The 115343-nt window shown below is 62.9% G+C and carries 113 protein-coding genes and 1 pseudogene (2 of these 114 running past the window's edge); 59 read left to right on the forward strand and 55 right to left on the reverse strand.

The annotated features are described in order from the left end of the window. Positions 1–2, reverse strand: a 2-nt sliver of a protein-coding gene (locus tag ACKAMS_RS07285; RefSeq protein WP_095969475.1) for a 1-acyl-sn-glycerol-3-phosphate acyltransferase. Its footprint begins 733 nt before the window's first position; a 2-nt sliver of its 735-nt coding sequence is all that appears in the window; the start codon is cut by the window's left edge — 2 of its three bases fall inside, at positions 1–2; the stop codon falls past the left edge of the window. 3 nt (positions 3–5) lie between these two features. Beyond that, the gene (locus ACKAMS_RS07290) at positions 6–761 is read right to left on the reverse strand and encodes a 1-acyl-sn-glycerol-3-phosphate acyltransferase (protein WP_020905757.1); all 756 of its coding nucleotides are present in this window, start codon (positions 759–761) and stop codon (positions 6–8) included. A 93-nt stretch (positions 762–854) separates the two neighbouring features. Between ACKAMS_RS07290 and ACKAMS_RS07295 the strand changes: the two genes are divergently transcribed. After that, a complete protein-coding gene (locus tag ACKAMS_RS07295) occupies positions 855–1694 on the forward strand; it encodes a hypothetical protein (RefSeq protein ID WP_080909292.1) in 840 nt (279 codons plus the stop codon). Between the two features lie 10 nt (positions 1695–1704). Here the strand turns inward: ACKAMS_RS07295 and ACKAMS_RS07300 are convergent, their stop codons facing one another. The 3 genes from ACKAMS_RS07300 to ACKAMS_RS07310 form a co-directional block, all read right to left on the reverse strand. Then, positions 1705–4632 (reverse strand): beta strand repeat-containing protein, encoded by a 2928-nt coding sequence (locus ACKAMS_RS07300; protein ID WP_408988816.1) that lies wholly within the window; start codon positions 4630–4632, stop codon positions 1705–1707. Between the two features lie 364 nt (positions 4633–4996). Then, complete coding sequence (gene serS, locus ACKAMS_RS07305; RefSeq protein ID WP_007736032.1) at positions 4997–6250, reverse strand: serine--tRNA ligase; 1254 nt, start codon at positions 6248–6250, stop codon at positions 4997–4999. A gap of 65 nt (positions 6251–6315) precedes the next feature. Beyond that, positions 6316–6711 (reverse strand): ankyrin repeat domain-containing protein, encoded by a 396-nt coding sequence (locus ACKAMS_RS07310; protein ID WP_003945404.1) that lies wholly within the window; start codon positions 6709–6711, stop codon positions 6316–6318. 70 nt (positions 6712–6781) lie between these two features. Here ACKAMS_RS07310 and ACKAMS_RS07315 point away from each other — a divergent pair, with 70 nt between their 5' ends. From ACKAMS_RS07315 to ACKAMS_RS07340, 6 genes are all read left to right on the forward strand, one after another. Next, entirely contained in the window at positions 6782–7888 is a 1107-nt protein-coding gene (locus tag ACKAMS_RS07315) for a septum formation family protein (protein WP_019746391.1), read from the forward strand. A gap of 3 nt (positions 7889–7891) precedes the next feature. Further along, a complete protein-coding gene (locus ACKAMS_RS07320; protein ID WP_007736028.1) occupies positions 7892–8242 on the forward strand; it encodes a metallopeptidase family protein in 351 nt (116 codons plus the stop codon). Between the two features lie 133 nt (positions 8243–8375). After that, positions 8376–8675, forward strand: a complete 300-nt coding sequence (locus ACKAMS_RS07325; protein ID WP_029537367.1) for a PE family protein — start codon at positions 8376–8378, stop codon at positions 8673–8675. A gap of 76 nt (positions 8676–8751) precedes the next feature. Further along, positions 8752–10020 (forward strand): PPE domain-containing protein, encoded by a 1269-nt coding sequence (locus tag ACKAMS_RS07330; protein ID WP_408988817.1) that lies wholly within the window; start codon positions 8752–8754, stop codon positions 10018–10020. Positions 10021–10085: 65 nt separating this feature from the next. Next, positions 10086–10838, forward strand: a complete 753-nt coding sequence (locus ACKAMS_RS07335) for an ESX secretion-associated protein EspG (RefSeq protein ID WP_241896023.1) — start codon at positions 10086–10088, stop codon at positions 10836–10838. Positions 10839–10878: 40 nt separating this feature from the next. After that, entirely contained in the window at positions 10879–12981 is a 2103-nt protein-coding gene (locus ACKAMS_RS07340; RefSeq protein WP_408988818.1) for an acyltransferase family protein, read from the forward strand. Between the two features lie 9 nt (positions 12982–12990). Here the strand turns inward: ACKAMS_RS07340 and ACKAMS_RS07345 are convergent, their stop codons facing one another. From ACKAMS_RS07345 to ACKAMS_RS07355, 3 genes are read right to left on the reverse strand one after another with little or no spacing between them, the layout of a single operon-like run. Continuing rightward, positions 12991–13659, reverse strand: coding sequence for a histidine phosphatase family protein (locus ACKAMS_RS07345; protein ID WP_019746386.1), 669 nt, complete (start codon positions 13657–13659; stop codon positions 12991–12993). Next, the gene (pheA, locus tag ACKAMS_RS07350; RefSeq protein ID WP_020905747.1) at positions 13656–14588 is read right to left on the reverse strand and encodes a prephenate dehydratase; all 933 of its coding nucleotides are present in this window, start codon (positions 14586–14588) and stop codon (positions 13656–13658) included. Before pheA ends, ACKAMS_RS07345 begins: the two co-directional genes overlap by 4 nt. A 13-nt stretch (positions 14589–14601) precedes the next feature. After that, positions 14602–15240: a hypothetical protein gene (locus tag ACKAMS_RS07355; RefSeq protein WP_021334642.1), complete on the reverse strand. Its 639-nt coding sequence runs from the start codon at positions 15238–15240 to the stop codon at positions 14602–14604. A gap of 139 nt (positions 15241–15379) precedes the next feature. Here ACKAMS_RS07355 and ACKAMS_RS07360 point away from each other — a divergent pair, with 139 nt between their 5' ends. The 5 genes from ACKAMS_RS07360 (at position 15380) to ACKAMS_RS07380 (ending at position 19528) form a co-directional block, all read left to right on the forward strand. After that, the gene (locus tag ACKAMS_RS07360) at positions 15380–16159 is read left to right on the forward strand and encodes a DUF2470 domain-containing protein (protein ID WP_019746383.1); all 780 of its coding nucleotides are present in this window, start codon (positions 15380–15382) and stop codon (positions 16157–16159) included. A gap of 10 nt (positions 16160–16169) precedes the next feature. Beyond that, positions 16170–16991, forward strand: a complete 822-nt coding sequence (locus ACKAMS_RS07365; protein WP_408988819.1) for a CPBP family intramembrane glutamic endopeptidase — start codon at positions 16170–16172, stop codon at positions 16989–16991. 148 nt (positions 16992–17139) lie between these two features. Then, positions 17140–18375, forward strand: coding sequence for an LCP family protein (locus ACKAMS_RS07370; RefSeq protein WP_020968096.1), 1236 nt, complete (start codon positions 17140–17142; stop codon positions 18373–18375). A gap of 99 nt (positions 18376–18474) precedes the next feature. Further along, on the forward strand, positions 18475–18945 hold the full coding sequence (locus ACKAMS_RS07375; protein ID WP_029254187.1) for a hypothetical protein: 471 nt from the start codon (positions 18475–18477) through the stop codon (positions 18943–18945). A gap of 37 nt (positions 18946–18982) precedes the next feature. Next, entirely contained in the window at positions 18983–19528 is a 546-nt protein-coding gene (locus ACKAMS_RS07380; protein ID WP_020905744.1) for a ferritin, read from the forward strand. A gap of 11 nt (positions 19529–19539) precedes the next feature. Here ACKAMS_RS07380 and ACKAMS_RS07385 read toward each other — a convergent pair whose 3' ends face one another. After that, complete coding sequence (locus tag ACKAMS_RS07385) at positions 19540–20481, reverse strand: cytochrome c oxidase assembly protein (protein ID WP_029254186.1); 942 nt, start codon at positions 20479–20481, stop codon at positions 19540–19542. Positions 20482–20607: 126 nt separating this feature from the next. On the opposite strand from ACKAMS_RS07385, the gene ACKAMS_RS07390 reads away from it, so the two are divergent. Continuing rightward, positions 20608–21252, forward strand: coding sequence for a thioredoxin domain-containing protein (locus ACKAMS_RS07390; RefSeq protein WP_029254185.1), 645 nt, complete (start codon positions 20608–20610; stop codon positions 21250–21252). Here ACKAMS_RS07390 and ACKAMS_RS07395 read toward each other — a convergent pair whose 3' ends face one another. From ACKAMS_RS07395 to ACKAMS_RS07405, 3 genes are read right to left on the reverse strand one after another with little or no spacing between them, the layout of a single operon-like run. Continuing rightward, positions 21253–22200, reverse strand: a complete 948-nt coding sequence (locus tag ACKAMS_RS07395) for a M56 family metallopeptidase (protein WP_069146678.1) — start codon at positions 22198–22200, stop codon at positions 21253–21255. Then, complete coding sequence (locus ACKAMS_RS07400) at positions 22197–22556, reverse strand: BlaI/MecI/CopY family transcriptional regulator (protein WP_019746375.1); 360 nt, start codon at positions 22554–22556, stop codon at positions 22197–22199. Before ACKAMS_RS07400 ends, ACKAMS_RS07395 begins: the two co-directional genes overlap by 4 nt. A 28-nt stretch (positions 22557–22584) precedes the next feature. After that, on the reverse strand, positions 22585–23214 hold the full coding sequence (locus ACKAMS_RS07405; protein ID WP_021342425.1) for a M23 family metallopeptidase: 630 nt from the start codon (positions 23212–23214) through the stop codon (positions 22585–22587). Positions 23215–23393: 179 nt separating this feature from the next. Between ACKAMS_RS07405 and ACKAMS_RS07410 the strand changes: the two genes are divergently transcribed. Then, positions 23394–24320, forward strand: a complete 927-nt coding sequence (locus ACKAMS_RS07410; protein ID WP_019746373.1) for a cation diffusion facilitator family transporter — start codon at positions 23394–23396, stop codon at positions 24318–24320. 154 nt (positions 24321–24474) lie between these two features. Then, positions 24475–25020, forward strand: coding sequence for a ferritin (locus ACKAMS_RS07415; protein ID WP_024487904.1), 546 nt, complete (start codon positions 24475–24477; stop codon positions 25018–25020). Here ACKAMS_RS07415 and ACKAMS_RS07420 read toward each other — a convergent pair. From ACKAMS_RS07420 to ACKAMS_RS07435, 4 genes are read right to left on the reverse strand one after another with little or no spacing between them, the layout of a single operon-like run. After that, positions 25017–25835 (reverse strand): alpha/beta fold hydrolase, encoded by an 819-nt coding sequence (locus ACKAMS_RS07420; protein ID WP_003944129.1) that lies wholly within the window; start codon positions 25833–25835, stop codon positions 25017–25019. The two genes, ACKAMS_RS07415 and ACKAMS_RS07420, sit on opposite strands and share 4 nt — an antisense overlap. Positions 25836–25888: 53 nt before the next feature. Continuing rightward, positions 25889–26803, reverse strand: coding sequence for a DUF5926 family protein (locus ACKAMS_RS07425; RefSeq protein WP_024487903.1), 915 nt, complete (start codon positions 26801–26803; stop codon positions 25889–25891). Between the two features lie 11 nt (positions 26804–26814). Further along, complete coding sequence (locus ACKAMS_RS07430) at positions 26815–27579, reverse strand: glycerophosphodiester phosphodiesterase (protein ID WP_020968088.1); 765 nt, start codon at positions 27577–27579, stop codon at positions 26815–26817. Continuing rightward, positions 27576–28553, reverse strand: a complete 978-nt coding sequence (locus ACKAMS_RS07435) for a DUF4328 domain-containing protein (RefSeq protein WP_080909299.1) — start codon at positions 28551–28553, stop codon at positions 27576–27578. Before ACKAMS_RS07435 ends, ACKAMS_RS07430 begins: the two co-directional genes overlap by 4 nt. 415 nt (positions 28554–28968) lie before the next feature. Here ACKAMS_RS07435 and ACKAMS_RS07440 point away from each other — a divergent pair, with 415 nt between their 5' ends. Beyond that, positions 28969–30750: a hypothetical protein gene (locus ACKAMS_RS07440; RefSeq protein WP_080909300.1), complete on the forward strand. Its 1782-nt coding sequence runs from the start codon at positions 28969–28971 to the stop codon at positions 30748–30750. A gap of 16 nt (positions 30751–30766) precedes the next feature. Beyond that, complete coding sequence (locus ACKAMS_RS07445; protein WP_020905735.1) at positions 30767–31696, forward strand: LLM class F420-dependent oxidoreductase; 930 nt, start codon at positions 30767–30769, stop codon at positions 31694–31696. Positions 31697–31711: 15 nt separating this feature from the next. On the opposite strand, the gene ACKAMS_RS07450 is transcribed toward ACKAMS_RS07445, so the two are convergent. From ACKAMS_RS07450 to ACKAMS_RS07460, 3 genes are all read right to left on the reverse strand, one after another. Next, positions 31712–32209, reverse strand: a complete 498-nt coding sequence (locus ACKAMS_RS07450) for a hypothetical protein (protein WP_225989429.1) — start codon at positions 32207–32209, stop codon at positions 31712–31714. Positions 32210–32419: 210 nt separating this feature from the next. Continuing rightward, positions 32420–33133, reverse strand: a complete 714-nt coding sequence (gene msrA / locus ACKAMS_RS07455) for a peptide-methionine (S)-S-oxide reductase MsrA (RefSeq protein ID WP_020905733.1) — start codon at positions 33131–33133, stop codon at positions 32420–32422. Further along, a complete protein-coding gene (locus ACKAMS_RS07460; RefSeq protein WP_020968085.1) occupies positions 33072–34250 on the reverse strand; it encodes an acyltransferase in 1179 nt (392 codons plus the stop codon). Before ACKAMS_RS07460 ends, msrA begins: the two co-directional genes overlap by 62 nt. A gap of 260 nt (positions 34251–34510) precedes the next feature. Here ACKAMS_RS07460 and ACKAMS_RS07465 point away from each other — a divergent pair, with 260 nt between their 5' ends. Continuing rightward, positions 34511–35134 (forward strand): superoxide dismutase, encoded by a 624-nt coding sequence (locus tag ACKAMS_RS07465; RefSeq protein ID WP_408988820.1) that lies wholly within the window; start codon positions 34511–34513, stop codon positions 35132–35134. Here the strand turns inward: ACKAMS_RS07465 and ACKAMS_RS07470 are convergent, their stop codons facing one another. The 4 genes from ACKAMS_RS07470 to ACKAMS_RS07485 form a co-directional block, all read right to left on the reverse strand. Continuing rightward, the gene (locus ACKAMS_RS07470; protein WP_021342413.1) at positions 35135–36481 is read right to left on the reverse strand and encodes a hypothetical protein; all 1347 of its coding nucleotides are present in this window, start codon (positions 36479–36481) and stop codon (positions 35135–35137) included. Between the two features lie 44 nt (positions 36482–36525). Continuing rightward, positions 36526–37674: an AI-2E family transporter gene (locus tag ACKAMS_RS07475; protein ID WP_020905730.1), complete on the reverse strand. Its 1149-nt coding sequence runs from the start codon at positions 37672–37674 to the stop codon at positions 36526–36528. Beyond that, entirely contained in the window at positions 37664–38236 is a 573-nt protein-coding gene (locus ACKAMS_RS07480; protein WP_019746361.1) for an HdeD family acid-resistance protein, read from the reverse strand. Before ACKAMS_RS07480 ends, ACKAMS_RS07475 begins: the two co-directional genes overlap by 11 nt. A 156-nt stretch (positions 38237–38392) precedes the next feature. Continuing rightward, complete coding sequence (locus ACKAMS_RS07485) at positions 38393–39742, reverse strand: DUF1254 domain-containing protein (RefSeq protein ID WP_021332695.1); 1350 nt, start codon at positions 39740–39742, stop codon at positions 38393–38395. 165 nt (positions 39743–39907) lie between these two features. On the opposite strand from ACKAMS_RS07485, the gene ACKAMS_RS07490 reads away from it, so the two are divergent. Together ACKAMS_RS07490 and ACKAMS_RS07495 are read left to right on the forward strand one after the other, a co-directional pair. Continuing rightward, positions 39908–40435 carry a hypothetical protein gene (locus ACKAMS_RS07490; protein ID WP_019746359.1) on the forward strand — a complete coding sequence of 176 codons (528 nt, stop codon included), beginning with the start codon at positions 39908–39910 and terminating at the stop codon, positions 40433–40435. A 292-nt stretch (positions 40436–40727) separates the two neighbouring features. Next, positions 40728–41441: a TMEM165/GDT1 family protein gene (locus tag ACKAMS_RS07495; protein ID WP_019746358.1), complete on the forward strand. Its 714-nt coding sequence runs from the start codon at positions 40728–40730 to the stop codon at positions 41439–41441. Positions 41442–41444: 3 nt separating this feature from the next. Here the strand turns inward: ACKAMS_RS07495 and ACKAMS_RS07500 are convergent, their stop codons facing one another. Further along, on the reverse strand, positions 41445–42464 hold the full coding sequence (locus ACKAMS_RS07500; protein WP_211919005.1) for an Lrp/AsnC family transcriptional regulator: 1020 nt from the start codon (positions 42462–42464) through the stop codon (positions 41445–41447). A gap of 99 nt (positions 42465–42563) precedes the next feature. Between ACKAMS_RS07500 and ACKAMS_RS07505 the strand changes: the two genes are divergently transcribed. From ACKAMS_RS07505 to ACKAMS_RS07515, 3 genes are read left to right on the forward strand one after another with little or no spacing between them, the layout of a single operon-like run. Further along, positions 42564–43772, forward strand: a complete 1209-nt coding sequence (locus tag ACKAMS_RS07505; RefSeq protein ID WP_211919004.1) for an MFS transporter — start codon at positions 42564–42566, stop codon at positions 43770–43772. A gap of 27 nt (positions 43773–43799) precedes the next feature. Continuing rightward, positions 43800–45062 carry an amidohydrolase gene (locus ACKAMS_RS07510; protein ID WP_047889364.1) on the forward strand — a complete coding sequence of 421 codons (1263 nt, stop codon included), beginning with the start codon at positions 43800–43802 and terminating at the stop codon, positions 45060–45062. Between the two features lie 33 nt (positions 45063–45095). Next, positions 45096–46547: an amidase gene (locus tag ACKAMS_RS07515; RefSeq protein ID WP_029254175.1), complete on the forward strand. Its 1452-nt coding sequence runs from the start codon at positions 45096–45098 to the stop codon at positions 46545–46547. A 12-nt stretch (positions 46548–46559) separates the two neighbouring features. On the opposite strand, the gene ACKAMS_RS07520 is transcribed toward ACKAMS_RS07515, so the two are convergent. Beyond that, a complete protein-coding gene (locus ACKAMS_RS07520; protein WP_408988821.1) occupies positions 46560–47573 on the reverse strand; it encodes an ABC transporter substrate-binding protein in 1014 nt (337 codons plus the stop codon). A gap of 152 nt (positions 47574–47725) precedes the next feature. Here ACKAMS_RS07520 and ACKAMS_RS07525 point away from each other — a divergent pair, with 152 nt between their 5' ends. The 6 genes from ACKAMS_RS07525 (at position 47726) to ACKAMS_RS07550 (ending at position 52871) form a co-directional block, all read left to right on the forward strand. Further along, entirely contained in the window at positions 47726–48616 is an 891-nt protein-coding gene (locus ACKAMS_RS07525; RefSeq protein WP_198538398.1) for an AraC family transcriptional regulator, read from the forward strand. Between the two features lie 53 nt (positions 48617–48669). Continuing rightward, complete coding sequence (locus tag ACKAMS_RS07530) at positions 48670–49641, forward strand: ABC transporter substrate-binding protein (protein WP_020905722.1); 972 nt, start codon at positions 48670–48672, stop codon at positions 49639–49641. A 54-nt stretch (positions 49642–49695) separates the two neighbouring features. Beyond that, the gene (locus ACKAMS_RS07535) at positions 49696–50418 is read left to right on the forward strand and encodes a FadR/GntR family transcriptional regulator (RefSeq protein ID WP_211919002.1); all 723 of its coding nucleotides are present in this window, start codon (positions 49696–49698) and stop codon (positions 50416–50418) included. After that, positions 50415–51065, forward strand: a complete 651-nt coding sequence (locus tag ACKAMS_RS07540) for a sterol desaturase family protein (RefSeq protein ID WP_211919000.1) — start codon at positions 50415–50417, stop codon at positions 51063–51065. Before ACKAMS_RS07535 ends, ACKAMS_RS07540 begins: the two co-directional genes overlap by 4 nt. A 144-nt stretch (positions 51066–51209) precedes the next feature. Further along, complete coding sequence (locus ACKAMS_RS07545; RefSeq protein WP_020905720.1) at positions 51210–51368, forward strand: hypothetical protein; 159 nt, start codon at positions 51210–51212, stop codon at positions 51366–51368. Positions 51369–51458: 90 nt separating this feature from the next. After that, positions 51459–52871 carry an amidase gene (locus tag ACKAMS_RS07550; protein WP_211918999.1) on the forward strand — a complete coding sequence of 471 codons (1413 nt, stop codon included), beginning with the start codon at positions 51459–51461 and terminating at the stop codon, positions 52869–52871. 19 nt (positions 52872–52890) lie between these two features. On the opposite strand, the gene ACKAMS_RS07555 is transcribed toward ACKAMS_RS07550, so the two are convergent. Genes ACKAMS_RS07555 through ACKAMS_RS07575 form a run of 5 tightly spaced genes read right to left on the reverse strand, consistent with a single transcriptional unit; the run spans position 52891 to position 58549 of the window. After that, on the reverse strand, positions 52891–55089 hold the full coding sequence (locus tag ACKAMS_RS07555) for an acyl-CoA dehydrogenase (RefSeq protein ID WP_211918998.1): 2199 nt from the start codon (positions 55087–55089) through the stop codon (positions 52891–52893). A 4-nt stretch (positions 55090–55093) separates the two neighbouring features. Further along, positions 55094–55960 (reverse strand): SDR family oxidoreductase, encoded by an 867-nt coding sequence (locus tag ACKAMS_RS07560; protein WP_007735961.1) that lies wholly within the window; start codon positions 55958–55960, stop codon positions 55094–55096. A gap of 20 nt (positions 55961–55980) precedes the next feature. Then, the gene (locus ACKAMS_RS07565; RefSeq protein WP_408988822.1) at positions 55981–56877 is read right to left on the reverse strand and encodes a MaoC/PaaZ C-terminal domain-containing protein; all 897 of its coding nucleotides are present in this window, start codon (positions 56875–56877) and stop codon (positions 55981–55983) included. 7 nt (positions 56878–56884) lie between these two features. After that, on the reverse strand, positions 56885–57316 hold the full coding sequence (locus tag ACKAMS_RS07570; protein ID WP_019746343.1) for an SRPBCC family protein: 432 nt from the start codon (positions 57314–57316) through the stop codon (positions 56885–56887). Between the two features lie 42 nt (positions 57317–57358). Beyond that, entirely contained in the window at positions 57359–58549 is a 1191-nt protein-coding gene (locus tag ACKAMS_RS07575; protein ID WP_007735955.1) for a lipid-transfer protein, read from the reverse strand. Positions 58550–58651: 102 nt separating this feature from the next. Here ACKAMS_RS07575 and ACKAMS_RS07580 point away from each other — a divergent pair, with 102 nt between their 5' ends. Continuing rightward, entirely contained in the window at positions 58652–59335 is a 684-nt protein-coding gene (locus ACKAMS_RS07580) for a TetR/AcrR family transcriptional regulator (protein WP_408988823.1), read from the forward strand. Then, on the forward strand, positions 59332–59883 hold the full coding sequence (locus tag ACKAMS_RS07585; protein WP_211918996.1) for a GNAT family N-acetyltransferase: 552 nt from the start codon (positions 59332–59334) through the stop codon (positions 59881–59883). Before ACKAMS_RS07580 ends, ACKAMS_RS07585 begins: the two co-directional genes overlap by 4 nt. A 705-nt stretch (positions 59884–60588) precedes the next feature. Here ACKAMS_RS07585 and ACKAMS_RS07590 read toward each other — a convergent pair. From ACKAMS_RS07590 to ACKAMS_RS07600, 3 genes are read right to left on the reverse strand one after another with little or no spacing between them, the layout of a single operon-like run. Continuing rightward, positions 60589–61317, reverse strand: a complete 729-nt coding sequence (locus tag ACKAMS_RS07590; RefSeq protein ID WP_408988824.1) for a DUF222 domain-containing protein — start codon at positions 61315–61317, stop codon at positions 60589–60591. Positions 61318–61352: 35 nt separating this feature from the next. After that, on the reverse strand, positions 61353–62003 hold the full coding sequence (locus ACKAMS_RS07595; RefSeq protein ID WP_020968069.1) for a DUF6308 family protein: 651 nt from the start codon (positions 62001–62003) through the stop codon (positions 61353–61355). Further along, on the reverse strand, positions 61996–62586 hold the full coding sequence (locus tag ACKAMS_RS07600) for a hypothetical protein (RefSeq protein ID WP_029254163.1): 591 nt from the start codon (positions 62584–62586) through the stop codon (positions 61996–61998). The genes ACKAMS_RS07595 and ACKAMS_RS07600 overlap by 8 nt, the downstream gene beginning before the upstream one ends. Before the next feature lie 158 nt (positions 62587–62744). Here ACKAMS_RS07600 and ACKAMS_RS07605 point away from each other — a divergent pair, with 158 nt between their 5' ends. After that, complete coding sequence (locus ACKAMS_RS07605) at positions 62745–63512, forward strand: SDR family NAD(P)-dependent oxidoreductase (protein ID WP_019746337.1); 768 nt, start codon at positions 62745–62747, stop codon at positions 63510–63512. Between the two features lie 55 nt (positions 63513–63567). Here the strand turns inward: ACKAMS_RS07605 and ACKAMS_RS07610 are convergent, their stop codons facing one another. The 3 genes and pseudogenes from ACKAMS_RS07610 to ACKAMS_RS07620 form a co-directional block, all read right to left on the reverse strand. Further along, positions 63568–64488 carry a putative bifunctional diguanylate cyclase/phosphodiesterase gene (locus tag ACKAMS_RS07610; protein WP_408988859.1) on the reverse strand — a complete coding sequence of 307 codons (921 nt, stop codon included), beginning with the start codon at positions 64486–64488 and terminating at the stop codon, positions 63568–63570. Continuing rightward, positions 64440–65894, reverse strand: a pseudogene (locus ACKAMS_RS07615) (diguanylate cyclase domain-containing protein); the annotation flags it as partial. The gene ACKAMS_RS07610 and the pseudogene ACKAMS_RS07615, both read right to left, overlap by 49 nt. Positions 65895–66032: 138 nt before the next feature. Beyond that, positions 66033–67589, reverse strand: a complete 1557-nt coding sequence (locus tag ACKAMS_RS07620; protein WP_408988860.1) for a TM0106 family RecB-like putative nuclease — start codon at positions 67587–67589, stop codon at positions 66033–66035. A gap of 124 nt (positions 67590–67713) precedes the next feature. Here ACKAMS_RS07620 and ACKAMS_RS07625 point away from each other — a divergent pair, with 124 nt between their 5' ends. The 8 genes from ACKAMS_RS07625 (at position 67714) to cysC (ending at position 74805) form a co-directional block, all read left to right on the forward strand. Beyond that, positions 67714–68367, forward strand: coding sequence for a DUF6474 family protein (locus ACKAMS_RS07625; RefSeq protein WP_003944178.1), 654 nt, complete (start codon positions 67714–67716; stop codon positions 68365–68367). Positions 68368–68381: 14 nt separating this feature from the next. Continuing rightward, positions 68382–68897: a hypothetical protein gene (locus ACKAMS_RS07630; RefSeq protein WP_019746333.1), complete on the forward strand. Its 516-nt coding sequence runs from the start codon at positions 68382–68384 to the stop codon at positions 68895–68897. Between the two features lie 52 nt (positions 68898–68949). Next, positions 68950–69618 (forward strand): YcnI family protein, encoded by a 669-nt coding sequence (locus ACKAMS_RS07635; protein ID WP_020905708.1) that lies wholly within the window; start codon positions 68950–68952, stop codon positions 69616–69618. Continuing rightward, positions 69618–70136 (forward strand): copper resistance CopC family protein, encoded by a 519-nt coding sequence (locus tag ACKAMS_RS07640; RefSeq protein ID WP_029254160.1) that lies wholly within the window; start codon positions 69618–69620, stop codon positions 70134–70136. Before ACKAMS_RS07635 ends, ACKAMS_RS07640 begins: the two co-directional genes overlap by 1 nt. 4 nt (positions 70137–70140) lie before the next feature. Beyond that, entirely contained in the window at positions 70141–71082 is a 942-nt protein-coding gene (locus ACKAMS_RS07645; RefSeq protein WP_408988825.1) for a copper resistance D family protein, read from the forward strand. A gap of 122 nt (positions 71083–71204) precedes the next feature. Then, positions 71205–72014 carry a trehalose 2-sulfotransferase gene (gene stf0, locus ACKAMS_RS07650; RefSeq protein ID WP_019746329.1) on the forward strand — a complete coding sequence of 270 codons (810 nt, stop codon included), beginning with the start codon at positions 71205–71207 and terminating at the stop codon, positions 72012–72014. Beyond that, complete coding sequence (gene cysD, locus ACKAMS_RS07655) at positions 72011–72925, forward strand: sulfate adenylyltransferase subunit CysD (RefSeq protein WP_408988826.1); 915 nt, start codon at positions 72011–72013, stop codon at positions 72923–72925. The genes stf0 and cysD overlap by 4 nt, the downstream gene beginning before the upstream one ends. Continuing rightward, complete coding sequence (cysC, locus tag ACKAMS_RS07660; RefSeq protein WP_084325545.1) at positions 72925–74805, forward strand: adenylyl-sulfate kinase; 1881 nt, start codon at positions 72925–72927, stop codon at positions 74803–74805. The genes cysD and cysC overlap by 1 nt, the downstream gene beginning before the upstream one ends. Here cysC and ACKAMS_RS07665 read toward each other — a convergent pair. Genes ACKAMS_RS07665 through ACKAMS_RS07680 form a run of 4 tightly spaced genes read right to left on the reverse strand, consistent with a single transcriptional unit; the run spans position 74802 to position 81781 of the window. Continuing rightward, complete coding sequence (locus ACKAMS_RS07665; protein WP_408988827.1) at positions 74802–76172, reverse strand: sulfatase; 1371 nt, start codon at positions 76170–76172, stop codon at positions 74802–74804. The genes cysC and ACKAMS_RS07665 overlap by 4 nt on opposite strands. A 56-nt stretch (positions 76173–76228) precedes the next feature. Then, a complete protein-coding gene (locus tag ACKAMS_RS07670) occupies positions 76229–79426 on the reverse strand; it encodes a carboxyl transferase domain-containing protein (RefSeq protein WP_408988828.1) in 3198 nt (1065 codons plus the stop codon). Next, the gene (locus ACKAMS_RS07675) at positions 79423–81120 is read right to left on the reverse strand and encodes an AMP-binding protein (RefSeq protein ID WP_408988829.1); all 1698 of its coding nucleotides are present in this window, start codon (positions 81118–81120) and stop codon (positions 79423–79425) included. The genes ACKAMS_RS07670 and ACKAMS_RS07675 overlap by 4 nt, the downstream gene beginning before the upstream one ends. A gap of 25 nt (positions 81121–81145) precedes the next feature. Next, positions 81146–81781, reverse strand: coding sequence for a TetR/AcrR family transcriptional regulator (locus ACKAMS_RS07680; RefSeq protein WP_019746323.1), 636 nt, complete (start codon positions 81779–81781; stop codon positions 81146–81148). A gap of 149 nt (positions 81782–81930) precedes the next feature. On the opposite strand from ACKAMS_RS07680, the gene ACKAMS_RS07685 reads away from it, so the two are divergent. Continuing rightward, positions 81931–83307 carry a M20/M25/M40 family metallo-hydrolase gene (locus ACKAMS_RS07685; RefSeq protein ID WP_020905700.1) on the forward strand — a complete coding sequence of 459 codons (1377 nt, stop codon included), beginning with the start codon at positions 81931–81933 and terminating at the stop codon, positions 83305–83307. Next, positions 83304–84866: a YfcC family protein gene (locus ACKAMS_RS07690; RefSeq protein ID WP_020905699.1), complete on the forward strand. Its 1563-nt coding sequence runs from the start codon at positions 83304–83306 to the stop codon at positions 84864–84866. Before ACKAMS_RS07685 ends, ACKAMS_RS07690 begins: the two co-directional genes overlap by 4 nt. A gap of 1 nt (position 84867) precedes the next feature. Here the strand turns inward: ACKAMS_RS07690 and ACKAMS_RS07695 are convergent, their stop codons facing one another. Next, positions 84868–85455 carry a DinB family protein gene (locus ACKAMS_RS07695; protein WP_047889355.1) on the reverse strand — a complete coding sequence of 196 codons (588 nt, stop codon included), beginning with the start codon at positions 85453–85455 and terminating at the stop codon, positions 84868–84870. Positions 85456–85473: 18 nt separating this feature from the next. Between ACKAMS_RS07695 and ACKAMS_RS07700 the strand changes: the two genes are divergently transcribed. The 4 genes from ACKAMS_RS07700 (at position 85474) to ACKAMS_RS07715 (ending at position 89182) form a co-directional block, all read left to right on the forward strand. Beyond that, a complete protein-coding gene (locus ACKAMS_RS07700) occupies positions 85474–86721 on the forward strand; it encodes a hypothetical protein (protein WP_408988830.1) in 1248 nt (415 codons plus the stop codon). Positions 86722–86786: 65 nt separating this feature from the next. After that, entirely contained in the window at positions 86787–88436 is a 1650-nt protein-coding gene (locus tag ACKAMS_RS07705) for an MFS transporter (protein ID WP_408988831.1), read from the forward strand. Positions 88437–88439: 3 nt separating this feature from the next. Continuing rightward, a complete protein-coding gene (locus ACKAMS_RS07710; RefSeq protein WP_279164350.1) occupies positions 88440–88892 on the forward strand; it encodes a DUF6325 family protein in 453 nt (150 codons plus the stop codon). After that, positions 88889–89182, forward strand: a complete 294-nt coding sequence (locus tag ACKAMS_RS07715; protein ID WP_408988832.1) for an SHOCT domain-containing protein — start codon at positions 88889–88891, stop codon at positions 89180–89182. The genes ACKAMS_RS07710 and ACKAMS_RS07715 overlap by 4 nt, the downstream gene beginning before the upstream one ends. Position 89183: 1 nt before the next feature. On the opposite strand, the gene ACKAMS_RS07720 is transcribed toward ACKAMS_RS07715, so the two are convergent. The 5 genes from ACKAMS_RS07720 to ACKAMS_RS07740 all read right to left on the reverse strand — a co-directional run bounded on the left by ACKAMS_RS07720 (position 89184) and on the right by ACKAMS_RS07740 (position 94051). Then, positions 89184–89867, reverse strand: a complete 684-nt coding sequence (locus ACKAMS_RS07720; RefSeq protein ID WP_408988833.1) for a SagB family peptide dehydrogenase — start codon at positions 89865–89867, stop codon at positions 89184–89186. Between the two features lie 4 nt (positions 89868–89871). Further along, positions 89872–90852, reverse strand: a complete 981-nt coding sequence (locus ACKAMS_RS07725; RefSeq protein ID WP_020968055.1) for an ABC transporter substrate-binding protein — start codon at positions 90850–90852, stop codon at positions 89872–89874. Continuing rightward, complete coding sequence (locus tag ACKAMS_RS07730; RefSeq protein WP_020968054.1) at positions 90849–91643, reverse strand: ABC transporter ATP-binding protein; 795 nt, start codon at positions 91641–91643, stop codon at positions 90849–90851. The genes ACKAMS_RS07725 and ACKAMS_RS07730 overlap by 4 nt, the downstream gene beginning before the upstream one ends. Then, a complete protein-coding gene (locus tag ACKAMS_RS07735) occupies positions 91640–92707 on the reverse strand; it encodes an iron ABC transporter permease (protein ID WP_019746312.1) in 1068 nt (355 codons plus the stop codon). The genes ACKAMS_RS07730 and ACKAMS_RS07735 overlap by 4 nt, the downstream gene beginning before the upstream one ends. A gap of 84 nt (positions 92708–92791) precedes the next feature. Continuing rightward, positions 92792–94051, reverse strand: a complete 1260-nt coding sequence (locus ACKAMS_RS07740) for an MFS transporter (protein WP_408988834.1) — start codon at positions 94049–94051, stop codon at positions 92792–92794. 92 nt (positions 94052–94143) lie between these two features. Between ACKAMS_RS07740 and ACKAMS_RS07745 the strand changes: the two genes are divergently transcribed. The 5 genes from ACKAMS_RS07745 (at position 94144) to ACKAMS_RS07765 (ending at position 99285) form a co-directional block, all read left to right on the forward strand. Beyond that, positions 94144–94332 carry a streptamidine-related RiPP repeat protein gene (locus ACKAMS_RS07745; protein WP_003943543.1) on the forward strand — a complete coding sequence of 63 codons (189 nt, stop codon included), beginning with the start codon at positions 94144–94146 and terminating at the stop codon, positions 94330–94332. Positions 94333–94426: 94 nt separating this feature from the next. After that, complete coding sequence (locus ACKAMS_RS07750; RefSeq protein WP_195791673.1) at positions 94427–95239, forward strand: hypothetical protein; 813 nt, start codon at positions 94427–94429, stop codon at positions 95237–95239. 11 nt (positions 95240–95250) lie between these two features. Further along, positions 95251–96663 (forward strand): CocE/NonD family hydrolase, encoded by a 1413-nt coding sequence (locus ACKAMS_RS07755; RefSeq protein ID WP_408988861.1) that lies wholly within the window; start codon positions 95251–95253, stop codon positions 96661–96663. After that, the gene (locus tag ACKAMS_RS07760) at positions 96656–97996 is read left to right on the forward strand and encodes a YcaO-like family protein (protein ID WP_408988835.1); all 1341 of its coding nucleotides are present in this window, start codon (positions 96656–96658) and stop codon (positions 97994–97996) included. Before ACKAMS_RS07755 ends, ACKAMS_RS07760 begins: the two co-directional genes overlap by 8 nt. After that, the gene (locus tag ACKAMS_RS07765; RefSeq protein ID WP_408988836.1) at positions 97993–99285 is read left to right on the forward strand and encodes a YcaO-like family protein; all 1293 of its coding nucleotides are present in this window, start codon (positions 97993–97995) and stop codon (positions 99283–99285) included. The genes ACKAMS_RS07760 and ACKAMS_RS07765 overlap by 4 nt, the downstream gene beginning before the upstream one ends. Here ACKAMS_RS07765 and ACKAMS_RS07770 read toward each other — a convergent pair. Further along, complete coding sequence (locus ACKAMS_RS07770) at positions 99232–100203, reverse strand: hypothetical protein (RefSeq protein ID WP_408988837.1); 972 nt, start codon at positions 100201–100203, stop codon at positions 99232–99234. The genes ACKAMS_RS07765 and ACKAMS_RS07770 overlap by 54 nt on opposite strands. 51 nt (positions 100204–100254) lie before the next feature. Between ACKAMS_RS07770 and ACKAMS_RS07775 the strand changes: the two genes are divergently transcribed. Beyond that, a complete protein-coding gene (locus ACKAMS_RS07775) occupies positions 100255–100881 on the forward strand; it encodes a TetR/AcrR family transcriptional regulator (RefSeq protein ID WP_019746303.1) in 627 nt (208 codons plus the stop codon). A gap of 6 nt (positions 100882–100887) precedes the next feature. Here the strand turns inward: ACKAMS_RS07775 and ACKAMS_RS07780 are convergent, their stop codons facing one another. The 3 genes from ACKAMS_RS07780 to ACKAMS_RS07790 form a co-directional block, all read right to left on the reverse strand. After that, a complete protein-coding gene (locus tag ACKAMS_RS07780) occupies positions 100888–101328 on the reverse strand; it encodes a PAS domain S-box protein (protein WP_003943598.1) in 441 nt (146 codons plus the stop codon). Between the two features lie 111 nt (positions 101329–101439). Next, a complete protein-coding gene (locus ACKAMS_RS07785; protein WP_020968047.1) occupies positions 101440–102180 on the reverse strand; it encodes an ABC transporter ATP-binding protein in 741 nt (246 codons plus the stop codon). Continuing rightward, on the reverse strand, positions 102177–103223 hold the full coding sequence (locus tag ACKAMS_RS07790; RefSeq protein ID WP_060938783.1) for an ABC transporter permease: 1047 nt from the start codon (positions 103221–103223) through the stop codon (positions 102177–102179). Before ACKAMS_RS07790 ends, ACKAMS_RS07785 begins: the two co-directional genes overlap by 4 nt. Before the next feature lie 114 nt (positions 103224–103337). Between ACKAMS_RS07790 and ACKAMS_RS07795 the strand changes: the two genes are divergently transcribed. The 4 genes from ACKAMS_RS07795 (at position 103338) to ACKAMS_RS07810 (ending at position 107445) form a co-directional block, all read left to right on the forward strand. After that, entirely contained in the window at positions 103338–104540 is a 1203-nt protein-coding gene (locus ACKAMS_RS07795; RefSeq protein WP_021332670.1) for a sensor histidine kinase, read from the forward strand. Continuing rightward, the gene (locus ACKAMS_RS07800; RefSeq protein WP_019746299.1) at positions 104537–105154 is read left to right on the forward strand and encodes a response regulator transcription factor; all 618 of its coding nucleotides are present in this window, start codon (positions 104537–104539) and stop codon (positions 105152–105154) included. The genes ACKAMS_RS07795 and ACKAMS_RS07800 overlap by 4 nt, the downstream gene beginning before the upstream one ends. 92 nt (positions 105155–105246) lie before the next feature. Then, positions 105247–106485, forward strand: a complete 1239-nt coding sequence (locus tag ACKAMS_RS07805; protein WP_408988838.1) for a DUF222 domain-containing protein — start codon at positions 105247–105249, stop codon at positions 106483–106485. A 144-nt stretch (positions 106486–106629) separates the two neighbouring features. Then, entirely contained in the window at positions 106630–107445 is an 816-nt protein-coding gene (locus tag ACKAMS_RS07810) for a siderophore-interacting protein (RefSeq protein WP_166501594.1), read from the forward strand. A gap of 9 nt (positions 107446–107454) precedes the next feature. On the opposite strand, the gene ACKAMS_RS07815 is transcribed toward ACKAMS_RS07810, so the two are convergent. Beyond that, positions 107455–107883, reverse strand: coding sequence for a hypothetical protein (locus tag ACKAMS_RS07815; RefSeq protein WP_408988839.1), 429 nt, complete (start codon positions 107881–107883; stop codon positions 107455–107457). Between the two features lie 115 nt (positions 107884–107998). Between ACKAMS_RS07815 and ACKAMS_RS07820 the strand changes: the two genes are divergently transcribed. Further along, a complete protein-coding gene (locus ACKAMS_RS07820; protein ID WP_020905678.1) occupies positions 107999–108955 on the forward strand; it encodes a proline dehydrogenase family protein in 957 nt (318 codons plus the stop codon). Positions 108956–109015: 60 nt separating this feature from the next. Here ACKAMS_RS07820 and ACKAMS_RS07825 read toward each other — a convergent pair whose 3' ends face one another. The 3 genes from ACKAMS_RS07825 to ACKAMS_RS07835 form a co-directional block, all read right to left on the reverse strand. Next, on the reverse strand, positions 109016–109459 hold the full coding sequence (locus tag ACKAMS_RS07825; protein ID WP_020905677.1) for an SRPBCC family protein: 444 nt from the start codon (positions 109457–109459) through the stop codon (positions 109016–109018). Between the two features lie 3 nt (positions 109460–109462). Beyond that, positions 109463–111016, reverse strand: coding sequence for a succinic semialdehyde dehydrogenase (locus tag ACKAMS_RS07830; protein ID WP_003943578.1), 1554 nt, complete (start codon positions 111014–111016; stop codon positions 109463–109465). Positions 111017–111094: 78 nt separating this feature from the next. After that, complete coding sequence (locus ACKAMS_RS07835) at positions 111095–112411, reverse strand: MFS transporter (protein ID WP_030536659.1); 1317 nt, start codon at positions 112409–112411, stop codon at positions 111095–111097. 71 nt (positions 112412–112482) lie between these two features. Between ACKAMS_RS07835 and ACKAMS_RS07840 the strand changes: the two genes are divergently transcribed. Both ACKAMS_RS07840 and ACKAMS_RS07845 read left to right on the forward strand, forming a co-directional pair. Continuing rightward, on the forward strand, positions 112483–113454 hold the full coding sequence (locus ACKAMS_RS07840) for a GlxA family transcriptional regulator (protein ID WP_092765217.1): 972 nt from the start codon (positions 112483–112485) through the stop codon (positions 113452–113454). A gap of 30 nt (positions 113455–113484) precedes the next feature. Beyond that, the gene (locus ACKAMS_RS07845; protein ID WP_003943558.1) at positions 113485–113862 is read left to right on the forward strand and encodes a DUF5313 family protein; all 378 of its coding nucleotides are present in this window, start codon (positions 113485–113487) and stop codon (positions 113860–113862) included. 7 nt (positions 113863–113869) lie between these two features. Here ACKAMS_RS07845 and ACKAMS_RS07850 read toward each other — a convergent pair whose 3' ends face one another. Beyond that, a protein-coding gene (locus ACKAMS_RS07850) for an oleate hydratase (RefSeq protein ID WP_306294060.1) crosses the window boundary here: on the reverse strand, positions 113870–115343 show its 3' portion. It continues 278 nt past the right edge of the window; 1474 of the gene's 1752 nt are visible here — the last part of the coding sequence; its start codon lies beyond the right edge, outside the window; its stop codon occupies positions 113870–113872.

The following is a 115343-nucleotide window of genomic DNA, read 5'->3' on the forward strand; positions in this document are numbered from 1 at the left end:
ATGGGTCAGCCTTCGGACTTCCGCGCCTCACGTGCTTTGGCTTTCGCCTCGGCCTCGTCGGCATCCATCTTGTCGGCCTGCTCGAGCGTCGGCGCGCTGCCACCGAGGCGGGCCGGTACCCAGTACTCGCCGGCGGGATGGTCGTAGTCCTTCTGCAGATCGAGTAGCAACTCCTGCATCGTCGACCGCAGCTTCGCCGTCAGCTCACTCGCCGGCTCGAAAGGTGCAATCGGCTCGCCGACGGCAATCGAGATGGGAGTGTTGGTGCGGCCCAACCGCTTCGGATAACCCTTCGTCCACACGCGCTGAGCGCCCCAGATGACGACGGGAACGATCGGTACGCCCGCCTCGATTGCCATCCGGGCGGCTCCGGACTTGAATTCCTTGATCTCGAAGCTCCGACTGATCGTCGCTTCGGGGTACACGCCCACCAATTCACCGCGCTTCAGGAAATCTACGGCCGCCTTGTAGGAGTCGGCGCCCGCGCCGCGGTCGACCGGGATGTGCTTGAGGGCCCGCATGATCGGTCCGGAGATCTTGTTGTCGAAGACCTCCTTCTTCGCCATGAACCGGATGTAGCGCTTGGGGGTCCGCGCCGGCAGTCCCGCATACGTGAAGTCCATGTATCCGGTGTGGTTGATCGCGATCACGGCGCCACCGGACGCCGGGATGTTCTGCTCTCCCTTGACGGAGAACTTCAGGCCCTCGAAAGCGAAGACGGTACGGGCGATGCCGATGACTGTTCTGTAAACGGGATCCACAGTTCGCTAGCGTAGACGGGAATCCGTGATCTGACCCGCAGCAGTTATGGGGTGGATGTTGGTCAGAATGTCGCAAAAGGGGCGTAAGAACGAATGAAGTCGGCAGGACGAGCGGCAGTGGGGGCAGTCGCACTCGCCATGACGTTGGCGATAACCGCATGTGAGGACGACGGACGGACAGGAATCCTGACGGACGAACCGTCTCCGCCTACGACGGAAACCACGACGACAACCACTCTCGCGCCCACGACCACCACTGCGCCCGCCGCGCCGGTCGCGCCACCTCCGGTTGGTGACGTGCCCGGTAATCCGGCTGCTGCGCCGGCCTTGGCGGCCTGGGCAACGGACCTGGTGTCTTTGGACGTCGACGCGCTCACGAACGCATGCTGGACGATGCCGCCCACAACAATTGCCGACCGATACTCGGATGTGCCCGCCATCTTGACGGCCATCGCCGCACCAGGCGTCGACGGCCAGTACGCGGTCACCTGGAGTGGAGACGGACTCTCCGTCGCCGCCAAGCGCTCGGAGATCGCTTCCGGCTATGCGTGCCCGTTCGTCTTCCCTGCGGGGCAATCAAACTTCTACACCGCGGCCGACGCTTCCCACGCCGTCGTCCGGTTTCTCTCACGCGCCACGGGACGGCCGGTCAATACCCGCGACGTCGAGACGTTCTATCCACTGATCTGCCCCGGCAACAGCCCGTGGGATCCCGACGGCACCGGCGCCACCGGCCAGCCGCCACTCAAGCTCGATCCGAATCAGCTGGCCGGTATCAAGTCTTTCGACGCCGACGCTGCAACAGTCACTCCGGTTCGCGGCGACTACGTCCGTGTCACCCTGCCCGTCAGCGACGGAACCGGTAACTCACGGTCGATGCAGTTCACCCTGTCGATCGGCCCCGAGGGATACTGCCTCGGGGCCGCGACCTGAACCGCTTCGGTCAGGAACCGAAGGGAAGGAAATCGCTTGAGCCAGCGCTGCCTGAACCGAGGCTGCCCGTGCCACCACCGGTTGCAGCCTTGATCTGAATTGCGTGGGCCGCCGAGGTGGAGCCTGTGAATCCGGCTGCGCCGCTGTAGATTGCCGAAATCGAATGCGCGCCGGTTGTGGTGAAGGTGTGGTTCAGCGCCGCGATCCCGTTGACCACCGCCGCAGCGTCACCGATCGGGGTGTCCCCATCCATGAACTGCACCGTTCCACCATTCTGCACCGAACTGACAGTCGCCGACAGGGTCACCGACTTGTTCACCACACCATCGGCAGGCACCGTCACCACAGTCTCCGTGGTGACATCCGAAGGCGCAGGGTCCGTCACATTCACCGTCCGCGCCTGGGCCGAGGACCCGACTACACCGGCTCCTCCCGAGTAAACCGCCGTGATGCTGTGCGCACCCGCAGAGGTAAACGTATGCGACAGACCAGCAGCGCCGGCCGTAACCGGTTCAGGACCGCCGATCGCGACGCCACCGTCGTAGAACTGCACGGTTCCGACGCCGACAGCGTCATCCGACGACGTTCGGACTGTTGCCCACAAGTCGGTCGCCACACCAGTTTTGGCATCGGTGGGGATATTCAGTTCGACGACGGATTCCTGGTCGGCAACACTCACCTGAACTGACTTCGCACTCGCAACCGAGTTCTTGAATCCGGAACCAGCGGTGAAGTCCGCGGTAATGCTCTGAGCACCAGCAGCATCGAAGATGTGCGAGAGCGTCGCGGTCCCACCGGAAACTGTCACCGGTGAACCAATGGCCGTGCCGTTCGACTTGAACTGCACCGTGCCCACAGCATTGTTCGGAGCAACCGTCGCAGTCAGATCAACCGCCGCACCCGTAGTTGCCGTAGCAGGAACCGAGAGCGACGTCGTCGTCTCCACATCGACCGGAGCCGGATCCGAAACGGTCACCGTCCGAGCCGACGCCGACGAACTCACAAAGCCAGCACCGGCAGTGAAGTCAGCCGTAACACTCTGAGCACCAGCAGCATCGAACGCGTGCGACAGAGTCGCAACACCGCCAGTCACCGTGACAGGGGAACCGATCGCCGTGCCGTTCGACTTGAACTGCACCGTACCGACCGCGCTGTTCGGAGCAACCGTCGCCGTCAGATCAACAGCCGCACCCGTGATCGCCGTCGCCGGAACCGAGAGCGACGTCGTCGTCTCGACATCGACCGGAGCCGGATCCGAAACGGTCACCGTCTGAGCGGACGCCGACGAGCTGACAAACCCTGCACCGGCAGTGAAGTCAGCGGTAACACTTTGTGCACCAGCAGCATCGAACGAATGCGACAGCGTCGCAACACCCGACGTGACCGTCACCGGAGTGCCGATCGCCGTGCCGTTCGACTTGAACTGCACCGTACCGACAGCGTTGTTCGGAGCCACGGTCGCAGTCAGATCAACCGCCGCACCCGTGATCGCCGTAGCCGGAACCGACAACGACGTCGTCGTCTCCACATCGACCGGAGCCGGATCAGAAACCGTCACCGTCTGAGCCGACGCCGACGAACCCACAAACCCCGCACCAGCGATGAAGTCAGCCGTAACGCTCTGCGCGCCAGCAGCATCGAACGAATGCGACAGCGTCGCAGTCCCACCGGAAACCGTCACCGGCGAACCGATCGCCGTGCCATTCGACTTGAACTGCACCGTACCGACAGCGTTGTTCGGAGCCACGGTCGCCGTCAGATCAACAGCCGCACCCGTGATCGCCGTAGCCGGAACCGACAACGACGTCGTCGTCTCCACATCGACCGGAGCCGGATCCGAAACCGTCACCGTCTGAGCCGACGCCGACGAACTGACAAACCCTGCACCAGCGCTGAAGTCAGCCGTAACGCTCTGAGCGCCAGCAGCATCGAACGCATGGCTCAACGTCGCAACACCCGACGTGACTGTCACCGGCGAACCGATCGCAGTGCCGTTCGACTTGAACTGCACCGTACCGACAGCGTTGTTCGGAGCCACCGTCGCGGTCAGATCAACAGCCGCACCCGTGATCGCCGTCGCCGGAACCGAGAGCGACGTCGTGGTCTCGACATCGACCGGAGCCGAAGCAATGCTGATTGTCGCGAGCGGACCCGCGCCGGCATTGAGCGGTGTGGTGTCCTTGTTCTCGCGGGGCGAGCAACGGGTCGGCGCCCACTGTGTACCAAGGAAACTCGCCTTTGCGAGCTGAGTGCTGAAGTTTTCGCTGGCACCGAGGTTGCCGGCCGTACCCGCGGTCCTCACCTTCGGTTGGATCACTCCCGTCGCACCAGCGACCATTGTTACGTCGACTGCGGGAAGCCGGAACCAGGTGTCTCCGTTGCCGTTTGTCGAGCCATCGAGGTTCTTCTTGGACTTCGGTACTCGAATACCTCCCTCCGAGTTGGTACTCGTCGTCGGACTGTTGCCGATCACCTGGTTGTTTCCGGACAGCCGAAGGATCCCGCCGCTACCGTCGACGTTGCCAGAGTCATTGACCCTGAGAACGTTCGGTGCGACGCTATCGAGTCCGACCGAGGTGCCCGCGACGACGGCCGCGGAAACGAACGTCGCGTTGGCCGGGATTGCGTAGTCGACCTTGAGACGTGACAGGTTCGTAGTCGTCGCGCCGGAATCCTTGTCCGGATACGACGTTCCGCTCGGCTGAATTCGGTAGGTGAAAGTCTCGCCGGGTTGGACAGAAGCGGGTGCGTCGACCGTGATGAGGTTGTCGGTGACCTTGTGGACGTCTCCGATGATGGAGCCTGCGACACACGCTGTTTTGAAACCGGTGGTCGAGATCGCGGCGGATGCGGGCGTGCCGATCAGCAGCATCCCCGCGACCATGGCGGTTCCGGTTATGGGCACGGCGAATCGCCGCAACTGAGAGATTTGGGGCATGGGCACTTCCTTCGGAAGGGCAAACATAAGCAGTGGATTCGGACAAAACGTGTGCGCGCCGTCACAACATAACGAAAAAACTAGTACGTGTACTACTTTTGGCAAGACACTTGTCCAATTCACCCCGGACTCACCCTCACATCACCTGACGGGGGATGGAAAAGCAGGGTATGGAAGCCCGATTGAACGCAAAACTAACGCCAAAGCGGTCTATCGACAACGCTTTTGGTGGTCAACTCGTCAATCGGCGGGAAAAATTTGATATTCCGCCAGTTCAGAAAAAGTTCCAAACCTACCAGTACGAAAGTACGAATCAGGGCCGCGACGGAGTCCGTCGCGGCCCTGATGGTGTTGGTTCAGCGTGTCAGCGAAGCACATCCGTGCCGACAAACGGCACCAATGCCTCGGGCACTCGCACCGAGCCGTCGGCCTGCTGATGATTCTCGAGAATCGACACGATCCAGCGCGTCGTTGCCAGGGTGCCGTTGAGAGTGGCAGCCGTCTGCGGCTTGCCGTTCTCGTCGCGGTACCGAACTCCGAGGCGGCGGGCCTGGAAAGTCGTGCAGTTGGACGTCGATGTCAGCTCGCGGTAGGTGCCCTGCGTCGGAACCCATGCCTCGCAGTCGAATTTACGCGCAGCCGAAGAACCGAGATCTCCGCCGGCGACGTCGATCACGCGGTAAGGAACGTCGATGGCGGCCAACATGTCTCGCTCCCAGCCGAGGAGACGCTGGTGTTCGGCGTCGGCATCCTCGGGACGGCAGTACGTGAACATCTCTACCTTGTCGAACTGATGGACACGGATGATGCCGCGGGTGTCCTTCCCGTAGCTGCCGGCCTCACGGCGGAAGCACGAGGACCAACCGGCGTAACGCTTCGGGCCTTCGTTCAGTTCGAGGATCTCGCCCGAGTGGTAGCCGGCCATGGGTACCTCGGAAGTTCCGACAAGGTACAGGTCGTCATCCTGCAAGTGGTAGATCTCGTCCGAGTGAGCACCGAGGAAGCCGGTACCCGCCATGATTTCCGGGCGTACGAGCACCGGCGGAATCATCATCGTGAATCCGTTGGCGATCGCCTTCTGCGCAGCCAACTGCAGCAGTCCGAGCTGGAGCATGGCTCCGTAGCCGGTCATGAAGTAGAAGCGCGAACCCGAAACCTTGGCGCCGCGTTCCATGTCGATCAGGCCGAGCGACTCACCCAGCTCGAGGTGATCCTTCGGCTCGAAGTCGAACTTCGGAATCTCACCGACGTGTTCGAGCACGATGTAATCGTCCTCGCCGCCGGCCGGCGCACCTTCTTGTACGACGTTGGAAATCGCGCGGTGTGCGGCGTCGAGCGCGGCCTGCGCCTCGTGTTGCGCGGCCTCGGCTTCCTTGACCTTGGCCGCCAGTTCCTTGGAACCCTCGAGCAGCGCGGGACGCTCCTCCGGAGATGCCTGTCCGACCTTCTTGCCGAAGGCCTTCTGCTCTGCGCGGAGGTTGTCTCCGGTCAGAACGGCAGCGCGTCGGGACGCGTCGGCTTCGAGCAGAGCGTCGACCAGTCCTGGATCTTCTCCACGGGTGCGCTGCGACTCGCGGACGATTTCGGGGTTCTCACGGAGAAACTTGAGGTCAATCACGACTTCGAACTTTACCCACTCACCGCAGCTCGCCGACGGTCACGTCCATGTCGGAGAGGGAGAGATCACGATTCGAGCAGACTCAGGTAGTCCTCGCGTCCGAACATCCGAGCCGCGTCGACGGCAGTCGGGTGTCCACCTTTCGGGTCGGCTCCCCCGCTCACCAGCGCTTTCACCACCGCATCCTCGCCCTTGAAGACGGCTCCGGCGAGGGGTGTCTGGTTCTTGTCGTTGGGCCGGTTGACGTCGGCGCCGCGCTCGATCAAGGCAACGACGGCGTCAGCGTGACCGTGATACGCCGCCAACATGACGAGCGTGTCGCCACTCTCGTTGGTCAGATTGACGGGAACTCCAGCATCGACATACGACGCCAGCCCGGCCGCGTCGCCGGTTCGTGCCATGTCGAAGAGCCGGCCCGCCAGCTCGACAGCCTCGGGATCGAGTGGGGTGTTTTCGCTCATGATTACAAAATACTCACAGACGCGTTTGTGAGTTTTGTAGTGAAGGTTCGATATCGCCACGGCAACAGGCATGATGGAATCGATGTCCGAAGACAAGATCGAGAAGTCGCCAGATCCGGCAGATCCCCAGGGGACGCCGGCGAAGAAAACTGTCTCAGCGAGTCGCACCCGTCGGGTCCTGGCTGCTGTGGCGGTAGGTGCGGTGGTCGCCGCGATCGCAACGATCGCGATTTCCGGTGGATTGAACAAGGACGACTCGTCCTCGGTCAGTGTCAGTGGTGGCGGTCCAGCAGCGACGGGATCTACTCGCGACGACGCCTTCACCGCGGCTGCGGCCGGCGACTGCCTCAACTGGACGCCTGCGACCGAGTCGGGCGGGGACCGCACGGACATGTCAAAGGTTCAGTGCGGAACTGAACACCGCTTCGAGGTTGCCGGACCACTCGACCTGTCGGTGTTCCCCGGCGCCGAGTTCGGCCCCGGTTCCCGGTACCCGGGCGCCCTTCGATTCGCCGAACTCCGCGACGAGCACTGCACACCCATCGTCATGTCCTACCTCGATTCGAAGTTCGATCCCAAGGGCAAGTTCAGCGTCGGCCTGATGTTCCCGAGCGAATCGGGTTGGGCTTCGGGCGAGCGCGCACTGCGTTGCGGCTTGCAGTTCTCGACCACGACCGGCGAACTACAACCGTTCGTGGGCCGCGTGGCGGACCAGGACCAGTCGAACGTGTGGGACGTCGGCACGTGCATCGGCATCAACCAGAACCTCCCGACCGATCCGGTCGATTGCGCGAAACCGCATGCATACGAGGTTATTTCGGTGATCGACCTCGGCACTCAATTCCCGGGCGCAATGCCGTCTGTCGAAGATCAGGACCGTTACCTCGAGGGCGTCTGCACTCAGGCGTCCAACGAGTACCTTGGTTCCGCAGACGCGCTTCGCGACAAGACACTGACGCTGTTCTGGGACAACATTTCACTGGAAAGCTGGTTGGCCGGTAGCCGCCGAGTCAATTGTTCGATCGGCAAAGAGGTCGAAACCGGCGGGTTTGCCGCGATCACCGGAAGCGCCAAGGGCGAAATCCTGATCAACGGCGCCGCTCCGGTCCCGCCACCCGCTGCACCGGAAGGTCGGTCGTTGCCGACGCCGTTGCCCGGCGCAGCTCCGCCGTCGTAAGCCATGACGGTGACTATGACGCCCGACCGGTTCGAGGAACTGGTCGGCGAGGCGCTCGATCTGATTCCGCCCGAACTTGCCAAGGCCATCGACAACGTCGTGGTGCTTGTCGAAGCGCGTGACGAGGAAGAACCGGGGCTGCTCGGTTTGTATCAGGGTGTCGCTCTGACCGAGCGGGATTCTCATTACGGTGGGTACCTGCCGGACACGGTCACTATTTTCCGCGATTCGATACTCGACATCTGTGCATCCGAGGACGAGGTTGTTCACGAGGTTGCCGTGACCGTCATCCACGAGATCGCGCACTACTTCGGTATCGAAGAAGACAGATTGCACGAACTCGGCTGGGGCTGAGGGCAAAGTCGTCCGATTCCGGGGGAACCAAAAGCGGCCGGCATGCATCAAACTATGTGCGGGGGGATTTCGACGGCTGTGTGCACGACCTCCCGACCACTTATCCGCCCTGGTCAGGAAGGAGGTCGGCACTATGTACGTCGACCCTCAAGCCCTAGTTGCCGCCGCAATGGAACTCGAGTCTGCGGCGACGCGATTGCGCGGAATCGTCTCTACTGCGCAGCCGACGCTACGCGTTCTCCCAGCCGGATCCGAAGAGGTGTCCGGTAGCGCGGCAGATTACTTCAACACCATCTCGGGCAGCCTTGCCTCGTCCACCGATCGGGCAATCGAGGAGCTCACCGCGGCTGCGGCGGCTCTGCGCAAGAATGCAGCTGCCTACGAGCTCGAAGACCAGCTCACCAAGTCCAGCCTGGCAGTCGCACCGATCTGATCGACAGAAATCGAACTCGGCAACTCGGCAACTCGGCAACTCGGCAACACAGTCACACTTCCTGGGGGGAAGAACAATGGTCGGCATCACCGGCGTCATCTGGTATCCACGGGGCGCAGCACCCAACTCCGCAGCACTGGTCGCCGGGGCCGGGCCGGTCCCTCTCGGTGTGGCGGCCGGGGCCTGGTCCACCGTGTCGTCCGGACTGACCGACACCGCTGCGTCCATCTCTCGCGTGATGGCGGACCTTCGCACCGGGTGGTCAGGAGAAGCCGCGGATGCCGCGTTGAGCAAGTTCGCACCGTTCCAGGAATGGGCTGCCGCGGCCGCGCTGCTCGCCGGAGAAACCGCTGGTAAAGCCCAAGTGCAGTCCGGTTCCTACACCGTCGCCACCCTGGCCATGCCGTCCCTGGCGGAGATCGCGGCGGTTCAAGCGGCCAAGGTCGCCGCGTACTCCATCGGCGGGGCCCTGGTCGGCGGGGCCGCTGCCGCCGAGGCTGCCGAAGAAGCACTCAAAATTCGAGCGGCGGTGACGATGGAAACGTACGACGCCGCAACGACGCATCTGGCCGTGCAGCAGAACTTCGATTCACCACCGTCCATCGCGGAACCCACAGCTGGGGCATCCGCTTCGGCCGAAAGCCCAGGCAACGCCGCACGACAGTCCGTCGCGCAAGCGGCATCAACGCTCGCTGACGTAATCGCGGATCCCGTGCGCGCCGCAACCGCTGCTGTCGCATCCGTAGTTTCCAACCCGGTATTTGCCGCCGCTGCCTCACAGGCCGGTGCCATCTCCGGTGGAGCGTCGGCCGCCGTCAGTGCCGCGACCACCGCCGTCACGGGCGCCACCACTGCCGCATCAACTCTCGCGACGGCCGGAGCAGGACTCACCGGACTGGGCGGCGCAGGGCTCGGTGGCGCAGGGCTCGGCGGCGCGAGACTCGGCGCTTCCACACCATCACTGTTCGGCACCCCGTCGGCAAGTCGGGCAACGGCACAGGTCAGCGCAGCTTCCGCGACCACCGGAGCCGGAGCATTCGCGGGCTCGTCGTCGAGCAGCAGCACCGGCCGGCACGCTCTTCCGGATCCCTCCACCGGCCAGAGCGCCGCGCGCCAGAACCCCGTGACCTCGCCGGTTCAGGGCACCGTGGATACCGTCAAAGTGGATCCGTCCCGAACCGCGGGCGGATCTGCGCCGATCGCCGGCGGCCGTCATGCGGCCCAATCTGAAGACGAGACCGAGCACGACACACCCGATTACCTGAAGCACTTCGAGCACTTCGCCGACGGCCGAACAGTCATCCCGTCCGTGATCGGTGGCGCACTCGAAACTGCAGAGCGTTGATGGTGGACCTCGGCACCTCACCTGATGGGTGGAATTTGCCTGTCGTCGCCCTGTCACAGGACGAAATGGACTATGTACGTGAGCGACTCGGGCTCGATGCGCTTCCCGTGGTTCTCGGTGGCGCGACGGTTCACGCCAGTGCGAGCGCTCACCGTATGGCGATGCAGTCCGCGGCAGATTCACTCTCCGAGCGCGATCTCCTCCCCGGCGGGGAGATCCATCACGAACTCAGCGCCCGCCTACGCGTCCTGACCCACCCCAAGTGGGAGTTGGCGCTGCGTCGGCATGTCGGTGGAAGGATTTCACGCCTCTGCGTCGCACAGGGCGAGTTCCTTTGTGTCGAAGCAACTTCAACCGATTCTTCGTTCGCATTGTGCAGCGTCACCGCCGAACCAGCTGCACCCGTCGTCACCGCGCTCGGCAGCGCCGAAGCAATGCCGATTGCCGTGATCAACGCACCGACCGAGATGCTCAGCCTGGCATTCGGCGCCGGCCCGGATGCAGACAGCGTGACCTCGGCCTTGATCAACGCCGGGATACCCGAAGACGACGCGCGCCAACTGGGTAGCGCAATCGTCACATGCACCGCCTTCGCCGAATTGGTTGGAATACCACACAGTTTGGGAGCGACGACGCTCATGACCGGCGCAGTGACTGTGTACGACACCTTGGCCGGCCGGCTCGTGGGTTCGACTACTCGGGCTGCCGACGGCACCGAGTGGACGTCCATCAGTTCCGGAACACCGCATCGCCTGCGACAAGCCGTGAACGCGCTGGTAACCGAACTCGAGGAATCGACGCCGGAGACTTCCGGGTAACCTCGGGGCGTCCCTTCAACGCCCGGAGCCTTACTTCAGCATGCAGTTCTCGCGTCAACCGTCGTCACCGGGCGAACAAGGCTCGGTCGCCACGATCGACCGGCCGAACGAAGAACGGGCAACAACACCGCACCGACAAGACCTGAACGGACTGCGTGGCCTCGCCATCGGTTTGGTGGTCGTATTCCACGTGTGGTTCGGACGGGTATCGGGCGGGGTGGACGTCTTCCTGGTTCTGTCCGGATACTTCTTCGTCGGCTCACTGGTTCGACGCGCCGAAGCCGGGGGTTCACTCAACCCGGTCCCGGCACTGCGGCGGGTGTTTCTGCGGCTGTTCCCCCTGATCGCGGTGGTCAGCATTTTGACCGCACTGGGGACCGCGTTGCTGCTGCCACGCACACGCTGGGCCGATCTGGGTGATCAACTGATCGCGGTGCTCGGGTTCTTCCAGAACTGGCAGCTCGCCAGCACCGCAAGCGACTACCTGGCCGCTGACGGCTCGGTCACTCCCCTGCAGCACCTGTGGTCGATGGCCGTGCAAGGTCAGTTCTATCTCCTGGCCATCGCACTCGTCTCCGTGATCGCTTATGTGGCTTCACGCGTGAATCCCAACTATTTCCGCCCGTCACTCGCGGTCACCCTTCTGGTTCTGACCGCAGGATCTTTTCTCTACGCACTCGCCAAATCTTCGCGTCACCAAGCCTGGGCGTACTACGACTCCGGCGCCAGGTTGTGGGAATTGGCCCTCGGTGGTCTGCTGGCCGTTCTGATGACCAGCACGCGCAGTCGGCAGATCGCATCCCTGCCGTTCTCGGTCAGAGCGACGATCGGCTGGGCGGGTCTTTCGTCGATCCTGTTGTGCGGCATAGTGCTCGACGGCGCCCAGCAGTTCCCCGGCCCGTGGGCGCTGGTACCGGTGCTGGCCACTCTTGCGTTGATCCTGTCCGGAGTCGGCGACGACACACCCTGGACGTCGAAGACGCTCGCCCATCCGGCACTGACGTGGCTCGGCTCGTTCGCATTCGCGCTGTACCTGATTCACTGGCCGATTCTGGTGTTTGCACTCGTGATCTCCGGACGCCCCGAAGCCGGCCTGCTCGGCGGGGCACTGATCATCGCCCTCTCCGTCGCGGGGGCGCTTGCACTCCGGCGCCTGGTCGAGGTTCCGGTGGAGCGCGGAGGCCGCTCGCGCCGGTACACCGTCCTGGCATGCGTCGTCACCGCTGCCGCGGTCCTCGCCGCTTCGGTCGCCTGGCAGTCGTACGCGAGCAGCCAGACGACGGGCCAGCGGGCGGTCGACACCCTCGACCTCCCGACCCATCCCGGCGCACTCGCGCTCACCGACGGTGCCGAAGTACCCAAGGCGTCGATGGTTCCCTCGATCTTCGATGCGCCACTGGACCTTCCGGCCAGCACGCTCGACGGCTGTATCGCCGATTTTCTCGAGCGGGACGTCGTCCACTGCACCTATGGCGACGCCGATGCAGACAGAACCATCGCGCTCGCGGGTGGTTCGCACTCCGAGCACTGGCTCACTGCGCTCGACGAACTCGGCAAGAGTCACGGGTTCCGCGTCGACACGTATCTGAAGATGGGCTGCCCGCTCACCGTCGACTCCATGCAGACGTTGTCGGACAACGAATATCCGGATTGTGTCGACTGGTCGCGTGGAGTGCTGACCGAGTTGGCCGACGCCTCACCCGATTTCGTATTCACGACGGCAACCAGGCCGAGTTCCGACGGCCCTGGTGACGTGACGCCCGAATCGTACGTTCACGTATGGGAGGAACTGGGGCGCGACGGTATCGACGTCCTCGCCATTCGCGATACCCCCTGGCTGCACCACGACGGCGTCGCCTACCGCGCGATCGACTGTCTGGCGACAACCACGTCACCCGATCACTGCGCGATGCCACGGTCCGAAATGCTCAGCGACGTCAATCCGGCGCCGTCGGCAATTGCCGATCTGACCAACGTCCGCCTACTCGATCTCAGCGACGGTGTGTGCGGACCGGAGTTGTGCCGCGTCGTAGAGGGAAATGTGTTGGTGTATCACGATTCCCACCACCTGACAGCCAGCTACGTGAGCACACTGTCGGCTGAACTCGGGCGCCAACTGAGCGTCCAGACCGGTTGGTGGTGAAGCCGGCTGTCAGCCCATCACGTCGTCGGCGCCGGGGATGAGTCGGTGCTCGAACGGCGGGTTGACGGCTCCCCAGCGTAGGCACTCCCAGCCGCCATCAGCTGAGGGCAACAGTTCGACGGTCTCGGTGTTGGCCAAGTGGTTGTTGGCTGCGAACAGTCCGGGGACACCGGCAAGCTGGGCGGCGACAAGACGAATCGCAGCACCATGACTCACCACGACGATGTCGCCGCCGTCTCGTGAGCCTTCGAGAAATTCTTCGCGCAACGCATTGACGACGGGGACGTACCGTTCCAGGACGTCGTATCCCGTTTCACCGCCGGGAATGCGAGCGCCGAGGTTGCCGGTGTGCCAGTGATGGAACGTCTCCATGAACAGTCGGTGCGCGGCCTCGTCGGTGCGATCCTCGAGGTCACCGGCCTGGACCTCGTGCAGTCCGTCCCGCACATCCAGGGATACACCGGCGGCCTGCTCCACAAAACCTGCTGTCTGCCGGGCACGCAAAGCCAAGGACGATACGAGCGCCAGAGGAGGAGCCGAAGCCAGGCCGATGCCCAACGTCTCGGCCTGCGCCAACCCTTCCGGCGTGAGCTTTGCTCCGGGCAGAGCGGTGTCGAGACGTTTGGCGACATTCGCCTCCGTCTGACCGTGCCGAACGAGGATGAGCCTTCCGGTCATCGTTCTCCCCCTCCATGCTTGAGTTCGTCGATCCACCGAATCGCTTCTTCGTCCGAAGGAGGTTGTGGCCCGGTCGAATTCGCTGTCGCCCACGACCCCAGGAAGCGGACTCCGGATTTCCGATGCAGTGCACGCATCGCCTCGGCCACCAGCGAGTCCTCGACGTGTCCGACGCAGTCCACGAAGAACCGGTACGTACCCAATTCCGTTCGCATCGGACGCGATTCGATCCGAGTCAGATCGATACCGCGAGCGGCGAATTCGGAGAGTGCGCGCACCAGGGAGCCTGGAGCGTTGTCGAGGTGAAGCACCAGCGCGGTGCGATCGGCACCGGTCCGTTCGGGAACCGGAGCCGGCTTGGTGACCAGCACGAAACGTGTACGGGCGCCGCCCACATCGGCGACGTTGTCCGCCAGGCTGTCGAGTCCGAGCATCTGACCGGCCAAAGCCGTGGACACACCGGCGTCGACCGTTCCAGCCTGCACGTCCAGCGCCGCACCGGCGTTGGACGAGGCCAACACCACCTCGGCCTGGGGCAGGTTCTCGGCGATCCATCCGCGGACCTGTGCGCCCGCATGCGGATAGGCCCCGATCGTGCGGACCTGGTCGGCGGTCGTCCCGGCCCGAACCAGGATGGAGAAACTCACGTCCAGATCGGTTTCGGCAACGATCTGCAGGGGCGAACCGAGAGCGAGTGAATCGAGCGTCGGCGCTACGCCGCCTTCCACCGAGTTCTCGAAGGGAACTACGGCCCCGTCCACGGAACCGTCGCGAACCATGTCGAGAGTCGCCGGCGGACTGCCGGCCGGTACTCGCTCGACGGTTTCGCCGAACGCGCCCTCAGCCTCCAACTGGGCGAGAGCTATCTCCGTGAAGGTTCCCGACGGACCGAAATACGCGATTCTTGGCACGCCTAAAAGATTACGCATCGACCCACGCCGGTCACTGCAAACCCGCGGCACGCAGAGCCGTTTCCACCGCAGGCAGATCCGCGACCTCGATCGTGAGCAGCACCTCGCGCATCGCGGACGCGGCTTCCGGGATCAGCGCGGCGAGTTTTTCGGGCTTCGGATCGACTATCGCGGCGCGCACGTCGTCGCCGCGCAGTGCAGCGACGGTGCCACACAGTAGGGCGATCACCTCGTCGCCGTCGGCTGCGCGGGCTACGAAACCGACGGACTCGTGCGCGAGTACCGCCAGGAAATCAGCCACTTCGGTGGGCGTACGACCGGCGGCGAGTCCGGGGATCCGTCCACCTTCACACAGGCGCAGCGCCGCTTCGGCGGGTGTCAGATCCTCTTCGCCGCCGTCGACGTACACCGCGAGCGGAGCGGGCAGACGTAGCGCGATCGCGTCGTCGATCTGGTCGGTGGTGACGTCGACGTCGAAACGGACGGCCTCGTACGACGCTTCCGTGTCCGCGCGCAGTTCTTCCGGATCGATATCGAGGCGGACGACAACCCGGCCTGCTGCTTCGCCACCGATCAGCGCCGACGCCGGAACGACCGGGAGAAAGAGTGCTTCGAGGAGTCCGCGCGAGTTTCTCGGGGCGGGCAGCCCGAGTGAAAGAGGAATGGCCACAGACAAACCGTAACCCCGGCGCAGGCGGCGGATTCCACGCGAGTTGCGCAAAAGTCTTGCGATTCACACCGAAGCGCCTTAGGTTAGGGTTACCTCATCATCCGATGGAGTTCGAGAGAACACCCGCCAAGGGGGCAGCATGGCAACGAAGACCAGCACCGGCCCGTCCACCGCCGAACGCGTCCGCAGCGCCTGTGTGCGCGCACAGGACGCAGTTCTCGCCATCGAAGGCAGCGATCCCACCGTCACGTCGGTGCATCACCTGCGTTCGAACGGTGACGTCGTCGTTGCAGTCCCACATGCCTCCGCAGCTGCGGCCCTGGCCTGGAACTCCGGCGGCGGCGGACTGCCTGCCGTCCTCGAGATCACCGATCACGCACCACTGCGTCTGCGTGAGCCCGTGCGCTCCCTCGTGTGGCTTCGCGGCTCGTTACACGCCGTGCCCGACTACGAGGCACGCGTTCTCGCCGACGACGTCGCATCCGAACATCCCCACCCGGGGCTCCTCGACATCGGCCACACCTCGGTCCTCCTTCGCCTGAGCCTGGCCTCGGCCGTTGTCGCCGACTCGACGGGGGCAGAACCCGTCGCCGTGGACGAACTGCTGAACGCCAGCCCCGATCCCTTCTGGGAAATGGAGACGGCGTGGCTGCAGCATCTCGACGAAGACCACCGCGATCTCGTGGACCTGCTCGTGCGCAAGCTTCCCCCGTACATGCGCACCGGACGCGTTCGCCCACTCGGCATCGACCGCTACGGACTGCGCCTGCGGGTCGAGGATCACACCGGTGACCGCGACGTGTGGATGCCGTTCGCCAACCCCGTCGACGACGCTCCCGCGCTGAGTCGCGCCATCCGAATGCTTGTCGGGTGCCCTTTCCTCAACGGCCTCCGATCGGGTGGCGCTGCAAACGGCTAGCGTTGCGCGGGTGAATGCCCGCGAAACCGTCCGCACCTGGTTACGGCCGCCGTCTCCCGTTCGAACGGACCCGGAACTCGATCCCGCCGCCAGACGCGGAATCCGGATCGAGATCACTATCGTTCTGCTGGTCACCTTCGGGCTCAGCGGATTGTCCGGGATCCTTTCGCTCGCCGAATCCTTGGCGACGCCGGTTGCGCTCTCGGATCAGACGGTTGCACTCAACCCGTCGCGAGCTGCCATCGACTGGATCGATCTGGCGCGCCAATTACTGGGCGTTGCAAAGCTTCTCGCGTGGGCAGCGCTGGGACTCTATCTACTGTGGCGTTCGGGGATCGGTCCACGTGCTGCGGGCCTGACTCCCAAACCTCGATTCGGTCGCGACATAGCTCCGGGATTCGGCCTCGCCGCTGTGATCGGCCTCCCCGGACTCTTGTTCTACCTCGTCGCTCAGGCACTGAGCATCAACCTCACCGTCCAAGCCAGCGCGCTCGACGACCACTGGTGGCGGGTGCCGATCCTCGTACTGTCCGCGATCGCGAACTCGGGCGCCGAAGAGGTACTGGTCGTCGCCTACCTGATCACTCGCCTCCGAACACTCGGCTGGAGCGAGAACAAAGCTCTGCTCGCGTCCTCGCTCCTGCGCGGTAGTTATCACCTCTACCAAGGGTTCGGCGGCGGTGTGGGAAACGTGATCATGGGGCTCGTGTTCGGTCGATACTGGCAGCGCACCGGCAAGCTGTGGCCGCTGATCATCGCCCACGCGCTCATCGACATGGTGGCGTTCATCGGTTACGCCCTCCTGCGCGATCACGTCTCCTGGCTGCCGTGACCGGTACCGTGAACTGGTGACCGGCGACTCCGAATATCCTCAGCGCCCTCCGCGGCGCCAGCCGCCAGGGCCACCTCCGCGGCGCCAGCCGCCCCCGCGTGGACCGATGCCACCCCGTCAGGGCCCACCCCCGCAGCGGCGCCCCCCGATGCCGCCCGAAGGGCCGACGGTCATTCGCCGCGACGGACGTCCACCGCAGCAGAATCCGGCCAATCAGGCCTGGTCACAGGTCCCACCAGAAGCGCCGCAGCAACCCAGGCGTGAGGACTGGGCGCCGACCCAACGCCCGCAGCCGTTCCAGGACGACCCCCGCAGGCAGGGGCCGCCGCGTCAGGATCCGCAACGCCAGGCGAAGTACGCACCCGCGCCGCCGCGCCGAACCCCGCCGAACGCCCCGCCGCGCCCTCCTGAACCCCCGAAGCAGCGACGCCCACGCAAGCGTCGTAGCTGGGGTAAACGTATCGGCATCACGTTGTTGGTCTTGCTGCTCGCGCTGGCCGGCGCGGTCTATTACGTCGACAGTTCGCTCAATCGAATCGACGCGCTGCCCGACTACGCGGGACGCGTCGCCGATACTCCGGGCACGAACTGGCTGATCGTCGGCTCCGACAGTCGTGAGGGACTCACACCCGAGCAGGAGCAAGCGCTTGCGACAGGTGGTGACACCGGCCCCAAGCGCACTGACACGGTCATCTTGGTCCACGTTCCCAAGAGCGGGAAGACGACGATGGTCAGCATCCCTCGCGATTCGTACGTTCCGATTCCCGGCTACGGCTCGGACAAGATCAACGCCGCCTTCGCTTTCGGTGGTGCCCCCTTGCTGGTGCAGACCGTCGAGGAGGCAACCGGACTTCGCATCGACCACTATGCCGAGATCGGATTCAGCGGGTTCGCCGGCATCGTCGACGCCGTCGGTGGCGTCAATGTATGCCTGACGCAGGCGATCGACGATCCGCTGGCCGGAATCAACCTCCCCGCTGGATGCCAGGACTTGAAGGGTTCGGATGCACTCGGGTTCGTGCGGACCCGAGCAACCGCGCTCGCAGACCTCGACCGCATGAACAACCAGCGCCAGTTCATGTCGGCGTTGCTGTCGAAGGCGACGAGTCCGAGTACGTTCCTCAATCCGTTCCGGTTGTGGCCGCTCGTCTCCGATACGGCCAAGTCTTTGCAGGTCGACGAGGGCGATCACATCTGGAATCTGGCCTCACTCGCCTGGGCGCTTCGCGGCGGGATGACCACCACGACGGTTCCGGTCGCCGGTTTCGAGGACGTGGACGGGTCGGGCAACGTGTTGTTGTGGGACAAAGCACGCGCTTCGCAGTTCTTCGACGCCCTGGCCAACGATCAGCAGATTCCGCAGGATCTGATCACCACGGGGTGATCGCCCTGAGTTTCGGTAGTACCCCGGGAGGACAGGCCGAGCGAACAAATCGCTTTCCGGCAGGACGCGGAACGGCCGGCGGAAAAATACCGTGAAGGTATGAACACAGCACACCGCCGATTCCGCACTGCCGCCGTCATCGCCGCCTCGGCCGGAGCGGCTTTACTGGCCACGTCCTGCTCGGGCACCTTCGACAAGTTCGACGAGTCGAAGGCATACAAGAAAACCGAAACCTTCTCTTTTGCACAAGCATCCAGCGGAATCGACACACTGCCGAGTTGGGTTCCCGCCGGCGCGACGGGTATCGACGAGGTCATCCGCACCACCGGCAACGAACGCATCCTGCGAATGACTGCGAACATCACAGAGATAGATCACAACAGCTGCATCGCACGACCCACCGTCGAAACTCGTCCGGCATCGCTGTCCGCACAGTGGTGGCCGACGGGGGTCGAGAAGGGCAGTTCTTTCCAGTGCGGCGACTGGTACGTCGGCGAAAAGGACTCGTTCGTCTACGGATACCGGCCGGAAACTCTCGACTTCATCATCGATCAGCTCGACAACAAGTAGCTCCCTGTCCGTGCCGCCGACCCAGTAATCTGTTGGGATGACACAGGCGAAGAACTCGAGCGAATTCACCACTCTGCTGCGTCAGCAGATCCGTAACGAGTTCACTGCATCGCAGCAGTACATCGCGGTAGCGGTGTACTTCGATGCACACGATCTTCCGCAGATGGCCGCGCGCTTCTACAGCCAGGCCACCGAGGAACGCGGTCACGCGATGATGATGATCCAGTACCTGCTCGACAACGACCTCGACGTGGACGTACCGGGTGTCGACGACGTCGTGACGAAGTTCGACAGTGTCCGGGCTCCGGTCGAATTGGCACTCGAGCAGGAGAAGACGGTCACCGAGCAGATCACGCAGTTGGCGCGCACCGCGCGCGATACCGGCGACTACCTGGGCGAGCAGTTCATGCAGTGGTTCCTCAAGGAGCAGGTCGAGGAAGTTGCAAGCATGACAACACTTCTCACCATCGTCGACCGTGCCGGCGACAACCTCTTCCACCTCGAAACGTTTGTCGCACGCGAGATGAACACACCGGCAGCTGCCGACGCAATGGCGCCGACACCCGCCGGCGGCGGCGTCTGAGGGCCACCGGCCTACCGAGTCTCCGGCCGCTCGGCGGCGCTCAGTGATCTGAGGAAGTTGTTGTATGCCTCCAGATCACTGTCGCCGTCGATCTCGGCGCGGCGGTCCTGGGCGGCATTCATCCGTTTGTCGTCCCGGTTCCAGCGCATCGCGAAGATCACGACCACCACCAGCGCGACGGGCTCACCGTACGACCACGCAAGGGCACCGGCCAACTGCTGGTCCTGCATCACGTCCACGCCCCACTCGGGAGGCGGATTCACGAACGTGGTCAGCAGCGGCTTTGTCGCCATCATGAGGACGACTCCGATGAACACATGCAGCGGCATCTCCACGAAAAGGTCGAAACACCGGCCGAGATAGCTTTGCCGCACCGGCAGTGGTCCGGTGGCGAGCACGGGCATGATGAAGAGCAGACCGCTGGCGAGAAAGAAGATTTCGAGAAAGACGTGTCCGGCCGGCAATCCCGAGACGGCGTCGAAGATCGGCGACAGGTAGATCCCGTAGTAGCTGAACAGAAAGACCGGGATCGTGAACCCGGGGTGCAACATCCACCGTGCCGGACGGCTGCGCAATGCCAATAGTGCAAGCGCCAGAACATTTCTCCCGGGACCTCGATGCGACGTCGAACGCAGTAGCAGCAGTCCTGGCGAGCCCAGCACCCACAGCGGCGGGATCGCCATCGAGAGCGTCAAATGCTGGAACATCCAGACACTGAAGAGTTCGTTCCCGTAACTTTCGACCTTCGAACCGGTCACGGCGATCAACAGCAAGCATCCGGCCAGAAAACACGCAGTTCGATACCAGGGCCATAGCCGTCCCCGCGCACGCACACGGTGCATTGACCACCAATACCAAAGCGCCAGAACAGCTCCCAGCAGAACAATAGGCGACAGGGACGAGAAGTCCCAGGTCAACATCTGTCCGATCGACGGCGGCGCCAGACCGTTCACCTCCGATTCACGGGCGAACCCTCCTTCGAATCCTTTCGGGTACCGTCGACTCTACACCTAAATACTATGTTGAATAGTATTTAAGTAATCGACGGAAGGTCAAGGTACACAGCAGTGTCCAGAAGCATGAAGATATCCGCCGCCCTGATCGCGTTGTTCGCGGTAGCACTGATCACGTTCATCACCGTCGATCCGATCAGGGCGGACAACGAGAGCACCGATCGGGCAGCACAATCCACCGCCGTCCTGACCGACGACGCGTACCGATTGACCTCGGCCGCTGACGACAAAGTGAATCTTGTCGAGTTCCTCGACTTCGAATGTGAGGCCTGCCTCGCGCTGTACCCGACGATGGAGCGAATCAGAGCCGAGTACGAGGATCGAATCACATTCGGTATCAGATACTTTCCGATTCCGAGTCACACCAACAGCACTCTCGCGGCGCAGGTCGTCGAATCCGCATCTCGCCAGGGCAAGTTCGTCGAGATGTATCGGCGGATGTACGAGACGCAATCGCAGTGGGGTGAATCCGCCGAATCGCAGGAGGCACTGTTCCGCTCCTACGCACAAGATCTCGGCCTGGACATGACCCGATTCGAATCCGACCTCAGCAGCCGCGGCGTCCGCGAGCGGGTCGAGCGCGACTTCAACGAGGGCAAACGCCTTGGCGTCCAGGGCACCCCGACGCTGTTCCTCAACGACGTGAAGCTGGCCCAGATGCCGAGCTACGAAGATCTGAAAGCCCAGATCGACTCAGCGTTGGAGCAATGATCAGGTCAGAACAGCGCAGATACCCGCGGAGACGGCCACCGTCACGGCTGCGGCAACGGCCGTCGTTACGGCCGCCGGCACGCACGCCGCAACCGCGCAGGTCAGTCGCCGAGGCGACGCCACGTCGCCGTCGACCAGGGAACGCAATCGCACTGCGGTCGCGCCGCCGCGATCGCCCAAGCTCCAGTCCGGCTGAGGAAGCGGCGATTTCGACACCGCGGCAAGGGCGGAACGCACTGCAGCCGGGCTGGTGACGCGAGCGGCGTGCCGGTCCGCCGACAGTTCCACGATCGCGCCGACGGCAGCAGGTGCCGCCGCGAACAACGGCACTCCCGGCAGAACAGCGGCCAAGACTTCACAGGCACCGACGATTCGGTGATGACCGCCGCTCAGGTGCGCACGCTCGTGCGCGAGGACCGCGTCACGCTCGCCCCCGGTAAGAGCGGATGACAAGCCTTGTGTCGCAACAACAAATCCAGGCTTTCCGGCGACACTGTAGGCCATCGGCAGCGGATGATCCAACCACAACACGTCGGACTCCGAGTTGTCGCGGCGCGCGACGATCGAGAGAACATCACGATGGAAATCTCGGACTCTCGCGTGCTCACGTGCCTGTTTGCGGCCGGCCAGCACGATCCGAACAGCGATCAAACCCACCACACCAACGGCTGTACCGGTGATCAGTTCACCCACCCATGAACTCGTGCCGTGCGCGAAGGCGCTGAAACACCGAGCGATACCGTCGACCAGCCCCTCGACCGGCGCGTGGCTCGGCCACACCAGAACCAAGACCGCAGAGAGAGCGAGATACAGAGCCGACGCCATACTGCCGAGCCACGCCGCGAGCAGCACCGTCGGTGACAACGTCGAGGAAACGGCCCGTAACGCTCTCGGAACCAAAAATCCGACGAATACCGCACCGAGAAGCATCGGCAAGGCCAGTGTCATTGCGCACCTTCCCCGGAAAGTCCTCGGCGCAGGGCCTCGTTCTCAGCGTCCGTCATTGTCTTCGCGAAGTGCAACAGCACGGCAGCGGAATCGGAACTGCTGTCCAACAATTCGCGCAGTGCCCTGGATGTGGCCTCTTCACGGCTGCGACTCGGCCGATAGAAGTAGGCGCGACTCTTCTTCTCACGACTCACCCAGCCCTTGTCGTAGAGATGAGTCACGACGGTCAGGATGGTGGTGTACGCGAGTTGTCGACGCTCACCCAAGATCTCGACCAGATCCTTGACCGAGAGCGCGTCGTCGGACTGCCAGAGCACATCCATGACCTCGGCTTCGAGTCCGCCCAGCCCCTGCATTGCTCCTCCATCGCGTCGTGACAGAACTTCAGCCGCTCGCGGCCTTCTCCCCGAACGACACGCCCCGGGAATTCAGATACGCGAGCGGATCAGTCTTCTGCCCGTCAGATTGCCACACCTCGTAGTGCAGGTGCGGTCCCGTCGATTGTCCACGATTGCCGACGGTCGCGATCAGTTCACCCGCCCGCACCTTCTGACCGGCAACCACGAGCGCCTCGTTGATGTGCCCGTAGACGCCGACGGTCCCGTCGTCCTGCTGGATGCGGACCCAGAGCCCGAATCCCGCGGCGGGACCGGATTCGATCACAACACCGTCGGTCGCCGAGACGATGGGCGTACCGATCGAGTTTGCGATGTCGAGACCGTAATGGGTTGTTCCCCAGCGTGGACCGAAGTTGGACGTCATCGTCCCGCTGACGGGGGCCATCACCCGCGGCTTTTCTGCCTCGTACGCCAACGCCGCCCGTTCGGCTTCGAGTTGTCTCGTCTTACCGAGTTGTTCGGCTATCCCGGCAAGATCCGTCGTCCGAACAAGGTCGAGTATCTCCGGCACCGACACCAGCGCTGGACCTTCCGCTGCAACTGGAAGCGGCGATGCGTGCCCGATGGAAGTGCCGGACGCCAGGATTGCACCCGTCGCCACGGAAACCGCGGCCATGCGCCCGCCGGGTCTGATCGGCTCGGATTTTCGATGTCTTCCCACTTCTCGGTCCTCGCGTCGATGACAAATGAAGGTCTACGCCGCCACCTTACAACTATGTTGCATAGTTTTTAAGACATGCACTATTGCGCATATATGCATATGTGTCTAGGCTGACGTCGACGAAAGGACCTTCGATGTCACACGGACACGGGCACGGAATCTCTCCCGCCGAGGCTGCGACCAGCAACAGCGGCAAGCATGTCAACAAACTGTGGATCGCCGCCGGCCTCGGGTTGGTGACGTTCGTGCTGCAGGTGACGGTCGGCTTCTTCACCTCGTCGCTGGCGCTGCTTTCGGACTCGGCGCACGTGTTCACCGACATCTTCGGCATCTTCATGGCGCTCGCCGCGATCCTCGTCGCACAGCGCGCAGCACGGCGCCCGGATCGCACTTTCGGCATGTACCGCACGGAAGTGTTTGCGGCACTGGCCAATGCGATCCTGCTCTTCGCAGTCGCCGGGTGGGTGCTCTACGAGGCGGCCAGCCGATTCTCGGATCCGCCCGAGGTTCCGGGCCTCCCCGTCGCGATAGTCGCCGTCGTCGGTTTGGCGATGAACGTCATCGCCTTCCTGATGCTCCGCAGCGGCGCGAAGGAAAGCATCAACATCCGCGGCGCCTACCTCGAAGTCATGGCGGACATGATCGGGTCCATCGGCGTCCTCGTCAGCGGCTTGGTCACGCTCGCTTTCGGTTGGCGCTACGCCGACCCCGTCATCGGCGTCGCCATCGGCCTTTTCGTCTTGCCGCGCGCCTTCAACCTGGGCCGCCATGCGGTCCGCATCTTGCTCCAGCAGGCTCCCGATCGCATCGACGTCACCTCGATACTCGAGAAGATCAACACACTCCCGGGAGTCGTCGACGCGCACGATCTGCACGTCTGGACACTCACCTCGGGGATGGAAGTTGCTTCCGTTCACGTCACCGCGGCCAGTGACGCCGATCCCACTACGGTGCTCGCGGCCACCCAAACCTTGCTGGCCGAGGTATTCGAACTGGAGCACGCCACTGTGCAGGTGGAACTACAGGGAAGTGACGGTAAATGCACGGAACTCGCCTGGTGAAAAGGACATTCCTAAATGAAACATTCGCTTTCGGGCCAATGGATAACCGCACCGAATTCGAAAAGAAATTAGGTCTTCTTTAGTTTGGGAACGCTTACCACAATAAGGTCAGACTGGGATGACAGGGCCTCTGACCTGCACTATCTTGGAATTCATGACTTCTGGGGAGACTCACATGACCAAATTCCACGCACTACTCCGAGACCAGATTCGCAACGAGTTCAACGCTTCGCATCAGTACATCGCGACAGCGGTTTACTTCGACAATGCGGACCTGCCACAGCTGGCAAAGCACTTCTACAAGCAGGCTGTGGAAGAGCGTAACCACGCCATGATGATCGTTCAGTATTTCCTCGATCGCGACATCAACGTCGAACTCACCGGCGTCGACGCCGCGAAGGCCGACTTCAAGGATGCCCGTGAGCCCATCGCTCTCGCGCTGACGCAGGAGAAGACGGTCACCGAGCAGATCGTCCAGCTCGCGAGCACTGCCCGCGAAGAAGGCGACTACCTCGGCGAGCAGTTCATGCAGTGGTTCCTCAAGGAGCAGGTCGAGGAAGTTGCCAGCATGACAACACTTCTCACCATCGCGGACCGCGCAGGCGCCAACCTGTTCGACCTCGAAGACTTCGTGTCCCGCGAGATGAGCACCGTCGGTGACACCACCGGTGCGCCGAACGCAGCAGGCGGAACCATCTAGCCTGCAGCACTCACGGATTTTGCCCTCGAGCCGAACGGTTCGCTTCCTGCCAGCAGGATCGAACTGATCAGCTCGGGGGCATCTGTCATCGGCACGTGCCCCAGTCCGGGCAAAACCATCAACTTCGCCTGCGGGAACGGCTTTTTCACGCGCTGCGCTTGGTACACGGGCAGAATGAGATCGCGTCGACCCCACGCAACCGTCACCGGCACAGTGGGATCCACGATGGGCGGCAACACGAAGTCCATCTCGAGACCGAGATCGACGAGTTCGTTGGACACGAGCGAACGGCAGTCGGCCAACGCCGCCGCATAACCGACATGACTCGGATGAGCGAAGAACGCGGCGAGCGCCGGATAGCGAATCAGCTTGTACCGCAATGCACGTGGCAGACCATCGCCCATGAGCTTGGCCGTGCCGCGCAGTGCACGGAACGTGTTGATCGCCCGCACCTGATCGAGGTGATTGACAAAGAACCCGGCCGGCGAAAGAGCTGTCGCCGACGCGACGTCTCCGCGCGCTGCCAGCGAGAGTGCAATCCATCCGCCGAGTGAGTTTCCGGCGACGTGGGCACGCTCCCCCGCCGGAGTCACTTCCTTGACGAACTCACTGACGTCGTCGATCAGCTGTCCCATGACGTCCGGACCGAGTTCGGGTAGCAGGGACTCTCCGTGACCTGGCAGGTCGACCGTGACCACACGGCGATACGGCGTCAGCTGGTCCAAAAGCGAATCCCACGCCTGCCGTCGATGGACGATGCCATGAACGAGCACAAGCGTGGGACCGCTACCGGAGATGTCGTGCGACAAAGTCATGCCGCCAACATTAACCGTAACTTTGCGTAACGCCTATAGTTCTGGCGAAAAAATCAGCGCAGCGTGACCTGGCGTCCGCGCAGGCCGTCGCGCGAGCGCAGCTCGGCCGAGTTCAGTGGAGCGTCGACGGCCAGAGCCTCGGCAAGACGCTCACCGAGCTCGACGGTTGCCGCTACCCACTCGTTTGCATGCTTTTCGCGGTCGAGGTCGAAGACGGGGACCAACAGGCCGTGGGTGCGGAACGAGCCTGCGTAGCGCGAGCCCTCACCCAGGTGCAGTCCACCGGTCGCGTGCACGCGCGCCAACGCGAGCATCAGGTCGTCTTCGCTCTCGGGGCGAACCCAACGCAGGTGCGCCTTCTCGCCGGCGTCGACCCACCACGCGGCAACGAGGCCGTCTCCTTCGAGGCGTGCAGAGGGCATGATCGCCGAGTTGGCGTGCTGCACGGTGGCGGCAACCTCAGGATCGGTTTCGACGCCTTCCGGAATCCACCAGTTGAAGTTCTGGTGCACCGTGATGTCGAGCAGAGCCGATGGATCGACAACCTCGGTGACGGCGGGTGTCTCGGAATCGGGGTTCGCGGCAGAAAGCGCGTCGCCGGGGGCCGCGTCCTTGATCCAGTTCACCGAAGCGGCGAGGTCTGCGCCGAGGTCTGCAGAGTGCGCCTGAACCTGGACACCGACAAATCCGGTGGCCGTCTCGCCCTCGTCGCGGACGAGGGCGGCAACAGCGCCGGGGAGGACCGTCGCCAACGTGACGGGACGGTCGGAGCCGATGACCGGCAACGGAGCCGTGGCGGACGGAACGAATTCGCGCAGCGCGACCAGATCGCACTCGGCGGCAAGGCCCTCGAACGGGCGGTTCACTGCGCCGGCAGCGGCTTCACGCTCTGCTTGGCGTGCCGCCAGCTTCTCTGCGCGTGCGCTGCCCTGCTTCGGTCCACTGTTTCTTTTGCTCTTCTTGGCCACGAGGGCAAAATCTACACGCTGCTCAGCCATTGCTTCGTGCGCCCGGGATGGTTGGTGGCCACCCAACTGACCCCGAGCTCACGACACAGGTCCACATCCGCCTTGTCGTCGACGGTCCAGCAGTACGTCGCGCGACCCGCAGCGGCAGCCCGATCGACCAGATCGGGATGTTCGCGCAGCGCCTTGATCGACGGCCCGATCGCCGTGGCGCCGACAGCCGTCGACGCACCACCGCCGAGGTACCGCGACGCGTCACCGAGCAGGACCGTCGGCAGCAGCGGTGCCGAACGGCGCACTCGCCAGACCGCAGTAGCCGAGAAAGACATGACCACCGCGCGAGAGTGATCGGCCGACGGCGGCGACGCGATCCCGAAGCGGTGCAGTTCCGCGAGAAGTTTTGCTTCGACCAGGCCGCCGAACCGCACGGGGTGTTTGGTTTCGATGAACAGCTTCACCGGGCGAGCGAAATCCAGGGCGAGGGTGATGAGGTCGGAGAGAGTCAGCAGTTCGGCCGGTTCGCTCGTCGACCCGTAGTCCAGAGCGTTCAGCGAATCGAGCGTCATCTCGCTGACGATCCCGGTGCCGCTGGAGGTGCGATCGACCTTGCGGTCGTGAACGCAGACCAGGTGCCCGTCGCGGGTGAGCCGGACGTCGCATTCGAGCCCGTCGGCACCCTCCTCGAGGGCCAGTTCGTAGGCGGCGAGGGTGTGCTCCGGCCGCGCAGCCGACGCACCTCGGTGCGCAACGACGAGTGGACCTCGACGATCTGGGCTCACAGGGCAGCGGTCTCCTTCTCTTCCAACACCGTCTTCTCTTCCAACACCGTCTTCTCTTCCAGCACCGAGCGCGGCACTGGCACCCATCGAGTTTCCGATTCGGGTTCGCCGCGCCAACCCCTGCGCTCGATCCGTCGGATCACGACGAGCGTCAACGCCGCGGTGACTGCTGCGACCAATGCGATGAAGGCGTTCAGCAGAACCCCGTCGGCCATTGCCTGAATCCCCGGGCGTGATCGCCAGTACGCGTTGACCACCAGCAGCAGAGCGCTGAACCCCCAGAAGCCCCACCAGATCTTCACCAGCAGAGTTCCGCGCGGATCGCGGCGGACCAACTCGAAGAGATAAACCGCCGGCATCACGAGGTTGAGGATCGGCACAGCGCAGCCGACGACAACTTCCGACGCTGTGCGCGGATCGGATTCCCCGGCACCTGCGAAGTGTTCATGACGCCGACGAAGTAGCCAGCACACACCGGCGACAGCCGCGAAGACCGAGATCAGCAGTCCACCCAACTGAGTGAAGTACACGGCGGCGTCGGAGACCGTGAGAAGCCACTGCGGGATCAGCGTGGTGCGGTTACGCACCAGGATCGCGTATCTGCCCAGTTCGGCGAACACAGCGAGTCCGTAGAGGATTGTCGCGAGTGTCAGCAACGGCCCGACTCGGTCGGCCATCCGGTCCGCTCGCGAGGGCGGCACCGGTGAGGTGTCGACGATGTCCTGGAGTCCCCACTGCGGGACGGCGTCGTAGCGCGGGGTGGTGAGGCTACGACGCACTGGTGCGTCCCCCACGCCGCGTGGGTCGGACGGTGAGCGCGCGATCCAGCGGAAGCCTCGACGGTTGGGTGGTTGGTAGATCTCGGTGCGGGTGGGGATCAGCAGGACGCCGCTGCAGCGCGGGCACCACTGCGTTGGGCCGCCGACGACAGGCCATCGTGCGGCGCACCGGGCGCAGACCTGAACGACACTCACAACTTCGATTCTGTCACGCCGTATCGGTAACGGCAGCAAATGGATTCACTCCCGATTTGTGATCGAACCTCCACCGCGTTCACCTGCATTGTTCGAATAATGTGACCTCCGCCACTTAAAAACTCGAGTTATCCACAGTTTCCACAGGTTCATCCACAGTTCTGGATGAATGAATCGGGCTTTATCCACAGGTCACGGGCAAGACCCTGAGAATTTGCTGACAGGTGTTAGCGAACGATGCACAGGCTCGAGGATGAATTTGACACCGCAGGTCAGTGAACTTTTGGGCGTCGGCGTCATTTATCCCGGCAAAGTTCACAATCCATTCAGAAATTGCTCCCGAAAAGACAGAAAAGACCGTTATCCCTTTTTTGCGGGAAGTCGGTTTTTGACACACCTGGAAGCATGACCGTCGATGACTTCTCCACAGCCCGAGCCAACTCTGACGTTCACCCCGAAACGGGTCGCGCAGCTCGCGTTCGTGTTGATCGGATGTCAGCTCGTCATTCGCGCCTGGGTTGCCGCGAGCAATTACTTCTACTGGGACGACCTCATCCTGATGGGCCGCGGAGGACGCTTCCCTCTCTTCTCGAGCGAACTCCTGCTCTACGACCACGACGGTCACTTCATGCCCGCGGCCTTCTTCTTCACCGGGTTGATCACCCGCATCGCGCCGTACAACTGGGCGCTGTCGGCAACGCTGCTCGTCATCGGCCAGGCCGCGGCGTCGTTGGCGCTTCTGCGCACTCTTCGGTTGGTCCTTGGTTGGCGACCGGCGCTGTTGATTCCGCTGATCCTGTATCTCTTCGTCCCGCTGACCCTTCCGTCGTTCTCGTGGTGGGCGGCCGCACTCAACGCCTTGCCGCTTCAGATCGCGCTTGCCTGGGCATGCGGCGACGCGATCAAGCTGTACCGCACCGGACATGTGCGCTACGTGTTCTCGGGCACCGCGGTTTTTGTCGTCTCTCTGCTGTTCTTCGAGAAGGCAGTGCTCGTTCCGTTCGTGGCACTCGCTTTTCTGGTGCTGTACTTGCGCACACAAGGTGAAGGAACGCCGATACGAAGTGCGGTCACGAAGTGCCGACGCCTGTGGACGGCCTGCGCCGCCGTGCTCGCGATCTGGATTCCGGTGTATCTGACAACTGTCGAATCTCCGATCACCGGCAACGGCCGTTCCATGTCCACCGAACTGCTGCATCACGGCACGTCTTTGGGGATGCTTCCCACCCTTCTCGGCGGCCCCTGGCGCTGGGAGCGGTGGATCCCCAGCCCCGCCTGGGCCGATCCGCCGACGGTCTTGGTGGCCGCGGCCTGGGCCGCGCTGCTGACGACGGTCGTGATGACCGTGCGTGCCCGACGCGGCGCTGCCTGGATCTGGGTCGCCGCGGCGCTGTACTTCCTGGCCTCTGTCGTGGCGATGACCGCTACCCGATCCGACGCCGACACCACGTACGAGTTGGCGCAGACCTTGCGTTACTTCACGGATTCGGCGACGGTGTTCGCCCTCGCCGCCGCTCTGATTCTCGCTGCACCTCGGCGGCGTCCGGCCCGGATACCCGTCGCAGTCGCCGCCGGCCTGTCGGCGCTCTTCGTGGTCAGTTCGCTCGTCTCGACCGTCACGTTCGTCGACATCTGGCGCGAGAACCCGACTCGCGACTACCTCGCCAACGCGCGAATGTCGTTGTCACAGAATGAGGATGCTCCACTGCTCGAGCAACCCGTCGCGATCGAAGTGCTCCTTCCCGTCGCCTTTCCGAACAATTTGGCAAGCAATGTTCTCGCGCCACTGCCTGATCGCCCCGAATTTTCTTCCAGCACTCCGATTCTGCGCAACATCGACGACAGCGGACGGATTGTCGATGCCGAAGTGACCTGGACGAGAAGGATTCCCGAAGGAGCGGCACCGAACTGCGGCACCCGTGCCGAAGGCCCGACCGAACTCCCCCTCGACGGCCCCCTGGCCGGCTGGGAATGGACGGTGCAGCTCAATTACCTCGCGAGCACCGACGGAACGATCGATGTCGCGTTGGAGTCCGGCGACGCAGTATCGGTACCCGTGACGCAGGGTTTGCACTCGGCATTCGTGCGCCTGGTCGGCCACGGAAACAGTGTGAAGATCACGCCGACAACGCCGGGACTGACGCTGTGTTTCGGCGCCGGACAAGTCGGTGCCGTCGTCCCGACCTCCGCAAAATAGTGGCAGAGTAGAAGTCATGGAGCTGCGTATATTCACCGAACCCCAGCAGGGCGCTACCTACGAACAACTACTGACTGTTGCCCAGACTGCCGAAAAACTCGGCTACGGCGCATTTTTCCGCTCGGACCACTATCTCGCCATGAATTCCGACGGCCTTCCCGGACCCACCGACGCGTGGATCACGCTCGCCGGAATCGCCCGCGAAACATCCACCATCCGCCTCGGCACTCTGGTGACGTCGGCTACGTTCCGTCACGCCGGACCGCTGGCCATCTCGGTCGCACAGGTCGATCAGATGAGTGGTGGCCGCGTAGACCTCGGCATCGGTGCCGGCTGGTACGAGGAAGAGCACCAGGCGTACGGCATCCCGTTCCCGGCGCTCAAGGATCGCTTCGAACTGCTCGAGGAAACTCTCGACGTAGTGACCGGCCTGTGGCGTACGCCGGTCGGCGACACGTTCGACTACGACGGTAAGCACGTGCAGATCAAGAACTCTCCCGCGCTTCCCAAACCGCACCAGGTCGACGGTCCGCCGATCCTGATCGGTGGCACGGGCAAGAAGAAGACTCCGGCGCTCGCCGCTCGGTTCGCGAACGAGTTCAACATCCCGTTCAAGTCCCTCGCGGAAACGAAGGACATCTTTGCGCGGGTTCGTCAGGCTTGCATCGACATCGAGCGCGATCCGAACGAATTGGTGTACTCCAACGCTCTCGTCCTGTGCTGCGGCCGCGACGAGGCGGAGATCAAGAAGCGCGCCGAAGCGATCGGACGCGACGTGGACGAGCTACGTGAGAACGGTCTGGCCGGAACACCTTCGGAGCTGGTCGACAAGATCGGCACTTTCGCCGAGGCCGGTTCACAGCGCGTGTACCTGCAGACTCTCGATCTGGCCGATCTGGATCATCTCGAACTCGTCGCAAGCGAGGTCATGCCCCAACTGCAGTGAGGAAAGGTCCGGGATCTACAGCGCGTTCGCGTCGAGGAACGCGCGTAGGTCTCGGTCCCACTGGGCCGAGCGGGAACGATCGAGAAAGACCCGCACCAGCATGAACGCGATGACCAACAGGGACATCACGCTGAACCAGGTGAAAACCCCGGTCACCACGGCTGCGACGTCGGCAGCACTCTGTGTGATCGGAGCTACGGTCTTGTCGCCGTGATCGTTGACGTAGATGGGGACCTCGGTGCCGACGGGCGTCGCCGAGTCGACAGTGACATCACCCGTGTGAACCTCACCGTTCCAGTTCCATTGCGCGCTGGCCATTTCGGTGGTCGGTGCAATGTAATCGGCTGTCGAGGGGGTGGTCTGCGTCGAGTCTGCAGTCGTCGTCGCCGAAATGCTGTGTAGTTCGGCGGATTGTTTGGCGATCAGTGCGTTCTGGCTCGAAGCCGTCGCAGCCCCTGCCCATACCGCGAGAGGCAGCAGAAGAATCGCGAAAATGATCAGACCGAAGGACATGAATCCTTCGATCCGATCACTGCGGCGAACCATCGGATCGTGGCCTACATGAATGGTGCGTCGGAGCAGCGACGCAGTTCCTCGCGTACTACCTGACATTATTAGCTCAGTTCTCTCGACGACACACTCTTACATCGAGATTCCCTTTGTTTCGATCTAGTTGCAAGTGTTAACGAGCTGAATCACATGTGTCCTCCAACACCTGTCCAGTTATTCACTCGGCGGAAGGATGTCCGTCTGCGCCGGAACCTGATCCTGACGGAGCAATCCGACCGGGCAACTGACGCCGGTGGCATGCACCGGGCAGTAGCCGCCGGGGTTCTTCGCCAAATACTGCTGGTGGTAATCCTCCGCGTAGAAGAAGTCGCGCAGCGGACCGATTTCGGTGGTGATCGCGCCGTATCCGGCTTCGGCAAGTCGTTCACCGAAAGCGACGGCCGACGCATGAGCGATTTCTTCCTGCTCGGCGGACGTCGTGAAGATCGCCGAACGGTACTGCGAGCCCTGGTCGTTACCCTGACGCATCCCCTGCGTCGGATCGTGGTTCTCCCAGAAGTGCGCCAGGATCTGCTCGTAGGAGATCACTGCGGGATCGAAGACCACCAGCACCACTTCGGTGTGACCCGTACGTCCGGAGCACGTTTCTTCGTACGTCGGGTTGGGGGTGAAGCCTCCCGCATAACCCGCAGCGGTTGTGTACACACCGGGAAGCTGCCAGAACTCCTTCTCGGCGCCCCAGAAACAACCCATCCCGACGACGACGGTCTGCAGTTCGGCCGGAAACGGCGGCGTCAACGGATGCCCGTTGACGTAGTGCGCGGTAGGTACCGGCATTTTCTGCTCTCGCCCGGGTAGGGCGTCCTCAGGCGCGATCAGCGTGGATTTTGCGGACGCTCGTCCCAGAATGTCGTCGTACCAGCTCATGCTTCGATGCTACGCGCGAGCGGCTGTTTCGCCACGCCGTGACCGCGCGGGCGCCGGGCAGCTCCACCCACCGGTAGCCGATTTCTGCTACCGCGGCCGTTGCCAGAAGGAAGAGTGCAAACGCCAGCGTCGGTCCAACGTACAAAACGGTGTTCTCGACAACGCGGTACAGGATCAGGGTGTGCACGAGATAGATGATGTAACTGCGCGTCGAAAGCCATTTCACGACCGACCAGCGCGTCGGGACACCGTCGTAGCGGCCGATGAGAACTACCGCTGCGGCGACTACCGAAATTGTCCACAGGTAGTGCTCGCCGGCCCAGTAGACGCGGAACTGGGTCGCCACGATGATGACGTGCATCTGAACGAGGACGGCAACGATCAGCCAGCGGCCGGGAGCGAGCTTGGCCCACGCGAGGTACATGATCTGACCGAGGAAGACAGCCGGCAGCGTCGCGGCGATCTTGGACAGCATCGGCACCGTGTACGGCAACGGCGCGTAGACGTTGTAGAGCAGCACCAGTGAGCACAGTGCTCCGCCGGCGAGCGGCATGACGATTGGACGCAGACGCAGTATCGGTCGAGCCGCGACGCAGGCGAGATAGAAGAGGAATTGGACGGTGAGCGTCCAGGTCACTCCGAGAACCGCTACCTCGGGCTTGAGAAAGAATCCGCCGAGAAAAAAGCTCATCAACGCTTCGGTATCGGAAATACCTTCCTGACCGCTGAACATTCCGTTGATTCCGAGGCGGACCAGAAGAATGGCAATCGCGGTTGCCACCCAGAATGCGGGCAGCAGGCGGCTGAATCGGTTGGTCAAGAACTTTCCGGGGCCGTCACGAATCGCGGACCGCGTCACCAGAGCGCCGGTCAGCATCATGAATACCGCGACCCCGACAAAAGAGAGGTGCTGGTTGAGTTCGGCGGGCTCGATCAGAACGCCGTAAACGACGTCGATCACCCACCAGCCCGAGCCGAGATCGTCGATGACGTAAAAAGAGATGTGGGAGTAGATCACGGCGGCAACCGCCAGTGCTCGCAGCAGGTCAGCGCCCGGAAGATTCACCCGAGGCGCGGCCGCCTCTGGTGATTCCGGGAGGAAAACTGGTGCGGGCATCGCGCAAGTTTAAGGTTCCGTTCACCTTTACGACGAATTTGCGCATATTAGCTTACCCTTAGATCCAACTAAGTTCGGTTAACCAAACTTTATTCTTTGGTGATTACTACCTGAGCCGGACTGTTGCGGACGGTGTACGAATGTTATTGGGTGGAAACCCGAAGAATGATTTGCACATACGCGAGTGACGTCACGCCGTGACCGGTGATCGACGCACTCTAAAGCACCAGGGCTCACCAGCCCGCAAAGAAGGGACCCTCGTGTCTGTTTACACGCTGCCGGAACTCCCCTACGACTACGCAGCCCTCGAGCCGCACATCTCGGGCAAGATCATGGAGCTGCATCACGACAAGCACCACGCGGCTTACGTTGCCGGCGCCAACGCTGCACTCGAGAAGCTGGCCGAGGCTCGTGAGAACGACACCATCGCAGCGCAGGCCAACCTGCTCGAGAAGAACCTGGCGTTCCACCTCGGTGGCCACACCAACCACACCGTTTTCTGGAACAACCTCAGCGCTGACGGTGGCGACAAGCCCGAAGGCGAGCTCGCCGCAGCGATCGACGACAACTTCGGTTCGTTCGATCTCTTCCGCGCTCACTTCTCCGCGAACGCCAACGCCATCCAGGGCTCCGGCTGGTCCATCCTCGCGTGGGACTCGATCGGACAGCGTCTGATCATCGTCCAGCTCTTCGATCAGCAGGGCAACATCTCCATCGGCCTCACGCCGCTGCTGCTCCTCGACATGTGGGAGCACGCTTTCTACCTCGACTACCAGAACGTCAAGGGCGACTACGTCAAGGCATTCTGGAACATCGTCAACTGGAACGACGTTTCGGCTCGCTTCGACCGTGCACGTACCCAGACCGCAGGTCTGATCGTCTAGTCACAGCTCTTCTTGCGAACGGCGGCGCCTCACCAGGGGCGCCGCCGTTCGCGTCAGCAGAGCGCCACCGAGCAGGACCGTCGTGGCTCCGAAGACCAATGCCAGTGTGCGAGTTCCGGAGTCACCACTGTTCGCGCTGGTCTGATTCACGGCCACCGGATCCGACAGCACCGAGGTCAACTGAACCTGCTGCGGAGTGGTCATCGCCGGAATACCGGATTTTGCGCCGTCGAGGCCCGTGACCAATGACTTGGCGATCCCTTGCAGCGTCGTGAATCCCTGGGTGATCTGATCGGTCACGTCGCCGAGCATCTGCGGTGCCTGATCGGCGATGGGGATGAGTCCGTCGTTCAATTGTCCGGCAGCACTGCTCAGTTGATCGCTTGCGCCTTGCAGCTGCCCGACAGCGGTGCGGACTAGATCACCGAGCTCCGTATCGGGTCCGACCGAGCCACCCAACAGTGCCGGAACGGTGCCCAATTGCGCATTCAGCGCACCGAGATCCGAACTCACACCGGCCAGTTGCGCTGTCACGTCGGGCGGGATCGGAAGGCCGTTCAACGCAGTTTGCAACGTGTCGATCCGTGTCTTCAATTCCGCGGTCGACGACGACGCCTCCCCCAGCGTCAGGCCCAGTGAGTCAGCGCGCGTGGCCAGCTCTTCCGCCGACCCCGACGCCTGATCGACCACGCCGGATACCTGGTCCGCCACGCTCATCAACTCCAACGCTCCCGAGCGTGCGGTCTCGAGATACGGCAGCAGAGTGCCTGCGCCTGCCTTCACCTGATCGATGGACTTTCCGGCCTCATTGGTGCCGGCGACCAGAATCTGTGCGGTGGTGAGGTTTTGATCGATCGAGCGCCGCGCGGCCGAAGTCTGAGCCAGCAAACCCTTGATTCCGTCCGCGCCGACCTGCGCCGATACGGCCCGAGTCAACTCGGCGGACTTCTCCGAGTCCGAGCCATTCACCGCCAGTTCGACACTGGCTTGGCGGGGATCAGTGCCGAACATCGACGCGACGGTTTCGCTGAAGTCTTCCGGCACCGTCAACGTCGCGAAGTAGTTCCCGCCGGGGTTGTCGACCACCTGGAAGTCGAAGTCTTCGTTCTTGCCCAACGTGTCCACCAGGGTGTCGCCGGCCCGAAGTTCCTTGCCGTCGAGCGTGGTTCCCGCGTCGGCGTTCACGATCGCGACGGTGTTCGAGGAATCGGCACCGCCCGCGAAGATCACGAACCCGATCCCCGCCACCGCAGCCGCGACAATCGCGGCCACACCACCCACTGCCAGCCGTCGACCGAGGCGTGACGGCTGGCGGTGGGAGTTCTCGGTGGTGTTCTCGGCGCTCATGGGCGAGACGATAAAGCAACAACTTGTAGAAACACTGAGAAGTTCTAGGTGGGCGCCGGGGTCGGTTTCGCTTCTTCTTTCGGGTCTTCATCCGGTTCGGTTCGAGGACCACTGATCAGGATGTCCGCCCAGCGTGTGGCCGGGTCGATGTCGAGCAGGACGGCCTTCACCAGCAACGAGAGCGGAATCGCCAGCAATGCTCCGAGTGCTCCGAGAACCCACGCCCAGAAGACAAGCGAGAGGAAGGTCATCGTCACCGACAGCCCGACGGCGTCGCCGACGAACTTGGGTTGGATGATGGACTGGATCACGAAGTTGATGACGGAGTAGACGACGATCACCCACAGCATCAGCCACGGCCCGCCCTGAAGGAGTCCCAGGAGCGCCGGTGGGATGACGCCGATGACAAACCCGATGTTGGGGATGTAGTTGGTGATGAAGGACAGCAGCGCCCACAGGACGGGCAGCTGAATGCCCATCAGCCACAGCGCACCACCGTCGAGTACCGCCACGATGAGGCCGAAGACCGTCGAGACGACCAGATATTTGCGAGTTCCGGCGGCAAAGGTGGAGAGCGCGTAGGAGATTTCGGGACGTTGCTCGGACAGCACATTCAACCGTGAGCGGATACTCATGCCGTCGAAAGCCATGAACAGCAACAGCGCGAGGATGAACACCAGATCCGACAGAATGCCGAGCAGACCTTCCAGTCCGCTTTCGAGTACGCCCACGACCTTCGTGAGATCGATACTGCTGAGTGTGCTTTGGATCTGTTCGGTGCTGACTCCGAAGTCGGCCAACTTGTCGCGGCCCTCGTTGAGGAGGTTGGTCATCTCTTCGGAGTATTGAGGCAGGATTGTCGCCAACTGGGCCGTCGACACGATCAACGACGCCGCCAACCCGAGCAGAATCAGGTACACGGTGACCAGTGAGCCGAGCATCCCGACCCACTTGGGCCACCCTCGGCGCTGTGACCAATCCTGAATGGGCTGAACGGCAATCGTCAGCACGAGGGCCAGGAATACCGGTCCGAGGATGCCGCCGAACACCTTCATTCCGCCGACGGCAACCACGGTGGCCGCGAGACCGAGCAGGACGATCAGACCGCGCGGGATCGACCAGTTCGCACTACCGGAAAGCGTGGGGATCGGAGCGGGAGCCGCGGCGGCCGGCTTGCCCTTCTTAGAGAACACCGGCTTCCTTTGCCCGGCTTCTGATCTGGAATGCGCCCACGATCATGAAGAGGCCGAACAAGATTGCGTACCAACCCAACAACCAGATGAGGCTGATGATGCCTTCGCCTGGTGCGATCAGAAGGATGATGCCGAAGATGACCGCGAGCACCGACGCGGCGAGCAGCCATCCCCAACTGGATCCGGGCAGCGCTTTCATCTTGAAGGCGCCGACAATTCCGAAGATTCCGAACATGATGGCGTAGAAGGCAATTATGTACAGAAGTACCAGCGCCGTGATGCCTGGCCAGACCAGCGCGACGATACCGGCTCCCACCGAAACGACGCCGGTGAACACCCACCATCCCCACGAACTCAGGTGTTCGCGGTCCCGGATGGCTCGAACGAGCGTGATCAAGCCGTCGACAATGGAGTAGATACCGAACAGGAAAACCAAGGCCACCACGGTAATTCCCGGCCACACGAGCGCAATGATTCCGAAGATCACGCCGAAGATTCCGCGGATCAGGATCATCCACCAGATCTCTTTGCCGTACTGCACGAACGGGTTCTGCGTGACCATCAGTAGCCTCCGAAGCAAGCGGGTGTCTCTGACCGATTCAACAGCTCTTCAAACAGGGCAATACCGACAGATCGTATGGCTATCGTGACCTTTCCGCCCATCGAAACGCGCGGCTGATACCGAGTTGTGCTCTTCGGGTACGAAGCGAGGGGACTTTCAGCCTGCTTCCCGAATACTTGCTTCCCGAATACCGGGCGCGGTCCACGATCCCGACAGCACTGCAGCCTTCGGCCAGTACAGGCGCAGAAAGACGTTGAAGTCACCGGACGGAGCCGGCAACCAGTTCCGCTCCTTCTCGCCACCAGGCGACTCGTGCTGGAGATAGATGTCCAGCGAGCCGTCGTCGGCGAACACCAGATCACTTCGATCGCCGATGGCATATCGATCGATCGGGTTGTCCACGAAGTACTGTCGCTCGTTCATCATCGTGAGCGACCAGAATCCCTCGACCGGCGGGAGCTCGTCCTTCTCGAAATGAAGTACGTACTTCTTCTCACCGGTCAGAGGCTTACCGTCGACGTCGGTGGTGGCGTGCGGGTACACGGCATCTGCGTCGAGGTTGGCCCCGAAACCGAGCCAGACGATCAGAGCCCGCTGAGCGTAATGAGTCCCGTAATGCCCCAAGCCGCGGTGCATCGTCCAGCCGTTCTTCGGATTGCCTTCCGCCTCCTTGGCGATCTCGCTCAGCACGTCCATTCCGGTTCGCGCAGCTCGGTCGAGGGCATCACGCACCTCTTGCGGGCGCGACTTCCAGGGCAGCGACGAGCCGATTCCGATGTCGGACAGCTGTTTCATCATCTCGGTATCCTCCGGACGCGGAGGATTGTCGTCGAGAAGTGCGTCGAGCGTGGTGAAGAAGGTCTCGCCGTCCATTGCGGCCACCTGGTCCACCGGCGGTGTGCGCGTGTCGACAGCAGAGTTCACCGGAACTTCTCCGGGCGTGTAGTCCTGCGGATCACCTGTCCACTCCGACAGTGGTGTGAGTCGCGTCCGGTCCTGCAGGCTGTGCACTTCGGCCAGGTCTGTTCCCCCTGACGTCGCGTAGCGGGCGACTATCCAATTCATCGCCGTCGGCGACCGCAGCAGCGTCAAACCCTTGGGCACGTTGCCTTTCCAATTCGGTCCGGCCACCAGGTACGGTCCCCCGGTGCGTCCTACCGTCCGAGATCCCGGCACCGTGAAGACGTCGCTCCACGCGTCGAGGATGGGGACCAACCAGTACCGGGTGCCGAAGTCCGGCAGCGAGAGCACCTGCGGTTCCGTCGAGACGTCCAGCCACCCCGACGAGTAAAGAGTGTCCGCGTTGGGCGAGACGACATCGGTGAAGCTCGCATCGGGCGTCGTACGCGCATAAGCGAACTGGTTGAGCGGGGCTTTCATCGCCACCGGGGTCGGCGTCGCCGTCATGACGTCACGCGATACCGCCGCAATCAACAGGGGATACCCGAAGATCCACGCCTGCGTTGCCAGGTCTTCGAGCCGAGAACGGTTCTTCGACAGAGTCATGCCTGCGCATACCACCGCTCTCACCAGCGCAAACCTGGCTGGCACTCTCCCTGTCTTGTGTGCCAGTACCGAATAGGTGCATATTTCGATTACCCAACGAGGTGTGCCGGACCGACGCATGCGCGTCAGACCGAGATTTGCCCCAGCACCGAGGGAGGAACAGAAATGAACAGAAACGAAGCAATAGGCATTTCTCCGTTCCAAGCCGCTGGGTCTTTGCAGGGTTTCGTCATTTCCGGCCGCTGGCCGGACACCACCCAGGAGTGGGCGCAGCTTCTCGCCCTGGCTGTCCGAGTGGCCTCGATGCCGGGATTGTTGCCGACGACGACGGTCTTCGGAGTGCGTGAGGACGTTCCCGAGGATCCGCAACCCGGCACTGTCGGTCTGGTGGTTGCCGAAGGTCCGGTGCTCGGCGATTTTGCACTGACACCCGGCCGTTTCTCCGACCATCAGCCGCCGGCACTGATCATGCTGCACCCGCCGTCGGAAACCACCCCCAGCCTGCCGGAATGCGAGGGAAGCGCGTCGGGGTGCGTACTACTGCCAGGACTTCCCTACCTGGGCTTGGAGCATCGTGCGGCCTGGGTGGAGGCAGAGCCGGACGGCACGGTCGTCTCCATGATCAGCCGCGTCGGCATCGATTTGATCAGCGATCCCGACACCGCTGTTTTGGCCATGCTCCTCGCTTCGTGACGGCCGCGGTAAGCGATAAGTTTGGACTCCCAAACTTGCTGTGCGCTTTGCCAATTCGAGCCGACCGCGCTAACGTGGGTAGCAACGAAGGGGAGTAGCCCCCAATCGCCTGTGTCGACATACTGGTTCGACGCGCTCCGCCTGGTGCGGATCGCGAAGCACCCGGCCTGGCGAACCGAAGGTCCTGTGGCCTCGGTGGGCGAGACCTTCGGCCGGACAAGCGCACTATGCGCCTGCCCAGGCCGGAGGCTCGCATTTTTCCTCCGACCTACACCGACCGGAGGAGTAAACCTTGCTTGCCGCAATACTTTTGAGTTTCGGCGTCATTTTCGTCGCTGAACTCGGCGACAAGTCGCAACTGATGGCAATGACGTTTGCCTTGCGATATCGCTGGTGGGTCGTTCTCGGCGGAATCACCGTCGCCACCACCCTTGTTCACCTTGTCTCGGTCGCCGTCGGCCACTACCTGGGCGTCGCACTCCCCACCGCGGCAATCTCCATCGTCGGCGGTATCGCGTTCCTGATCTTCGGCCTCTGGACCCTGCGCGGTGACGATCTCACCGACGACGAGCAGAACAAGGCCGGTCGCGTCACGCGATCCGCCTTCATCGCCGTCGCGTCGGCCTTCTTCCTGGCAGAACTCGGCGACAAGACCATGCTCGCCACCATCACCCTTGCGACCGACAACGACTGGATCGGCGTCTGGATCGGGTCGACGGTAGGCATGGTGGCGGCCGACGCTCTCGCCATCATCGTCGGCTCGGTACTGGGCAAGCACCTCCCGGACGGATTCATCAAGATCGGCGCCGCGGTGCTGTTCTTCGTCTTCGGTGTCTGGCTGCTGCTCGAGGGCATCTTCCCCGACTCGTCGGCCGGCATCATCGGCGGTGGCGTTGTCCTGGCAGTGTCCGTACTGGGTGCGCTGGCTCGGATGATCTGGAAGCGCTCCCGTGCAACCGACTCCGATACACACCTCGTCGACGACAATCGGACGCCGATCGACTGACGCTCAACGAATAACGTCGCCGGCGCCCCAAATCGCGACCGGGACATGACCTTCCGCCACTCCGCTCGGTCCGAGCAGCTGCCCGAACCGCTTCATCGGGTGCAGCGAGACACGTCGATCGAGGATCCGCACACTACCGATTCGGCGGAGTCGATCCTCGACGACAAGACTCTGCGCGAGGGTGCTCAGCCACACGCTGATCAACATGTTCGCTGTTCCGGTAGTCGCCACCAACAATCTGATCTCCGGCCAACTCGACACAAGATTGCCGAGTTCGTCGGTGGAACCGTCCACAGCGACATCGAAGATCACTTCGAACGGTGAACCGACAGCCTGTTGCGAGACATCGCAGCGGAAAATCAACTGTCGCGATGCAGTCAGCTGGGCCAAGCGCCGTCGAATCGCAGTCTCGTTCGTTCCACAAATCGCGGCGAGACGCGCATAGCTGGCACGTCCGTCACGGCCGAGCGCCTCCAACAGGGCACCGTCGGACTCACGGAACACTGTCGGATCTGCCGGCGCCGCAGCGGTTGCCAGCTGAGCGCGACCTGCTTGCCCCAGAGCGCCCGGCTCCCAACTGAAGCCGTCCCGGTACACCTTCACCCCGACCCGGCTTCTGATCGACAAGATTCCAGGATCGGCAGCAAGGTGCTCACACACCAAGGCGTCCAAACTCTTCTGGTCGGCGGCCACAACTCCGACGAAGTACTCGTACTCACCTTCCGTCCTGGCCAACAGATAAGCGCAGGCCAGCTCACGTAACCGCTCCCCCACGTCGGCAACCGCATCCTGAGTGGTCCTGATCAGGAGATAGCCGAATATGTGGGTTCGACCGATTGCGACCGCGTTGACCCACGAATGACCGTTCGAGACGAGTCGACGCCACCGGCGGGCGATCGTCGTCGAATCCATGTCGAGCACCGAGGACAACTGCGTCCACGACGCGCGGGGGTTGAGTTGGAGTGCATTGATGATCTCCAGATCAGATTCCGCGATCACAAATGCGTCGGATTCCGGCTTCATCTGCCAAGTATTGCTGGATTACTGCATTCTGGCCGGTGATCCCTGCCTGTTTGCCAAGGATACGTGAATCACTTCACAGGTTCACCACTTGGAGGCCCAGTGCTTCGCTCCACCAAAGTCACGGTCGCGCTGCTGTTCGTCGCCTACGCGATCGACTACATAGACCGGCTGGCGATCAACCTCGCCCTCCCTTTGCTCGGTGAGGAGTTCGATCTCGACTACTCCCAGCGTGGGTTGATCATCTCCACGTTCTTCATTGCATACACACTGGCCCAACTGCCTGGTGGACTGCTCGCCGATCGATACGGCGCAGTCCGGATGGCTCTGATCGGGTTGGTGGCGTGGAGTGTCTTCACCGGCCTCACTGCCCTTGCGTGGTCGTTCGGGACGCTTCTGGTTGTTCGCTTTCTCTTCGGTCTCGCACAGGGCGTGTTTCCGGCAGCCGCAGTAAAGCTGGTTGCCGAACGCAGCATCCCGGAGCAACGTGCCACCGCAACCGGATGGATGAACAGTTCCAACGCCGTCGGTACGCTTCTCGCCATTGTCGTTGCGGCAGCGCTTCTCCCGTTGATCGGCTGGCGTGGGATGTTTCTGGCCGTCGCGGCGCTCGGCGTACTCTCGCTCGTCAGCATCAAGTTGTGGCTCCCGCCCGCACTTCAGGCGGAGATCGACCACGGTCCGGATTCCTCCTGGGACAACATGCGCACCGTACTTCGCTCCCGCGCGATGTGGCTCTTCGCCTTGATGTTCTTCGGCTACGACTTCGTGATCTGGGGGATGTCGTCCTGGGTTCCGTCCTACCTCCATGACGAACGTGGAATCGCCCTCTCGAGTGCGAGCCTCCTTCTCATCCCGGCAACCGTGGTGGCCGCCGTGACCACCGTCGTCGGCGGCCGAATCTCGGATCGACTGGCAGGCAACAGCCGCATCGTCGTAGTGCCGTCCATGCTCGCGTGCATCGTGATGCTCGTTTCAGTTCCTTTCGCCTCCAACACGGCCTTGTTCGTCGTTCTCGTCACCCTCGGATCTGCCGCTGCCTCTTTCGCTTTCATGCCGTGTTTTGCACTCCCACTTCGTAGCCTGCCTTCTTCGGTGGTCGGAGCCGCCTCGTCGATGATCATTTTCGGCGGCATGGTCGCCGGGATTGTCGCGCCGCTGGTGTTCGGATTCATCGTGGACCATCTCTCCTGGTCAGCGGCGTTCGTATCGCTCGCGCTCGGGCCCGTCGTGGCGATCATCGCGGTAATGGCAGCGCCGCAGACCCGAGAAAAGATGCTGAACCTGGTGCAACTGAAAACCGCCAACTGATCATCACCAACCGAAAGAAGATCGACCATGAATCAACTGCTTTCGAATCTTGAATTCGGAGACCCGTCGCGGTTGCGAACCGTCGAGCCGCACTGGTTCGATCTGTACCGGGACCTGCACGCACACCCCGAGTTGTCCGGCAACGAAACTCGCACTGCCGCACTTGTTGCCGAAGAGCTTCGGCGGATCGGCGGCTGGGACGTCACGATCGGAGTCGGCGGCACGGGTGTCGTCGGTGTTCTCCAAGGGAGCAGCGGGCCGGTGATCCTGCTACGCGCCGACATGGACGCGTTGCCGGTCGCAGAAGACACCGGGTTGTCATACGCCTCCAAGACGGATGGCGTCATGCATGCGTGCGGCCACGACGTCCACGTCACCGCGCTACTTGCCACGTGCGCAGCACTTTCCGCGGATCCGACGTCGATCACCGGCACTGTTGTCGCGGTCTTCCAGCCTGCCGAGGAGACCGGGTCCGGCGCTCGTGCGATGGTCGACGACGGAATCTTCGACCGTTTCCCGCGACCGGACCTCTGCCTGGGACAACACGTGGGTCCGACTCCGGCTGGGATGCTGGTCAGCAAACCCGACATCTTGATGGCAGCATCCGACACGATTCGAGTGGTTTTTCACGGCCGTGGTGGACATGCGTCCTCGCCGTACGCGTGCATCGACCCCTTGTTGATGGCAGCATCTTTCGCGCTGCGCATTCAAAGTCTGGTCGCTCATGAAGCGGCAACCCCGACAGCACCGGTGCTCACGGTGGGAGCATTGCACGCCGGCACAGCTGCGAACATCATTGCCGACGACGCCGAACTACTACTCAGTCTGCGAACTTTCAGCGCATCGTCGCGAGAACACATGCTCGAATCTGTAGGCCGGATCGCTCGCGCAGAAGCGGACGGAGCAGGCGCCACCGAAGCGCCGGACGTTCATGCGTACAACGGCTTTCCGGCCACGGTCAACACTCCGGACGCAACGTCCACGGTGATGACCGACCTACGCCGGGCCGGATTGGGAATGCACACCCTGCCGCAACCACTTTCAGGCAGCGAGGACTTCGGAGTCTTCGGCACTGCTGCCCAATGCCCCTCCGTATTCTGGCATTTCGGCGGGACGGCGCTTCGGAGTTTCGACGAAAGAGCTCTCGCCGCACTCGCCGAGGGACGGATTCCTCCCGGCACACCCTCGAATCACTCACCGCGCTTCGCGCCGGATCCGGCCGCGGCACTACCCGAAGGTGTCACGGCTATGACTGCGGCCGCACTGGGCGCCCTTGCGCGAAGCGCGTGATTCCTACACATACTTCTCCAGGGAGATAACGCCATGTCAGACGACCTGCATTACCTCAGCGCCACCGAAGCTATTGCACACTTTCGCACGCGAGAATTGTCTCCGGTCGAACTGCTACAAGCAGTCGTCGACCGAACCCAGAAGTTCGAACCTCACATCAATGCCTTCACCGAAGAGATGTTCGAGGAGGCACTGACCGGCGCTCGGGAAGCTGAGAGCCGATATCTCGGCCACGGACCCGATCCGCGGCCGCTCGAGGGAATTCCGGTAGCTGCCAAGGAAAAACATGCTATTGCCGGAAAGTCTCTGACCGAAGGTTCGCTGGCGGCACGCGGAAACATCGCCCGCGAGAACGCACCGGTGATCGATCGAGTTCTGGCAGCAGGCGGCCTGATTCACGCACGCACCACGACGCCGGAGTTCTGTGTTGCGGCGTTCACGCACTCTCCACTGTGGGGCGTGACTCGCAATCCCTGGAACCTCGATTACAGCCCCGGCGGTTCATCCGGAGGTGCGGGCGCCGCCCTCGCTGCCGGAACTACCACTCTGGCAACAGCATCCGATATCGGAGGGTCGACGCGGGGCCCGGCAGGCTTCACCGGCACCGTCGGGCTCAAAGCGTCGTACGGCCGCATTCCCGGGGTCGCCCCGCTGTCCATGGATTCCTACCGTGGCGACGGTCCGATGGCCCGAACTGTCGACGACGCAATTCTTTTGGCCAACGTTCTGATCGGGCCGGATCCGCGTGACCATTCTTCCCTCAGGCCGGCGATCACGCTGCCACACGAGTACCCGTCGGTCGAGGGAATGCGCATTGCCCTGTGCCTGCGGCTCGGTGACTTCCCCATCGAGCCTGACATCGAGGCGAACACCCGGGCTCTCGCACAGTCGTTGGTCGATGCCGGCGCGATCGTCGAGGAGATCGAGTTGCCGTGGACTCGTGATTCGATGGCAGCAGCGGTGAAAGTCCATTTCGGAACGATCATGGGTGCATCCGTCGCGGAAGTTGCTCGCGTCCACGGTGATCTTCTTGCCGACTACACGCTCGACAACGTCGCGATCACGTCGAAGGGCGCTGCGGAAATGTCATTTCTGGACGGCCTTCGCAAAGAAACCCAGATGCAACGAGAGCTCGCCGAGGCGATGGCTCCATTCGATGCGCTGATCTGCCCGACTTCGGGCACCATCGCCTTCCCGGCAGGCGAGTCTTTGCTCGACGGCCTCACGGTTGCGGGCCAGCACGTGAACACCACCGCCGAAGCACTTCTCACGTTGCCGTTCAACGTCGCCAATCGGTGCCCCGTACTAGCGGTGCCCAGTGGACACGCACACAACGGCGTTCCCACGGGCGTCCAGATCGTCGGCCATACGTACGACGAACCGACCGTGTTCCGGATCGGCAAAGCACTGGAGAAGATCCGCCCGTGGGCATACACCGACCAGCATCAACCGAGGCTGGATGTGGTGGCGCCGGCTTCCTCTTGATCGCTGAGGAGATCAGCGCTTGGCTCTGATCTCCTCAGCAATCGGCTGGAACTGCTCGAGGAACGTCAGGGCCCAACCGAACGACGCGACGCCCTCGTAGTCGAACGAGTACACCTGATCGTTCTTGACGGCGCGCAGACGCTGGAAGATGGTGTCGTTCGCCAACTTCTCGTTGATGGGGCCCTTGCCACTGTTGGTGATGATGACGTCGGCTTCGTCGAGTAGCTCCAACTGCTCCTTCGGGAACCACTCGTTGCTGCCGGCAGGAATTGCGAGTGAGCGGTCGTTGAACTGGAACCCGGCCTCGCTGATGACCGTCGTCTGATACTTGGTCGGCGAGTACAGCGAGAAACCACTCTCCTCGAAGTACGTGGTGTAGACGACCTTCACCTTGCTCAACACGTCAGCGTTGTCGCTGCGGAACTTCGCGATCCGCGCCTCGTATCGGTCTGCCAACTCTTGAACCTTCGCACTCTGGTTGAGTGCGTCCGCGACCCCGAGGGCGCGCTCCTTCCACGCGTACTTGCCGTCTTCGGCAAAAACTGCGGTCGGTGCAATCGACCGGATCTGCTCGTAAAGATCCGGGTTGTTCTCCGAAAGGAGGTTGGTCATCACGATCAAGTCGGGAGACAAAGCCGCTATCGCCTCGGCGTTGGGCTCGTACCAGCGTCCCACCTTCGGAAGAGACCGCAGGGCAGACGCATACGGTTCCGGGACACCGTCGGCGTTCTCGTAGTCCACCGGCAATCCGACGGGGGTGAATCCGGCGTCGAACATCGCGGGGCCCGTGTAGTAATCGGCGCTGACCACTCGCTGCGGGTTGGTGGGAACCTCCACCTGCCCCAGTGCCGTGTTGATGGTGCGCATCGAGCCCTCGGCCGATTCACTGGAGCTGGTTCCACAGGCCGTGAGCAATCCGATCCCCGCCAAGGCACCGGCCCCGAGGAAACCGCGTCGGGTAAGTGCTGCGGTGATGCGAGCGAACTCGGCATCGGTATCAGCGGTAGGCAAGAGAAGTGATGTCATGGGTTTCCTGACGGTATCCGAATTAGGGCTACCTAAAATTACTCTCACCTGCACTGTTACGGTGAAGCGTCATGGCCAACCACTGTTTCGATCGAGCCATCGATACGCGCACCCCCTCGGTCGACGGCCGGAAGCCGGTACGTTCTTGGTTCGTGACGCCTTCGCGACAGGACTTCCCCGGCATCATGTTGTGGGGAGCGCCGACCCTGGAACCGTCGACGTGGAACGAGCCGGTGTCCACCCCGAACCGGATCGTCGCGGAGCCGTGGTCCGTCAGCACCATCCGGTTCAAGAGCACGGCAACTGGTGTCTGGGATTTCCATACCCACCGCGAACATGAACTGCTGTGGTCGGCAGGTGGGACCGTCACACTCGAAGCGTCCGAACACCTCTGGATGGTTCCGCCGATGCTCGGCATCTGGATTCCTGCCGGCACTGCGCACCGTGTCCGCTCCGACGACGGCGCCGTCATCTTCGCGACGTACCTGACGCCGGATCGAATCGACACCGATTGGGACTCGATAGTCGGCATACCCATGACCGGTGCACTTCGGGAGGTGTTGTTACACAACGAGAACAACGCCATGCCCGACCTGAAGCGACTACGGCTACAGCAGGTGGCAATCGACCTCATCCATCCCGTTCAGGCCGCGAGTCTCGACATTCCGTTGCCGAGAACGCCTGACCTTCTTTCGATTGCCCAGCAGATCATCGCCGATCCGGCGGACGACCGCACCACTTCCGACTGGGCTCGCACCATCGGCGTGAGTGGCCGGACCTTGATGCGTCGCTTCCAGGCAGACACCGGCACGACGCTCACTCAATGGCGAATTCTGGTGCGCGTCCGCGTTGCATTGATCGAGATTGCCGCAGGCAAACCTGTCGTCGCCGTGGCCCGCGGCCTCGGGTATGCCAACCCTGGAACGTTCATCGACCTGTTCAGGCAGGTCATCGGCCACACCCCCGCCGCGTACTTCCGCTCGTTCTCACCTGTCATGAAACCGCATCAGAATGGCACCAAACCCGCACGGGTGACACGTTAGCGTTGTTAGGCAAGGCAAACCATGTTGCCCGAACACGTTGGAGAACACCACAGATGCACCACCGCCGCCGTTTTGCCAGGTCTATCGCACTCGCGGTCGGCGCGATCCTGATCGGCACGCTCGCCTCGTGCAGCTCGTCCGACGACCAGCCCTCGCCTTCGGCCGAGACCATCGACTACAGCTTCGCGGGGTACTCCGCCCAGATACCTGCCGACCCGCAGCGAGTAGTTGTCATCGACTCCCGGACGTCCCTCGAGTTCGCACTTCTCGCCGATTACCCGATCGTCGCCCTCGATTACGACGAGTCGAGCCATCTCGCATCCAAGGTCCCTGCCGATGCGGGGCATCTGGGCGGCAATCTCAGCAAGGAGGACGTGCTGAGCTACAACCCGGACCTGATCCTCATCTCCGTCGGCTGGTACGAGAGCTACAAGTCACAGAACCTCACTTTCGAGGACATCGCACCGGTTCTGGTGATCCAGGACGGCAGCTCGCCCGACAAGGAGACCGAATCACTCGGCGGGCCTCTGGGATTCATGGGCGAGCAACTGGCACTACTGGGCAAGACCGACGCCGCCTCGGCAGCACAGGCGCGGTACGAAGCCGCTCTCGCCACTGCCCGCGACGACGTCGGTTCCGTCGCGCAGACCAAGACGATCGCCTTCGTATCGCTGATCGAGGACAAGTTCTTCGTGTTCAACACCCCGAACAACCTGACCGTCGACGTAGCGTCGTCACTCGGTTACACGATCTTGTCCAACGACGCGATCACCGCCGCCCAGTCGGCCGCTATCGGCGGCTACAGCGCCGAATTCGGTTGGGAGAATGCGGATGTGCTCGCCGACGCCGATGTCGTCGTCGCCCAGAATCTCGACTCCTGGCCGGGCAACCCGGCGTGGGATCGTGTTCCAGCCGTGGCCGCCGGCAATGTTGCACCGCTCGACTACGACGACAAGGTGGGATTCGCACTCACCTACACGGACTTCCTGAACAAGTTGGCGGACACCACTCGCAACCTGCAGTGACGCTAACTGGTCATACCACTTGACCTCTCACCAGTTAGCGTTTACGGTCGGTACATGTTCCAACCCGTTGCACGTACCTCCGCTTCCGGCGCAGTGTTCGACCAGATTTCAGTGAAAGTACTGGCCGGAGAGTTGGCCGCGGGTGAGGCGCTACCCAGCGAGCGCAAGCTCGCCGAGGCATTCGGTGTCTCGCGGCCCGCAGTCCGCGAGGCAATTCAGAAGCTCGCCCAGGCCGGGCTCGTCGAGGTCCGCCAGGGCGAGTCCACGTCCGTGCGAGATTTCCGGCGCCAGGCCGGACCCGAGCTTCTCCCCCAGTTGTTGGTTCGAGACGGCGTCCCCGACCTGACCGTGGTGCGCAGCGTCCTGGAAACTCGCGAGTTGATGGGACCGCAGATCGCGGTGCTGGCCGCCCGTCGCATCTCCGCGGAATCTGCCCGAGAACTCGACACGGCCGTGGATCAACTAGGCGCCACCGAAGATCCGGTAGAGCTGCAAGACCGCGCTCTGGCGTTCTGGGACGTCGTCGTCGACAGCGCGGATTCCATTGCCTTCCGTTTGATCTTCAACAGCCTGCGCGCTGCATACGAACCGGCCATGACTGCACTTGCCTCCGTCATGGTCGCCGAAGTCGGCCAGACCGACCTGTATCGAAAACTGGCCTCCGCCATCACTTCACACGACGAGTCAACTGCCGAGGCGTCAGCCGCACAGCTCCTTCACACCGGTACGACGGCAATCGGCGATGCTCTCACCTTGCTGGAAGGACTGAAACCATGAGCAAGCCTCTCACTCTGGCCGACGCAGCACGGACGTTCCGCAAGTCACCGACGCCGTGGATGATCGGCACGATGTTGGTGGTCGCCGCGGTAGCGCGCTTCACGCTGGGCAACTGGCAGATCACCGACGCCCTTGTTCCGCTCGTGATGCTTGCCGCATTCCCCTTCGTGGAGTGGATTATTCACGTCTTCGTTCTCCATTGGAAGCCGCGGACCATTGCCGGCGTCACCCTCGATTCACGCCTGGCGCGCAGCCATCGGGAGCACCATTTCGCCCCGCGAACCATCTCACTCATCTTCATTCCGTGGCAGACGCTCCTGATCGTGATTCCCGTCCTGACTGCCGTCGCACTCCTGGCGTTTCCCCGCGTCGAACTCGGTCTGACCTTCCTGACCTGCATTTCCGTACTCGGTCTCGGCTACGAGTGGACTCATTTCCTCATCCACAGTGACTACAAGCCGAAAACTGCTCTCTACCGGTCGGTTTGGCGCAACCATCGCAACCATCACTTCAAGAACGAGCACTACTGGTTCACCGTCACCACCGCGGGAACGGCCGATCGCGTACTGGGCACGTACCCCGATCCCAAATCCGTCGAGACATCCCCGACAGCCAAGAACCTGCATGGCACCTCGTCGAAGCTGTGAAGAAACGCCGATTCCTGGCCCCTAGCTGGCAATGAACTTGAACTTGACTGTGTATCAGTGATTTTCGTTGAAACCCACCCGAACCGTACTTAGTGTCGATGGAGTCAGAAGTTCGAAAAACGCTGTAACCGAAGGACACAACACATGTTCAACGATGTATTCAACAACGTCATCCACCCGATGGTCACGAACTTCCAGCAGTTGGGTCCCCAGCAGTTCATTCCTCAGCAGTTCATCCCTCAGGGCCTGTTCCAGCAGGCACCGCAGGCAGCAGAGCAGGCTGTGACGATCTTCGGTAGCTGATACCGCAATCCACAGATAGCGCCACTCAGGGGTCGTCCGTCCAATATGCTGGACGGACGACCTGAGTGCCTCCGCCTGACAAGGATCCCCATGAGCCCCAACACCCCCGTCCACGCATTCACCGATGACGCCCTAGGCGATCTCGACGCCACCGGCGTCGCCGCCCGGATCGAATCAGGCGAGGTGACCGCACGGGAAGTCATGGAGGCGTCGATCGCGCGCGCCGAGGCAGTGCAGGGGCAATTGAACGGTTTGGCCTGCACAGACTTCGATCGCGCCCTCGCCAGGAGCAACCGGCCGGCCACGGGCATCTTCGCCGGCGTCCCCACCGCGATCAAGGACAACACCGACAGCGCCGGCCTTCCCACCCAGCAGGGCAGCACCGCCTTCACAGCAGTCCCCGCCAAGGCTGACAGCGATTTCGCGAAGCAGTTCCTCTCCACCGGGGCCATTTCGATCGGCAAGACCCGACTGCCCGAGTTCGGATTCAGTGCGTCCACCGAGTACATGACGGAAGAACCCGTGCACAACCCGTGGAACCCGGCCTACTCGTCGGGCGCTTCCTCGGGTGGCGCTGCCGCACTGGTTGCTGCCGGAGTCCTCCCGATCGCGCACGCCAACGACGGTGGTGGATCGATTCGTATTCCCGCTGCTGCCTGCGGACTGGTCGGACTCAAACCCACTCGCGGCCGTACCATCGCCGATCCGGCCGACAAGTCGATGCCGATCCGGCTGATCTCTCAGGGCGCCGTCACCCGCACGGTTCGCGACACCGCACGATGGATGTCAGCGGCCGAAAGTTACTACCGCAATCCACGACTCGCACCGGTTCGCCTGATCGAAGGACCCAGCTCAACCCGCCTGCGCGTCGGCGTGATCACCGATTCCGTGACGGTCACCAAGACCGACGACGAGACACGCAAGTCCGTCGAAGCTACGGCTGAACTCCTTGCAAGCCTTGGCCATCACGTCGAGGACGCGGCATTGCCCGTCGGACCGGAATTCATCGACGACTTCAGCATCTACTGGGGGTTTTTGTCGTTTGCCATCTCCACCGGTGGCAAACAGATGCTCGGGCCCGACTTCGACAAGTCCGGCACCGACAATCTCACGAAGGGCCTCTACACGCTGTACCGGAAGAACCTGGTGAAGACGCCGCGCGTGCTCTACCGCCTGCGACGGCTCCAGCAGCAGTACAGCGCCATGTTCTTGAAGTACGACGTCGTGCTCTCGCCGGCCCTGGGGCACACCACCCCTGAACTCGGATACCTCTCTCCCGCTCAGCCTTTCGAGGAACTCTTCGACAAGTTGATCGCGTACACGTCGTTCACACCGCTCAACAACATCTCCGGTGGTCCCGCGATTTCGCTACCGATACACCAGACCAGCAACGGTTTGCCGTTGGCTTCGCATTTCTCCGCCGATCTCGGCGACGAGCGCACACTCCTCGAATTGGCCTTCGAACTGGAAGAGGCTCAGCCCTGGAGAAGAATCCAGGACTGAGCCTCACCGGTAAATACCCTCAGTCTCGCGGCAATCCGAGCATGCGCTCACCGATCACGTTGAGCTGCACCTCGGTTGTGCCGCCGTAAATGGTGGTGGCACGGCCCGAAATGAGCTGCTCCATCGCCTTGTCGCTCGGCTGACCTGGGATGCTGACCGCTCCGGCAGCACCCAGTTCGGCGACGACGAACTCGGCGATCGACTGGCTGATCTTCATCGCCAACAGCTTGCCGACGCTCGACGTCGTACTCACGTCGATTCCCGAAAGTTGCTTGAGCACAACGCGGGAGCCGATGAGGTCGATCGCCTGACTCTCGGCAACCAGCTCGCCGACGCGGTAGCGCCCGATCGGGCTCAGGTCTGCCGACTTCGCGAACTTCAGTAGATCGGAGTCCGAGGCGTACGCCTCCATCTTCTGGCTCAGGGCGACGCGCTCGCCGGCCAGCGTCGTACGTGCGACGTTCCAGCCGTCGTTGACCTCGCCGACCACGTTCTCGTCGGGGATGAACACGTCGTCGAGGAACACCTCGTTGAACAACGCCGAACCCGTCATCTCACGCAGCGGGCGGACGGTGATGCCCGGTGTCGACATATCGAGCACGAAGTAGGTGATGCCCTGATGCTTCGGCTTGGTGGCGTCCGTACGGGCGATCAGCATTGCCCAGTCGGAGAACTGAGCAACCGTGGTCCAGATCTTCTGACCGGTGATCTTCCAACCGCCGTCGACCTTTTCGGCCTTCGTGGACAATGACGCGAGGTCGGAACCAGCACCGGGCTCACTGAAGAGCTGGCACCACACCAGCTCACCCTGCAGGGTCGGTATTGCCAATTCCTGCTTCTGCTTGTCCGAACCATGCGCTACGACGGCCTGCACGGCCCAGGTGCCCATCAGGAGCTGCGGCATCGAGATACCCGCAGCCTTGATCTCCTGGGAGATGACGATCTGCTCCAGCGGAGCGGCGCTGCGCCCGTACGGCTTCGGCAGGTGAGGCTGAACCCAGCCGCCGTCGCCGAGCGCGATCAGCTGGTCGTCCTCGTCGAGCTCGACCAACTTGGCAAGCTCGGCCGCGATGCCGCCGCGGATCTCCTCTGCCTCGGGCGGCAGTTCGAGAACCGAAGCCCGGCTGACACCGTCAAGTGCCTGCTGCGCAACGCGGTTGGCACGATCCTCGCGGGTGCCGAGAATGCCGCGGATCGAGAGCGCGCGGCGGTAGTACAGGTGGGCGTCGTGCTCCCACGTGAATCCGATGCCGCCGTGGACCTGCACACAATCCTGCGCTACCTGCACTGCGGCGTCCGGCACGATGACTGCGGCGATATCGGCGGCAAAATCTGCCGTGTCGTCGCCCTTGTCCAATGCGCTTGCCGCATCCCACACAACGGCGCGTGCCTGCTCGAGCGCAATGCCCATCTGCGCACACTTGTGCTTGACACCCTGGAACTGGCCGATGGGTCGCCCGAACTGCACGCGTGTCTTGGCGTACTCCGACGCAGTGGAAACACACCAGGACATGACGCCGACGTCTTCGGCGCCGAGAACGACTGCGGCAATGGACCGTACCCGCGCCTCGGTGAGACCGTCGAGTATCCGTTCGGCGCTGATCTGAACATTGTCAGCTTCGATCCGCGCACTGCCGCGCAGCACGTCGATGCTGTCCTGCACGGTGATCGCGACTGCGCTGCTCTCGAGCACCGCGTAGCGGACACCCTCGTGCAACTGGATCGGGACCAGCAGCACGTCGGCATGTTCACCACCGAGCACACCGTCGAGTGCGCCCGTGATCTTGTATCCGCCGTCCGACGACTCGGCCGTCAACGGTGCACCCAAGGCGACTGCTGCCGTACGACTTCCGTCGATCAGACCCGGCAGGAACTCGGGTCCCGCCTTGGAATCAGCGGCGCCGAGAACGGCGCTTGCCAATACCGTCGGAACAAACGGGCCGGGAGAGACAGTGCGGCCCAATGCTTCCAGTGCCACCGCCAAGGTCAGCAGACCGGCGCCGTGACCACCCTGTTCTTCCGGAACCGCGAGCCCGAGAAGGTCTTGCCCGACCAGTGCCGTCCAGAACTCGGGGAACTTGTCCTCGGTCCTCGACTCCACCGCCGCGCGCACCTGCTCGGTAGTGATGGTGCGCTCGGCGAATGACCGCACCGAATCTGCGAGTGCGGTGTGCTCCTCACTCAGCCCGAGGCCGAGTTCGTATGCGTTGCGTGCCATGCGCTTACAGACGTTCTGCGAGGTCGGCGGTGGTCCAGGGACCCTCGCTCTCGATGGTGTTCACACCGTGCCAGCCGGCGAGTTCCGTGATGGCCCCACCCTGAACGGCATACACCTTGCCGGTCAGCTTGCAATCCGCTGCCGCTAGATAGGCCACAAGCGGGGAGATGTTGGACGGCGCAAACGCGTCGAACTCACCCTCGGGGACCTCGGCGGCGAACAACGCGCCCATACCGGGTGTCGCCAGCGTCAGCCGAGTACGCGCGATCGGCGCAATAGCGTTGACACGCACGCCGTATCGATCGAGCTCGTCAGCGGCCACCAGAGTCAGGGCTGCGATGCCCGCCTTGGCGGCGCCGTAGTTGCCCTGGCCCGCGTTGGGCATGAAGGTACCCGAAGCCGAAGCGGTGTTGATGACCGAAGCGTTGACGGTCTCGCCTGCCTTGCTCTGGTCCTTCCAGTACGCGGCAGCGTGGTGCAGCGTCGCTGCGTGACCCTTGAGGTGCACGGCAATGACTGCGTCCCACTGGCTCTCGTCCATACCGGCGATGAAGGCGTCACGAAGAATGCCGGCGTTGTTGACCAGTACGTCGAGTCGGCCGAACTCGCTGACGGCCTGCTTGACAAGGCCCTCGGCGCCGTCCCAGGTGGCGATGTTGTCGGTGTTGGCAACAGCCTTGCCGCCTGCAGCGACGATCTCGTCGACTACCTGCTGCGCGGGGCCGGCATCTGCACCGGAACCGTCGTTTGCTCCGCCGAGATCGTTGACCACGACGCTCGCACCCTCACGAGCGAAGAGCAGCGCATGCTCACGGCCGATGCCGCGTCCTGCTCCGGTGATGATCGCTACGCGACCGTCGAGACTTCCCATCAGTTCAGATTCCCATCAGTTCAGTTGTCGGACATGAAGACTCTTTTGTCGGCGATGACCGCCAGGCCGTCCTTGATCACGAGGTCGCCGACCGCGCTGGTTTCGTACGAGTACGACGTGGCTCCGTCTGCCGAACCCGACTTGTGGAACACCGTCTCGATGTCCTGTGTCGGGAGTACGGGTTTCGCGAATCGCACTGCGAGACGGCGCAACCGCTCGGTCTCGCCGCCTGCCAGTTCGGTCAGGGCTCCCCACGACGTGAACGCCATCGTGCACAGTCCATGGTTGATGATTCCGGGGAGACCGGACATCCGAGCGATCTCCTCGTCGAGGTGAATCGGCATCGGATCGCCGGAAGCCGGTGAGTACCGGAATGTCTGGTCCTCGTCGATGTGCTGGTTCACCACCGCTGCGGGACTACCAGCGCGAAGAGCGTCGTCGAATCGGTGTTCGGGAGCCTTCTCGCCAAGTCCGGGGCCCGCGTCGACCTTGCGGAAGAAGGCCGTCATCCACTGCTCGTTGACCAATTCACCCTTGTCGGTTTTGGTTTCGACGTAGATGACGACGGTGGATCCGTTGTCCCGGCCCTCGAATCCGATGGGCTTGGCACGAGCGACAAGGTGGTCACCGGGGTAGATCGGACGGTGGAACAGGAAGTCCTGCTCACCGTGAACGAGCTTCATCAGCAGTTCGACCGGCGCCACCGACAGCGCAGCGGGTGCCATCGACATGAAGACGGGTACCACCGCGAAGACCGGTGGAGCGATCTCGCCCTTCAGGTGTCGCTCGATGGGATCGTTGGTGGCAGCGGCATATTCAGCGATGCGCTCGGCTGTCACCTCGAAGTGCTCCGGATCGGTCCATACGTCCAGCCCGGACGTATCGAATTCGACCGCGTTGGTCTTCGGTGTCGTCATCGAGCCGTTACCCGACCAGCTCGGCGAACTTGGCCAGCGAGGCCTCGAGGTCAGCCTTGGCGTTCTTGGCTACTGCCTTGCCGATCGGCCCGACGATCATGGTGCCCTTGAAGCTGGCGTCGACGGTTGCCTTCGAACCGGCACCGTCGGCCTCGACCGAGAGAACGAATTCGACGGTGACGCCGGCCATTCCGGTACCGGCAATCTTGACCATCTTCGGAACCTCGACCTCTTCGACGGTCCACTCGATCTTGTTTGCCATACCCATCACGGAGACGACCTCGGTGAACTTGGCGCCCAACGCAACCTGGGTGGGGAGTTCACTCTTCCAGCCCTGGTGAATGGTGAGCCACTCTTCCCAGCGAGACAGGTCCGAGAGCGCATCCCAGGTCTTCTCGGGGGATGCGGGCAGTACAGCGGAGACGGAAACGGAAGCCATGATGAAACTCCTAGTGGGTAGCTGGCGGGTTGTGGGTGTGATTCAGCGTGCGTAGGGCTTGTATGCGGTCACGACAACTGCGCCGCCGAGTCCGATGTTGTGCTGGAGCGCGACCTTCGCGCCGTCGACCTGACGCTTGTCGGCGGTTCCGCGGAGCTGCCAGGTGAGTTCGGCGCACTGGGCAAGGCCGGTTGCGCCGAGGGGGTGACCCTTGGAGATGAGGCCGCCGGACGGGTTGACCACCCAGCGTCCGCCGTAGGTGGTGTCGTCGGCGTCGACGAGCTTGCCGCCGTCACCTTCGGCGCACAGTCCGAGTGCCTCGTACGTCAGCAACTCGTTGGTGGAGAAGCAGTCGTGGAGTTCGATGACGTCGACGTCATCGGCGGTGATCCCGGCCTGCGCGTATACCTTCTCAGCGGCCTTACGAGTCATGTCCGCGCCGACGAGACTGATCGCGCTCTTGTCCTCGAAGGTGCTGTTCATGTCGGTGACCATGGCCTGCCCGACGATCTCGATCGCCTGAGCAGCGAGGCCGTGCTTCTCGACGAATGCTTCGCTGGCGATGATCGCCGCGCCGGATCCGTCCGAGGTAGGCGAGCACTGGAGCTTGGTGAGCGGCCCGTGGATCTGGCGCGCTTCGAGGATCTGCTCGAGGGTGTACTCGTCCTGGAACTGGGCATACGGGTTGTTCAGTGAGTGCTTGTGGTTCTTGACGGCGATCTTCGCGAACTGCTCTGCAGTGGTTCCGAAGCGTTCCATGTGCTCGACGCCGGCCGCGCCGAACATGTACGGAGCGGGCGGCATCGCGAACTCCTGCAGCTCGGCGAGAGCGAGGAGGTGCCGCATGAGTGGCTGTTCACGGTCGTCGTAGGTGGATCCGAGGGACCCGGACTGCATCTTCTCGAAGCCCAGCGCCAGTGCGCAGTCGGCCTGACCACTCTTGACTGCCTGCGTGGCGAGGTAGAGCGCGGTCGATCCCGTCGAACAGTTGTTGTTGACGTTGACGATGGGGATGCCCGTCAGACCCAGCTCGTAGACAGCCCGCTGACCTGCGGTGGACTCGCCGTAGACGTAGCCGACGTATGCCTGCTCGACCTCGGTGTAGTCGATACCCGCGTCTTCGAGCGCCTTGGTACCCGACTCGCGTGCCATGTCGGGGTAGTCCCACTCGCGGGCTCCCGGCTTCTCGAACTTCGTCATGCCGACGCCGACGACAAAAACCCTGTTACTCATTGCCACTCCTGAAGAGAACGGTATCTGTGTGTGACACGCTGTCCCACCAAAGTATGTGAGACATCTTGTCCAGTCAATGGCGGGGTGAGTATCGTTCGATTTATGACAAAAACAGCCGAGTCGGCGCAGCCCGACGGGCGCAGCACTCGCTGGAACGATCACAAGGAGCAGCGCAAAGCGCGGATCCTCGACGCAGCACTCGATGCAGTCAACGAAGGTGGCGCCGACGTCGGCGTCCAGCAGATCGCCGAGCGCGCCGACGTCCCACGTTCCGTTGTCTACCGGATTTTCAAGGATCGAGCCGACCTCGACGAGCAGCTGCGAGTTCGCATCCTCGAGATGATGATGACCGACCTGACACCCACCCTCACGCCGCAGGGTACGGTCGGCGAGGCTATCTCACGGGCAGTCGAGACCTACCTCCATTGGATTGTGAAATACCCACGACTGCACCACTTTTTAGGCAAGGGCTCGCCGAGCACGCGGGCCACCGGTTCGAAAGTGGTGACCGGAACCAAGACGGCCATCGCCGTGCAATTGGGGAACCTGTTGGGTGCGATCCTCGCCAGCCGCGGCAAATCGTCGAAGATGGCGGAGCCCTTGGCTTTCGGCGTCATCGGATTGGTCGACGTCAGCGTCAACCGTTGGCTCAGCCAGCCGGGTTCCGATGTGACCAGTGCGGAATTGGCCGAGTTCCTCGGGCGCTCCATCTGGCAGGTTCTGGACGGCAATCTTCGGAGCATCGGCGTCGACATAACTCTGTCGACTCCGATCGCCGACCTGTGACAGTTACCGAACTACCCTGGGCACTCGACGGACGTGGACTTCAACTGATCCGGGTTCCACCGCTCGCCCTACACGCGCTGGGTGAAGACAACGCCACTCTCGCAATGGAACTCGAACCCAACCTCCTGACCCCGTATCTCCTCGGCGAAGAATGCCAGGGCTTGTGGCGCTACCGGAGCACGCAGATAACCGGGAACCCACTCGACAGCGCGTGGATCACCCGCATCGCCGTCGATGCCCGCACCTCGACGCCGGTGGGGTTGGCCGGATTCCACGGTCGCCCCGATGCGCGCGGGATGGTGGAGATCGGATATCGCATCGACCCGGCATTCCGGCGACTGGGCTACGCACGAACTGCCCTCGAGATACTTCTCGACGTCGCGAGTCGCCAATCCGAAGTGCATATCGTTCGAGCGACCATCAGCCCGGACAACATCGCATCGCGAAATCTGATCAGCCAGTACGGTTTCAACGAAGTCGGTGAGCAGTGGGACGAAGAAGACGGTCTGGAGACCATCTTCGAAATCAGTGCCTCTCCGGAACCGTGACAGCCGTCAACCCGCTGGTGCTGTCGGCCCAGTGAATGGCACGGTCCTCCAGCATCACTGGTGTCCACAACCTGTAGGTCTTCACCTGATGGTGATGACGACACAGGCATTGGAGGTTGCTCGCAATGGTCCACCCACCGCGTCTCGGATCGGAAGGATCGAACTCGGCGATGTGGTCGAGTTGGCACCTGTTCGCGGGCACCGAACAACCAGGGAACCGGCAGTGACCGTCGACGGCCCGCACCCATGCGGCCAGAGCCGCTCCCGGAGCATAGGTCAGCGCGCCGGGAGGTGGATCAGGTTGGGCGCCATGCCCATCCGATCTTCGAACTATGTCCGGGGCTCGCGCGACCAACCGTTGCATCGCCCGAATCCGATCTCCGCAGCCTTTCGGTTCGCGACTCAGGCGATCACGTCGGGTGACAAGCGGCAGGACAGTCGGAGCATGTTGCCGACGCGGTCGATTCCCGGCGGCCTGAGAGCGAAAGTCGACAAACAGTGCCTGCCAAGTGGAATCGGCGGCAAGCTCGCGAGCAAAGTCGGGATCGATTGGCCCGTACCCGTCGATACTCGCGGGATCTGACGTCAACCCGAGGAGCGTCGCCAGATCGCACACGATGTGCAGCAACGGCTTCCGACGTGAGGGCGCAGTTGATCGACCTGATGGGGATGCTGCCTCGCACGTTTCGCTGCCACACTGGCAAGTCAGCCCGTTCTCACCGTGCAGGAGAGCAACCAGCGCGTCGGCCGGCGCGTCGAGGCATTTCGTGGATCGTGGTTGCAGACGCTTCCGGCGGCCTCGTTGATCAGGCCAAGCGCTTCGACAGCCTCGTTCGCGCTGAGTGTTGCCTGCAACTGGGCGAGTCCGTGACGGTCTGCACGCGTGCGAACATCGCGGTGCTCCAGCATCTTCCGGCGACGTTCGGCAGCAGCATCCGGATCGTAGGCAAAGAGCTGACGTTCGATGTCGCGCTCCAGTTGCCCGGGCGGAAGACGGTGCGCCGAGGCAAGTACCCGGCGCTCGAGTGCTGCGATCGCCTCGGGGTCGACCCCGGTGAGTCCGTCGACAATCTTGCGCACGCGCGCATAGTCCAGCTCGCCGGCAGCAAATGCGGCCTTGGTGAGCGGAAGGAACTCGCGCAAGGCGTCACCGATCTCGTTGTGAACTTCGGCTGTGCGCCGCGAACACGTGAGCATGACCGCGATCTCGTTGCACGCGATCCGCCACGCCTTGTCGACATCACCGGACACGTCGAGTTCCGCATTGAATCTCGACTCCGACAACATGGACGCACCGAGCACCTTCTGTGCGGCCAGCATGTTCTCGCTCTGCGCCGTTGCAAAGAGCATGTCCGGCAGCACGAGTGGATCGACGACAGGACGGCCGTCATCTACAACTGCCCCCACACCGCCCGTCGATCCATTATCGAACATACATTCGACACTAGACCTGCCCACCGACAAGAAAGCTAGAGTGCCGGTTTGTATCCCTTACCCTGCATCCAGGCGAGCACATCCAGCACCCGGATCGCCGGAATGGCATCGTCCAGTCCGGCCCGAACTCGCAAGTCGAGCAATCGCACGTGTAATTCTCCGTCGTGCAAGGCCTCTCGTACCGGTTCCAGATGGGCAGCCTTCGTTCCCAACTCCCGCCCGATGACGTCGTCGTAGATCGGGTAGAGCCGCGGACGCTTGCGTGCGATCAGTTTGGACGCCATGGTTCGCCCGACGCCGTGAATCTCGCGAAGCGCCGTCTCCAACCGCCACACCGGAGATTCCGGAGTGAAGGGATCGGGTTCGTTCGACAGATCGCGATCGGGGCCCACGTCAGCCAGGAGTCGGTTCAGTTCGGCATTGTTCTCCCCGAGTAGGAAGAAGGCCCCTTGCGCCGGAACCTGAACCGACAGAAGCGTCACCGCAACAAGATCTTCCGCGGTAAAGATGTTCGCATCACGATCGCGGTTGCCACTGGGATCCCAGGAATCCCACAGCGCACCGGTACGGAGATAGCCCGTCTTTCGGAGCGGCCTCGTGAAGTATTCCTGCAGCACGTCGACCGCGCCGGCATCGTCCCCGTCTCGCAGCACACGCGGGAGGCGGATGGGCAACTGATCAACCATGGTCGAGCGACCTTTCCAGTACATATTTGGCGAATCCGGAGTTGTGATACTGCCGAAATGGGCCCTTGCCCTTGGCAACAAGATGCTCCGCGAGCGGACGAACCGTCGTCATGTCGACGGGCAGTTGAGCAAACTGTTCCAACGCATCCGAGTCCTCGAGACTGCAGTCGATCACGGTCCCGTCGCCGTCGGCGGACGCCAACTCGGTGCGTCTGATGGCGACCAGATCGTGCTTGGCATCGAGTTCTTCGATGCTGCAGCCGGTTCGCGATTCCAGTGCCGAACTGGATACGTACACGGACATGACGTGCTCGATCGGCTTACCGCCGACCAGATGGCACTCGACGCTCAGAATCTCCATCGGACCGATGTTGAGTGTGAACAAGCGATGGCGCTCCGCCGATCGATTTGTCGACGGCAGGCAACTGATCGTCCACTGTTCGATCTCGACGGCGGCCGGCGCATCGAACGCGTAGGAGAGAACCTCGGCAATCAGCTCGGCAAGATCTTCGAAGAGCGGGTCGCGCTGCAACCGCTCGAAATTCTCGACAGAAGCGGCGGGACGCACAGGCGCCTTGCTCACGCAGGTCCCCTCTCGTCCGGTGCTTTGCTCTCAGACCTCGCGTCCAAGGTACCCAGCCCTACGCGGGTCTCGCGCGTTCGCCCTCACATACACCCTCGCGTTATGGTTCTCGACACGCACCACCGCCTTACCGATCGCTAACTCGAGGAGCACACGAAGTGGAAATCAAGGGAACCGCAGCACTGGTCACCGGAGCGGCATCAGGCCTCGGCGCCGCAACAGCCAAGCGCCTCGCCGACGCCGGCGCTACCGTCTTCGGCCTGGATCTGCCCGCGTCGATCGAGCGCGCAGGCGACAATGTCCCCGCCGGCGTCACTCTCATCCCCACCGACGTGACCAGCGGCGAAGAGGTCGAGGCAGCGATCAACCAGATCGTCGAGTCGGGCTCCCCGCTGCGCATCGTCGTCAACTGTGCCGGTGTCGGCTGGGCGGGACGCATCCTGTCCAAGAAGGGTCCGCACGACCTCGAGCTGTTCCGCACGGTCATCACCGTCAACCTGCTCGGCACCTTCAACGTCATGCGCCTCGCGGCCGACGCCATCTCCAAGACCGAGGCCGTCGACGAGTCCGGCCAGCGTGGCGTCGTCATCAACACCGCTTCCGTTGCTGCCTTCGAAGGACAGATCGGCCAGATCGCGTACTCCGCTTCCAAGGGCGGCGTGCACGGCATGACTGTTCCGGCTGCCCGTGACCTCGCGCAGTTCGGCATCCGCGTCAACACCATCGCCCCCGGCATCATCGACACCCCGATGCTCGCAGGCGTCACCGACGAGTACCGCAAGGGCCTGGAGGCCGGCGTTCCGTTCCCGTCCCGCCTGGGCCAGCCGTCCGAGTACGCGCAACTCGCGCAGATGATCGTCGAGCACGACTACCTCAACGGCGAGACCATCCGCATGGACGGCGCTCTCCGCATGGCGCCGCGCTAACTTCCCTGCTGTGCGCCTTTATTAACCGCCCGCGGTTAATAAAGGCGCACGGTTGTCAGAACGAATGAAAATACCCACCGCTGGATTGGGCAGTTGCGCTGAGGTACTCGGCCACTTCCGTCGCCGGCATCGGTCGGCTGACGTAGTAACCCTGAACCAATTCGCAACCGGCGGTACGCAAGAGACTCAATTGGTCGGCCGTCTCCACGCCTTCCGCCAATGACTGCATACCGAGCGCCTTCGCCACCTCGACCACCGAAGTGACAACTGCCGAATCACCCTCACTCAGTTCGGTGATGAACGACCGGTCGATCTTGAGAATGTCCAACGGCAGGTTCTTCAAACTCTCGAAAGACGAATAGCCAGTTCCGAAGTCGTCCAGGGCAATCGCAATTCCGGTGGCACGCAGGCGATCCAGCTCGGCGACGGCAAGCTCCTCTACCGCTCCCGTCTCTGTGATTTCCAGCTGAAGCCGTTTGCTGGACAGACCGGATGCCTCCAGCGCATCGTTGACTGCTGATCCGAAGCCGGACGACATCAGTTGCACCGGAGAGACGTTTACCGTCACGTAGGTATCATCGGGCCAGGTCATCGCCTCGGCGCAGGCCATGTGTAAAACCTGAAGCCCCAGCGGGACAATCAAACCCGTCTCTTCCGCGACATCGATGAAGATGCGCGGCGCAAGCACTCCCCGCACCGGGTGGTTCCAGCGAAGCAGTGCCTCGAATCCCTCGACGCGGCCGGTGTCCGCACGAACCTGCGGTTGGTAGTACAGCTCGAACTGCCGAGACTCGATCGCAAGCCCAAGCTCTTGCAGGGCCGATGCTCGTTCCCTGGCCCGCGCCCGCAGCGCCGGTGGTATTTTCCGACCCGGTTCTTGCCGGCGGATTTTGCGGCATACAGCGCCAGGTCCGCGGACATGACAAGCGTGTCCGCGTCTTCGGAATCTGCCGGCGAGCTGGCATAACCGATCGATGCACGAACCTCGATGCGATTCCCCCGCACGAAAAACGGCTCACGCAGTGCGCCCAGATAGCGAGCAAACACCTCGCCGCCGTCCCCTGTCCCCCGCAAGACGACGCCGAATTCGTCGCCACCGATTCGGGCGCACATGGCGCCGTCGACCACCCGATTGAGCCGTGCAGCAACGGAAATCACCAATTTGTCGCCGACGGGGTGTCCTAACGTGTCGTTCACCGACTTGAAATTGTCCAGGTCGAGGATGCCGACAAGAACCTGCTCGCCGGTCCGGACAGCGCCGAGCGCGTCGGACAGCTCCGTGCCGAACGTCCGGCGATTCGGGAGCCCGGTCAGTCCGTCGGTTGCAGCGAGCCACAGAATTCGCCGCTCGTAGTTGTACTTCTCGGTGATGTCCGAGCCCACGCCTCGCCAACCCACGAACTCCATGGCCTCGGAAAGCCTGGGATGACCCGACAGAGACCACCATCGGTCGACGCCGCCGACACGAACGGGAATGACGACCTCTCGAAACGGCATGAGGCGGTCGAGGTGATCTCCGATGACGTGGACCGCGGCTCGTCCACTCTTCGTCGAACCGACGTCGAGCCGATCCAACAATCCGCGCAGCGACAGGGTTCGCAGGTCGGAGACAGAGACTCCCGAGATCTGCGACAGCCGAGCGGAGGTGTGCGACAACGTCCCGGTGGTGTCGACTTCCCACAGCCAATCGCGTGACCCGCCCTCGAAATCGTCGAGAAGCAAACTGACCGTCTGGCGCTCGGCAGCAGCCTCGAACTCGGCAAGACAACGACTTCGGAACGACGCCCAGAGGTACACGACGCCGACGCACAGAATACTGATGTAGACAACGAGTTGAAACGAAAGGACGAAGTACTCGGCCGTCGCCCCGGCAAGCATGACGAATAACAATCCCAGGCCGTGCACCAGAATCCAGGCCAAACCCAGCGACCGAACAGTCGACAGCGCAACTGCACCGGCACCCACCACACCGGCGATGGTCGCGATCAGAACCAGCTTTCGTGAACCGTCTATCACCGGAAGCATCTCGGCCGCGAGGATCGTGTACAAAACACCCAGCAGTACCACTTCGAGCATGAGTGCCCAGTAGTCGTACCGGGTCGTGTGCTTGGGCGAATACCTCTCTCCCTGAATGGCCCTCGGCATCCACACACGCACCGAATTGAGGATGACTGCGAGCGCTGCCGCTCCCCAGATCAGGCGGAACTCTTCGTGTGCCGGCGGCACGACATAGGCCAACAAAGCGCACGCACTGAAGAAATTCGCGACGTTGGCCAGCGGAGCTACCGTTGTCACTTGACGGACCTGGCGAGAGAAGAGGTCGCGCCGCTCGACGTCAGACAGATCGGCGTCGCTCGCACTCGAAGTCAGCCTGCTCAGCATGCAACACCCTCCATCGTGGAGCCGACCAGATGAAGGTAGCGCGGATGCGGGTTCGGGGCACACGATGACGAGAAACTACGAATTGAAACACACTGTTAAATAGGATGTTTCAGACAATAGCGACAGAACGGATCAGCGCTACAACTCGGAAGCCAGCGGAATTTCCTTCTCCGCACGGTCCGTCATCCACTCACGTAGAACCTTGGTGGCAATGACGTCGTCCTCGTTGTATTGCAGGATGCGTGTCCGCTGCGTCTCGTCGGGCTCACCGTCGTAGCCGACCGCCTCGCGGTACCACGCCATCGACGCTTCACCACCGGCTTCGGCGTCACGCCAGTTGAACCCGGCGACGGGGGCAATCTTCTTGAGCCCCTTGCCGTTCGGGCAGATAAACTGATCGCTCACCGCTTGATAGATGTCGACCCACTGCGGACTGTCGATGAACTCACGAATCTCGTCCTTGCTCGGAATCCCGGGCTCGCCGGCAAACCTGCGCGCCGAGTCCAACAACCACTTGTCCTCGGCCGAACGCGAATAGCAGTACGCAGCAAAGGTTTTACCCGAAGCAGCGGCTGCGGCACGCTCCGCCATCAGCCAGCCCCAGAACTCCGCGAACGACCGCGCCTCGTCACGCGTCGGCAGCGGATCCCACGTCGCAAATCCTCGATACATCGAGAAGCCACCGACATTGAGCAGCGTTCCCCACAGGTAGGCGCCGTGCTCCTGATAGCTCTCCATGTCGACGTCGATCTCGATGTCCGCCCGAGTCACCGAGATCTTCTCGAACCGCCGCACCAACGGAGCATCTGCCAACCACGCCTTGGCGATCACGACTGCGTCGTCGAAATTTCCGTGCGGCCAATCCTCGAGCGGCTCACCGTCCCAGGCGGCCAGCTGATCTATCGTGTTGCAGCCGACGTCGCGCAGAAGCTCAGCTCGCGATCCGACAGCCACCAGGCTGACATCGCGGTTGCGAACCAACTCCTGCTTGCATTCGGTCCACCACGGGCACGACTTGCACTCGCTCACCTGTGACGGAGACGTCAGCACCTCACCGCGGGCAACAGCGATACGGTCGGCGAAACGCTCGTCGTAATCGTCGAGAATCGCACTGAGGTCGTGGACGAGGACGCAGTCTCCGTTGTATCCGATCGCGCCTGCCGTGAGCGACGGGCTCGCCAGCCCACGACGCTCGAGCATCCGATAGACCTGCGCGACGCGCATCTGATCGCGGACCTGGCTGCGGACCTTGCGCTTGGGATCGACCGCGGGCTCCCATTCGAGGAGCCCCGAGGTGATCGCGCCCTGGCCGGGATCGGTCACCTTGTGATTGACGACAATGACGGGGATGTACCCGCCGCCCTCGTCGTCACGGATGAGCATTTCGCAGCGGCCCTTGCGTCCGGTGTCGCGCTCGACGGGCAAGACCGCGCCCCAGATCCGGTCCGCGCCGGCCTCACAGGCAGCAAGAGTGTCACGAGCCTGAGCCGACGCCGATTGATCGGGGTTGATCTTCACCCAACGCTCGGGAGCAGCGCCGATCACCAGGTCGGCGATCTCCGCGCGCTTCGCGATCGCGGCATCCTGGCGCTGCTTGACGCCGGTGTCGACGGGTTCCGAAGCCGATTTCCCGGGAAACAACCCGTCCAGACGCACCCGATGACGGCATCGGGTCAACGCCCCCGAATCGATGATCGGGAGCTGGGGCGCGGGGTTGTTAACGGAACACACGATGACGAAGATTATGTGCTCCCCTAGGCTGAAGCCGAAGCGCAGGTACCTGGCAACACACAAACACCTGGAAACGGGGTCCTTTTCGATGGGGTTGTTCAAGAAGCGAAAGTCTCGTGCCACCCGCAAGGCGGAGGCAAAGGCTCTCAAGCACAAGGCTGAGGTCGAGGCGAAGCTCAACGCCAAGAGCCAGCGTAAGCGCGACAAGGTCGAGACCAAGTCGCTCAAGAAGCTGGAGAAAGCCGAGATCGAGTCACAGCACAAGATCGAAAAGGCGCAGATCGCGACCCTGAAGGCGCAGGAGAAAGCCGCTGCGAATCAGGGCCTGACTGTCGCCAAGGTGCGTAAGTACCTTGGTGTGGCACGTCTGCTTGCCCCCGTTCTCCTGCCGATCGCCTACCGCGCTGCCACGGCAGTGCGCGCCCAGCTCGACACCACGCGCGCGCAGAAGATGGGCATCGCCGTCGACCAGCTCGGTGACTACACCGGTCACGGCGCGAAGTTGAGCGCTCGTATCGCCGGTGCCGAGAGCTCGGTCACCGAGATCCTCAGCCGCAAGCCCGACGATGCGGAGACGCAGCGTTTTGCCGCCGCCATCCGTGAGCGCCTCGGCGATCTCAGCACGGCAGTTCGCGCTGCCGAGCAGATGCCGCAGGCTCGCCGTAAGGCAGCTCACCAGGCAATTTCTTCCGAACTCGACGGCGTCGAAGCAGATCTGCTCGCACGTCTCGGCGTGCGCTAGACCTGAGAACGCCAGTGAGAGCAGCCGAGCAGACCGCGACCCTCCGGGGGATCTCTGTCGGTTCCGCTTCGGCTGCTCTCGCTGTCGCCGCGCATGGAATCGGCGGAGGCGAGCTGCCACAGTCGTCGTCGCTGACCCTGCTGCTCGCCGTCTGCGCAACCGTCGGCGCCGTGACGGCCACCCTTCCCGCCCTCTCCCGGGGGCCCGCTGCCCTGATCGTGGCTCTTGGCCTGGGTCAGCTTGCCGCCCACACCACCATGACGCTCTCCGAGCACGCTCATTCGCCCGCTCCGGGATTGGTGATGCTCGGTGCTCACGCCGGTGCCACCGTCGCCTGTGCGGTGGCGGTCCTGGCCGCCGAGCGCCTCTACCGCGTTGTCACCCACGCTCTCCACGTCGTCCTGGCGTCCCTGGCTCCCGCCGCCGTCACTTCCCGCGGCCACACCGTCTCGACCGGAATCCATCACGGACCCGTCGACGCCCTTCTTCGCGCCAGCATCTCGCGGCGCGGTCCTCCTGCCCTGGTCTGAAGATTCGTAGAACTCCCCACCCCGTCACCAGACCAAGAGGACACTTCCCGACATGAAGAACACCCTGATTTCGCGTGCGGTTGTCACGACCGTCGCTACCGGCAGCGCTGTGCTGCTGGCCGCCGGAATTGCTTCAGCACACGTCAGCGTCGTCGCACCAGGAGCCACCCAGGGCGGATACTCCGTTCTCACGTTCCGCGTGCCCACCGAATCCGACACCGCTTCGACCACCAAGCTGACGGTGGCCCTCCCCGACCTCAAGTCGGCACGCACCGAACCGATGCCCGGTTGGACCGCCGTCGTCGAGAAGGACCCCACCTCGCTGGTCGCGAAGTCCGTGACCTGGACGGCCGACCCCGGCGTCGGAATCGCCCCCGGCCAGTTCCAGCAGTTCGTCCTTTCCGCCGGCCCGCTGCCGGAGCAGGAAGAGGTCGAGTTCAAGGCCGTGCAGACGTACAGCGACGGCAACGTCGTCAACTGGGATCAGGAAGAACTTGCCGACGGCAGCGAGCCGGACAAGCCCGCGCCGACGCTGACTCTCGCCGCATCCACCGGCGATGCTCACGGAGCGCCTGCTGCCGATAACACTGCCGAGACGTCCGCTGCTTCCGAATCTTCTTCGTCAGACAACACCGCGCGCTGGCTCGGCGGCGTCGGCCTGGTGCTCGGCGCCTTGGGCGCTGCACTCGGCCTCGGCGCACTGGTCAGGAGCAAGCGCTGATGAGTACCCGGATCAAGGTCATCACCGTCGGCATGCTCGCGATGCTGGCCACGATGCTCGGAATGGGCACGGCCAGTGCGCACTCCGCGGTTGTCGGCTCCAACCCGGAAAACGGCGCTTCCATTCAGGTTGCGCCTGACAAGGTTTCGGTCACGTTCAACGAGGCTCTGCAGGCGCAGTTCGCGGCACTGACGGTCACCGGCCCGGACGGCAACCTCTGGACCAAGAGCGATCCGTCCGTCGAAGGACCCACTGTCAGTGCAGACCTCGGCGATCTCGGGCCGACCGGCGTCTACACCATCGCGTACCGAGTCACTTCCGCCGACGGTCACCCCGTCAACGGAACTCTGACCTTCACCCTCACCGAGGCGGGGTCGGGCACTCCCGGCGCTGCCGCCGCATCGAGTACGGGTGAGTCGGAGTCCGGCAGCATGCCGGTGTGGATCTTCATCGTCGCCGGCGTCGTCGTGTTCGGCGGTGCGCTGTTCTTCGTGCTGCGTAAGCCGAAGTCGAGCTGATCGCGTGACGGGTACGGCAAACAGGTGGTGGTTGCTGTTTGCCGTACCCACAGCTCTGCTGGGAGTCCTCATCTCCTGGGGCCTCGCGAGTCCGTCGGGACCCGAATCGTCGAGCACTGTCCGCGTTCTCGCGATCGGATGCGGCTCGTTGACGCTCGGCATCGCGACGCTTGCCTGGATGGGCCGCAATGAACGCCGCCCGGCAACAACCCCCGCGATCATGTGGACTCAGCTCACCGCGGCGGCAGCGGTTTGGCTCGTCGCCGAGATCACGCTCCTCGTGCTCAATGCCGCAGCCGCAGACGGCGCCCCGGTCACCTCACTGACCATCGGGCACTTCGGCGCATTCGTCTCCGAGGTCAACGTCGGCCGCGTCGGTGTCGCGATCATCGCGTGCGCGTTTGCCGTGGTCTGTTACGGCATCTACGGGTTCACCAATCCCGAGACGGTGCCCGTCGCACCGGCATTGGTCGTCTCCGCGTTGGCGCTCGCTGCCCGCCCGATCACCGGGCACATGGCGCAGCAGAGCTTCGGATCGATCCTCGACGCCGTTCACGTCCTCGCTGCGGCCTTGTGGTTCGGCGTGCTCGCCGCACTCGCGCTTGCCGTACCGTCGCGCGGTGCCTGGGCGATCTGGTTGCCCAGGTACTCCGCCCTCGCCTGGCGATGTGTCCTCGCGTTGGTCGTCACCGGTATCGTCAACGCCGTCGTGCGACTCGACTCGCTCTCCGCCTTCTACGACACCGCTTACGGCCGGGTGATCCTCGCCAAGATCGTGGCGATCGCAATGCTCGTCGCACTGGGATGGTGGTGGCGCCGGACATGGGTGGTCGCAAGTGCTGCACACCGCATGAGTTCGGACGGATCCCTTCGCCGTGCCATCGGTGAAGTTGTCTTCATGGCCATCGCATTCGGGCTCGCCGCGGCCCTTGCGACAACTGCGTAAGACGTGCCTCAGCACAAGATTTCGTGACCCGCACATTTAACGTTTCACGTCGAGATTTAACCTCTACGTGAGTTTATTTTCCCAGCTTGCGGCGGTTTCCGGCCACCCTTAGCGTTGCTCGCATGACGGAGGCCCAACGCTCGTTTCTCGTCTGCGCTTCGCAGCGCAGTGGCAGTACTTTGCTGGTCGAATCCCTGCGAGCAACAGGGGTCGCGGGTGAGCCGGAAGAGTTCTTCCAGTACCTCCCCGAGACCTCGCGTTCGCCGCAACCGAGGCAGTGGTTCGAAGACGTCACGGACGAGTCCGTCTTGGGTCTGCTCGCCCCGTTCCACCCGGGTACGCCGGACACCCGCACCTCCGAGCAGTGGCGCACACAACTTCTCGAACTCGGCCGAACACCCAACGGAGTCTGGGGCGGCAAGCTGATGTGGAATCAGACACCGCTCCTGCTCGATCGCGCAGCCGGATTGCCGTGGCGCAGTGGGACAGATCTACGTTCCGCACTCCACGACACCCTCGATCACGACCTGCAGTTCATCCACGTCTATCGAGAAGATGTTGTCGCTCAGGCTGTATCGATGTGGCGAGCCGTGCAGACCCAGGTCTGGCGCGACGACGCGACCCCACCGAATCTCTCGGACGGTGCGCAGTACAACGCGCTCGGAATCGCACACCTGGTGACGATTCTCGGTGAGCAGGAACGACAGTGGAAGCGCTGGTTCGAGGAAGAGGACATCTCCCCCATCGAGATCGGGTTCCGCGATCTCACCGAAGACCCGCAGTCCGTGGTCGCAAAAACCCTCATTTCCCTCGGTCTCGACGGACAATTGGCCCCACCACCGCCGCTGCGTCGTCAGAGCGACGGACGCTCCCGCGAATGGGTGCAGCGTTATCGCATCGACGCCGAACAGAACGGATACCCCGTCACATGAGCACCGTCACCGATGTTGTCGACGAACTCCGAGTTCTCGAATCCGAAGCGGTTCACATCATTCGAGAGGTGGCGGCAGAACTCGAAAGACCGGTACTGCTCTTCTCGGCCGGCAAGGACTCGATAGTCCTGCTTCGACTCGCCGAGAAGGCGTTTCGACCCTCCCCACTCCCTTTCCCCGTCCTACACGTCGACACCGGTCACAATTTCGAGGAAGTCATCGAATTTCGCGATCGCCGAATCAAGGAGGGCGGGCACACACTTCTGGTTGCTTCCGTTCAGGATTCGATCGACCAGGGTCGAGTGCAGGAGTCGACCGAGACCAGCGGATCGCGAAACCGCCTGCAGACCAGAACTCTGCTCGACGCTCTCGAAGGCGGGCGATTCGACGCCGCATTCGGCGGCGCCCGCCGGGACGAGGAACGTGCGCGAGCCAAGGAGCGAGTCCTGAGCTTCCGTGACGAGTTCGGCCAGTGGGACCCTCGGGCGCAACGGGCCGAACCGTGGTCGCTCTACAACGGTCGGATCAGGCGCGGAGAGTCCGTTCGTGTCTTCCCGCTGAGCAACTGGACAGAACTCGACATCTGGCGCTACATAGCCCAGGAGGAGCTGGAACTGCCGCCCATCTATTTCGCGCACGAACGGCGGGTATTCGAGCGCGACGGAATGCTCCTCGCTGCTTCGGAATTCAGCACCGACGCCGAGAACGCCGCGGCAACGACCGAGTGGGTGCGATATCGAACCGTCGGCGATCTGACCATCACCGGCGCCGTTCGATCGCACGCCACCACCATCGACGACGTCGTCACCGAGATCTCGGCCGCGACGGTTTCCGAACGAGGCGAGACTCGCGCAGACGACCGAACCTCGGTCGCCGCGATGGAAGACCGAAAGCGTGAGGGCTACTTCTGATGACCACCACCATCACTCGCCAACTCCTTCGGCTGGCCACGGCGGGTAGCGTCGACGACGGCAAGAGCACGCTGATCGGCCGACTGTTGCACGACACCGACAGCCTGCCAACCGATCACCTCGATTCCGTGACCGACGAGCACGGTGTCGCCGACCTGGCTGCACTCTCCGACGGATTGCGCGCCGAGCGCGAACAGGGCATCACGATCGACGTCGCGTACCGATTCTTCTCCACTCCGACAAGAAGTTACGTACTTGCCGACACCCCGGGACACGAGCGCTACACGCGCAACATGTTCACCGGCGCGTCCAACGCTCACGTAGCGGTCCTGCTGGTCGACGCGAGGACCGGCGTGCTGCGTCAGACGCGTCGGCATGCCAGAATCGCAGCGCTACTGGGTGTTCCGAACCTTGTGGCCGTGGTGAACAAGATCGATCTGGTGGGCTTCGACGAAGCGAGATTCGCTCAGGTACAGGAAGAATTGCGGGTATTGGCACGCCAGCTCGGGCGAGGCGACGTACTTGCCATCCCCGTCTCCGCGAAAGCCGGCGACAATGTCGTGACCCGCTCGGAGAACACCGAGTGGTACAACGGGCCGACACTTCTCGAATATCTCGAAGGCGTCGAACTCCATGCGCCCGCAACGCACATCGAGGAACTTCGGCTTCCCGTGCAGTGGGTTTCGCGCCCCGATCCGCAGAATCGGCGCCGGTACACCGGCCGGATTTCGGCAGGCACACTGAGCGTCGGGGACGAGGTAGTGGTACTGCCGTCCGGATCGAAGAGCACCGTGATCAGCCTGGACACCCTCGACGACAACCGCAGTACTGCCGTTGCACCACTGTCGGTTTCGGTGGAACTGGCCGACGACATCGACGTCGGACGTGGCGACGTTCTGGTCAGCGGCGGTGCGCAGGCCCATTTGCCGGTTCTGGCCCGAGAACTCGAAGCCACGATCTGCTGGTTGTCGAACACTCCATTGCGAGCCGGCGATCGGATAGCGCTCAAACACACGTCCCGGACCGTGCGCGCGACGGTTCAAGAACTGCACACCCGACTCGACCCTGAGACGCTCGACGAGCAGGACAGCCCAGTCGAACTGGGGCTCAACGACATCGGAACGGTCACGCTCCGAACCAGTTCCGTGGTGGTCGCCGACACCTACGACCACAATCGGGACTCCGGCGCTTTCATTCTGATCGACGAGCAGAGCAACGACACCGTCGGCGCCGGCACCATTCTCGAGCCACGCGTCGTCGTTCCCGGTGAGCAGACCCGCAACGACATCAAGTGGCATCCGTCTTCACTCGAACGTCAGCGGCGGTGGGCGTCGACGACCCAGAAGGGCGCGACGATCTGGTTGACCGGCCTACCTGCTTCCGGAAAATCCACCGTCGCTGTGGCTGTCGAACGTGCGCTGGTCGACGCGGGACGAACCGCGTATCTCCTGGACGGTGACAACGTCCGCCACGGTATCTCCGACGATCTCGGGTTCTCGCCGGGAGACCGGGCCGAGAACATCCGGCGCGTCGGGCATCTCACTCGACTGTTCGCCGACGCCGGCGTCGTGGCCATCGCGTCGATGGTCTCACCGCTGCGTTCGGATCGAGCAATTGCGCGTGCTCTCAACGAAGCTGCCGGGCTCACTTTCCTCGAAGTTGCCGTCACCACTCCCGTCGAAGAATGCGAACGCCGAGATCCCAAGGGCCTGTATGCGCGTGCACGGGCCGGTGAACTGAAGGGGCTCACCGGAATCGACGCACCGTACGAGACTCCGGAGGACCCGGACCTGGCTTTCGATACGACAGGCGCTGACATCAACGAACTGGTCGGGCGGGTCATCGCGTTGTTGGAGGAGCGCGAAGCCGCCAGGCCCTAAGGGTTTTCGGTGTCCGACTCGAGGTAACCGCGGTCCGCACTGTAGGCGGACCGCACGTTGGGTCGGACACCGATCTTCTCGAGGTACGCCGCCATGCGATGCACCGCCATCGCGCTTCCCAATGCCTCGTCCGGGAGACGATCATCCGTTTCGGCGCGCCACGTGTGAAGCTGCGAGGACAATTCCGCCTGTATTGCCGAGACTTCCGGTCGATCGATCAGATTGATCTTCTCGTCGGGGTCGGCACGGAGGTCGTACAGCTCCCGGGGTGCGCGTACCGCCAGATGCTCGGTGCCGAGCGCCTTTCCGGAAAGACTGTCCTCGATGTCGAGCGGTAGATCCAGAGCGGGGCGGACGGCGTAGTTCTCGATGTAGCTGTAGTCCTTGGTGCGCACCGCGCGAATGGGATCGAAACTGTCGTGAAAGGTCTTCTCCGTGAACAAGGAGGTCCGGACAGGTTCGGACGACTCGGTTCCACGATCGACGAGGGCATCGGCGTGCGAGCGCCCTTCCACCTCGGTGGGGACGTCGATACCGAGGAGATCGAGAATGGTCGGAACAAGATCCACACCGCTGAACAGTGTCTCGTATTCCTTTCCGCCACTGCGATACCGAGCCGGAGGGCGAGCGATCAACGCAATGCCGGTGCCGGGGGCGTAGAGCGTCGACTTGGCACGTGGGAACGCGGCGCCGTGATCGGTGAGGAAGAAGACCCACGTGTTCTCGTCGAGCCCCTCTTCCTCGAGCGTCCCGAGCAGATCACCCACCGCGGCGTCCGCTACCTCTACGCTGCCGTGGAATTCGGCCAAGTCCTCGCGTACCTGCGGCACGTCGGGAAGGTATCCGGGAACCTCCAGCGCTGCGGTGTCCGCCGGGGTATAGCGATCGGCCGGGTACGGCCGATGCGTTTCGAAGAACCCCGTGGTGAGAAGGAAAGGCTCGGGCGGGAAGCGTCGTAGCCAGTTCTGGGCACGCGGAACCACGTAGTCGCAGAACGAGTTCGTGACGTCGTACTCGTGATAGCCAAGCCGCTTCGGGTACGCAGTCTCGTGCTGCATGCCGAAGAGCGAGGTGTACCAACCGTTGTCGGAGAGGATCTGCGGAAGCGTCTGCACCTCAGCGTGGTACTCCCAGCCGTGGTGCGCCAACCCGATCAGACCGCTGTTGTGCGGATACCTGCCCGAGAAGAGAGAACCGCGCGAAGGCGAGCACAGCGGCGCCGTCGCGTGTGCGTCGGTGAACCGGATGCCCTCTGCCGCCAGCCGGTCCAGGTTGGGGCTGTTGACCCCGGCGACACCGTAACTCGCGAGGTGTCGGCCCAGGTCGTGCCAATGAATGATCAGGACGTTATCTCGCGCAGCCGACACGTGGGCAAGGCTAGTTGCCCTGCCTACGTGCGGCAACAGCTCGAATCAGCAGGATCTCAACTGTTTCTGCCGAGCTGCCTGATCCAGGCGCGGGTATCGGCGGGATCGATGACATCGTCCAGTTCGAACGTGGTCGCCGCCATCAGCGCCTTGCCCTGTGCGTAGGCCAGTTCCACGAACTGACCGAACAGAGTTTCCCGAGCCTCCGGGTCTTCGACGGATTCGAGTTCCTTACGGAAACCGAGGCGCACGGCACCTTCCAGACCCATCGGCCCGATCTCGCCGGTCTGCCACGCCACCGTGAATTCGGGTGCGTGGAAGGAACCACCGGCCATCGCCATGGCGCCCAACCCGTAACCCTTGCGCAGGATGATCGTTCCGAACGGCACCGTCAGGCGAGCACCGGCAACGAAGAATCTGCCGAACCTTCGGACCGTCGCCTCCTCCTCCGAGTCCGGACCCACCATGAATCCCGGTGTGTCACAGAGGGTCACCAGAGGAATGCGGTGCGCTTCCAGCAGTTCCAGGAAATCCGAAGCCTTGTCCGAGGCTTCCGCGTCGATCGCTCCGCCGAGATGCTCGCTGCTGTTCGCCAGCACACCGTACGGAACTCCTTCGACACGAACGAGCGCCGTCACTACACCGCGACCGTAATCTCGACGCAGTTCCAGGACGCTGTCGACGTCCGCGATCGCCTCGATCGCTCCACGAACGTCGTACGAGCGCAGACGATTCTCCGGGACCACGTGCCGGGAGAGCCGCGGATCCGGAGCCGTCCACGCCTGGCTCGCGCCCTGGAAGTAGCCGAGGTACTGCTTGGCCAGCGCCACCGCATGAGCGTCGTCGTCAGCCACCAGGTGTACGACGCCGTTACGGCGCTGCACGTCGATGGGGCCGATGTCCTCGGGGCGGAAGTTTCCGAGCCCGCCGCCCTCGACCATGGCAGGGCCGCCCATGCCGATGTTGGCGTCGGGCGTCGCGATCAGCACGTCGCAAGCGCCGGCCAGGGCCGCGTTGCCCGCGAAACAACGACCGGACACGACGGCGACCATGGGCACCCGCCCGCTCAGCGCCGCCATCGCGCGGAAGGTCCCCAGTTCCAGGCCCGCTCCCGCCCCTGCATCGGTGTCACCGGGGCGACCGCCGCCACCTTCCGCGAACAGCACTACCGGAACCCGCTTGCGATCGGCGATCTCGAGCAGGCGGTCGGTCTTGGCGTGATTGCGCATGCCCTGGGTACCGGCCAGCACCGAGTAGTCGTACGAGATCACGACGCTCTCGCCGCCGCTGATGGTCGCCACTCCGCCGATCAGACCGTCAGCAGGAGTGTTGGCGATCAAGTCTTCCTCGCTTCGCCGACTGCGCTGCGCAGCCAGTGCGAGAGCGCCGTACTCGACCAGGCTGTCGTCGTCGACCAGGTCGTAGACGTTCTCGCGAGCAGTCCGCCGCCCCAGCTTGTGGCGCTTCGCCACTGCCGCGGGCCGCGCCGCATCCAGGGTCACCTCGTGGCGAGCGATGATCTCCGCCAGATCGGGACGTACGTCGTCGAGGTCCACCTCGTCGACCTCGGCGAGCTTCGATCCCGCGCTTGCGCTACGGACGACGAGCAACGGTTCGCCCGCACTCACCGATCTCCCCGGTGACGACAGGATCCGGACCACTTCGAGGTCACCGGGCGCCGAGAGAACATGCTGCATTTTCATCGCTTCGAGGACGGCGACCTGGCCACCCGCATGGACGCCGTCACCGACTGCGGCAAGTTCGACGACGATTCCCGCCATCTGTGCACGGACCACGTCCTCGTCCGGCGCGATGTCCACACTCGCGGAGGGTGTTTGTGGGCCCGCTTCGGGAACGAGGTCCGCCAATCGAGAACCCAACCAGTCGACGTCGACCAGGCCGTCGCGGAAGTCCTTGTCCGACAGTATTGCCTGCAGGAATTCGAGGTTGGTCGCCACGCCGTCGATGGTGAACTCACTCAGAGCAGCAATCGACTTGCGCACAGCGGCAGGAAAATCCGATCGACGCGTGTGGGTGACGACCTTCGCCAGCAGCGAATCGTAACGCGCACTCGGCGAGAGTCCGACCGTACCGAAGGTGTCCACTCGCACGCCGGGTCCGCCCGGAGGAGTGAAGTTGTCGAGCGTGCCAGAGGACGGTAGCGCATTGCCGTCCGGCGTCATGGTTTCCATGTTGACGCGGGCCTGTATCGCGATCCCCGACGCCGACGCCACGGATCCGACTGTCTCCGATACCTTCTCGACAGCAGTGATTCCGGTTGGCAGGTCCAGGTCCTCGAACTGAACCCCGTCCGCGATAGCGAGTTGCACGGCGACGAGGTCGATTCCGGTGACCTCTTCGGTCACCGTGTGCTCCACCTGAATTCGGGGATTGACTTCGAGGAAGACGAATCCGCGTTCCTCGACCAGGAACTCGACCGTCGCGATGCCTCGATAGCCGACCTCGGCGCACAGCCTTGCGGCCGCAGCGTGAAGACGCTCGCGCAGGGCCCCCGACAGCCCCTGCGCGGGCGCAACCTCGATCAACTTCTGATGCCGACGTTGGACGCTGCAATCACGGTCACCCAGAGCGAGCGCGTGGGTTCCGCCTTGCCCCGGCGCCGCCACGATCTGCACTTCGATGTGCCGAGCGTGCTCACTGAGTACCTCGGCGAACAGTGCCGAACTGCCGAATCCCGACTGGGCTTCGGCCGCACACACACGGTACGCGTCGTCAAGCGCTTTCGGGTCGCGCACCGCGCGCATGCCGCGGCCACCGCCGCCGCTGAGCGCCTTGATCATGATGCCGCGGGAGTTGCGCTCGAAGAATTCACGCACCTCGTCGAGGTCGGCGTTCGCCGATGTCGACGGCAGGACCGGTACGCCGGAGTCGACCGCCGCAGTGCGGGCGCTGGCCTTGTCGCCGAAAGTCCGGAGAACCTGGGCGTCCGGGCCGACGAAGACGATGCCCGCCTCGGTACACGCCTGCGCGAATTCGGCATTCTCACTGAGGAATCCGTAGCCCGGGTGCACGTGCGTGGCGCCCGTTTCGGCCGCGATCTTCAGCAGTGCGCTCTGATCCAGGTACGCGGATGCGCCCGAGGCTCCGAGCGGCACCGACTCCGTGGCCGCCGCGACGTGCGGACTGGACGCGTCGTCCTCGGCGTAAACCGACACCGTTTCGATCCCGAGTTCACGGGCAGTTCGAATGATCCGCAGCGCAATTTCGCCGCGGTTCGCAATCAGCAGTCTCACTTGTCCCCCTGAGTGCGCTCGAACAGATCGCCCTTGCGCACCTTTCCTGTTGCAGTCATCGGAAGCGCCTCGAGCACTTCCACTTCGGGCACCTTGTACGTAGCCATGTTCTCCTTGGCCCACGAGACGATCTCGTCGGCCGCGGTGTCGGAACCCTCGACCAGCTGGACAAACGCAAAAGCCACCTGCCCCTTGTCCTGGTCCGGTTTCGGTACCACCGCAGCCTTTTCGATCGCGGGATGCAGCATCAGCAGCGCTTCCACCTCGGAGGGGAAGACACTCATGCCGTTGGTCTTGATCATTTCCTTGTTTCGCGCCAGGTAGTGCAAACCACCACGCTCACTGAACTTTCCGACATCGCCGGTCTGCAACCAGCCGTCACGGATGGCGTCGGCGGTGGCAGCCTCGTTGCGGTAGTACGCGGAAAGGATCGACGGACTGCGCACGATGATCTGTCCGTGCTCGCCGACGGGAACCGGCCTGCCGTCGTGATCGACGATCAGAACGTCGGTACCGGGCACCGGAATTCCGCAGAACACCGGCTCGCTTTTCAAGTCGTAGTCGCCGTCCTGGAAACCGAGGGTGATCGTGTCCGCGGTGTGGGTTTCGGTCATGCCGTAGCTCGCTTCGCGCAGAACACCGCCGGTAGCCTCGCGCCACCGCTGGCGCGTGGCCGGATCGAGTTTGAGAACAAACGAGACTGCCATGGCGTTCTGGAGTGTCGAGAGATTTCGCTCCGAGAACCCTGATGTGTCCATCAGTTCGACGTAATTGTCGACGGTTCCGACCAGCGAAGTCACACCGTAGGTCTCGACCGCGTCGAGCGTGGTCTCCGCATCCCAACGATTCAGCAGGACAACGGTTCCGCCGTTGACGAGCGGAACCAGAATGCCGAAGTCCTCACCCGCGATCCAGAAGATCGGCAGAAACACCAGCGATACCGGCGGATTGGCACCCACCTGGTCACCACCGGCAAGGGTCGCGGTGGCCGCGGTGTAAACCATGTGGCGCTGAGTGTGCTCACAGCCCTTGGGCATTCCCGTCGGTCCGCCCGTGTAGTTCAGGGCGGCGAGGGAATCGAGTTCGGTGGCAACGGGAGTCGCCCGCTCACTGGTGATGATCGACTGCCAGTCGCTCAGGCGCGGATCGTCGACCTCGAAGGGCAGTTCGACGGTGGGGATCGCAGTCAGCATGTCCGATACTGCGGTCTTCGCGACGTGTTCGAGTGAAGTCTGTGAGCGAACCTTCTTCACCAGCTTCGAGAAAGTGTTCTGCGTCAGTAGGACCTTGACGCCGGCATCGTTGAGTTCGTGAATCAATTCGTGTTCACGGAAGAGCGGATTGATGGGCACGTGAACCGCACCGACCTTGAGAATGCCGAGCATCGCGATGTGGAACTGCGGGCAGTTGACCAGGTGAACGCCGACACGATCACCTCGTTCGACTCCGAGTGAAAGCAGCCATCCGGCAAAACGATCCGAAAGCTCGTCGTACTCGGCGTACGTGATGACGCGGCCGTAGAAGACGATTGCGGGAGTATCCGGCCGCTCGAGCGCCCAATGCCGCAAGTAGTCGACAAGTCCCCCGCCTTCGAGCGGATACTCGACGGCGCGGGGAATCCCGGCGGGCCAATGCGCCTGCTGCAGCGCAGTGATTTCCGCCAGAGCCGCTTCGAGCACGTCTTGTTCTGCCACCGATCACTCCATTCGTAAAAGAAATCTATTTCGACTCTTCGAACCCGATCAACCGTTCGGACATCGTCGTCATATCTGCAATGAACTGGTTCTGCTCTTCGACACTCGCCTTACTCAGTCGTGCTCCACCGGCCATCTGTGCGTCCGAGATCATCTGAACGAGCACCGGGGGCGAAACGCAGGGATCTACATCGTGAACCTGTCGAATACGTTCGACGAAGCGTACGTAGCGGCTCACGAGCTTTTCGCGAACTGCTGACCAACTGCGCTCGACCTCGGAATCCACCCGCGCCCGGTGCTCGATCACCGCGAGCAGGTCCCCGTAGGTGTACACGGCCGTGATGAACGCCGATGTGGTCGTTCTGAGAACTTCGCGTAGATCCTCGGCCGCTGGACCCTCCATGTGCTGGGCGTCGAGAAACCGTCGGCACATCATTTCGGCGACGGCACGAAAGACCTCGTCCTTCGACGAGAAGTACGCGTAGAAGGTCGCTCGGGACACATCGGCCCTGGTGGTGATGGTCTCGACGGTCACGGCGTCGTATCCGAGTTCGCCGAAACAGAGAGCAGCGGTGTCGAGCAGGCCGGCCCGACGTGGACCGTCCCCGAGCTTGCGGGCTGTCCGCGCTCGCTCCTGCGTTTCGCTGGTGGTCACCGTCACAGTGTGTGTTGACGTTGACGTCAATGTCAAGAATCGCGGGACCGACACCTCACTTCGGCCTTTTGTTCGGGTCACCCTTTCACGGCACATATATCGGGTGTAAGACTCTGCTCTAATGTTTTCCGCCTTTCCCAGAAGGAGTCAGTTCCGTGCCGGAAGAATTCGCGTCACCCTCGTATTCCACAATCAAGGAAACAGTGGCGGGTTTGATGCCGGCACTGGAGTCGGAACTCGTCGAACTTGTTCGTATCCCGTCGATAGCAACCGAGGGTTTCCCCAGCGAACCCCTGTTCGAGGCTCACGACCTGATCGTTTCTCTACTGGAGAAGGCCGGAGTCACGAAGATAGAGAAACTCGAAATAACAGGTAAAACTGCGCCCGTCATCATCGCAACAGTTCCCGGCCCAGAGGGAGCCCCGACCGTACTGATGTATTCGCATTACGACGTCGTTCCTGCCGACGACGTCGAACTCTGGGAATCTCCCCCTTTCGAACCGACCAAGCGTGACGGCGCGATATACGGCCGCGGCACTGCAGATTCGAAGGCAAATGTCATCGGCATGATCGGCGCACTTCGCGTATTCGACGGAAAGCCGCCGGTGACCGTCAAGCTCGTCATCGAGGGCCAGGAAGAATTCGGCAGCCCCTTCGACAACTATCCGCCGGAGGCCCCCGAATTGTTTGCGGCCGACGCAATGGTCATCGCCGATGTCGGCAGTGTTCGCCCCGGCTCACCGACCTTGACCGTCGCATTGCGCGGATCTGCCCAGGTGATCGTCGAACTGACCACTCTCGGCGCCGACAAGCACAACGGCCTTTACGGCGGCGCTGCACCCGACGCCCGCCTCGCGCTCATCCGCGCACTGGCGTCCCTGCATGACGATAACGGTGACGTGGCGGTCGACGGCCTCCTCCGCGAACCGTGGACCGGCAGTTCGTACACCGAGGAAGAGTTCCGCACCCTCGCCGAGATCCGCGACGGGCTCCCACTGCTCGGAACGGGCGGCATCGGCGAACGCATCTGGTCGGGCCCGGCAATCACCGTGACCGGTATCGACGCTCCCCCGGTGGACGGCGCCGTCAATGCTGTCGCCAGCACTGCCCGCGCTGTGGTCAATCTGCGCGTGCACCCACGCCAGCCGGCAGCGGACGCGCAAGCTGCGCTGATACGGCATCTGGAAGCCCTGCGCCCCTTCGGTTTACAACTGACAGTCACCGCAGGAGAAACCGGCGACGGATTCGCGGCAGCCGAAGGCGGACCGGCCTTCGACGCGGCACTGTCGGCGCTCTCGCAGTCGTGGGGTGAGCCGGCCGGGCTGATGGCAGGCGGCGGCTCGATCCCCCTCGTCATGGCCTTGGATACAGCAGTGCCGACCGCCGAGAAGTTGTTGTTCGGCGCCACCGACGGCTACGCGAACATCCACGGCCCCAACGAACGCGTCCTGCTCGACGAGCTCGAGAAGGCCGTCGTCGCCAAGGCACTGTTCTTCCAGGAATACGCACACACCTTCGAGGGGAAGAAATGAGCACCGAGACCGACACGGGATCCGCACCTACTCCGGCCAAGAAGAAGTTCGAGTTTCCCGGTGCGGTCACGATGCTCGCGATCGTCACCGTCCTGGTCTGGGTTGCAGCACTGTTCATTCCGGCCGGACGCTTCGGCGTCGACGTGGACGGCTCACCCGTTCCCGGCAGCTTCGAGACCGTCACGTCTCCGCTCTCGTTCTGGGAACGAATCCAGCAACTGATCCTCTCTCCCGTGAACGGCCTGTACGGCGTACAGGATTCGATCACCGGGTTCGTCGACACCGACAACATCGGACGGCTCTTCGGTTCGGTCGGCGTAGTCCTCTTCATCATGGCGCTCGGCGCCTTCATCTCCGTCAGTTTTGCCACACGCAGCCTGGAAACCGCTGTCTCCCAACTTGCTACCAAGCTCAGCGACAAGGGCTGGCTGCTCATCACCGTCATCATGGTGCTGTTTTCACTGCTCGGTTCGACGATGGGCTTCTCGGTCGAGACCTTCGGCTTCTACGCCTTGCTCATACCGCTGATGACGGCACTGGGCTATGACCGCATGGTCGCGGCCACCATGATCATCCTCGGCGCACTGGTCGGAAACATGGCGTCGACGGTCAACCCGTTCTCGATCGGCGTCGCCTCCGGCGAAGCAGGTGTCTCCATCGGTGACGGCATCGTGCTGCGCGTGATCCTGTGGATCGTATTGACCGCAGTGGCAGTGGTATTCGTTCTCCGCTACGCCGCAAAGGTGAAGAAAGATCCGTCCAAGTCGCTTGTCGGTTTCGACATCGAGGACGACGAAGACGAGGAACCGGCCGAGCCGGTGGACATCGACGGCAAGCTCACCGGAACTCAGAAGCTGGTACTGCTCATCACCGGACTCACCTTCGGACTGATGATCTTCTCCGTCATCCCCTGGTCGAGCATCTTCGGCGCCACCACCGGACCCGCCGAGTACGACGCGTACCACGTCACGGCAACCGAGCCCTACTGGTTCGAGTTGAACTGGTGGTTCCCACAATTGGCGATGTTGTTCATCCTCGCCGCCGTTCTCGTCGGCATAGTCGCGAAGATGGGTGAGAAGAAGATCGTCTCCCTGATCACGCGTGGAGCCGGCGACATGGTCGGCCCGGCGATCGTCATCCTGCTCGCTCGCGGCGTCTCGGTGATCATGACCAACACCGAAACCCTCGACACCATCCTCAACGCGATGGAGCAATTGGTCAGCGGCGCTTCGGCCGGAGTCTTCGCCATTCTCGTGATGCTCGTCAACATCCCGTTGGCGTTCCTGATCCCGTCCAGTTCCGGTCACGCCACCCTGGCGATGCCGCTGCTCGCCCCGCTGGGCGACTTCGCCGGAGTCAGCCGCGCACTCGTCATCACCGCCTTCCAGATGGGCCACGGCCTCATGCTGATGGTCGCCCCGACCAACGTCGTCGTTGTCGGCGGGCTGGCCATGGCGAAGGTCGGCTACGACAAGTTCCTGCGCTTCGTCTGGCCACTGCTGCTGATCAACTTCGTGATCGTTGTCGTGGTGATCGGCGCGGCAGCGGTATTCGAGTAGTTCAGGCGTGGTGGGCCTCGCGTGCCGCCGTCTCCAGACGGTCGTTGTACTCGGCCCACCACGCCTCATCACCGGGAGCCAGATTGTTGTCGCCCGCCTTCATCCCCGCGGCGCCGTCGATCAGCTCCCGCACGATGTCCGCGTGGCCGGCGTGCCGATGGATCTCGGTGACAACGTGAACGAGTATCCGGTGCAATGTGACGTCGCGACGATCCTCCGGCCAGTGCTTCACGAAGCCGGGGGCGTCCAGATCGTGCTGCTCGATCGTGGCGTCGGCGAAAGCCCAGGTGCGGCGATAGGTTTCGACGATTTCGGCACTGGACTCATTGGCGCGGGCCCACATGTCGACGTTGAGTTCCTCCGAACGCAACCACGCGGGTAGATCGGGAACCCGACGGCCGAACGTCGGACCGAAATACCCGAGCTCGACGCCGATCATGTGTTTGACCAGTCCCAACAAGTTGGTCCCTGTCCGGGTCATCGGACGCCGAATGTCATACTCCGACAGCCCGTCGAGCTTCCAGACGAGCGCGTCACGTGCTGCCTGCAGGTACCGCTGGAGATCTTCCTTTTCCGAGTTGGTGGTCATGAAACCAACCTAAACCGAGTGGAGCAGACATTGACAGCGGTGGAGGATCTGACCGAGGTTGCATCCCGGGCCGTCGCCGCCGAGCGTGACGCCCGGTCGGTGCGCTGGCACAACCCGGCAGCCGTCCGCAAGGCTGCCGCGTCCGTGCGTGATTCGCTCGACGACGAACGATCAGCGCTGAGCCGACCGTCGTACAGCGGGTTGTCGCCGTCGCCGCACATGGCTCGCCAACTCGAACTGATCACGACGTTGCAGCCGCCGCTGCCCGCCGACGCCGGCATCAGCACCGCCGCGCAGGCCGAGGCCGACGCCGTCGCCGCGGTGACCACCGCGCGGATAGCATTGCGCGCCGCCCACCTTGCGGTTCTCGAAGCACGCGTCGCCGCGCTCGATGCCGGAGATACCGATACCGTCGCCGCCGCGATCCGCGGTTACGTCCCGCTGAACTCGGGCAACCCCGTCGTCCGGCACGTGCAGGATCTCGGCTCCCGGATCCGTGAGGAAGCACGGCACGTCGTGAGTGGCAAGCCTCGGTCGATCGCTTTTCGACTGGGGCTGAGCCTCGGAATGGGCTTGGCGTACCTGGCATTCATTCGCCTCTTCCAGTGGGACGCCAAGGAAGATCGACTGCCTTACCTTGCGCTGTACGCACTCTCGGGTGTGGTCGGAAGCGTCGTGTGCACCAATGCGCTCAGCTTCGACGCCGGCCGCGTCCGTGCTGCTTTGTCCGGCGGAACCAGGCTCTGGCACGTCCTCGTCGCGAAGAATACGATGATGCTGCTTCTCGTCGGCAGCGCCGGGTTCCTGCTCAGTGCCATCCTCGCGTGGCGCTCCGGAAGCAGTGCTGATCTGGTGAAGGCGTGCGGTCAGGTACTGACCATGATCCTGCTGTGGCTCGGCGTCGCCAACGTGATGTCCGTGGCCTTGCCGCTACGGGCCGAACCGATGACGGCGAGGCGCCACGACGGCACATGGAAGCAGTTCCTGCTGTCTTTCGTCATCTCGTACGGTGTCGGACTGATCGTCAATCTGATGCTCTACTGGCGAGTCTGGGCGAAGACGACGCTGCTCGAGCAGATGGGCGGTCCGTGGATTCCGGTCCTGTTGCTCCTCGCGAGCGCGGCCGCGACGTGGCTGTTGCTGACCGTCCTGGCCGTACTCCTGGCCGAGCAACCACGCTTCCGGCGCGCCTTGCAACGGGAGATGGTGGTCTACCGCGAAGAAACCAACCACTTGCAGGCGACCATTCAGCACAATTCCGGCTAATGTAACCGTGCGTGGCTGATCCGGGCACGCCGCGAGTACACGCAGTGTCGAGGAAGGCGTGACCCATGATGTCCGTAAAGCCTGGCGCAGCCGATACGTCGGCCGCCGTAACCACCGCCTCCTGGCTACCACTGATCGTGGTGGTCCTCACGCAGATTCAGGCGTCGTTCGCCGTCAATGCGCTGACCGTCTCGATGGCCGGTATCACCACCGATCTCGACACTCCTGCAACAAGTGTCGGCACCGCGATCACCGCAGGCACCTTTGCCATGGCTGCCTTCATTCTGCTGGGCGCCAAGATCGGCGCCCGCTACGGGACGCGTTTGGTCTTCCAGATTGCCGTCGCGATTCACGGTCTCGCGATGGCTGCGGTCGCTCTGAGCCAGAGCCCGGCAATGCTGTTCGTGGCGCAAGCCGCGTCCGGCGCCGTGATCGCTCTCATCGCCCCCGCGTTGACGGTTTTCATCGCCACCAACTTCAATGGCGATCAGCAGGCAAAGGCCATCGGTTACCTGGCAGCAGCAATCCCCGCAGCCGGTGTGCTGGCACTACTCATCGCCGGTTCCTTCGCGACGACGATCGGGTGGCGTTACTCCTTCGCCCTCGTCGTGGCGCTCGCCGTGGTCAACCTGGTCCTGAGTATCCGTGTCAAACCTGTTCCCCCGCAGAAGGACATCACCATCGATTGGGCCGGTGCCGCACTGGCTGCCGTTGCCGTCATCCTGCTCAGCTTCGGTTTCAGCGGCCTGAACTCGTGGGGCGTCATTCTGGCCACCGACGCTGCGCCGTTCTCGGTTATCGGTGTTTCACCCGCGGCCATCCTGATAGTCCTCGGCACCATCTGCGCGCAGGGATTCTTCCAGTGGACGCGAAGCCGCAAGGCGCAGAACAAGCCTCAGCTCTTCAATCTCGACGTCCTCAAGACCGGCGCCGAGCGCGCCACCACGATTTGCATGGCGACGATGATGTTCGTGGGAACCGCGGCCAACTTCCTCATTCCGCTGTACATGCAGATCATCCAGGGCCGCAGCAGCTTGCAGACGTCGTTCTCGATCATCCCGTACACACTCTCGATCTTCATCGCGAGCACCGTCGTCGCGCGCCTGTACAAGACGTACTCCCCGCGTCTGATCGCACGAGCCGGGTTCGTCGTTGTTGCCGCTGGACTCATCCTGTTGGCCTTCACCATTCGTGGTGACTGGCATCAGATCTTTGTTGTCATCGGCCTGATCACCCTCGGCCTCGGGCAGGGCGCCATCGTTGCGCTGGTGTTCAACACCCTCCTCACCGCAGCTCCCAAGGAACTGGCCGGTGACGTCGGCGCCTGGCGAGGACTGGTACACAACATGTCCGGCAGTGTCGGCATCGCGGTGGCCAGCGTGTTCGCCGTCGGAATCCTGGGTACCCTCGTCAGCTCGCAGCTGATCGACAACCCCACCATCCCGGCATCGCTCAAGGTCGAGTCAGGGATCAATCTCGACCAGGTCAACTTCGTCCCCAACGATCAACTCGTCGTGACGCTCGAAAACACCTCCGCGACACAGGCACAGATCGACGAAGCCATCCGGATCAACACCGAAGCGCGCCTGCGCGCACTGCGAACCTCGCTGCTCGTACTCGCCGGGCTCTCTCTGCTCGCCATCATTCCGGCCGGGCGCATGCCCAACGAAGTACCTGCTCTGGAAGAACCGCAACCCACGAAGGGCAAGAAGTAACCGATGTCCAACCAAGACCAATTCGGTCCGATCGAGTACGTTGCTGTCGAGTTTCCCGGCGGTGCACCGACCTCCGCGGGATTCGAGCAGCTGCTCGCTCTCGTCGACTCCGGAGTGATCCGCATCCTCGACCTCGAGTTCGTCACCAAAGCCGCCGACGGATCGGTATCCGTCGTACCCGCGTCCACCTTCGAACTCGTAGATTTCGATCTGGCGCAGTTCGACGGCGCTGCCTCCGGACTGCTCGACGCCGGCGACATCGCTGCCGTTGGTGAAGAGTTGGCTGCCGGAAGTGTTGCCGCCGTACTCGTCTACGAGGAACTGGCAATACTGCCGGTCATCGAGGCCTGGACCCGCAGCGGCGCAAAGGTGGTCACCGAAGGTCACCTGAGCGTGGACGAACTGGCTGCTGCACTGGACAACACCGCACCGGATACCACGGAGAAGGACGCATGAGTTTCTTGAGGCGAGCCGGCCGGGTAGCCGTCGCAAGCTCCATTCACGGCAATGTTCAGCGGCGTCAGCGGACCCGTTGGGCTGCCGAAGATCAGGCCCGCGCAGCGCAGGTCCAGCCGGTGCCGCCGATTCCAGATCTACCGCCCCTCCCGCCGCAGGCAGCTCCGGTAGAATCGGAAATGTCGATGGACGCGAAGCTCGAACAGCTCACCAAGCTGGGCGAACTCAAGAATGCCGGCGTATTGACGGAGGCCGAGTTCGAGACCCAGAAGGCGCGCATCCTCGCCTGAACTAGCTGGGCCGCCCGAGTGCAAAAGCCATGACGGGAAGCTGCGTCGTCGCGAGATTCAACAGAGATGCCACTCGCGCATCCGTGAATCCTGCGATGGCGCAGCCCACAAGTCCCATCGCCTCGGTCACAAGGTACAGATTCTGAACCAGCACACCGGCATCCACGTGCATCGTGCGGTAGTGCCGCATCGCGTACTTCTCGAGCGGAGCTTCGACGTCGGCGACCACAAACAGAAGAACCGGGAACACGTCGACGAACTCGGGTTGGAGAAGGCTCGCTCGAAGGTGCTCTCGCACGTCGCCTGGCCGGACAGCCTCGGCGCGGCCCTGGGCGTACCGGTACACCCCGACTCCGAGCGGATCACAGGGCCGGGTGAGACCCATCAACACCGTCAGTTCGCGCATCCCGCCCGCGGTCGGGCTGCTGACAAGGCTGTGGTGCAACACGTTTGACAGCTCGCCTGCTCGGAGTGCCGTCTGTGCGGGGTCGTAGCGGCTCCCTCGTGCCTGCAAGACGTCCGCGAACCCGCGGGCCGGCAGTGACGTCGGGGCCGGCAGGTCCACGGATTCACACGTCACCGGGGGCAGTGCGCCCTCGTCGAACGGTAGCTCCGACGGAGCCACCGTCCGGTCAAGCGCAGCATGCAGCGATACGACGGCCTCGACCCGCTCGAGGGCGGTCAAGACCTCACGAACCCGGGTGCAGCAGGCGAGATACCTCGGCAGCTCCGTCGATCGACACCAATTCACCGGCGAACCACGCCTCCGGAACGGCAAAGATCGCATTCGACGTCGCGGCAGGCGTCCCGGCAAATGCCGTGCGGGCAGCCTCGAGTGTGGATTCCCGAGCCGACTCGGTGGAGTAAACGACAAGAATTGCCTGCGGCGACTTCGCGAGTATCGATTCGGTGGCTACCTGGCCGAAGTACTTCCCATCCGGAAGGTCGCTCTCGTAGAGGTTCTTTCCCCCGGCCGCCTCGAGCACGCTGCTGTAGAGGCCCCTCGCCAGAGCGTAGGACTGCCCCTCCGAAACCTGAACCATCACAGTGGCAACCGGCTCCTTCCCGGCCACGGATGCCTCGGTTGCTGCGAGCGACTTCTTGCCATCTGCCAGAAGTGTTGCTGCTTCGTCACTTGTTCCGGTCAGGGCACCGAGACCGTCGATGTCGGACCAGACGTCGTCGATCCGCCCCTCGGTGACCGCCTTGTGGCAATAGCCGCTGTTCACGAAGATCGGGATGCCGAGGTCACGCAATTCGTCCATGCTCTGCAGTCGGTCACCGTCGAACCAGTATTCCCCGTCGGAGACGATCAGATCCGGACGGGCGTCGAGCAATGCTTCTTTCGCGGGAACTCCGGTGCTCAGTACCGGCACGGCCGCGAACTGATCCGCGAGTTCGGGGCTGGGAGGAGAGAGATCGGTATTCGATTGTCCGACAATGCGGTCGGCGGCACCGAGTTGAATCAGAAGCTCCGTCATCGACGGATACAGCGAGACAATCCGCTCCGCTGTCTTGGGCAACGTGACCTCGCGGTCACAATTGGTGACGGAAATCTTCTCGGACGACGACGCCGCCGAATCCGCCGTGGAGTTTCCGCATGCGGTCAGTACCGCAGTGGCAGTAACGGCCGAGCACAACAGCGCGGCAGTACGTATCGAGGATTTCAAGACACTGCTTCTTTCGTGTGTAGGAGCGGAGGGGCGAACGAGAGCAAGGGACGCCCGGTCAAGGGGTGAGTGCCGAGATGCACCTGAACCCCGAATACTTCGGACAGCAGGTCCTCGGTGAGGACCTCAGCCGTTGGTCCTGTCGCGACAACTACCCCGCCGGAGAGCAGACAGACGTAGTCGCAATACGCTGCGGCCAAAGCGAGTTCATGGATCGCGACAATCGTCGTAGTACCGAGTTCGGCGACCAATTCCATCAATTCGAGTTGAGCTCGGATGTCGAGGTGGTTGGTGGGCTCGTCCAAGACCAGCACCGAAGGTTGTTGAGCGATCGCCCGGGCCAACATCACACGCTGCTTTTCTCCGCCGGACAGTTCGGCGAAGAGTCGTGATCCGAAGCCGTGCATACCGGTTCGCGCCAGGGCGGCACTGACGATGTCCCGGTCGATTTCACCGAGTCGAGAGAATGCGCTGTGATGCGGCGTCCGGCCCGTCGCCACCACCTCGCGGACGCTGAACGAGAAGTCGGATGAATGCTCCTGCCCCACAACACCGATGATGCGTGCTGCGGATCGTGGCGAGAGATCGTCCCACACGTTCACTTCGTCGACCTTCACGATTCCGCTTCTCGGCTTCATCGAGCGGTACAACGCGCGCAGGAGGGAGGACTTTCCACTGCCGTTCGGCCCGACGAGTCCGACCACGCTCCCCTCGGGCGCTTCGAGATCTACGCCGGAAACCACCAGACGCCCACCTCGAACGACGTGAATCCCGCTGGCCGACAATCTCATGACTGCGCACCTCCGTCGCGTCGAAGTAACCAGAGGAAGAACGGAGCACCCAATCCGGCGGTGATGATTCCGAGCGGCAATTCGTTGGGCGCATCCAACATCCGAGCCGCAAGATCGACGATCACCAGGAAGGTTGCACCGACCAGCGCGGTTGCCGGCAGCAGCTTGCGGTGGTCGGATCCGACGAGGAGTCGTACGGCGTGCGGCACGAGAAGCCCCACGAAACCGATTCCGCCGGCAACGGATACAACAACCGCGGTCAGCAACGACGCGATCACCAGTAGTAGCAACCTGGTACGGCGCACGTCGACGCCCACCGATTGCGCGCTCTCGTCTCCCATAGCCAGCGCGTTGAGTTGGCGAGACTGCGTCAACAGCACTGCCGCACAGACGGTGATCACCGCGGCGGGCACACCGAGATCCGACCAACCTGCCCCGCTCACCGAACCGAGTAACCAGAAGAGCACTCCCGAAAGCTGACTCGGATCGGCGCGCAACTGCACAAAACTTGTTGCAGCCGAAAGCAGATAGCCGATGGCAACTCCGGCCAAGACCATGCGCAGCGGGACAAGCATTCCCTCGCGCCGACCCAGTACGAGAACCGCGATCAGGGAAACCATGGCCCCCAGGAAGGCTGCCACCGGAACACCGATCGACAGACCGGTTCCGATGCCCGTCGTCATGATCAGCACTGCGCCGAAGGACGCTCCCGAACCGACACCCAAGATGTACGGATCGGCAATCGGATTGCGCACCAACGCTTGCAGTACCGCGCCGGCCAGTGATAATCCGGCACCTGCCAGTGCCGCGATCAGAATGCGCGGGACCCGCAGTCCCCACACGATCCGATCGAGCAGCGGGTCGACCGGCGGTCCACCGACGTGCGCGTACAACACCGCGAATACGTCGGCGAAGGACAGCGACGCAGCGCCCGACCACACCGCGACGGTAGAGACGGTGGCAAGGACCACGGCCGTGGCCAACAGAAACGGGACGTATCCGCGGTCGCCGACGGGATGCGCACGCGACGGGGCATCAGGTACTGCTTCGCTGGTCAGCGTCATCGCACTCCTGAAGAGGTGGGGTTCACAGGCATGAACAGGTGGATCTAACCATAACGACAGTCGTTTTCATTAATAGTGACATGCTCATCTGTGCGGACAAGGATCGGTCCGCAGGGCGCTCACCCACGCGAAGAGTGCCCCGACCAGCGCAAAGCTGCACGCAACGAGGTAGGCGGTGCCGATATCCCAACGTCCTGCAATTGCCCCGGCAATCAAGGCACCCACCGGCGAACCACCCCAGGCGACCATCCTCGCCGTGGTGTTCACGCGCCCCTGTAGACGATCCGGAGTCAGACGCTGACGTGCACCGATGCCGTTGAGGATGGTGACAGTCGCACAGCCGGAGTAGACGGTCAGAGCGGTGATCGCTGCGGCGGTATTGCTGGTTGTCGCAACGACGAACAGCACCACCGGGGCGATGGTCAACGCACCGACAGTGATCGCGCCGACCGGCCATTGCGCCGGTAGGCGTGGGAGCAAGACTGCGCCGACCACGCCACCCACGGAGACTGCTGTCCACACGGCCCCGATCATCGGACTCGACGTCGAAATCCCCAGCCTCTCGGTCGCGTACACCACCAGGAGCGCCGTGACAGCACCCTGCGTCAGCGAATTGACGAAGCCGACGCCGGTCAAGGCTCGCAGGAGCGGAGACTGCCAGAGGAAGCTGAGGCCTTCGCGTATGTCACGCGCAATTCCGGGTTCCGACTTCATCGGCGCCGCAGGAGTACTCGAGAACGAGGCTCCGATCGACGCCATGGCCAGCCCGGCCAATACGTAGGCCAGTGCATCAGCACCCAATGCGTAGGCCGGTCCGATCGACGCCACGAGCACTCCGGCAATAGCCGGAAAGGCAACATCGACGAGCGTGCTGGAAGTCCACAGCGCACTGTTGGCGGCCGGTATTCTCTGCCGACCGACCAGGGCAGGCAAGGCTCCGAAAGCTGCGGCATCGAACCACACGAAACACGTTCCGATGCACATCGATACGCCGACCGCGTGCCATGCCGTCAACACACCGAGCGCCTGAGCCGCCGGAATACTCGCCAAGGCAAGAGCAGCGACGGCCTGCGCACACAGGATGACCGTCCGCCGGTTGACTCGGTCTGCCACGGCGCCGGCGAACAAGCCGAATACGAGGTACGGCAGAACCGTCCCCGCAGCCGCGAGCGAGGTGAGAAACGGAGACCGGCTGATGTCGAACACCAGAATCGGCATTGCCACTCCGGTGACGGCCGCACCGGCCACGGCAATCGTGCGAGCCGTGAAGAACAATCGAAACGATCTGTCCCGAAACACATGTGGTTGCGCTTCGGCGGATCCCGTCGTCGAGGTCTCGCTCATGTATGCACTCTCTTGTACCTGTTGCTCTCCGTGGCGATCTTTCGTACGGTGGCATCGTAATGGAAATGGTTTCCATTACGGAAGGGATGACAATGAGCAACATTTCGTTCGACAGCGTCTCCAACTCGGCTCCGGCCAATGCACTCCAGGGCGTCGGCACCAACGCCCTCGTCGACAACCCGTTCACCTTCGAGCCGGTTGCCGAGGCGACGTCCGCACACGCTCTGCAGGGTGTGGGCACCAACGCTCTCGTCGACAACCCGTTCAGCTTCCAGAGCTGAAACCTTCCCTGATCCAGACCGTTTCGACGGTCTGATCTGCCGATGACCCCGCCCGCATCCGACTCGTCGGGTGCGGGCACCGACAAGGAGATCCGTGTACGCCCTCGCCGACGGACACCACCTGTATCCGACACCGGACGGTGTTTGGCATTACCTGACACCGGACGAGAACGCAGTCACGATCGGTGCGCCGGCCGAAGCTCTCGCAGAACTCGACAACTTTCTCCGGCGGTCTGGTTCGGTGCTCGGCGCGGGAGCGATCGAGATCGCCGACGCTCTCGTCTCTCGCGGCGTGCTGGCTGTTCCAGGTCAAGTGCCAGAGATTCCGGGACCACAGCGTGTGCTGATGGACGGGGTCGGACCCGTTGCCGATGCCTGCATCGCTCTGCTCTCCAAGGCTCTTCCGGACCTCGACGTCGTATCCACCACTGCGCCAATCGAAGACGACGTTGCGTCTTCGGACCTCGTACTGTCGGTTGCCGACGCTCCTCCTCACGACGCGTGGTCGGAACTCGATACCTGGTGCCGCCACAGCCGAACTCCGTGGCAACGCGTCCACGCGGAGCTGGGTGAGATCTGCATCGGTCCCTTCTTCGACGGCATCGACAGCGCGAGCTACCGGGACGTCTGCGGTCGGCGGCTAGCCGCGTCACGTGTACCTGATCACCTGCTGGCTCTGTGGAACCACCTCGCCGACAGCGAACGTCGTCCGCTTGGACTTTCACCCACCGCAGCCGCAATGGTCAGTGCACTTGCATGTTCGGACGTCGTGGCTAGTTCTTACGGCGCACCGCCATCACACCTTCACCACCAGATCCGGATGAATCCACGAACCCTCATGATGACTCGCCATCCCGTGCTACCTCTGCCGGGCGGCGTTCTCGAGCCTTCGCCGACGCTCCGGTGATCTCACTCGGAGTGAAGATCCCGGCGGCAGACGGCTCTTCGCTGGCTACGGATGTGCTTCTCCTAGATTCTTCACCTCGGGGACTGATCGTGATCCGCACCCCGTACGGACGCGGGTGGCATCTGGCCGAGGGGCTCGAATGGCGATCGCGAGGAATTGCATTCATCTGTCAGGACGTACGTGGACGGCACGATTCCACTGGATCTTGGGAACCCTACGTCCACGAGCGCGAGGACGGTGCCGCCCTTGCCGAGTGGCTGCAGGATCAGCCGTGGACACCGGAGTGCGTCATCGCAAGCGGGGCTTCGTATGCGGCAGGAACTGCGTGGGCGTTTGCTGCCGAGACCAACAGCGCCGATCGGGCATTTCGTGCTCGCGGCGTCGTCTCCAAAGTGCCGACCATCGGAAGCGACCGCGTCAAACGTGATCCCTCGGGGATACTTCTCCTCGCCGAGCATCTGGCGTGGTGGGGCGAGCACGGAGATTCGTCTTCCTCTCGTGAGGGTTTCATCCCTGCCCTGATGCGCTCGGATTCGTCTTTGCTGGAACATCTCCCGGTGCAGTCGATGATCGAGGAGGTTGGCCTGACCTCCGATTCACCGGGCTGGTTGACGCCGATCCGTCGCGCTCGTGAGCGCGAAGACTTCGGTGGCGATGATCTGGTGTCCGCGGACGAACTCTCCGAACTCGACGTCGCCGGGCTGCACATCGGCGGTTGGGACGATGCGATGATTCGGGAGACACTGCGGCACTTCGCATCCGTGTGGCGGGGGCCGCAAAGTTTGATCGTGGGTCCCTGGGCGCACGACCTCCGCCCGGGAAGGGTCGGCGAGACAAGTTTCGGCCGCCTTCAGGTCGAGTGGATGGAATCGATATTCTCGGCGCGGCCCGTGACCATCAATCGGGTGTTCGACCGGGGTGCCGGCGCATGGTCGACCGAACCGTATGTCACGGGTGCGAACCGGATTCGTCTCGAACCAGATCGGAAGGACGCAGCCCACAGCTTCCTGTATGAAGCCTCAGGGGACCGAAACAACTGTGTTGTCTGGACTTTCGATATCAAGCACGACTCCGTACTCTCCGGAACACCCTCGGTGGAGCTGAAAGTGCATTCGCCCGAGGGCGAAGCTGACTGGATCGTCGAGCTGAGCATCGTCGATAGCGCCGGAGTCACCAGGTCGATCGCTCGTGGGGCCGGCGTCAGCCTTTGCTCCGGCACGTTGACCATAGATCTCGATCACGTGTTGCACACTGTGCGCGCGGGTGATGTCTTGACGCTGCGGATCGCGGGCTCGGACTTCCCACGGCTCGCACGCAATCTCGGAGACGGTGATCGCTATCGAGGAACACGCAGTACCGCACTGCACCAATCATTTTCCGGGTCGTTGACCCTGCCGATACTCGGAGGAACTGCCGGTGGATGACTTGCTGGTCGACGCCCGAAACGGCGTGCTGACCTCTCTGGAACCACACATTCGCTCGGACATGCCGACGGGCTGGGTCGGTTGGGCCGCGAGGGTGGCCGACACCAGAAACTTCGGCGGCAGCGGTTCACTGTTTCGCGCGGACCCTTACGGATTCGGGGCTTCGATACGCAACGACGCAGCAGCTCGCGGGGCGGCAACCGGTGAGGCTGTCGAAAGATATTGCGGCAACGTGGTCCCCGAAGATCTGATCCGCAGCAGTGCGTCAGCGCTGGAACTGGCAGGCTCACGGGTCGTCGATCCGGCGAAATTTGCGTTGTACAGCGAGGATCAGTACCGCCTTCCCGGATTCCCCTTTGTTCCCTTCACATCGGCTCTGGAAATCCGCTGGGCGCTGGGTCACACCATGGACGAAAAAGTGCCCACCTATGTGCCGGCCGCCTTGACCTATCTCGGGTACTACACCGGCACCCGTCGCGGCGAACCACCGATCGCGTCGTTGCAGTACGCCGGAATCGCCGCGGGACGCTCACGCGCCGAGGCCGAGATGTCAGCTCTGCTGGAACTTCTCGAACGCGATGCCACCGCGCTGTGGTGGTGCGGGGACCGGTCACAGCCGGCAATCGAACTCGCCGACTGGGAGCGGTTACCTGTGCACCGCCAACTCGGGGATCTGGAGAGCGACACTCGGAGCGTTCGAGTGCTTCTGCTTCCCTCCCCCTTCGGCATTCCCGTCGCCGCAGTGTGGATCCGGGATGACCGACGTGGATTGGTCGCGCTGGGCACAGCTTGTCGACCAACGGTGGAGGCGGCAGTCTCGAAGGCCCTTGTCGAGGCGTACGCCGTACTTGCCATCACGATCGACCTCGCCGACCCCGACGGGCCGACCTGGCGCAGCGTGGTGGACGGAACGCTGCCGGCGCACCTGTACAAACCCTTTCGGGCCGACCGTCGTTACCGGGACGAGTTCGATCCGCAATGGAAAGACGTCGTCGATCTGCCGACCGTCGCCCAACTTTATCTCGATCCCGTGATGGCGCACCTTGCGGAAGAGCACCTCTTCGATTACACCGAAACACGCTCGGTATCAGAGATTCCCGACGAAGATCCTGTAAATCTTGCTTCTCTGGTAGCCCTTCTGACGTCTCGAGGGCACCAACCGATTTCCGTCGATCTCACCACCCGCGACATCTCGATTGCCGGGTTGCACGTCGTCCGCGTCCTGTCTCCCGGCCTCTACAACAATGCGCCGGCAGCTTTTCCCCTTCTTGGAGGTAGCAGAGTGACCAGCGCATCGACCACCCATCTCCATCTGCCGGTCCCTCTCGCATGAGGTCTTTGCTCGTCGACCGCCGAACTGGGATCATTCGGGAGTTGGTCGACGCCGTTGTTCCCCAGCACTTTCCGCCGGAGTTCAAGCTCATTCATTCGTATGTCTGCGATTCGGCACGCTTTTCGCCCTGGTCCAGCGACTCGGCGGGCGCCGGATATTGCTTCGATCTGGGTGACCGTGCGCGGCCTACCGCAGCTGCGGTAGGCGAAGCGGTGGAACGGTATTGCGGCAACATCGTCGCCAAACCGATCGTCCGCGGGTCGGCTGATGCGTTGATCGGAGCAAGCATCGACCTGTCACAACTCGCGCGTTTCGACGCCGCCCAGTACGCGCAGCCACAGTTCCCGTTCGTCGAACCAACCGACGATCTCGAGTTGGACTGGACTCTCGGAGTCGACCTGATCACGGGTTCGGATATCTGGGTACCGGCCGAACTCGTCTGGGGTTCGTATCCTCATTTCGTCGCCCGGACGGGTCCGGCGATCTCTCCAGTAGCTCAGGCGGGTCTCGCCGCCGGTCCCACGACGGAATTCGCGATACGGAATGCAGTGCGCGAAATAGTCGAGCGCGACGCGATGACGCTCTCCTGGACCGGAAGGCGCGGCGTTCGGATTGTCACCGGGATGCCAGAGCAGCTCCTTCGACTGGGCAATCACGAAACCCTGTCGACGAGATGGCTGGCATTCGAGAGTGATTTCGGGATCCCGGTACTCGGCGCCCTCGTCCGCGACCACCGCACCGGATACTCGACCATGGGAACCGCCTGCCACGAAGAAGCGCAGACGGCTGCGTTCAAGTCGCTCGGGGAAGCGCTTCAGCTGCAACTTCTTTCCGCCGACTACGACAACCCGGAGAGCGGCATCGGTCGAGCCGCGGCCTCCCCGACCAGCCCGCTTGCGCCTTGGCGAGCCGACCGAAGCTATGCAGGCGCCTACCGATCGGACTTTGCCGACGTCATGGACTACGGATGCCACTTGCAGCTCCACCTGGACCCGAAGATCCAAGCACGATTCGAGAGTGAGCTGGCAGATACCGTCGTCGGCGAGGCGGACCTCGACTCTCTGACGTCACCCATCGACACCGAAAGCGCACTGACAGGCTCGGGTTTCAGGCCGGCATGGGTCGACCTCACCACTACTGATGTTCTCAGTACTGGCCTGCATGTCGTCCGCGTCGTCGTACCCGGTTGTCTCACCAATGCGGCCGCCGGATTACCGTTTCTCGGCTCGCCCCGACTAGTCGACAGTCTTGCCGGACATCCGTCTCGCACCATCCCATTGCCGCACTGACAGTTCGGGAACTGCCAGTTGTAACGACTCTGCGGTCTCCACCGCGTGAAACCACGTCGGCTTCGAGATTGCACGGTCTCGAATCACCTGCACGGCACGCGCGGCGATGGTTGCCGTCGCGGCCGACTGGCTACGCCCCGAAACCCACAGCGCCGGAACGGTATCCGTTCGGGCCATCGCAACCCAACGATCCGAACCCCACAGCTTCTTCGGCACAACCTTCTGGAGGGCGGGCGCCCACGTCATGGCCGCAAGCCCGAGCGTCGCTGTGGACGTGTCCAATCGCAGGTACGTTCTGACCGGAACACCAAGGTCGCGCGTCAACGCATGTTGGTCCGAAAAGTCTGCCCGCACAGCAGGACCGGATCGGTACCCGGTCGCGTCCGCCGGCATCCGAAAGGTCTTCATCCCGGTGTAGTTCCGGATCGATCGCCCGTCGGGATCGGGAAACCTCGTTCCCAACATCCCGTACGTCCACGCCGTCGCGGCCGGTCCGTGTAGTTCTCCGCCGCCGAGGCCGATCACGATGTCCACGGGTCCGTCGCCGAGTCGATGTGCTTCGGCGGCAAGGACACTGGTCAATCCCGGTGCCAATCCGACGCCCATCAGAACTGGGCCGTCGACCGCTTCCAGTTCTTCGCAGTAGCTCGAGGTTGCCGTGATGTCGACGAATGCCGCCCCACCGCGTACCGCTTCTTCTGCCAGGCGAACGTCCTCGAAACCCGACGCATTCACCACGACATCGAAGTCTCGAACCACAGCCGCGTACGCGCCTGGTTCTTTAAGATCAACGACGACGTCCGCGCGGGCACGATCGCGCCCGGCGGAGTACGCGGAGATTTCGGGGACCTTCGCGAGTTGTTTCATCAGGGGAATCCCGACGGCACCGTAGCCGCCGAGTACAAGAACCTTCGTCATAATTTCGCCTCCCGAGTCGCTAGAGTTCAACTCTAGAGTTAGACTCTAATCATGACTGAGGTTCTTCGGGAAGACACGTCGGCGCGGCGCAAGATCATCGAGGCAGCGCGCGAAGTTTTTGTCGATCCCGGCTACGCCGCCGCCACCATCAAGCAGCTTGCCGCGGCGGCGGGCGTGTCGGTGCAGAGTGTCTATTTTGTGTTCGGCAACAAGCCGAGCGTGCTGTCAGCACTGCTCGACGTGGCCGTTGCGGGCGACGAGGAAAAGACGGCAACTCTCGACCGTCCGTGGGTGGCGGCTGCACTGGGCGCCCCACATCCACTCGGGCAACTCCGGATTCAGGTTCACCACGGACGGCTCATTCTGGAGCGCACCGCGGACATCCTGTTGGCCCTGCGGGCCGCTGCTTCCGCGGACGAGGACGCCGCCCGCCTTTGGCAAATCAACCGCACTCAGCGACGCACGGTGCAGGAACATCTGATGGTCGGCATCGTCGAAAAAGCGCCAACCGTCGACCTCGAAACAGCCGTGAACGTCGCACTCACGCTGCTCAGTCCCGAGACGTACACAGACCTCGTGGTCGGAGCGGGTTGGACCGGCCAAAAGTACGAAGAATGGGTGGTCAACACCCTTGCCGCCACCCTGGGCCTGGACCGAACCGTCAAATCCCGGAAGTAGCTGGGACTACTTGGTGGGCTTGTCGTCGATGTGCCGTGGGTTGTTCCACAGGCGTTCCGTCAGATCGTGAAGGACGGCGAGGGTGATCGTGTCGTCGTCCCGGCGGAGCAGAGACTGACTGACCGTCGCGCGCACCAATGTGCTGTCCGAGTGCACGAACTCCTTGACCGAGCCCGGCTCGGAACTCAGTTCACGATGAGCCTGCTCGGCACTGACGTCGTCGGCATCCTTGTCGTAGAGAATGTCCTGCAAACGCAACGCCGAGACGGCCTTCTTGGGATATCCCAGCATGTCAGCGAAGGACGGGTTGGCAAAAACGATGCTGCCGTCGCGGTGAACGGCCATGACCGGCACCGGAAGCCTGTCGAGGAGAATCAGAGCAGGCATCTGCTCCAGATCCGCAATCGGCGATTGTGGCGGCTGCGCAACATTGCGGCGGCGTTCCATAACACGTCCTCTCAAGTTGCCCGAGTCGACAACAGTCTAACTGCCCAGCAAATCGCGGGTTGACTTCCCGCCCGGATGCAGTGACGAATGCCCGAATCGTGCCCGCCTGAGTTACGCCGCGAGCGCCTCCTGGTCCTCCGCCAAGGAACCGTCAACAACACGATAGACAGTATCCATCCGAGACAGGTGACTTCGGTCGTGTGTCACGAGAAGGGTTGCCGCCTCGTGTTCCCGCACCACCCCGATGATCAGATCCATGACAGCGGCACCGCGCTCCTGATCGAGCGCGCTGGTGGGCTCGTCGACCACCAGAAGCTGCGGATCGTTCATCAATGCTCGCGCGAGATTGACGCGCTGTCGCTGCCCACCCGACAGCTGAGACGGTCGTTTTCCGCTCTGATCCGCGAGCCCGACAGCGTCCAGCAAATCCATCGCTTTTGATTTCACGGCCTTGCGACGGGTCCGTGACGTGAAAACGGACTGCCCCAGATGCGCCATCACCTCGAGCTGTTCCAGAGCCGTCAACGACGACACGAGGTTGGACTGCTGGAAGACGATTCCGATCGACGAGCGTCGCAGCTCCGACGCCGCCCGCCGACTCAGCGCCGCGATGTCGGTGCTGCCTTCCGGCGTCCGGAGATAGACGTGCCCGGAATCCGGACGGATCAGGGTCGACGCCACCGCCAACAGGCTGGACTTGCCTGAACCCGAAGGTCCGGTGATCGCGGCGATCTCGCCGCGGTGCAGTCGCAGAGACACGTCGTCCAGCGCCGTCACCCGCGATTGCCCGTCGGGAAACGTCAGATCGACGTTCTGGATGTCGAGAACTGTGGTGCCGGTTGTCATGGTCATCGTGCGCTCCCCAATGCTGTGAGTGGATCAGTGGTCGAGAGGAATCGAAGTGCAAAGGCCGCGCCGAGCAGGCCGAGTCCGATCAATGCCACGGCAGGTACGACGGTGGTCGATGCGTCCAGGACAAACGGCATGGCGTCTCCGATCAGCGAACCGGCTACGGCCGTCAGCCCGATTCCGACGGTGACGCCGGCAATCAGGACGATGAGGGCCTGACCCAGTGCGTCGCGCACCAGAGAACCGGTGGTTGCGCCGAGCGCTTTCAACGTCGCGATGTCCGGGGTTCGCTGGATCGTCCACACCGTGAAGAACGCACCGATCACCAGGGCCGAGATCGCGAACAACATGAGCGTCATCAGGGTCAACGACCCGTTCTCCGATTTGTACGAACCGATCGCGTCGAGCGAACCGCTGACCGTCGTCGACGTCGTCGCGGCTGACTTGTCCGTTGCGGAAGCGTCAGAGGCTCCGGTGACAGCCAGTACTGTCGCAACGCCGCCGCGTGGATTGGCCGCCTGCCAGTCACCGAGCGTCATCCAGACGACGGGCGAATGGCTGTACCAGTCGTCACCGCGAACGTCGCTGACGGTGAACTGCTGCGTACCGACGCTCACCTGATCGCCGGCGCCCGCCCCCAGATCGCGGGCGGCACCTTCGCTCAACACCACCGTGCCTGACGCCGACGGCGTCACGTCACCGAATCCGCCGTCAGCACCGAACAGGGCCACCGACTTCTGATTTCCGTCGGCCAATCCTGCCTTCCCGCGGCCGATTCCGATGGGATCGACATCCTTCGCGGCCCCGGCCCAGGCGTTGACCTGGTCCTGTGTGAGCGCCGACTCGTCGAACGACGCCCCAGCTCCGGTGTCTGCAAACACCACCGTGTCGGCATTCATGGCCTCGATGGCCGACACGTTCTGATGGCGAAGTCCTGCAGTCAACCCGCTGAGAAAACTGACGAGAAGTGCAACCAACAGAACCACGACGGAGATCAGCGCGAAACGACCTCGCGCTGCCCGTAAGTCCCTCATTGCGACAAACACTGTGAATTCCTTTCCTGTGCTTGCCTCTACGCTCTCGCGGATGCAGACTCTTTCCATCGCACCTCGGATCGACATTCCAGCGCTCGAAAGAACCATCCCGGTTTACAACTTTTGATGGATGAACCAGGCCCGAACCTCGCTAAGCTGGGCGAGATGCACCGATCTCCGCTCACGCCTGTCTTCGCCGGCCTACAACTGGGCCTGCATGTCCTTGTCATGGCGCTGGCCGGTGTGGTGTTTCTTCGAGCGCTGATCGACGAATCCGACCTCACCGCAACAATCATCGCGTTGGCCGTGATCTTTGTTGCCGTCTATCTTTTCGGGGTTGCCAAAAGGCTGCGCGGCAACGCTGCCCGCTGGTGGCTCGCCGTGCTGACCCTCGTCTGGATCGCGACGATGGCGGTATCCGCCGACGCCGCCTACCTCGCGTTCGGACTCTTCTTCCTCTATCTCCATATTCTGCGGCGCCCCTGGAGCCTGCTGGCCGTCACCGCGGCAACGGCTGTCGCCGTGATCGGCACCGGATTGCATCGCGGGTGGACAGTGGCCGGCGCCGTCGGCCCGATCATCGGCGCCGCCGTAGCCGTTGCTATCGGTCTCGGATATCAGGCGCTTTACCGCGAGGCAGCCGAGCGCGGACGTCTCATCGACGAATTGATGAACACCCGTGAAGAATTGGCGTCGACGTCTCGCGATGCCGGAAAATTCGCCGAACGTGAAAGGCTCGCAGCCGAGATCCACGACACCGTGGCCCAAGGACTTTCGAGCATCCAGATGCTCCTTCACGCTGCCGAACGCGCCGATCCGGAGAGCCCGGCCATCCGGCAGATCAGCCTCGCACGGGAAACCGCAGCGGACAGTCTTGCCGAAACCCGCCAACTCATCGCCGAATTGACACCCGCGGCCCTGGACGGTCAGTCGCTCGCCGATGCGCTTCGTCGAATCTGTGAACGCGCGAGCAGTCCCGAACTGGAAGCACGATCCGTGGTCGAGGGTGAGGCAATCCGGCTGCCGATGCCCCTCGAAGCAACACTGGTGCGCATCGCCCAGGGTGCGGTGTCCAATGTTCTCCGCCACGCGGATGCAACCAGAATGGCTGTGACACTGACGTATTCCGACAACACCGTCAGCCTCGACGTGGTCGACAACGGCCGCGGCTTCGACGTGGAAGTTCTCGAACGTGGACCGGCGGAATCTTTTGGCCTCAACGCAATTCGACGACGCGTCGAACTGCAGGGCGGAACGTTCTCCATCGAGTCGGAGCCGGGACACACGGCCGTCGCGGTGACCTTTCCCCTCGATGTCGGTGAACAGTGATCCGCCTGCTGCTCGCCGACGATCACGCGATCGTGCGCGCCGGGCTGCGAGCGCTACTCGAAAGCGAATCCGACATCGAGGTGGTCGGCGAAGCAGGGACCGCCGAGGAAGCCATAGCCTTCTGCGCCACCACGCCGGTCGACCTCGTGCTCATGGACCTGCGGTTCGGGCCAGGCAAGACCGGGGTCGACGCCACCCGCGCGGTATGCGCGCTGCCGAATCCGCCGCACGTACTCGTTGTGACCAACTACGACACGGACGCGGATATCTTGAGCGCCGTCGAAGCCGGAGCCAGCGGCTATCTGCTCAAGGACACACCCCCGGTCGAGTTGCTGTCGGCCGTCCGCGCCGCTGCGAGCGGGGACAGCGTTCTCTCCCCTGCCATCGCGTCGAAGCTCATGACTCGGGTACGCAAACCCGAAACCAGCCTTAGTCCAAGGGAAATCGAAGTGCTGAAGTTGGTGGCGGCGGGTCGATCCAACCGAGAGATCGGCAAAGAACTGTTCCTGAGCGAGACCACGGTCAAATCGCATCTGGTCCACATCTTCGGCAAGTTGGGCGTGAAGTCGCGGACGTCGGCGGTAGCTCGTGCGCGGGAGTTGGGTTCGATCTGACGTTTGTCCGAATTGTCGAAAGTAGCTGGACAGCAGTAATTTTCGCTTGCAATTCTCTTGTGTTCGAAACTCTGTTCGAATATGATTGCTTCATGGACAGTCGGGAAGCGTGGCAGCTGGATGGTGAGGACCTCAAGAGTGAGGTTCTCGATCTGGTGCGCGCCCGGCACGAGTTGCAGTCGCGGATGGTGTTGCTGATCGTTGAAATGTTTTCCCGGGAGGTTCTCGGCGGGAGGGGCTTTCGGGCGATCGCGCAGTGGTTGCACGGTTCGACGAATCTGGAGATCGGTGAGTGCAGTCTGCTGGTCGGGTTGGCGCGGTTGTTGATGCTCGAACCTGTTGTCGCGGATGCGTTTCATCGTGGTGATGTCGATGCGTTGAAAGCCCGTCAGGTGGCGTCGTTTTGTCAGCATCCACCCAAAAACATGACCCCGGCGGATGTGGACAAGGCCCGCGGGATTCTGCTTCGGTTGGCGTCGAAGAAGATTGCCGATTGTGATGCGGTGCGGGCGGCGATTCGGCGGATCGAGAAGCAATTTGGCAAGCGTGAGGACGGTGTTCCGGTCGGGGAAGATTCGGAACGGAACGAGTTTTACGCCTCGAAAGGCTTGTACGGGCGGGTGTCGGTGAAGGGTGACTTGGATGCTGTGAACGGGGCCCGTCTGATCACGTTGTTGTCGAGTCTGTCGGCTCCGACACCGGAGAAGGACGGCGTGAAGGACACCCGTACTCCTGCATTACGGCGGGCGGACGGGTTTTGCGAGTTGTTGCGCCGGTACGAGCGGGCGGGGTTGGGTCCGATCGAGGGCGGCGTGAAACCACACATCACGGTCACCGCATCGGCGAAAGACATGACCGATCTGCAAGCCTTGAAAGACCTCCTGCCGTCCACGGAGGAACTCGGGTTCGCATGGACGGACTGGGTGGGCCCGATCAGTATCGACACCGCACGGATGCTCGCCTGCGACTGCACCGTCACCCGGATCTTGTTGGACGAGAATGGTGTTCCGCTCGACTGCGGTAAGGAAGCGAGAACAGCAACGGTGCCGCAGCGGCGGGCGTTGGCAGTTCGGGATGGTGGGTGCGCGTTCCCAGGGTGCGGGACTCCGTCGGGGTGGTGCGATGCTCATCATATCGTTCACTGGAACGATGGTGGCCCAACGGATCTCGACAATCTGATTCTGTTGTGCGGTCATCACCACCGGACACTGCACCACACCGAGTGGCGTGTCGAGATCGGCCCGGATCGGAAGTCGGTGTTCTATCCGCCGATGTCCGTTGACCCGTATCAGCATCCGATCGGTGGGAACAGCCCACCGACAGCCGCCTGAACGGGCATAACTGAAAATGCCAGCGTATGCACCGGGGAAGAACCATGCCTCGGGGCATACGCTGGCATTTTCGGTTGCGCTCGATGTCCGTCTTGCGACAGCATCTGTCTCCACTTCGACACGCAGGACCAATAGGGTCGAGGAATGTCTTTCTGCGAACCCGCCCGCGTTGTCACCGTCACGTCCCTGACCCCGCACATGCGGCGAATCAGCATCGAGGCAGAAGGCGACTGGCACTGGCCGACCGGCGGACAAGGCGACGAGCGCATCGATATCGCGTTCCCGAAACCCGGTGAAACAGAAGCAGATTACGACTACTTCAACAATCCCGACTACGGCAAGGCCGATCTCGGAACCGAGCCACCGTGGCGGCACTACACCGTGCGCAAGGTGCACGACGGCGGCCGACGTCTGGACATCGACTTCGTCGTGCACCCTGGCGGTATTGCAGCGGATTGGGCCCTGCGGGCCGAACCAGGTCACCTACTAGGCGTCTTCTGGTCGGACAGTTCGCGGTCCCACTACCAAGCACCGGCGGGTCCTCGCTGGCAGCTGCTGGTCGCAGACGCCACGGGTCTCCCCGGACTGGGCAGGATTGTCGAAGAACTTCGAGAGGGCGATGTCGCACAGGCGATCATCGAGGTCGAAACCGAAGAGGATCGACAGGAATTTGTCACTCGCGGCGACGTCACGTACACGTGGCTCGTGGGGAGTGGCCTCGGAAAGGCGCCGAGCGCGCTGTTCGAGGCTGTGGAGAAGATCGAGTTTCCCGAATCCGAATCGGCCGACATCTACGCGTGGGTGGCGTGCGAAAGCGCAACCAGCCGTCGTATTCGTAAGCATCTGAGGGAAGTTCGAGGAATTGCTCGCGACAAGCACAATGTTGTCGGGTACTGGCGAGAGGGCGCCGACGGCCACGTTTCCGGCATGAACAGCGAGGAAGTCACCGTCGGCGCCTGAGCGCCGTGATCACTCTGCCGGCAGTGTGTCGGTAGATTCTGCGTGAGCCTGCTGCACGTCAGCCGGCTTTTCCGCGAGCATCTCGAACAGTGCACGGCGTGCCTCGGCAAGAATTGCCTCTGCCTTGGCGACCTGCTCAGCGGTCCCACCTGCGGCTACCGCGACAGCGGCACCTCGGAGTAGACCCATCGCGGGACGGAGCGCTGCGCCGGCTTCACCGAAGTGAGGGCGGCCGTGTCCACGCTGGTCGGGTCGACCAAATCCGCGCTGGTCGGGCCGACCGCGTCGGCCTTCGGGGCGTCCTTCTGCTCGGTCTTCGAAGCGACCCTCGGGGCGCTCTCCATCGAATCCTCGACGGAAACCGTGTCCGCGATGCGGGCCTCGGCGGCCATGCTCGCGACGTTCTTGCATTTCTGGGTTGTTGTGTGGGGCGTACATGTTGTCCTCCTGGACTGTCTGTGTTTGTTTGACGTATCGACGATATATCGACAATAGATCGAACGCAAGGGTCCGGAGAATAATTCCCGCACTCTCGTCCGGATACGCTGAAGCCGTGAACACGGATCTACAAGCCCAGGCCGCGGACGTCCTACGCCGCCTCGCACTCGACGAATCCCTGAAAGAACGCACCATGGCGGACGCTGCGACTGCAGCACTCGCACGGAAAGTCGCCGCCCGCTACATCGGCGGCGAAACCATCGACGACGCTTTCGACCGCCTCCCCTCGATCTTCGCGCGAGGACACAAGGCGAGCATCGAATACACCGGGGAAAGCGTCCGGGATCCCGAGCTCGCGAACGCCGAAACCGATGTTTTCGTGGAACTCGCGGAACGAATCGGCACGTCGGGTGTCGAGAGCACCGTGTCGTTCGACCTCTCGCACATCGGCTTGGTGATCGATCCGGAGCAGTGCTTTCGCAATGTCGTGCGCCTGGCCGAGACCACGGAACGCGCAGGTGCCGAGCTGATCATCTCCGCCGAAGCGTCCGATCGCACCGACCTGGTCCTCGACATGCACGCGCGGCTGGCCGAGCGCTTCACTCACGTGGGGATCACTGTTCAGGCCCGACTGCACCGGACCGCAAAGGATCTCGCCGCTCTGCTGGACCGACCCGGCCGCATCCGTCTCGTGAAGGGCGCCTTCCTCGAAGCCGAATCCGTCGGCTACCCGCGCGGTAGTGCCGAACTGCGAAGCGCGTATCTCGACTACGCAGCCCGAATCGTCGAATCGGGTCACCAGGTTTCCATCGCGACGCATGACCGCGACATCCTCGAAGCATTACGCGCCGAGCATGATTCGAAGCTCAGAGCCGACCACGTGGAGTTCGAGATGCTGCTCGGTCTCGGTACCGAGCAACTGGACGCACTCCGAGCCGCGGGATTCACCACACGCGAATACGTCATCTTCGGAACACAGTGGTGGCTGTACGTACTCAATCGCATCGCCGAAGAGCCGGAGCGTGTCTACACCGCGCTCGTCGACGCCGCGCTTGTCACCACTGCAAACTGATCCGCAGCAACACAAGTGGGGCTGCACTCGAATCGAGTGCAGCCCCACTTGTGTATGTTTCTAGCTCTCCAGAAACGCCTTGATGCGCGCCAGAGTGGTTTCCATTCCGGTCTGCATCAGCTGATCTCGACCCCGACCGAGCAGGCCGCTACCCGACATCATGCGGACGTAAAGCGCAGGCTTCGCATAGATCTCACGAGTCTCGGTAAGCACAGTGCCCGTTCCCGAAGGCTCGAGCACGTACGTCCACCGAGCCTTCGGCTCGTCCGATTCGAAGGAGAACTTCCGGCAGTCGACCACGTCGACCACCGTGCAGTGCGTGCTCCACCGAATCAGGCCGTGCTTGTTGGTGCCCTTGAACTTTGCGCCCACGGTGCCCGGGGTTCCGGAAGTCCATGTTCCACCGGTGTTTTCAGGGCTGAAGCGACCCATACCTTCGATGTCGCTGACAACCTTCCACACCGATACCGGAGTTGCCTCGATGTACGCGCTGGCGGTTTCCACCCGTTACCGGCCCGGAACCCAGGACATGATCTTGATGGCGTGAGGCATGAGCTTTGCCCACACCTTGGCCGGAAGTCCGCGCGGTCCACCGAGATTCATGACGCGGGTGGTGGCAACGGTCTGCGGCTCGGTGTACTTGATCAGCCCCTCGGCGCCGTGACGACGACCGACGCCCGAGACACCCATGCCGCCCATCGGTGCTGCGGTGCTGCCCCAGGTGGGTGCGTAACCCTCGTCGACGTTGACGGTGCCGGCGTGGATGCGCGCTGCGATGGCTTCGCCGGCAGCCTTGCTTCCCGCCCACACACTGGCGTTGAGGCCGTACTCGGTGTCGTTGGCCGCAGCGATGGCCTCTTCGACGTCCTTGACGGGGTAGATCGAGACGAGCGGCCCGAAGGTCTCGTCGCGGTAGCACTCGGCGTCTTCGGGAACCCCGGTGAGCAGCGTGGGCTCGTAGAACAGCGGTCCGATGTCCGGGCGGGCCTTGCCGCCGGCAATGACGGTGGCGCCCTTGACCACTGCGTCGTCGACATGCGCGGAGATTGCCTTGACCTGGGCCTCGGAGACGAGGCTGCCCATCTCGATTCCGAATTCGTAACCAGCGGCGAGGTTCATCTTCTTGACGCGGTCACCGAACATACGGATGAACTCGGGTGCGATGGACTCTTCGACGTAGATGCGCTCGATGGAGATGCACAGCTGACCGGAGTTGGAGAAGCACGCACGCACAGCGGCGTCGGTGACCTCGCGCAGGTCTGCGCCGGCCGCGACGATCATCGGGTTCTTGCCACCGAGTTCGGCGGAGAAGCCGATCAGTCGACGGCCGGCCTGCTCGGCGAGGAGCTGACCGGTCGCGGTGGAACCGGTGAACATGAGGTAGTCGGTGTTCTCGACCAACGCGGTGCCCACGACGGAGCCCGGTCCGGGAACCACGGCGAAGAGGTCGCGGGGCAGTCCCGCCTTGTAGAGCAGTTCGACGCAGGCGAGCGCGCAGTACGGCGTCTGGCTGTCCGGCTTGAGGACAACGGCGTTGCCCGCGAGCAGCGCGGCGATGGCGTCGGACACGGCCAGCGTCATCGGGTAGTTCCACGGCGAGATGACGCCGACGACACCCTTGGGCTGGTAGCGGACGACGGTCTTCGTCAGACCCGGAAGCATGCCGGAGACGCGACGCGGGCGCAGCAGCTTCGGCGCCACACGTGCGTAGTGACGCGACGTCATCGAGATGTCGAGGACTTCTTCCTGAGCTGCGGTACGCGACTTTCCGGTCTCGGCCTGAGCCATGTCCATGAGGGCGTCGCGGTTCTCCAGGATGAGATCGCGGTAGCGGTGGAAGACGGCAGCGCGGTCGAGGACGGAGCGCTTGGCCCATTCCTTCTGGGCGACGCGGGCACGGGCGATGGCCGCAAGTGCGTCGTCGGCGGTGCCAACGGGGATGGTCGCCAGCTCCTTGCCGGTGAACACCTCGGTGATGGACTTCGTCGGGCGATCGGCAACATTGTCGATGGCGATCAGATCGGCGAGCCGCGAGAAGGTCGCAGCGGACGGAGCAGGCATTTCAGTACCCCTACTGGTGAGTAGTTCTTGGAGTTACACACAACTTACCCCGTCGGTGGTACCGATCACAGTGCCGAATCAGACAGAGTCAACCAATACTGCCTCTTTCGGACGTTTTGCGATCAACAACGACATGACTGCAGCGATCGCGCAGAGCGCGCCGGCCACCAAGAATGCAGCGTCGTACGAGCCGATCTGATCACGAACGAGGCCGGCCAAGAAGGCCACCAGACCTGCACCGATCTGGTGCGATGCCAGCACCCAACCGAACACGATGGGGGCGTCGGCGCCGAAGTGTTGACGGCACAGCGCGACGGTCGGCGGAACCGTCGCCACCCAATCGAGCCCGTAGAAGATGACAAACGCGATCATCGGTGGATTCACAGTGTTGGCGAGCAACAACGGCAGAAAGAGCAGCGAGATTCCGCGGAACAGGTAGTAGATGCCGAGAAGTTTTCGCGAGTCCATCCGGTCGGTGAACCAACCCGAAGCAATGGTGCCGACCATGTCGAGGATTCCGATCAACGCCAAGAGGGACGCAGCCGTCGTGATCGGCATTCCGTGGTCGTGCGACGCCGGGACGAAGTGCGTGCCGATCAGGCCGTTGGTGCTCGCGCCGCAGATCGCGAAGGTACCGGCGAGAAGCCAGAACACCTTGGTCTTCGACGCCATCACCAGCACCGAGATCGCCCGGCCTCCGGCACCGCCGCGCTGGTAGACAGGCTTGGCTGGTGGGGCGTAATCGGCGGGCGCTCCGTAAGGCGTCGTACCCACGTCTGACGGATAGTTACGCAGGAACAGCAGAACGAACGGCACAACGGCCAGTGCGGCAAACGAAACTGTGAAGGCGACGCTCTTCCAGTCGTACGTTTCCGCGATCTTCGCCAGGACCGGAAGGAACACCAGCTGACCGGCAGCACCACCGGCCGTCAGGATGCCGGTCACGAGACCACGCTTCTCGACGAACCAGCGATCGACGACGGTGGCGACAAACGCCAGCGCCATCGAACCGGTACCGAGACCGACGAAGACACCCCACAGCAGAATGAGCTGCCAACTCGAGGTCATGAAGATGGTGAGACCACTGCCGAGCGAGATGAGCGCCAACGCCGAGGTGACGACCGCCCGGATACCGAACCTCTCCATCAAGGCAGCAGCGAACGGCGAGGTCAACCCGTACAGAATCAGGTTGACCGAGACGGCCGCCGAGATGCTGGCGCGCGACCACCCGAAATCTTCGTGCAGCGGATCGATCAGCACCGATGGGGCAGCGCGGAAGCTCGCCGCACCGACCAACGCCAGGAATGCCACGATCGCGACGGACCAGGCGCGGTGAAAGCGCGGCGGGCTCACCTGCTGTTGGCCTGATTCGGGGAGAGCGGTCTCAGAAGTCACAGAGAGAATTCTGCAGTTCGGATTCGATCGAGAACAGTGGCCAGATTGCCAATATATGAAAGAATCAAGCCATGTCTGGTCCGCATCGCGTCGTCGTACTGGCTCTGAATGGAGTCATCCCCTTCGAACTCGGCATCCCGGCGCGCATCTTCGGACGTGCCCTCGACGTCGAGGATCGGCCGCTGTACGAGATCCTGACGTGCACCGTCGACGGCAATCCCGTGCAGACCGACGCTGACTTCAGCATTTCGGTCGACCATGGGAGCGAGTTGCTCGCCACCGCCGACACCGTCGTCATCCCGGCGTCGTACGAATTGGGCCCGGCCTTCGACGAGGGTTATCTCTCCCCCGAATTGGCCGCAGCATTCGAACACATCCGCCCGGGGACCCGGCTGGTCTCGATCTGCACCGGTTCGTACATCCTCGCCGCGGCCGGTTTGCTCGACGGACTCCGCGCCACGACACATTGGCGCAACACCGACCATTTCCAGCGTGTCTATCCCAAGGTGAACGTGGATCCCGACGTGCTGTTCGTCGACGAAGGCCACATCCTGACCTCGGCCGGCGTGGCGTCAGGCGTCGATCTCTGTCTGCACATCGTCAGGCGCGACCACGGCATGGAAGTGGCGAACACCGTCGCGAGGCGTTGCGTCGTACCGCCGTGGCGCGACGGTGGCCAAGCGCAGTACATCCGCCGCCCACTGGCCGACAAGCCTTCGGAATCGACTGCCGACGCTCGGCACTGGGCCCTCGAACATCTCGGCGATCCGATCACGCTGGCAGACCTGGCGACGCGTGCCAACATGAGCGTCCGCACCTTCAGTCGTCGATTCCGCGACGAAGTCGGAACCACACCGAACCGCTGGTTGACCAGCAGACGTGTCGATCGGGCACGTGAATTGCTGGAGGAATCCGATCTGTCGATCGATGCAATTGCAGCTCGAACCGGCTTCGGGACCGCGACATCGATGCGTCAACACATGAACGAGGCGCTCGGCGTTTCACCGAGCGCCTACCGACGCACGTTCAAGGCACCGGCGTAAGCGGCAGTACCAGGCACTATCCTGGAGACCATGGCCGAACAGACTCGCCCGAACTTTCCCCAGTACTGCGGATACCTCCTGGGGAAGACGCTCCCCGACCGGTACCAGGACTGGGTGCGGAACGATCTGGTCGGACCGGGTGCGCAGGCTCGCTACATCATTCGTTTCACCGTGCCGGCGACGCTGATTCTTCTGCTGTTCCTGTTGATTCCGGGACCGATCTGGATTCCCTTGGCCATGATGGCTTTGCTGCTCATCCCGCTCGCGTACTTCGTCGTGGCGCTCGGGACCATCTACCGCCGTCACCGACTGCTGAGTCACGGACTCGATCCCGAATTGCTCGACGAGAAGGCCCAGCGCCGTGCCGATCGCACTCGCGAGGACTACGAGAAGCGGCACGGTCGCTGAGCACCCCTCAGCGGAACATCGTCACTGCGGCCTTGGCGAGGACCTTCGGATCCTTCTCGTAGTGATGCATCTTGGTGAGCTTGTCTTCCGGAATCCCCAGGAACTTGTAGACGGCCACCTGAGCGCAGCGCACCGAGTACTGCTCGGTGAACACCATGTCGAACGGCAACTCCGCGAACTGACTGATGAAGGCCAGATTCTTGGAGTGCTTCGGCACCACCAGCGGCCGGTCGCCGACGGCTCGCCGATTGAACAGCGCACTGGCGTAAGGCATGTGGCTGGGAATCGAATTCACGACGCTGTCCATAATCTCTTGTCGGCGCGCGGCGAGCGCACCGCTCTCGTCGAGTGCCTCGAGATGCCCGAGAGTCTCTTCCAGCATTTCCCGGCCGGTCATCTCGATGAACGGCTTCTTCACGTAGTCGCCGTCCTTGCGCGGGAACAAACAGTAACCCCAGAAGACTCCTTCGTTCTCCTTCTGCGCGTGGTAGTGCGGCTGATGGTGAACCACGATCGACAGAAGCACGTTCGAGTCCACGAACGTGTTGAGTGCATTTCCGGGGAGCTGCTTGGTGATTCGGGAAATCTCGTTGATGAGCTCATGTGACGAAGTGGTGACGGTGAAGCTGGTCCACTCACTCTGCGCCCGGTCCCCGAAGAACTTGTCGGGATTCCCGAGATCGTAGAAATGCTCGGTGGCCTGCTTCCACAGCAGCGCACTCGGTGCGTATCTCATGTCTTCGACGATCGGGGTGTCGAGATCGCCGATCGACGAACTGTCGGTGATGCTGCCGTTGGTGTCGAAGACGAAATCGCCTTCCGCCACGTCGATTCGGCCCTTCTCGCCGGTGCGGACGTTCTCGTAATCGAGTCCCGTCACGATGATCTCGTCTCGAAGCGGGGTGTCCTTGAACACGAACTCCGTGATCTTCAGTTCGTTGACGAACTTCACGCCCTTACCTTCGAGGAAGGTCCGCATCGGCAAGATGATGCTCTCGTACTGGTTGTACGGGGACCTGGTGACACCCGCAAGCGTCTGAATGCGGCTGAACTCGAGAATCATTCGGTTCATGTACCGGCGAAGCTCCATCGCCGAACTCACCCGCTTGAAAGCGAAAGTGGTCTCCCACATGTACCAGAAGTTGGTGGTGAAGAAGTGCGGAGTGTCCTCGAACCACTGCTCGATGCTGATGTCGTCGAGTTTTGCCTCGTCCGACTCCGGCATCGTCATCAGCTTCGTCAACAAGTACCGGTCCTTGTTGTCGAATTGCATGTGCTTGTAATCGTTCTCGCCCTTGTTGCGAATACCGTCTCGGTCGATCAACCGTGCGACGTCATGCGTGGGGTGCGCGTGGTCGAAGTCGAGAATGTCATCCGTCACCGACTTTCCCGGGTTGTCCAGCGACGGAACCGCACTCAATATGTCCCAGAGGTTCTCGTAGGTTTCCTCGTTGAGCATGCGGCCGCCGCGGTTGATGAAA

This window comes from Rhodococcus sp. 5A-K4 (assembly GCF_046097995.1).
Lineage (GTDB): Bacteria > Actinomycetota > Actinomycetes > Mycobacteriales > Mycobacteriaceae > Rhodococcus_F > Rhodococcus_F erythropolis.

Bases quoted from the DNA above. Each gene is read 5' to 3' on its own strand.
- ACKAMS_RS07295 (WP_080909292.1), top strand. From the start codon at position 855: ATGAAGTCGGCAGGACGAGCGGCAGTGGGGGCAGTCGCACTCGCCATG.
- ACKAMS_RS07300 (WP_408988816.1), bottom strand. From the start codon at position 4,632: ATGCCCCAAATCTCTCAGTTGCGGCGATTCGCCGTGCCCATAACCGGA.
- ACKAMS_RS07310 (WP_003945404.1), bottom strand. From the start codon at position 6,711: ATGAGCGAAAACACCCCACTCGATCCCGAGGCTGTCGAGCTGGCGGGC.
- ACKAMS_RS07315 (WP_019746391.1), top strand. From the start codon at position 6,782: ATGATGGAATCGATGTCCGAAGACAAGATCGAGAAGTCGCCAGATCCG.
- ACKAMS_RS07320 (WP_007736028.1), top strand. From the start codon at position 7,892: ATGACGGTGACTATGACGCCCGACCGGTTCGAGGAACTGGTCGGCGAG.
- ACKAMS_RS07325 (WP_029537367.1), top strand. From the start codon at position 8,376: ATGTACGTCGACCCTCAAGCCCTAGTTGCCGCCGCAATGGAACTCGAG.
- ACKAMS_RS07330 (WP_408988817.1), top strand. From the start codon at position 8,752: ATGGTCGGCATCACCGGCGTCATCTGGTATCCACGGGGCGCAGCACCC.
- ACKAMS_RS07335 (WP_241896023.1), top strand. From the start codon at position 10,086: ATGGACTATGTACGTGAGCGACTCGGGCTCGATGCGCTTCCCGTGGTT.
- ACKAMS_RS07340 (WP_408988818.1), top strand. From the start codon at position 10,879: ATGCAGTTCTCGCGTCAACCGTCGTCACCGGGCGAACAAGGCTCGGTC.
- ACKAMS_RS07345 (WP_019746386.1), bottom strand. From the start codon at position 13,659: ATGACCGGAAGGCTCATCCTCGTTCGGCACGGTCAGACGGAGGCGAAT.
- pheA (WP_020905747.1), bottom strand. From the start codon at position 14,588: ATGCGTAATCTTTTAGGCGTGCCAAGAATCGCGTATTTCGGTCCGTCG.
- ACKAMS_RS07360 (WP_019746383.1), top strand. From the start codon at position 15,380: ATGGCAACGAAGACCAGCACCGGCCCGTCCACCGCCGAACGCGTCCGC.
- ACKAMS_RS07370 (WP_020968096.1), top strand. From the start codon at position 17,140: ATGCCGCCCGAAGGGCCGACGGTCATTCGCCGCGACGGACGTCCACCG.
- ACKAMS_RS07375 (WP_029254187.1), top strand. From the start codon at position 18,475: ATGAACACAGCACACCGCCGATTCCGCACTGCCGCCGTCATCGCCGCC.
- ACKAMS_RS07380 (WP_020905744.1), top strand. From the start codon at position 18,983: ATGACACAGGCGAAGAACTCGAGCGAATTCACCACTCTGCTGCGTCAG.
- ACKAMS_RS07390 (WP_029254185.1), top strand. From the start codon at position 20,608: ATGAAGATATCCGCCGCCCTGATCGCGTTGTTCGCGGTAGCACTGATC.
- ACKAMS_RS07395 (WP_069146678.1), bottom strand. From the start codon at position 22,200: ATGACACTGGCCTTGCCGATGCTTCTCGGTGCGGTATTCGTCGGATTT.
- ACKAMS_RS07400 (WP_019746375.1), bottom strand. From the start codon at position 22,556: ATGCAGGGGCTGGGCGGACTCGAAGCCGAGGTCATGGATGTGCTCTGG.
- ACKAMS_RS07405 (WP_021342425.1), bottom strand. From the start codon at position 23,214: ATGGCCGCGGTTTCCGTGGCGACGGGTGCAATCCTGGCGTCCGGCACT.
- ACKAMS_RS07410 (WP_019746373.1), top strand. From the start codon at position 23,394: ATGTCACACGGACACGGGCACGGAATCTCTCCCGCCGAGGCTGCGACC.
- ACKAMS_RS07415 (WP_024487904.1), top strand. From the start codon at position 24,475: ATGACTTCTGGGGAGACTCACATGACCAAATTCCACGCACTACTCCGA.
- ACKAMS_RS07420 (WP_003944129.1), bottom strand. From the start codon at position 25,835: ATGACTTTGTCGCACGACATCTCCGGTAGCGGTCCCACGCTTGTGCTC.
- ACKAMS_RS07440 (WP_080909300.1), top strand. From the start codon at position 28,969: ATGACTTCTCCACAGCCCGAGCCAACTCTGACGTTCACCCCGAAACGG.
- ACKAMS_RS07445 (WP_020905735.1), top strand. From the start codon at position 30,767: ATGGAGCTGCGTATATTCACCGAACCCCAGCAGGGCGCTACCTACGAA.
- ACKAMS_RS07450 (WP_225989429.1), bottom strand. From the start codon at position 32,209: ATGTCCTTCGGTCTGATCATTTTCGCGATTCTTCTGCTGCCTCTCGCG.
- msrA (WP_020905733.1), bottom strand. From the start codon at position 33,133: ATGAGCTGGTACGACGACATTCTGGGACGAGCGTCCGCAAAATCCACG.
- ACKAMS_RS07460 (WP_020968085.1), bottom strand. From the start codon at position 34,250: ATGCCCGCACCAGTTTTCCTCCCGGAATCACCAGAGGCGGCCGCGCCT.
- ACKAMS_RS07470 (WP_021342413.1), bottom strand. From the start codon at position 36,481: ATGAGCGCCGAGAACACCACCGAGAACTCCCACCGCCAGCCGTCACGC.
- ACKAMS_RS07480 (WP_019746361.1), bottom strand. From the start codon at position 38,236: ATGGTCACGCAGAACCCGTTCGTGCAGTACGGCAAAGAGATCTGGTGG.
- ACKAMS_RS07485 (WP_021332695.1), bottom strand. From the start codon at position 39,742: ATGACTCTGTCGAAGAACCGTTCTCGGCTCGAAGACCTGGCAACGCAG.
- ACKAMS_RS07490 (WP_019746359.1), top strand. From the start codon at position 39,908: ATGAACAGAAACGAAGCAATAGGCATTTCTCCGTTCCAAGCCGCTGGG.
- ACKAMS_RS07500 (WP_211919005.1), bottom strand. From the start codon at position 42,464: ATGAAGCCGGAATCCGACGCATTTGTGATCGCGGAATCTGATCTGGAG.
- ACKAMS_RS07510 (WP_047889364.1), top strand. From the start codon at position 43,800: ATGAATCAACTGCTTTCGAATCTTGAATTCGGAGACCCGTCGCGGTTG.
- ACKAMS_RS07515 (WP_029254175.1), top strand. From the start codon at position 45,096: ATGTCAGACGACCTGCATTACCTCAGCGCCACCGAAGCTATTGCACAC.
- ACKAMS_RS07520 (WP_408988821.1), bottom strand. From the start codon at position 47,573: ATGACATCACTTCTCTTGCCTACCGCTGATACCGATGCCGAGTTCGCT.
- ACKAMS_RS07530 (WP_020905722.1), top strand. From the start codon at position 48,670: ATGCACCACCGCCGCCGTTTTGCCAGGTCTATCGCACTCGCGGTCGGC.
- ACKAMS_RS07535 (WP_211919002.1), top strand. From the start codon at position 49,696: ATGTTCCAACCCGTTGCACGTACCTCCGCTTCCGGCGCAGTGTTCGAC.
- ACKAMS_RS07540 (WP_211919000.1), top strand. From the start codon at position 50,415: ATGAGCAAGCCTCTCACTCTGGCCGACGCAGCACGGACGTTCCGCAAG.
- ACKAMS_RS07545 (WP_020905720.1), top strand. From the start codon at position 51,210: ATGTTCAACGATGTATTCAACAACGTCATCCACCCGATGGTCACGAAC.
- ACKAMS_RS07550 (WP_211918999.1), top strand. From the start codon at position 51,459: ATGAGCCCCAACACCCCCGTCCACGCATTCACCGATGACGCCCTAGGC.
- ACKAMS_RS07555 (WP_211918998.1), bottom strand. From the start codon at position 55,089: ATGGCACGCAACGCATACGAACTCGGCCTCGGGCTGAGTGAGGAGCAC.
- ACKAMS_RS07560 (WP_007735961.1), bottom strand. From the start codon at position 55,960: ATGGGAAGTCTCGACGGTCGCGTAGCGATCATCACCGGAGCAGGACGC.
- ACKAMS_RS07565 (WP_408988822.1), bottom strand. From the start codon at position 56,877: ATGACGACACCGAAGACCAACGCGGTCGAATTCGATACGTCCGGGCTG.
- ACKAMS_RS07570 (WP_019746343.1), bottom strand. From the start codon at position 57,316: ATGGCTTCCGTTTCCGTCTCCGCTGTACTGCCCGCATCCCCCGAGAAG.
- ACKAMS_RS07575 (WP_007735955.1), bottom strand. From the start codon at position 58,549: ATGAGTAACAGGGTTTTTGTCGTCGGCGTCGGCATGACGAAGTTCGAG.
- ACKAMS_RS07580 (WP_408988823.1), top strand. From the start codon at position 58,652: ATGACAAAAACAGCCGAGTCGGCGCAGCCCGACGGGCGCAGCACTCGC.
- ACKAMS_RS07590 (WP_408988824.1), bottom strand. From the start codon at position 61,317: ATGTTCGATAATGGATCGACGGGCGGTGTGGGGGCAGTTGTAGATGAC.
- ACKAMS_RS07595 (WP_020968069.1), bottom strand. From the start codon at position 62,003: ATGGTTGATCAGTTGCCCATCCGCCTCCCGCGTGTGCTGCGAGACGGG.
- ACKAMS_RS07625 (WP_003944178.1), top strand. From the start codon at position 67,714: ATGGGGTTGTTCAAGAAGCGAAAGTCTCGTGCCACCCGCAAGGCGGAG.
- ACKAMS_RS07635 (WP_020905708.1), top strand. From the start codon at position 68,950: ATGAAGAACACCCTGATTTCGCGTGCGGTTGTCACGACCGTCGCTACC.
- ACKAMS_RS07640 (WP_029254160.1), top strand. From the start codon at position 69,618: ATGAGTACCCGGATCAAGGTCATCACCGTCGGCATGCTCGCGATGCTG.
- stf0 (WP_019746329.1), top strand. From the start codon at position 71,205: ATGACGGAGGCCCAACGCTCGTTTCTCGTCTGCGCTTCGCAGCGCAGT.
- cysD (WP_408988826.1), top strand. From the start codon at position 72,011: ATGAGCACCGTCACCGATGTTGTCGACGAACTCCGAGTTCTCGAATCC.
- cysC (WP_084325545.1), top strand. From the start codon at position 72,925: ATGACCACCACCATCACTCGCCAACTCCTTCGGCTGGCCACGGCGGGT.
- ACKAMS_RS07690 (WP_020905699.1), top strand. From the start codon at position 83,304: ATGAGCACCGAGACCGACACGGGATCCGCACCTACTCCGGCCAAGAAG.
- ACKAMS_RS07695 (WP_047889355.1), bottom strand. From the start codon at position 85,455: ATGACCACCAACTCGGAAAAGGAAGATCTCCAGCGGTACCTGCAGGCA.
- ACKAMS_RS07705 (WP_408988831.1), top strand. From the start codon at position 86,787: ATGATGTCCGTAAAGCCTGGCGCAGCCGATACGTCGGCCGCCGTAACC.
- ACKAMS_RS07710 (WP_279164350.1), top strand. From the start codon at position 88,440: ATGTCCAACCAAGACCAATTCGGTCCGATCGAGTACGTTGCTGTCGAG.
- ACKAMS_RS07715 (WP_408988832.1), top strand. From the start codon at position 88,889: ATGAGTTTCTTGAGGCGAGCCGGCCGGGTAGCCGTCGCAAGCTCCATT.
- ACKAMS_RS07730 (WP_020968054.1), bottom strand. From the start codon at position 91,643: ATGAGATTGTCGGCCAGCGGGATTCACGTCGTTCGAGGTGGGCGTCTG.
- ACKAMS_RS07735 (WP_019746312.1), bottom strand. From the start codon at position 92,707: ATGACGCTGACCAGCGAAGCAGTACCTGATGCCCCGTCGCGTGCGCAT.
- ACKAMS_RS07740 (WP_408988834.1), bottom strand. From the start codon at position 94,051: ATGAGCGAGACCTCGACGACGGGATCCGCCGAAGCGCAACCACATGTG.
- ACKAMS_RS07745 (WP_003943543.1), top strand. From the start codon at position 94,144: ATGAGCAACATTTCGTTCGACAGCGTCTCCAACTCGGCTCCGGCCAAT.
- ACKAMS_RS07765 (WP_408988836.1), top strand. From the start codon at position 97,993: ATGAGGTCTTTGCTCGTCGACCGCCGAACTGGGATCATTCGGGAGTTG.
- ACKAMS_RS07770 (WP_408988837.1), bottom strand. From the start codon at position 100,203: ATGACGAAGGTTCTTGTACTCGGCGGCTACGGTGCCGTCGGGATTCCC.
- ACKAMS_RS07775 (WP_019746303.1), top strand. From the start codon at position 100,255: ATGACTGAGGTTCTTCGGGAAGACACGTCGGCGCGGCGCAAGATCATC.
- ACKAMS_RS07780 (WP_003943598.1), bottom strand. From the start codon at position 101,328: ATGGAACGCCGCCGCAATGTTGCGCAGCCGCCACAATCGCCGATTGCG.
- ACKAMS_RS07785 (WP_020968047.1), bottom strand. From the start codon at position 102,180: ATGACCATGACAACCGGCACCACAGTTCTCGACATCCAGAACGTCGAT.
- ACKAMS_RS07795 (WP_021332670.1), top strand. From the start codon at position 103,338: ATGGATGAACCAGGCCCGAACCTCGCTAAGCTGGGCGAGATGCACCGA.
- ACKAMS_RS07805 (WP_408988838.1), top strand. From the start codon at position 105,247: ATGGACAGTCGGGAAGCGTGGCAGCTGGATGGTGAGGACCTCAAGAGT.
- ACKAMS_RS07810 (WP_166501594.1), top strand. From the start codon at position 106,630: ATGTCTTTCTGCGAACCCGCCCGCGTTGTCACCGTCACGTCCCTGACC.
- ACKAMS_RS07815 (WP_408988839.1), bottom strand. From the start codon at position 107,883: ATGTACGCCCCACACAACAACCCAGAAATGCAAGAACGTCGCGAGCAT.
- ACKAMS_RS07830 (WP_003943578.1), bottom strand. From the start codon at position 111,016: ATGCCTGCTCCGTCCGCTGCGACCTTCTCGCGGCTCGCCGATCTGATC.
- ACKAMS_RS07840 (WP_092765217.1), top strand. From the start codon at position 112,483: ATGTCTGGTCCGCATCGCGTCGTCGTACTGGCTCTGAATGGAGTCATC.
- ACKAMS_RS07845 (WP_003943558.1), top strand. From the start codon at position 113,485: ATGGCCGAACAGACTCGCCCGAACTTTCCCCAGTACTGCGGATACCTC.